The sequence below is a fragment of the Synechococcus sp. BS56D genome (assembly GCF_004332405.1).
Classification (GTDB): domain Bacteria; phylum Cyanobacteriota; class Cyanobacteriia; order PCC-6307; family Cyanobiaceae; genus Synechococcus_C.
In genome coordinates this window covers 56,314-166,578 of the sequence record NZ_PHQU01000006.1, presented here as the reverse complement: position 1 = coordinate 166,578, position 110,265 = coordinate 56,314, and the positions used below count along the sequence as shown (strand labels likewise).

The window sequence follows — 110,265 nt, the reverse complement described above, 5'->3', positions numbered from 1 at the left end:
GACGGTGGAGCACTACAGCGGCTGGCGACCGGAGCCCTCAGTGATCGATGCGCTGAAAGGAGAAGGTCTCTGGAACAACGACTGGGACGCCAGTCTCGAACTGCTCAGACGGCACGCCGCCACACCATTGCCAGAGCGGGAGGCATTGATCGACGTGTTCAGTGGCTTCTACTTCGGCGATCAGGCGACCAGCGCCTCGGGAGCGGCCTCTCCTGAGGCCTGGAACGGGTACATCAAGGATGAACCGCTTCTGGTGGATGCGAGCTTCTTTGCAGAACTCAGCGACCTCGCCGTGGGCTGGGGGTTTGTCAGTGGTGCCGAACCCCCCTCGGCCCGCTTCCTGCTCGAAACCCGCCTTGGCCTGACATCCCCCCCCCTGATCGCCATGGGTGATGCCCCCGACAAGCCAGATCCCACCGGCCTGCTCCAGCTGGCGAGCTCCCTGATCGAACACCCCCTTGGCAAGAACACGCCTCCAATCGCCTACCTCGGTGACACCGTCGCCGATGTGCAGACCGTCGTAGAGGCCAGACGGCGCTGCAGTGATCAACGCTTCTTCAGCCTTGCCGTGGCCCCCCCTCACCTGCAGGCCGTCGGCCAGGAACGCGCCCGGCATCACTACGAAGCACGCTTAAGGGAGGCAGGTGCTGATGTGGTTCTGTCTCACACGGCTGCAGCACTGGAATGGTGCCGCGATCTGCCCCTCAACGTTCCATCGCAGCCGTGCTCTTGAGAGCAGCAGCGGTCAGCACCTCCCGCCCCATCGCAGTGACCGCCACGTCATCCTCAATCCGAATGCCAATCCCCTTCCAGCGCTCTTCGATCGCCGGCTGACCCTCCGGCACGGGCAAACGATCACTCACGTACAAACCCGGCTCCACCGTGAGCACCATGCCTGGCTCGAGTTCCACAGGATGTTCGCCCAGTCGATAGGCACCGACGTCATGCACATCGAGGCCAAGCCAATGACCGGTGCGGTGCATGTAGAGATGGCGATAGGCCCCCTGTTCGATGATCGCGTCCGCTTCACCGACCAGAAGACCAAGCTCCAGCAATCCTTCCACCAGCACCTGCAGGGCGGTCTGATGGACATGCTCTGCACTTACTCCAGGCCTGACCGCCTCAATCGCCCGCTCCTGAGCGGCCAGCACTAACTCATAAAGGGCCCGCTGTTCGCCGGTGAAGCGCCCGTTGATCGGGAAGCTGCGTGTGATGTCTCCGTTGTAGTAATCAGGCAGCGAACATCCGGCATCAATCAGAAGCAGGTCACCGTCCTGCAGGACGTCGCTATTGGCGATGTAGTGAAGAACGCAGGCATTGTCTCCACCGGCCACGATCGAGCTGTAGGCAGGCCCTCGGGCACCGGCCGCCAAGAAATGCTGCTCAATCAGAGCCTGGAGCTGCCGCTCCCCCATCCCCGGTGCCACAGCAGCGCGGGCCAGCTCATGGGCCTCCGCTGAAATCCGGCAGGCCTCCCGCAGACGCTCCAGCTCCTGGGGCTCTTTACGCAAACGCAGGCGATGCAATAGGGGGCATGGAGCCACCAGACCAAGGGCTGCCGCTCCGCTTCGGGGAGCCCGATCGAGCTGGTCGGCCCAAGCCTTCAGCACCAGGGGCTCAACGGCAGCATGGCGACCGACTCGAAAGGCGATGCCCTCGGCACCCTTCAAATACTCCGGCAGACGTTCTTCCAGCTCATCGCGTGGATGGGCGATCTGTGCACCGAAATGCTCCACCACCCCCTCACACCCCCAGCGACGGCCGGTCCAGACCTCGGCACCTGCCTCCCGCGGATGCACGAACAACACAAAGCGCTCCCCTTCCGGACGATGAGGGAGCAGCAGCGCCACCGCATCCGGTTCATCGAAGCCGGTGAGATACCAGAAGTCACTGTCCTGGCGGAAGGGCCACTCGCAGTCAGCGTGATGGGTGACCAGGGACGCTGCCGGAATGACGGCCGCCGCACCGCCGAGCTGCTCAAGGAATCGTTGACGCCGCTCGGCATGACGCTGCTGATCAATCACGGCGGAGACAGAAGGACGGGGAAACGTCAGGATGGCAGGCAAAGCACCCGGGCATGACCAGCGACCTTCTGATCCTGATCCTGATGGTGGTGGTGGTACTCGCCGGATCCGCCCTGTGTTCGGGTGTCGAGGCAGCGTTGCTCACGGTCAACCCGGTACGGGTGCATGAACTGACTGGCCGCAGTCGACCACCCGCCGGAGCGCGGCGGCTGGAACAGTTGCGTCAACGACTGGGACGCACCCTCTCCGTGCTGGTCATCGCCAACAACGGCTTCAACATCTTCGGCAGCATGATGCTGGGCGGCTATGCCGCCTGGGTGTTTCAGAAGAACCAGTTCAGCGAGGTGGCCCTTCCGCTGTTCTCGGTGGCCCTCACCGTGCTGGTGATCCTGCTGGGGGAGATCCTTCCCAAGGCGATCGGAAGCCGGCTTGCCCTGCCGGTCTCTCTTGCCAGCGCACCAGTGCTGCACTGGTTAGGGGTGATCATGCGCCCGCTGGTGCTGCTGCTCGAGCACCTGCTGCCGGCGATCAGCGAAGAGAACGAGATCAGCACCGACGAGAACGAAATCAGACTCCTGGCCAGGCTTGGCTCCCAGAAAGGACAGATCGAGGCCGATGAAGCGGCCATGATCGCCAAGGTATTTCAGCTCAACGATCTGACCGCCCGTGATCTGATGACCCCCCGCGTCGCGGCACCCACCCTGGAGGGGGCCCTCTCTCTCGATCAGCTGAGACCCCAGCTGATGGCCCAGGCAGCCCCCTGGTGGGTTGTGCTTGGAGCCGAGGTGGATCGCGTTCTGGGGGTTGCCAGTCGGGAGCAACTGCTTACCGCCCTGCTCGAGCAACGCGGACAACTGAGTGCCGCCGATCTCTGTGAACCTGTGGAATTCGTCCCCGAGATGATCAGGGCCGACCGATTGCTGACCAGCTTTCGTCGCGACAACAGCGGCGTCCGGGTGGTGGTCGATGAATTCGGAGGCTTCGTGGGCGTGATTGGCGCCGAGGCGGTGCTGGCGGTGCTGGCGGGCTGGTGGCGCAAGGGAGGCGTGGGAGGCCAGCTGGAATGACCGTCGCTGCCGCCTCTCTCCCAACCCTCGAACGCTGCCAGCTGCTGCTCCAACAATGGCGCCAGACGCTGGAATTAACGGCGCGGGACCGCAGCCTGCTATCTGGCCATCTCCAAACCCTGGAGCGCCAGATGGAACGTCTCGCCCAGCGACGGTTGCGGATCGCCGTGTTCGGACGCGTGGGGGTTGGCAAGTCGAGCCTCGTGAATGCTCTCGTGGGGGAAGCGCTGATGGCCACGGATGTGGCCCATGGCTGCACCCGACGCCAGCAGGCGGTGACCTGGCCGCTGACCATCGAAGCGCTCGAAGCGATCGAGCTGGTGGACACCCCAGGCATCGATGAAGTGGCCGCTGACGCCAGGGCCAGGCTCGCGGCTCGGGTCGCCTTGCAGTCAGATCTGGTGCTGATGGTGCTGGATGCCGACATCAGCCGGGTGGAGCTGGAGGCGCTCGACACCCTGCTGAACTGGGGGAAACCGGTGCTGCCGGTGCTCAACCGCAGCGACTGCTGGCCGGAACCGCAGCGCCAGACCTTGTGCCGGAGCATCGAGACAAGAATTCGTGAACACCTAGCTGTCTCGGGGCTGTGCCGCACCAGTCGGCGGGTGCTAGCGCCGATCGCGGTGGCAGCTGCCCCCCGTGGGGCGGTGGTCCTCAGCGACGGCCGGGTGCGTAGCCGCCCTCTGCCAGCGGAGGTTGATGGCCTGGAAACAGCCCTTCGCAGCCTGCTGAACGAGCAGGGGCAAGCCCTGCTTGTCCTCAATAGCCTGCGTCAAGCGGAACGGCTGCAGCAACGCCTGGAGGCGGGTCGTTTGCTGCGACGCCGCCAGGCGGCGCAGGGGCTGATCGGCCGCTACGCCGCCCTCAAGGCGGCCGGCGTGGCCGCCAACCCACTGATCCTGCTGGATCTAGCCGGTGGCTTGGCCTGCGACACAGCCCTGGTGGTGCAGCTCTGCCAGCTCTATGACCTACCGATGGGAGGACCGGGAGCACGACGTCTGCTCCAGCGCCTGTCTGGGCACAACGCCCTGATCGGCGGAGCCCAGCTCGGCATCCAAGCCGCCCTGAGCGGAGTGCGACAGCTACTGATGGTGGCGGCCCCCTTCACCGCCGGGCTCTCCTTGGCTCCCGCCGCACCCGTAGCCCTGGCCCAAGCAGCCTTAGCCGTCCACACCACCCGTCGAACCGGTCGGCTGACGGCCCGCTGGCTGCTGGAGCAGAAGGGCCGAGGCAAGCGCTCTCGGCCCCTACCCGCCACCTTGCTGAGGCGCCTGGCCTGGCAGGACTCCACCCTGCAGCGCCTGCTTGCGGAGTGGCCTCAACCCCTGGAGAGAACGGCGGTGCAGGAGCTCCTGCCTTGAGCGATTCGCCCACAGACACAATCGCGCTGCTGGGGACCAGCGCCGACCCACCGACCCGGGGCCATCAGGCCCTGCTCGAAGGTCTGTGCAAACAGTTCCCCAGGGTGGCCACCTGGGCCAGTGACAATCCCTCCAAACAGCACGTCATCGAACTGAACCAACGCCTGGAACTGCTCGACGCCCTGGTGCAGTCGATCAATAACCCCCGACTGGAACTGGTGCAGGAGCTCAGCAGCCCCTTTGCGATCACCACGGTGACCCGGGCCGAGCAGCGCTGGCCGGGGCTGGACCTCTGCTTTGTGGTGGGCAGTGATCTCATCAGCCAGATCCCCCGCTGGAAAGACGCCTCCACCCTGCTGGGCCATTGTCGTCTGGCGATCGTGCCCCGGCAGGGATGGCCCTTGCAGGACGCCGAACTCAAGCGCTTGCGCAGCCTCGGGGGCCGTCTTGAGATCCTGCCGCTCGGGATTCCAGGAACCGCCAGCTCCGAGATTCGCTCGCGAGCGGCAGCCTCTCAGATCCCCGATGCGCTGGAGCCGCTGCTGCTGAAGCACAATTTCTACGGTTTCACCCGCGGCAACGACTGAAGCGCCATGCGTATCGCCCTGGCCCAGATCAATCCGCTGGTGGGTGACCTCGCCGGCAATGCCAGGCGGATCCTCAGGGCCTGCCAGGACGCCCACCGTGCAGGGGCCGATCTGGTGGTCACTCCAGAGCTAGCCCTTTGGGGCTATCCGGCTCGGGACTTACTGCTGAAGCGATCCCGCGTCAGCGCGCAGAGCAGGGAAATGGATTGGCTCAGCGGAGAACTCGCAGCCCTAGCTCCACACCTGGGGGTGTTAGTGGGCCTGGTGGAACCGGCCTCAGATCAACAGCAGCCGAGGCTGTTTAACGCGGTTGCCCTGATCCGTGGAGGTCACTGGAGGGTGGTGGGCCGCAAACAGCTGCTGCCCAGCTACGACGTCTTTGATGAAACGCGCTACTTCCGAGCCGCTGAAGGTCCTTCCGTGCTGGATTTCCCCACGGAAGAACGAACCTGGCGCCTAGGTCTCACCATCTGCGAAGACCTCTGGGTGGATGGCTCTCTGCATGGAGAACGCCTGCGCGGACCGGACCCAATCGCTGCATTAGCGGAACAGGATGTGGATCTGCTGCTGAATCTCTCAGCCTCCCCCTTCGGTCGCCACAAAACGAGCAAGCGTCAACAGCTAGCGGGGCAGGCAGCTCAACGGCTGCACTGTCCGGTGATTTATGTGAACCAGGTAGGCGGCAACGATGAACTGGTGTTTGACGGAGCCAGTTTCGTAGCGGTCCCAGCGCCGGAGCCCAGCGCGCCCGCCTTGCAACTGCCCAGTTGCAGTGAAGCGGTGCAGATCTGGGCAACGGACCAGCAGCTTGAGCGGAGGACGGCCCTGATCACTCCTTCAGAACAGAACGAGCTCGAGCCCCTCTTCCGTGCCCTGGTGCTGGGCGTGAAGGATTACGCCCGCAAATGCGGCTTCCAGCAAGCCTTACTTGGCCTTAGTGGCGGCATCGATTCGGCCTTGGTGGCGGTGATCGCCTGTGCAGCCCTTGGCGGCGAGCAGGTGCAGGGCCTGCTGATGCCGTCCCCCTGGAGCTCCAAGGGGTCGATCGACGATGCCCAAACGCTGGCAGAACGCCTTGGGCTCCGCACGCAAATCGCCCCGATCCAATCCCTCATGGATGGCTTTGCCACCACTCTCGAACCGGTGTTAGGGGGGCGACCGACCGATGTGACGGCAGAAAACCTGCAATCCCGCATCCGCGGAACCCTGCTGATGGCCATGGCCAATCAGCAGGGGCAGCTGCTGCTCTCCACGGGCAACAAATCGGAACTGGCCGTGGGCTACTGCACCCTCTACGGCGACATGAACGGCGGTTTGGCGGTGATCGGCGATCTCTATAAATCGAGTGTGTTTGCGCTCTGCGCCTGGCTTGACAGCGATGCCAGCCAGGCCTGCCGCCGCGACCTGGGGCTTCCCAGCGCAGGGGAGCTAGTGGGACGGGCGATCAGGGAGAAACCCCCCAGCGCCGAGCTCAGGCCCGACCAGAAAGACAGTGATTCGTTGCCGGATTACGCCGTGCTGGATCCGCTGCTGCGGGACATGATCGAAGAACGCTGCAGCCGCGAAGACCTGCTGGCTAGGGGCCATGCCACCGGCGATGTGGATCGTGTGCAACGGCTGTTCCAGCGAGCGGAGTTCAAACGCCGTCAGGCGCCGCCCCTTCTGAAAGTGAGCGGTCAGGCATTCGGAACCGGTTGGCGGCTGCCGATCGCGGCCGTCTGAGCCAGATTGAGGAGAGATTCCGGCAGCCATGGCCCACTCCGTTCTCTCCGCCCCGATGGCGAGCATCGGGGTGCCAACCGAGATCAAGTCGGATGAGCAACGGGTCGCCCTGACCCCAGACGGTGCGCGGGAGCTGGTGATGCAGGGCCTTGAAGTGCGTGTGCAAAGCGGAGCAGGGGCTGGCGCCGGCATCAGCGATGACGCCTTTGCTGCCGCGGGTGCCCGGGTGGTGGACCGTGAGGAGGCCTGGGCCGCCCACCTGGTGGTGAAAGTGAAGGAACCGCAGGAGGAGGAATTCCCATTCCTGCGCGATGACATGGTGCTGTTCACCTACCTGCATCTGGCCGCCTACCCAAAGGTGGGTCAGGCGCTCCTCGATGCAGGCACCACCGGCGTGGCCTACGAAACCGTGCAGCTGGAGAACGGCAGCCTGCCGCTGTTGGCACCGATGAGCGAGATCGCCGGTCGGCTCGCAGCCCAGGTAGGTGCCCGGCTTCTGGAACGACCGAACGGTGGCCGTGGCGTACTGATCGGGGGCTGCACCGGGGTTCGTCCAGCACGGGTGGTGGTGCTCGGCGCCGGCACGGTGGGCTGGAATGCAGCGCGGCTTGCGGCGGCGATGGATGCAGAGGTGATGCTGCTGGATCGCTCCCCAGAACGGCTGCGCAGCCTGGAAGCCGACCGGCGCGGACGCCTGATGAGCGTGGTGAGCAGCCGGGGATTACTGGAGCGACTGGTGCCAACCGCAGACCTGCTGATTGGTGCCGTGCTCACACCAGGGGGCCGAGCGCCGACCCTGGTGGACGAAGGCATGGTGCAGCAGATGAAACCGGGGTCAGTGATCGTGGATGTGGCGATCGACCAAGGGGGCTGCGTCGGGACCAGCCGGGAGACCACCCACACCGACCCAACCGTGACGATCCATGGGGTGCAGCACTACGCCGTGGGCAACATGCCTGGGGCCGTGCCTTTCACCTCCACCGAGGCCCTGGTCAGCGTGACACTGCCTTACATCCTCGGCATCGCTGGCCGCGGACTGGAGGAAGCCGTCACGGAGCGGCCCGAATTGCTTTCAGGCTTAAACACCGTGCAAGGCGCGGTCTGCCATCCCGGAGTCGCCAAAGCCCTGGGAGTGCCACCTCGCCACCCAATGGCCTGCCTGCGCTGACACGGGAACGGGACGACTTCGTTACGCCGGCGTACCGCCGGAATCCAAGATCAGTGGCTTGATGTAGAGCCACTCACCGCCGAGCTGCCTGTCTCTCCGCTGAAACAGGGAGGTTTCTTCGAGCACGCCCCGATGCCCTCCGACCTGGAAGCTGGCCTTGAACTGCACGGTCCCCTCCAGATCAGCGGAGCCTCCACGCTCCACTGCGATGATTTCGAGCCCTAGCCAACGGGTCTGGCGGCAGCTTTCGCGCAGATCCTTGCGGCGCTTTGCGAGGGGTTCCCCAGGGATGGGATGGGTCTGAATCAGATAGTCGAAAACGCCGCAGGCATAGGCGGCGTAACGGGAACGCATCAGCTGCTCTGCGGTCTGCGCCTGCTGCTCGCCACGATGCAGAGGGCGGCAGCAAGCGACAAAGGCCAGCCCAGAGCCACAGGGACAAAGCCTTGAGCCTGTGGCAGCCGCGAATCCGAAACCAGCCGCCATCACTCAAGCCGATGCAGCGAGGGGAATGGACGCTGCAAAGAGGCCGGTGCAATCCCCTCGCGAAGGGCCAGCACCAGCCCGGCTGCCTCCGCATAGGAGCTTGCTGATAAAAGCTCAGCGACACCCTCCAGCCCCAGGGCCGAAGCGCTGACCTTTAACAACGATGGGTTGGCCACTGCGATCACAGGGACCCTCCGTTCGAGGCAAGCGAGCACAGCCTCGCTTCCAAGGGCACCGTCCGGCACCACCACGGCACCCAATTGATCGGCGTGCAAGTCCTGGGGTTGAAGCTGAGTGCCTGAAGCGAGCAGCTGCGGAGCGCGACTCAATCCCACAAGCACGCAAGCCAGAAAGGTGTAGCCGAGCTCCTCGCCTGCAGCCCGCGGATCGAGCTGGGGATCGAGGGGCAAAGGCTGAAGGGCTGGTGCATGGGCACAGGGGATCTGGAGATGACGCACCAGCAGATGGCTGATCACCGCCTCCGCACCGGCCAGCACATCCACGCCGCTGCCGTGGCGATAGGCCGCCAAGGCTTCGCTTTCGGGATCCTCGGGAAATCGGGCTACGACAGCGATGGCAGTAGCCCCAGCAGCCTTGAGCTGCTCGCCCGCTCTCAGCAGCGCATCCGGACGCTCAAGCGTGCCCCAGCTGATGCCACTGGCGCCAAGCTCCAGATGCACACCAAGCGGCACTTCGGTGGTCAGCACCGGGCCAATCTCCAGGCCAAGAGTGGCCCGGCAGCCTTCAGCCACCTGCAGATGACGCTCGCGCAACTCCGGCTCAATCCCGGCATCCAGCAGCAGGCCGATGCGTTGTTGCCGCACAGGCCTCAGGCTCCAAGTGCCTACAGCGAAACGATCGAGCCCGTAACCCTCCACGTAATGGATCCTTGGGTCGCGCCAGTAAAGGGCCGCGCCGTTCATCACATTCGGATGTGTGATCAAACAGCCGGATGCTGCCGCCAACAACCTGGCACTGGGCAGGGCATCACCGGCATAGCCACCGATGGCGCAGCCGATTCCAGTAGGAACCAACAGCAGAGTGGGCAGAGCATCCCCAGGAGCCAAGGCGGCACTCATGGGATCAGCACCGCCTCCACTTGCAACTGGAGCCCAGCCCCTGCGGCACTGGGCTCAGCGGCCGTAATGGCCCAGCGCAGGGGCTCACCGTGCACGCGCAGCTGATCGAGCAGCCATTGCCGCAGGCACTGGGCCTGCAGCTCAGCAGGTGCGCACATCGTCAAGCGAAGGGAGGTCAGCCTCACTTCTGATACTGCCCGAACTGCGCTTCATAGAGCGCATCTTCCTGGCCAGCCACCACCTTGAGATCAGAGCGGGGATAGGACACGCAGAGCAGCGCGAAACCGTCCTTGCGCAGCTCCTCCTTAACGCCCATCGCATCGGGCTGATGCACCTCACCCTCGCGGATCTGGGCTGCACAGGTGGTGCAAACCCCAGCGCAGCAAGAACTCGGAATCAGCACGCCAGCCGCTTCAGCGGCGGCGAGCACCGTCTGATCGGCGCTGCACTGAAAGGCATGCTGCTGCCCATCCAACTCAACCGTAATGGTGTAGGTGCCCGCAGTGGTGTCGCTCATCCTTGCTGCCAGAAGAAGTGCCAGGAGCCAGCATCCTCTCAGGGCACAGGCCGTTGACAGGAAGTCCAATGCGAGGGATCGGGCGCCAAGTATTCAGGTGGGAGCCCATCAGCGACGGCCGTCAGCACAAAGTCGAAGCTGATCGAGACCCGCAACGCATCCTCAACGCTGTTCTCAAGAACACTGTGCTCGAGCCGGGAGGGGAACAACACCAGCAGACCTGGCTGGGGGGCCAAGGTCCAGCGCGTCTGATTGTGCGGATGATCGAGCGCAATTGGCCCCCCGTGACCGACGGCCAGGCCGGGCACCAGTTCATTGAGCTGGTGGGGCGCATGCAAACAAAGCGCCCCCTCCTGGGCGGACCCATCACCGCTTAGATAAAGCACGGCACTGAGATGCGCATTCGGATGGTGGTGGCGTCCCACCACCTGCCCCCACTCACTCAACACCGGCCAGCAACGCTGCAGATGAAGGGAGACACGGGTGAGGTCGAACCCAGTCGCCTCGAGATAGCGCCAGGCCTGCTGGGTAACCCAATCGGCGAGCGGAGCCACATCGGTATGACGGTGCAGTTGCCAGATGCCATTCAGGTCCCCGGTCCAGGCACAACCTGGACTGGGATTCCCGCTCGCCTCTCCGCGTAGCTGATGCAGCGTCTGCAGCAGGCCGGCATGGTCAAGGGGATCGAGCGGCAAATGCTCGGTTGCCACCAACGTGGGGAAGAGGGGATGCAGTTGGAGAGCCATCGCTCCATCATCCAGCGCTGACAGTCAGCGCAAGAGACCATAAAAAAACCGGCCCCCAAGGGGACCGGTGAAGACTGATCGCTGGATTGCCGCAGGATCAGGCCATTGCTGCAGCACCGCCAACCACCTCAAGAATCTCCTGGGTGATGGCTGCCTGACGGGCCTTGTTGTAGTCAAGGGTCAAGGACTTGGCGAGAGCCTTAGCGTTGTCGCTCGCATTGTTCATGGCCGTCATGCGACTGGCCAGCTCTGAAGCCGCAGCTTCCTGCAGAGAGCGGAGGAGCTGATTCTGCAGATAAAGGGGCAACAGTGCATTGAGCAACTGCTCAGGACTCTGCTCAAACACGATGTCGGAGGGAACAGCAGGCTGGGTATTACCCGGACCACTGCCGGTCTCGACGCGAAGCTGACCTTCCTTGGTCGTGAGGCGGAAGATCTCATCATCGGCCTCAGCAATTCCCTGAGGATCGAGGGGCAGCAAGGTCTGGACCACAGGCTTGCAGCTCACGAGGTTGATGAACTTCGTGTAGATGATCTCGACACGATCAGTGCTCTCCGAGAGGAACTCGGCAAACACTTCATTCGCAATCGAGCCGGCTTCATCAGCCGTTGGCACCTGTTCCAGACCGGTAAACGTGGCCTGGATCGGATAACTACGGTTGGTGAAGTAAGTGATGGCTTTACGGCCGATCAGCACCAAATCGACTTTGTAGCCCTGGGCCTTCAGTTCAGCGAAGCGCTGCTCGGTGCGCTTGATGATGTTGGTGTTGTAGCCACCGCAAAGGCCGCGGTCGCCGGTCACGGCCACCAGGGTGATGGACTCGACGGTGCGTTGCTCCAGCAGAGGGGCATCTGCATCTTCGAAGCGCATGCGGGCCTGAAGGTTCTCGAGCAGGCGTGCCAGCCGATCCGCAAAGGGACGGCTGCGCAGCACCTGCTCTTGAGCCCGGCGCACCTTGGCCGCAGCCACGAGACGCATGGCCTCAGTGATCTTGCGGGTGTTCTTGACCGATTTGATTCGGTCTCTGATCTCCTTGAGATTCGCCATGAGTGAAGATCCCTCAGTTGGCCGTGGCCAGCATGGTGGAGGTGACTTCAGCGATGGCCTCCTTGAGCATGGTTTCGGCCTCAGGGCTGAGAACCTTCTCGTCCTGAATCTTCTGAATGAACTCAGGCTTATTGCTCTTGAGGTACTCGCGCAGCTCACGGGAGAACTGCACCACCTGATCCACGGGAACGTCGTCGATCAAACCCTTCACGCCGGCGTAGACGATGGCGACCTGCTCAGCCAGGATCAGCGGGCTGAACTGAGGCTGCTTGAGCAGTTCACGCAGACGCTTACCGCGGCCAAGCTGCTTTTGAGTGGCAGCGTCGAGGTCGGATGCGAACTGGGAGAACGCGGCGAGCTCGTCGAACTGTGCCAGCTCGAGCTTGAGGGTTCCGGCAATCTTCTTAATGGCCTTGGTCTGGGCAGCACCACCAACACGGCTCACGGAGATACCAACGTTGATGGCGGGGCGAAGACCTGAGTTAAAGAGGTCGGAGCTCAGGAAGACCTGACCATCGGTGATCGAGATCACATTGGTCGGGATGTAGGCCGAGACGTCGCCGGCCTGGGTCTCGATGATCGGCAGGGCGGTCATGGAACCCTTGCCCATCGCATCAGACAGCTTGGCGGCACGCTCAAGCAAACGGCTGTGGCAGTAGAAAACGTCGCCGGGATAGGCCTCACGACCGGGCGGACGACGGAGCAGCAGAGACATCTGGCGGTAAGCCTGAGCCTGCTTGGTGAGGTCGTCGTAAATCACCAGCGTGGCCTTGCCCTTGTACATGAAGTACTCAGCAATGGAGGCACCGGTGTAAGGAGCCAGATACTGGAGGGCTGCAGCTTCGGATGCGTTAGCAGCCACAACGACGGTGTAGTCGAGAGCGCCGCGCTCACGCAGGACTTCGACGACGTTGGCCACGGAAGCGGCCTTCTGGCCGACGGCCACATAAACGCAGACGACGTCCTGGTCCTTCTGGTTGAGGATGGTGTCGATCGCAATGGCGGTTTTGCCGGTCTGGCGGTCACCGATGATCAGCTCACGCTGACCGCGACCGATGGGGATCATCGCGTCAATTGCGGTGATGCCGGTCTGCATGGGCTCATGCACCGACTTGCGCTGGATGATCCCAGGGGCGGGGGATTCGATCAGGCGGGTTTCGGTGGTGGCCAGATCACCCTTCCCATCGATCGCGCGTCCGAGAGGATTCACCACGCGGCCGAGAAGAGCTTCTCCAACAGGAACTGAAGCGATCTTGCCGGTGGCGCGAACGGTGCTGCCCTCCTGGATGCCGTTGCCCTCGCCCATCAGCACGGCGCCGACGTTGTCGTCCTCAAGGTTGAGGGCGATGCCTTCGGTGCCGTCTTCGAACTCAAGGAGTTCACCGGCCATGGCCTGCTGCAAGCCGTACACACGGGCAATGCCGTCGCCAACCTGGAGGACGGTGCCCACGTTGCTGACCGATACGGACTTGTCGTAGTCCTCGATCTGCTGTTTGAGGATGGCGCTGATCTCGTCAGGACGGATGGAAACCATGGCGGGAAGTCCCTGCGGGGAGTGGTGGGTGGAGGGGCGATGAAGAAGGGTGGAAGGCTCAGCTCGCCTTGGCGAGCGACAAACCGAGTCGACGGACCTGACCGGCCAGGCTGGCGTCGATCACCTGGGAGCCCAGGTTCACAACGAATCCACCGATCAAACTGGGGTCAACGCTGAGGTCGATCTCGACCGTGCCGGATCCGACCATGGCCTGAACTTTGCTGGCCAGAGCGGCCTGCTGGTCATCGGTCAGGGCCTGAGCAGTGGCCACCTTGGCCAGAGAGATGCGGCGGGATTCCCGATAGAGGTCGAGATAGCGCAGCAGCACTGCATCAAACGCGGCCAAACGCTGACGATCTGCGAGCACCTTGAGAAGGTTGAGCAGAGAAGGCTTCAACTGATCACTCAAGAGAGTGGTGAGGGCCTTTTTCTTACTTTCAGGCTCGAGCACTGGAGAGGTCATCGCATCCCGGAGCTCGGCGGACTGGTCCCAGAGAGCGAGTAACTGCTTGCACTGGACTGCCACATCATCGGATTCCTTACGAGAATCCGTCACCTGAAGCAGAGCTTCGGCGTAAGGAGTGGCCAGGGAGTTGAGAAGGGGCATCAGGCGTCCTCCAGATTGGCAATGGAGGCATCAATGAAACGGGCTTGGCCCTTTTCATCGAGGCGACCAGGGAGATCAGCCAAAACCTTGTCGATGGCGGCAAGAGCCGCTTGACGACGGAGCTGCTCGGTGAGGCGGGCACCCTCAGCATTGAGATCAGCAAGGGCATCCTGTTTCAGGGCAGCCATAGCTTCGATCGTGCGCTTCTCACCATCCAGACGGATGGCTTCGGCTCGCGCCTTGCCGTCTGCACGGATCTGCTCGGCTTTTTGCTGAGCAGCAGCCAAATCGGCCTGGGCCTTAGCCAGTTCAGCCGTCGCAGTTTTCAGACGGGTCTCGGCATCCTCAAGGTCGTGAAGGATTGCCTGACGGCGACGCTCCAGGATTCCACCGAGGAAGCCCTTAAGGAACCAACCGAGAACACCGATCACGATGACCAGGTTGATCAGGTTGGTTTCGAGTGGATTGAGGTTGATCCCAAATCCACCTTCGGAAGCAAGCAGGGAAAGAGAGAGCATCATCACGCTGCCAGAAGTCGTTGAATGATCTGGGAGCTGAGCTGATCGACCTGAGCCATCAGCTTGGCCTGCGCTCCTTCGCGCTGGGCCTCGATCTCTCGGCGAGCCTGCTCGCGGGTGCGATTGGCTTCTGTCTCAGCCGTGGCCAGAGCCTCGCGGTAGAGACGATCAACTTCCTGTTCGGCTTCGACAATGGCGGCTTGAGCCGCCTGACGAGCACCGCGGAGCTGATCGGTGAGATCGGCTTCCAGACGCTGAACCTGAGCCAGCTTCTGCTTGGCATCGGCACGGCTGGTGGAGATGTAACCCTCACGATCTTCCACGACCTTGCCGACCGGACGGAAGAAGAGGGAATTAAGCAGGAAGGTGAGGAGCACCACCTGAACCGCCATCAGCGGAAGGGTGGCATCGAGGTCAAAGAGACCTCCCTCCGGTACCCCTGCTTCAGCGAGCAGAAGCCAGGTCATGGAAGAGGAGCGCTGGGTGGAAGCGGGACAATGGATTCAGAAAAAGACTGGAGGAATCGCGCTTAGCGATTCCTCCATACCTGAATCAGCCGGCGAAGGGGTTGGCGAACAGGAGCACCAGAGCCACAACCAGGCCGTAGATGGTCAGAGCTTCCATGAAGGCCAGGGAGAGCAGCAGGGTGCCGCGGATCTTGCCTTCAGCTTCGGGCTGGCGGGCGATCCCTTCCACAGCCTGGCCGGCTGCGGTGCCCTGGCCAATGCCAGGACCGATGGCGGCGAGGCCCACCGCGAGAGCGGCGGCCAGGACGGAGGCGGCGGAGGTCAGATCACTCATTGGTGGAAAGCGGTTGGGGTTGCGCAGGATGAGCGCGGAAAGGGCAGGGCGCGCCCGGGACACTCTTCCGAGGAAGAGTGGGCCCGGTTCCACCCGGACCTGCGCGCGAAGTGTTTAGCAGATCGCCGGGGACCGGCGAAAGGATGAAGCGGCCTAGTGGGCCTCTTCGTGCACAGCCTCACCGATGTAATTGGCGGCGAGAGTGGCAAAAATCAGAGCCTGAATGGCGCTGGTGAACAAGCCGAGGAACATGGCCGGCAGGGGCACGAGCACCGGCACGAGGAAAGCCAACACTGCCACAACCAGTTCGTCAGCCAGGATGTTTCCAAACAGACGGAAGGAGAGTGACAGGGGCTTGGTGAAGTCCTCGATGATCTTGAACGGGAGCATGATCGGCGTGGGCTCCACGTAGTACTCGAAGTACCGGAGGCCTTTGCGGCTCAGGCCCGCATAGAAATAAGAGAGCGACACCAGCAGGGCCATGGCCACGGTGGTGTTGATGTCAGCGGTGGGAGCGCCGAGCTCACCATTGGGCAGTTCGATCAGACGCCATGGGATGAGAGCACCGCCCCAGTTGCACACAAAGATGAACAGGAAGAGGGTGCCCACAAACGGGAGCCAGTCGCGATAAGCCTTTTCGCCGATCTGCTCCCGAGCCAGATCCCGCAGATAGTCCCAGAGAAACTCCAGAAGGTTCTGCACGCCACGGGGGTCACGCTCCATCTTGCGGGTACCGCTGACCACGAGAGCCAGAAGCAAGCCGATCACAACCCAGGAGCTCAGAAAGACCTGGCCGTGAAGATTGAGATTGCCGATCTGCCAGTACAGATGCTGGCCCACCTCCAGTTCGGCGAAAGGAAGGGGGAAGGGCAACAGAGCCATGAATGCAGGGGGTTGCGCGGACTCAGGCGTCTGTGACGGCCTGAAGGATCAGGGCAGGCTTGTAGAGAAGAAAACCAAGAAAGGCAGGAAGCAGCTCCAGCTGGGGGAGGCGCGAAGAAGCCACAATCAGCAACATCGGTACCACCAGCTGAAACCGACCCACCTGACGGGATCCTCCGCCGAGCCGGGCCACGCTGCGGGCGAGCAACCGCAGGTACAGAAGACCTGCAGCAGCTCCCACCAACAGGCTGCGAGCCACCAAGAGGTCAAATCGCCAGGCTGCAAGCAAAGCTGCAACCAGAGAAAGGATCAAGGTGGCCAGCATCAGGCGTCGTTGGAGCCTGGCGTAGTCCTCCATTCCGTTGTCGACCTGACCTGGGGACAGAGCCGTTTCGGTGGAGGACAGAGCCTGCAAACAACGCCTGAGAAAGCGCGCGGAATCTATCACGCGTTCACAGGTCACCTCCCCAGGGGAGCCTGGAGCAGCAGCAGACGTCTTCGCCACAGATCCCTTGCAGTGGAGGCGATCTCTCCCTCAAGTTCAAGGGATTGAAGCGCTGCTCCCGGTTGGGCCTCCACCGCCTTGAGGAGCGCCAAATCTTGATCGCTGAGAGTGAGTGGTTCGAGGTCGGGTCCCAGAAGACTCGCCGAAGGCCACCCCCAAAGACAGGGCTGCACCTCTCCTGCAGCCTCCAGCAGGCGACTGTCCTCTGTCCAGGACTCGGGATGGACCGGTTGACGGCTCACGAAGAACTCGAAATGGCTGATGTCTGGATCCAGCTCCTCCACCAGGGCCCACTGCTCACGAGGTGCAAGGGAACGGGCACGCTCCAGGAGCTCACCCTCCAGCAGCCGGGCAGGATCCCAGACCGAAGGATTGGAGAAACCAGCGAAATGGAGGCCGGCCGCCTCGATGAGCGCCATCAAACCGGTGAGGTTGTAACTGGTCTCCTGAGGATGCAGATACATATCGGCGAAATTCGCCTCCGCCACGGTGTCAAGCGCCCAGCGCTGAGCGTGGTGCCGTCGCAACCGGTTCGTCTCTGGAAGCACCTCGAAGAGCTCTCGGCCGAGCCTGAGCCCCTCGGCACCGTTCCCCACCGCCAGCAGCTCGAGCGCTCTCTGGCAGCGATGGATCTCCCAACGCCCACCATCCGCGTAAAGAAACAGGTGAAGCAGACCGTCATCAGCCAACAATCCGGCCAGCGCCTGCAATCCAGCGAGGGGATCGCGGAGGTGATGCAGCACCCCGACGGAATTGATGTAGTCAAAAGGCCCCTCACCAGCAAGGTCCAGCAGGCTGCGTTGCTCTTGCCGTAGAGACGCAACCTGCCCGGCACCACCGGAGCGGCGCAGACGTTCGCGCGCCACCTCCAGAGCACCAGCACTGATATCCACCGCGAGCACCTCGGCTCCGGGATTGAGGTGGCAGAGGTAGTCGGTGCTGACGCCGGTGCCACAGCCCGCATCGAGCAAGCGGCTCGGGCGTTGCCCATTCTCCTTGGGACGCACTTGACCATGGACAGCCCCTTCAACACTGCGCAGGCACCACCGCCAGTTGTATCCGGGCGGCGGGCCATCCTGGAGGGGATCTCCTGGATAGGGGAAGCGGTCGTAGAAGGCGCTCACCACCGGCGTGGCGGCGTCACTGAAGCTGTCGTGCATGCGCTACTGGATGGACGGGACGCCGGCAGGGGCGTGCGGCGAGCTTTTCATGGGCAAGGGCGGAATCCGAAGAAAACGACCAGCCCCTGCAAACATTTGTTCATGCCGTTCCTGGAGGCCTAAAGACGAGCCGTAACGTGGCCTGATCCGGCTTGCTTTCGTTCATGACCGTGACCGCCAGCAGCGGCAGCCCCAGGGTCTCCCCCCAGCTGTTCGACACCCTGCCGCTCTCCAGCGTTCGTCAGGCTGAACAACAGGATCGCTTCCCCGACGGAGCGGAACTTGACAACCTGGTGACCTTCTTCAGAAGCGGCAGCGACCGCCTGGAGGCCGCCCAGGTGCTTGCCGCCAATGCTGAGGCGATCGTTGCCCGCGCCGCCAACAGGATCTTTGTGGGTGGAACCCCACTCTCTTTCCTGGATGCACCGTTGAGCACCGGTGAATCCGGCGGTACTGACCGAGAGCTACTAGCGGCCGACCAAGCGGCTTTTGCCCAGTCGATCGAGACTTTCACCGGAGCAGCAAGCTCCACCACCCGTGGGAACTTTTTCTCCCGGCTGCTCCAGGGCGGCGGCGAAGAAGCTGACGTACGCGTAGTGCTTCCCACCGGCTTCAGCCCCATCAGTGTGGCCAAATACGGCCCAGATCGGATGCGCAAGTCGATCCGTGATCTGGGCTGGTTCCTGCGTTATGTGGGCTATGCGCTCGTGGCTGGCGACCCCAGCATCCTTGCCGTGAACACCCGCGGGCTGCGTGACGTTCTTGAAAAGGGCTGCTCACTGGCGGCTACCAACGTGGCTCTCCAGGAAATGCGCGCTGCCGCTGCAACCCTCCTGAAAGAGCGCCCGGAAGCCCGGCGTCTCACCGTGCAGTGCTTCAACGTGCTGCTCGAAGAACTCGCCATTCCAACCCCGTCCGCACGCCAGCGACTGGGCAGTCCTGAAAATCAAGGCCTGCAACTGCCTGCGATCTATGCCCTGGCCGCCAAGGGCAAAGCGCTGCGGTACACGATGAAGCCGGCCATGACCGGTGCCCAAAAGGCCGAGGTCGTCCGTGCTGCCTACCGCCAGGTGTTCGAGCGCGACATCAGCAAGGCCTACTCCCAGATGCCCTGCCCAGTCGAAGCCACCCAGGTGCGCCAGGGCGACATCTCCATGCGCGAATTCATCCGCAGCCTGGGTCGCAGCAAGGAGTACCGGCAGCAGTTTTACGCACGCTTCTCGAACAGTCGGGCGGTTGAACTGGCCTTCCGCCACTTCCTCGGTCGCGGCATCAGTTCCCGTGAGGAATTCACCCGCTACTTCGACATCGTGAGCGCTCAGGGGCTCAACGGACTGGTCGATTCCCTGGTCAACACCATGGAATATGCGCGCGTTTTTGGCGAGGAAACAGTCCCCTTCCTCCGCGATCTCGGCGAGGAAGCTCAGGAGAGTGCCGGCTGGGGATCCAACCGCAAGCTTTTCCGCTTCAGTGCACCGTTCGAAGGAGCACCTCAGTACGTCACCCTCTACGCCTCCTACCGCCAACCCTTCGGAGACCAGCACGTCTACGGAGGTGGCAATGACCCTCTGGGCCTCCAGTACGGGGCGATCTTCCCTTCAGCCACAGCCTCCGTGGCCACGCGCCCCGCACCGTTCGGCTACGACAGCCGACGCATCCTTGTGGGCAATGGCATGCGTGAACCAGGCCAGATGGCGAGCCCCCAATTCCGCGGCAGTCAGCCCCGCCGCGTCGGTCCGAAGGTGATGCGTCTGCAACAGATCGCAACGGGCGGAAGCTCCATGCCACGCCGCGCCGGTCAGCCCAGTGTGCGCGGCACGGAATCGAGCACCCAGGCCGTCATCAATGCGGTGTACGTGCAGGTGCTCGGTAGCGCTGGCTACGCCGGGGAGCGCAACAAGGTCGAGGAAATCAAGCTCGAGAACGGCGACATCAGCCTGCGCGAATTCGTGCGCCAAGTGGCTCGCTCCCAGGCCTTCCGTCGTCGGTACTGGAGCGGCCTCTACATCACCAAGGCCATCGAGGTGATGCATCGTCGTCTGCTGGGTCGACCCACGTTTGGTCGCTGGGAAATCGATGCTCTCTTCGACACCGCAGCCCGCCATGGCTTCTACGGAGTGGTGGATGCTCTGATCAATAGCCCGGAATACAACGACTGCTTCGGTGAGGACACCGTTCCCTACGAGCGCTTCATCACTCCCACCGATCTCCGCAGCCGCAGGGTGCCCGCTCTCAAACGGCCAGTCGATCTGATCGCCGCCTCGGCGGCAACGGCCTATCAGCGTCCCAACGTGCCCAAGTCACCCACCCTGCGGACCACCGGTGACCTGACCAACCGCAATCTGCCTGCCCGACCTCTGGTCCGCGGTAACTGGAGCGTGGCACTCAGCGGTGGGCAAGTCGCTCAACCGAGCACAGGCCAGAGCCAGGGCCCAGACAGCGTGCGCAACCAGCCCACTCCAACCCGTCGCTGGAGTGAACCTCGCTGGCAGCCAGGGGTTGGCCAGGTTCGCAGTTGGAGCAGTGGCACCAGTGCCGCACCAATTCAACCCCTAGCTCAGGTGGGATCTGCCCCAGCGATCTGGAGCAGCACCGGCAGCAGTGGTGGATTCGGCTTGCCTGAAACTGCTGAAACGGCCATGCGCAAGGCCCTTGAGGGCGCCAGCCCCTCTGGCATGAAACGACGGGCTAGCCAGAACCGTCCTCTCCGTCTGGCGGAAGCAGCCAGCACCAGCGAAATCGAGGCGGCGATCCAGGCCGTTTACCGACAGCTTCTCAACCGCATGCCGGTTGAGGCTGAGCGCCTTGGAGACGCTGAGTCCCTGTTCACCCAGCGTCGACTGAGCGTGGCTGAATTTGTGGCCCGCGTCAGCGCTAGTGAGCTATTCCAGCAGCGGCTTTGGCGAATGGCACCCCTGCGTGCTGCCGCCGCAGCCCACATCGCACTCCTGGGTCGCGCTCCACTTCCCCGTGAAGTCAGCGCTTTCCTGGCAACCCGAGCCAAGCATGGCCAACAGGCTGCGATTGATGATCTGCTGAACTCCAAGGCCTATGCCAGCAGCTTCGGAACCGATTCCATTCCCTGCTTCCAGGGAATGGTGAGTCTGGACGGCACCACAACGGCAACAATCAACCGTGGTGCAGCCCTTTATGGGGGCAATGCAGCCCTTAACCCACCCCTGAAAGGCGCCATCTAAGCCCTAAAGCCGAGAGAAGGCGCTAACGCCCCACGCCCCTTCCGGGCGTGGGGCGTTTTTGTCACAAATAGCGAGCAATTTTTGTGAAAATTATGTCAGAAACACGCCATACCCTATTGCTGAGCAACGTCCGCCAGATCCCTTGCACCGCAATGACTCTTAAGCTTTACTGTCGCCGTGAAGAACTGTTACCGGGGCAGCGATTGCCTCTCAGCGTTGGCACAGAATGCTGTGGCGATCGGGCACACTGGTCGCGTCAACCACTCACCGGATATCGGTCTCCTACGGGCGGCCGCTTGTTTCGAGGCAGAACTGCATGAGCATCGTCTCCAACTCGATCATCAACGCGGACGCCGAAGCCCGCTATCTCAGCCCTGGCGAACTCGACCAGATCAAGGCCTTCGTGGCCGGCGGTCAGCGTCGTCTTCGCGTCGCCCAGGTTCTCAGCGAGAGCCGTGAGCGCATCGTGAAGCAGGCCGCAGGCCAGCTTTTCCAGAAGCGCCCTGACGTCATTTCCCCCGGCGGCAATGCCTACGGCGAGGAAATGACAGCCTCCTGCCTGCGCGACATGGACTACTACCTCCGTCTCGTGACCTATGGCGTGGTCGCTGGCGATGTCACTCCGATTGAAGAGATCGGCGTGATCGGCGCTCGCGAGATGTATCGCGCCCTCGGCACTCCCCTGGAGGCCATGGCCGAAGCGATCCGCGAAATGAAAGCCGTTGCCATGAGCATTCTCACCGGCAGCGATGCCGAGGAAGCCGGCACCTACTTCGACTATGTGGTGGGCGCTCTCGCCTGATCACAAGCCGTTTTTCAGCCTTTTCGCCCTCTTCACGGATCCATGCAAGACGCCATCACCAACGTCATCAATAAGTCGGATGTCCAGGGTCTTTACCTGGACACCACTTCGATGAGCAACCTTGAGAGCTACTTCGCCAGCGGCGAACTCCGCGTCAAGGCTGCTGCCACCATCAGCGCCAACGCTTCTGCGATCATCAAAGACGCTGTCGCCAAGGCTCTGCTCTACACGGACATCACCCGTCCCGGCGGCAATATGTACACCACCCGTCGCTATGCAGCTTGCATTCGCGACCTCGATTACTACCTGCGCTATTCCACCTACGCCATGCTGGCTGGTGACACCTCCATCCTGGATGAGCGTGTTCTGAATGGCCTCAAGGAGACCTACAACTCTCTGGGAGTGCCCATCGGCGCCACCGTTCAGGCCATTCAAGCCATGAAGGAAGTCACTGCTTCCTTGGTCGGTCCTGATGCAGGTCGTGAAATGGGTGTTTATTTCGATTACATCTGTTCCGGTCTCGGGAACTGAGTCTCATGCGGTTGTTCAAAGTCACCGCCTGTATTCCCTGTCCTGAAAAAGTGCGTAGTCAGCGTGAGCTGCAAAACACCTTTTTCACGAAATGGGTTCCCTACGAGAGCTGGTTCGCTGAGCAGCAGCGCATCATGAAGCAAGGGGGGCGGATCCTAAAAGTTGAGCTCTGCAGCGGTCGCCCTCAGGTGAACGTCGGCAACTGAACCTGAAGCCTCCTCAGATTCTTGAAAAGCCCGGTCTCTGACCGGGCTTTTTTGTCTTCTACGACTTGGCAAAATCCCCTTGAGACGGCTGAATGGAGCATCACCATTTGTCTCTCCTTCCTTGACCAGCACCAGTGCGATTTCCAGAAGGAAACCACGCACCGTGACAACAGCGGTCCAGGGGCCGTTGCTGCAACGCCAGCTGCCACTGGATTGGTCGCTCTGGCCTGCGGAGGCCAGGCTGCTGATCAGCCTCACGGCAATCTGGAGCCTGGCGGGACTGCTGGTGCTCGCGTCCGCCAGCTGGTGGGTTGCCAGCCGGGAAATGGGAGAAGGGGCTTACTACCTCAAGCGACAGATCATCTGGATGGTGGCCAGCTGGGGACTCTTAGCCACCGCAATCAGCACTGACCTTCGGCGCTGGATGAAGCTCGCCGGCCCGGCTCTCTGGATCGGCACCCTGCTTGTCGCGGCCACCCTCGTGTTCGGCAGCACCGTGAATGGTGCGAGCCGCTGGCTCGTCATCGGCCCTCTTCAGATCCAACCGTCGGAACTCGTCAAACCATTCGTGGTGCTTCAGGCCGCGAACCTCTTTGCCCATTGGAAACGGAGCGCTCCTGATCAAAAGCTGCTCTGGCTGGGCAGCTTCGCGGCTTTGATTCTGCTGATCCTCAAACAACCGAACCTGAGCACAGCAGCTTTGACGGGCCTACTCCTCTGGCTCATGGCATTCTCTGCCGGGCTACGCCTGCGCACCTTGTTCGGTACCGCCCTGGCGGGCGCCGCCTTGGGAGTCAGCAGCATCATGATCAACGAATACCAGCGTCTACGGGTGATCTCGTTCCTGGATCCCTGGCAGGACCCCCAGGGAGACGGCTATCAACTGGTGCAGAGTCTGCTCGCGATCGGTTCAGGGGGGCTGTTCGGCCAGGGTTTCGGACTCTCGACCCAGAAGCTGCAGTATCTGCCCATTCAGAGCACAGATTTCATTTTTGCCGTCTATGCAGAGGAGTTCGGCTTCATCGGCTCGTTGATGCTGCTGATGTTCCTGATGTTGATCGGCTTCATCGGCCTGCGCGTCGCCCTGCGCTGCCGGAGTAACCAGGCCAGGCTGACGGCGATCGGATGCACCATCCTGCTGATTGGCCAGTCGCTGATGAACCTGGCCGTCGCCTCTGGAGCCATGCCCACAACGGGACTGCCGTTACCGATGATCAGCTATGGGGGCAACTCTTTGATGTCGAGTCTTTTGATCGCCGGCCTTCTGATCCGTTGCTCCCTTGAATCCAGCGGTCTGGTCGGAGGTCGCAGGCTGAAACAAAACGGGGGGCGGAGGCACCAGCCAAGGCGGCCCTCTCGATAAGGTGACGATCAACCTCCGAGGCAGCCATCAACCTCGATCTTGCCGGTCTTGCACAGAGCAGTGAGCAGCTGCTGACCCAGGCCCTGACCCACCCTGGGCCCATCACCCTTGGCTTGGTCTTTGCCGGTGGCGCACTCACGAGCCTCGGTCCCTGCTCTCTCTCCCTGCTTCCCGTCACCCTGGCTTACCTAGCGGGGTTTGAGGGCCGCCAAAGCCCTTGGCAGCGAAGCCTGCTCTTCTGCAGCGGGATTGTTGTTGCACTCGTGCTGCTGGGCAGCCTCAGCGGCCTGCTGGGAAGGATCTACGGCCAGGTGCCGAATGCCGTGCCGACAGTGGTCGCGGTGCTTGCTTTGGTGATGGGGCTTAACTTGCTTGGTCTTCTGCGGGTGCCTCTTCCTGCAGGACCGGACCCGACCCAGTGGAGCCGCCGTATACCGGCCCCCTTGGCACCAGTGGCTGCTGGACTCGCCTTCGGATTGGCCGCCTCCCCCTGCACAACCCCGGTACTCGCTGTTCTGCTCGGATGGATCGCCACCAGCGGCAGCCCCTTGATCGGCATGCTGCTGCTCACCTGTTTCGGTTTCGGCCAGGTGCTTCCGCTGCTGCTGGCAGGAAGCGCAGCAGCGAGCGTTCCCAACCTGCTGGCCCTACGCCCAATCGGCCGCTGGGTGCCACCGGTGAGCGGCGTGGTACTCATCACCACCGGTGCACTCACCCTGCTCTCGCGCTGGCTGTGAACCAGCCATGACCTGACACCCATGACCCCTCAGCCATGACAGCGCTTCGACGTCTGGCAGCTCTGCTATCCGATCTACGGCTGGCCATTGCGCTGCTGCTGCTGATCGCGATCGCCAGTGCCGTCGGCACCATCCTTCCTCAGGGGGAAGATCCTGCGCTTTACCTCGATCGCTTTAACAACGATCCCTGGCTGGGACTGATCAACGGCGATCGAATGCTCGCCCTCCAGCTGGATCATGTTTACAGCAGCTTCTGGTTTCTCAGTCTTCTCGGCTGGCTCGGGCTGGCCTTAATCCTCTGCAGCTGGCGACGCCAATGGCCCGCACTCCAGACCGCCCTCCGTTGGATTGATTACCGGGAACCGCGTCAGCTCAGCAAACTGGCCCTGGCCGAGAGCCTGAGCCTCGATGACGCGAGCACGGGGCTCCGCCGGCTGGCGAGCAGCCTCAGGGAGCGTGGTTGGCAAGTTCAGGAGCACGGGGAACGTTTCAGTGCACGCCGGGGAGTGGTAGGCCGCGTTGGCCCGCTACTTGTGCATACGGGGCTTGTCCTGCTGATGCTGGGTGCCGCCTGGGGGGCACTGGCTGGTCATCGCCTCGAGCGCTATCTGGCACCTGGGCGCAGTCTCGACCTTCTGAATCGCCAGGGAGAGAGCCAGCTCACCCTCACCCTCGAGCAGTTCGCGATCGAAAGGGATCCCGCTGGGCGGCCCGAGCAGTTCCGCTCGGTTTTAGAGCTTCAGGCGCCTAACGACGCCAGCCCCTCCATCCACGAGATCAGCGTCAACCACCCACTCCGTTTTCGCGGGATGACGGTGTATCAGGCCGACTGGTCACTGGCGGCAATCACGGTGCAATTGGGCAACAGCCCAAGGCTGCAACTTCCTCTGCAGACCTTTCCGGAACTCGGAGATCAGCTCTGGGGCCTGGTGCTCCCCACCCGGCCGGATGGCAGCGAACCAGTGCTTCTAGCCCTCAGCACCGAAGAGGGCCCTGTGCAGGTGTTTGGCAGCGGCGGCGACTCCTTGGCCAATCTGCGCCCAGGGGGGGCGGCGGCAGAGATCAATGGTCTGCCGCTGCGCGTGTGGGACGTGATGCCAGCCAGCGGTCTGCTGCTGAAACGTGATCCTGGAGTCCCTCTGGTCTATGCAGGCTTTGCTATCACCCTGCTGGGGGGCGGCCTGAGCCTGGTGGCCACCCGTCAGCTCTGGGCCATCCTTGACCCCGAAGGCAGGAAGCTGCATGTGGGCGGCCTCTGCAATCGCAACCTGGGGGGCTTCGCCCGGGAGCTGCCGGAGCTCATCAGCACGGCTGGCGGCTGCCGTGACTGACACGTACGACGGTGTGAACATTGCCGCGGGGGTGGAAATCTGCCTCCAGCTGCATCCAGACCGGATCACAGGCCGCCACAAGATCATCAAGGATCCTGTTGGCCACCTCTTCATGGGAGATGGTGCGATCGCGATAGCTGTTCACATAAAGCTTGATGGCCTTCAGCTCCACCACCCGGGGACCGGGTTGGTAGAGCAAACGCAAAACCGCGAAATCCGGATATCCCGAGAAGGGGCAGAGACACGTGAATTCAGGTAGTTCAATCGCCACCTCATAGGGACGCCCAGGACGGGGATTGTCGAAGCAAATCAACTCGGCCTCGGCGATGGCACGCTCGCCATAGAGGGGAGTGCGGGTGGTTTCAGAGGCGGAGGAAGCCAAGACACAAGGCGCGAAGTGATCACCACGCTACAAACTCACAAAAGCTTCACAAACAAAGGGTGAAACTGTTCACCATGAACAGCAGTTTTGAGATACAACATTCTTGAAGGACAAAACGTTGAGCTTGGTCGGCGCTTCGGCGCCGGTCGACCAGCCGGAAGTAGCCCTCCGCAAGGCGAAGCAACGCTCCTTCCATCGAAGCGGTCCCCGATTCGCTCGGGTGAACTCCCATCCCTTCGAGGCTCCAACCATGTCTGTCAAACAACGCACCTATCGAGGCGTCGCTTATGACGCCAACCAACACGAGCAGCCAAGCCAAACCAAGGTCGATCACACCTACCGCGGTCAGCATTACGAGGCTCCGCTCCGCCATGAGTCCGCCGATGCCGACGCCAGTGTCGAGCTGCACTACCGCGGCAACACCTATCAGCACAGGCAAGCGGAAGCCAGCCAGCAGGCCAACCGCTGATTCGGTCGCAAAAGGCACAACTGTTGCCTGGGCGCCACGCCGTAATGGAGTGGTCGCTCAGGCTTTTTCATGGATCTCTGCCTGTACAGCTCCGAAAGCTCCATCCGGCTCCGACCGGGCAGTATCCACGGCATGCTCTGGTTGCAAACGCATTTCGAGAGCGAACACTGGTCGCTACTGGCCGATGGCTTGGTGACCCTTCCCCCCGCCGATGCCGGCGCCCTAAGCGCCGATGCAAGTGCGGCAGGTCTGCAACTGACGTACCTGCCAGCCCTGTCGCCATCCGGCCAGATCTGACACACTTTCCTTACTCAACACCCACCGCCCCAGGTCATGAAAAAAGTCGAGGCGATCATCCGCCCCTTCAAGCTGGAAGACGTGAAATTGGCCCTTGTCAATGCCGGCATCGTTGGCATGACTGTGAGTGAAGTGCGTGGTTTCGGTCGCCAGAAAGGCCAAGTGGAGCGCTATCGGGGATCTGAGTTCACGGTGGAATTCCTCCAGAAGCTGAAGATCGAGGTCGTTGTCGATGACGCTCGCGTCGACACGGTCGTCACCGCCATCGCCGATGCCGCGAAAACCGGCGAAATCGGCGATGGCAAGATCTTCATTTCACCTGTCGACACAGTGGTGCGCATCCGCACCGGGGACCGCGACGGCTCGGCACTCTGAAGCAGTCGTCTAGAGCCCCAGGGTTGCCCTTGCCAGCGCCTGCAAGCTTTCAGCTGTAGGCATCTGCACTGGGGCTCCCTGGGCGAGCCAAAGCAAATATTCGTGGTTTCCAGCCGGACCGGTGATCGGTGATGCCACAAGACCATGGGGGTTCCAACCCAGTGGTGATGCTGCATCGATCACCCCAATCAGGGCATCCCGATGGGCATCAGGGTCCCGCACCACACCTCCTTTACCGACCCGTTCCCGACCCACCTCAAACTGAGGCTTCACCAATAACACCGCCTCCGCTTTCGTCGGATCCAGCAGGCCCCGTAGTGCTGGAAGCACGAGGACCAGAGAGATGAACGACACATCGGCGACCGCCAATGTGGGCCTGGGGTCATCCACACCAAAGAGCTCGTCTGGCGTGAGACGACGCAGGTTTGTTCGTTCCCTCAGCACCACCCGCTCATCCGTTCGCAAGCTCCAGGCCGTCTGCCCGTAGCCCACATCAATGCCATACACCTTGGCGGCCCCGTGCTGCAGGAGGCAGTCGGTGAAACCACCCGTGGAGATCCCGCCATCCAGGCAGATGCGTCCATCCAAGTGCAAAGGGAAAGCTTCCAGAGCCGCAAGCAACTTTTCGCCACCCCTGGAGACGAAGCGAGGGGGCTGTTCGACGATCACCTCAAGATCAGGGGCGACCTCGACGCCAGGTTTGTCCAAGAGTTGTCCATGGACATCCCGCACCCGACCTGCACGGATGAGCTGCTGGGCCTGCTGACGTGAAGGCACCAGGCCAAGGGTCAGCAGATGCAGATCCAGTCGTTGTTTACGGGCCATTTCGTCATAAAAGCAGAGGAGAAAACCGAACAAAAACCAGGGTTCCTCCCGGAGCGGCGGTGACCACCAGGAAGATCGATTCAAGCCGCCCGCAAGGACGTGTCAGCCCATCAGCCCCCCCGCTCCAGCAAGCGCAACAGGACATCCCATCGCCCACATCTGCGGGGCCTGCCAAGTGTCGAGCCAAACCGCGTCCTTGAACTGCTCCCCCCCGGCACTTTCGTGACCATCGACAATCACCCGAGCGATCTGCCTCCCTTTCAGGTGATCGAATGCCGTGGAGGGCGTTGCTGGGTGCGCCAGCAGGCCTGGGGGCAACACGTGCAGTGGGAAGTGGAGCATCAACGCCTGACCTCGGCCTAAGAGACGTGCTCCTCCTGAGCAACCCAGCCCAGGCCATACATTGGTGAGGTCGTTGCCACGCGCTGGCCTTGATCGAGAGATACACACTGCCCGAGATGGGCGCGCTCTGGACTGACCGGGCGAAATATCAGAGCTGGCTCGATGTAGAGGTCGCCGCCTGCGAAGCCAACTGCAGCCTTGGCCGTGTGCCAGAAGACGCCATGCAGGACATTCGCACGAAATCGGCCTTCGAGCCGGAGCGAATCCTGGAGATCGAGGCCGAAGTGCGTCACGACGTGATCGCTTTCCTAACGAATGTGAATGAGCACGTCGGCGATGCGGGTCGCTACATCCACGTGGGCATGACCAGCAGCGATGTGCTGGACACTGGCTTGGCTCTGCAACTGAAAGCATCGGTGGCTCTGCTGCGTCAGGAGCTAGCCGCCCTGGATGCAGCCATCGCCAAGTTGGCCTCTGAGCACAAGTCCACGGTGATGATCGGCCGCTCCCACGCGATCCATGGGGAACCGATCACCTTCGGATTCAAGCTGGCTGGCTGGCTCGCGGAGACCCGTCGCAATGCCGATCGCCTCGAGCGGCTGGAAAAAGATGTAGCCGTAGGCCAAATCAGCGGCGCCATGGGCACCTACGCCAACACGGATCCCGAAGTTGAACGCCTCACCTGCGAGCGCCTCGGACTCACTCCAGACACCGCCAGCACCCAGGTGATCTCCCGTGATCGTCACGCCGATTACATCCAGACTTTGGCCCTCGTCGGCGCCTCGCTCGACCGATTCGCGACCGAGATCCGCAACTTGCAACGGACTGACGTTCTTGAAGTGGAAGAGAGCTTTGCCAAAGGGCAGAAGGGCAGTTCCGCCATGCCCCACAAGCGCAATCCAATCCGCAGCGAACGCATCAGCGGCCTCGCGCGCGTGCTGCGTAGCTACGTAGTAGCCGCTCTCGAGAACGTCGCCCTCTGGCATGAACGCGACATCAGCCACAGTTCCACCGAGCGGATGATGCTTCCCGACTGCTCGGTGACACTGCACTTCATGCTGCGGGAGATGACGGCCGTTGTTGCCGGTCTGGGGGTCTATCCCGACAACATGCGTCGCAACATGAACGTGTATGGCGGCGTGGTCTTCAGCCAACGCGTGCTTCTTGGCTTGGTGGATGCCGGCATGAGCCGAGAGGATGCCTATCGGGTGGTTCAGCGCAACGCCCACACCGCCTGGAACAGCAACGGCGGCGACTTCCGGGCCAACCTGGCGGCAGATCCTGAAGTCACTGACAAACTCAGCGCCGAGCAGCTAGCTGACTGCTTCAGCACGGATCTACACCAGGCCAATCTCGGCGTGATCTGGGAACGACTGGGACTCTGACGCCCTGAACGCGGCATGTTCTGGACCCCCTACGCAGACTGGATCTATGTGGTGGTGAGCGTCAGTGGCTTGCTGCTGATCATCGCCATGGTGCTCAGGCCCAATCCAAAACGATGACGAACACCACCAGGATCGAGACCGACAGCATGGGGCCGATTGCGGTTCCCACTGAGGCGCTTTGGGGAGCCCAGACCCAGCGCTCGCTCCAGAATTTCGCCATCAGCCAAGACACCGTTCCCCTGGAACTGATCCACGCCCTGGCACGGATCAAACAGGTGGCCGCCGTGGTGAACACCCGCCTGGGCGTTCTCGATCAGGAGCGTTGCGCTCTGATTGTGGAGGCGGCGGCGGCGGTCGCCGAAGGCCAGCACGATGCCCACTTCCCCTTACGGGTCTGGCAGACCGGCAGCGGCACCCAGACCAACATGAACCTCAATGAGGTGATCAGCAATCTCGCGGCCCTGTCCGCTGGCGAGCCCCTGGGGAGCCACAGGCCGGTGCATCCGAATGATCACGTCAATCGTTCGCAATCGACCAATGACGCCTTCCCGGCCGCCATCCACGTTGCAACCGCCGAAGGGATCAGCCGTCGCTTAGTGCCTGAACTGCAACGACTGCACGAGGCCTTGGCCAAGAAAGCCGACGCCTGGAACGGGATTGTGAAAATCGGCCGCACCCACCTGCAGGACGCGGTACCGCTCACCCTGGGCCAGGAAGTGTCCGCCTGGCGCGACCAGATCGGCACAGCGACCGAGCGGATCGATGCCTGCCTCGCCGAAGTGCTGCCTCTCCCCCTTGGCGGCACGGCCGTGGGCACAGGCCTGAACGCACCCGATGGCTTTGCAGAGCAGGCCGCCGCCGAGCTTGCACGCCTCACCGGCCTGCCCTTCCGCTCAGCGCCAAACAAATTTGCCGTGATGGCCAGCCATGACGGCCTGGTGCATGCCATGGGTCAGCTGCGGCTGCTGGCGGTGACACTGCTAAAGATCGCCAACGACATCCGCTTGCTGGCTTGCGGCCCCCGCGCCGGCCTGGCCGAACTTCATCTGCCGGAAAACGAACCCGGCAGCTCGATCATGCCCGGCAAGGTGAATCCCACCCAGTGCGAGGCGATGGCGATGGTGTGCACCCAGGTGATCGGTCTCGATGCCGCTGTGGCCATGGCGGGAGCCGGTGGGCACCTGCAGATGAACGTCTACAAACCGCTGATCGGCTTCAATCTGCTCCAGGCGATCACCCTACTCACGGATGCCTGCCGCTGCTTCCGGGTGGCGATGGTGGAAGGGATGGAACCGAACCTCGGCCGCATTCAACGCGACGTCGAGCAATCCCTGATGCTCGTGACGCCCCTGGCACCGGTGATCGGTTACGACAAAGCCAGTGCCATCGCCAAATATGCCCATGCGCAGGGCACGAGCCTTCGCGATGCCGCCCTGGAGCTGGGCTACGTCAGCGCTGATGATTTTGACCGGATCGTGGATCCGGCCGCGATGACCGTGCCGCACGGATAACCCCTGAAGCGGCTCGTCAGGCAGCCCGTTCCGTGGCTGGGTTCAATCCTCCGGATTCCGCCGCCGCGGCCTTCAGCAGATCATCAGCTTCGGCCACCGGGAAGCGGTTGATCGCTTTGAGCGCCTGGCGAGCGTGGCTACGCAGCTGCTCGCTGATCGCCTCGCAATAGGGCACCTGCGCCAGCAAATCCACGGTGCGCCGCATGATCCGCACCACATCACCCTCGTCCAGGGAGGTATTGGCGATCAGATCGTTCCAGGCCGTGCCGCACGCCCAGGCCTCCACCAGCCCCATCAGCTCCGGCTCCCACCAAGCAGGCACCACCACCTGGGCGCGCTCCTGGGCCCGAAGCAACTCGCGACGGATTCCCATCAGATCGTGGAGTGCCTCCTCTGCCCGAGGCGGCGGTGGGAATCCGCTCCATAAATCAGGGCGATTGACCTCCGTGCTGATCGCCTCAAACACAGCCGCAAGTTCCGCTGGCGGCAGATCATCGAGATGGCCACTCATCAGAGCCAGGCCCAACCACAGTTCGTTATCTCCCCGCAGAGCCGCCACGGTGCGGCCTATCTCGGTGGGTTCAAGATCATCGAGGCAGCCGAAGTGCTGCAGGATTTCGATCAAAGCCAGGAAGGTTTCCCAGTGGCGGTTGGCGCGGTGATGAAGCAGCTGCTGACGCTCGCTGATCTCCAACTCGAGCTCCTCCATGCGACGCCGATGCTTCTTGAGCTGGCGGCGATCCCCCCAGCGGTGCGCCGGGTGAGCCTCGAGGTCGGCCTCCAGCTCCTGCACAAGACGGGCCTGGGAGAGAACCTCTCCGGCCAGGTCGTACTGGGGAGTGGTCATGTCATGGCGTTGGGCGATATGGCCCACGGCGAGTGCCAGACCGCCACTGCGTTGATCCCCATGGCGGAGCTCACCCGATCGACGCAGTTCAGGGGCCTCAACCCCATGCACCTGCAGGCAGCTCAGCTCCGCATGCAAGCTCACCACGGCCTGGCAAGGCAGCAGCAGCCACACATTGTCGTGGGTGAGGCAAAGCAGCAGGGGGAACTGACCAGGACCGTCCTGCTTCTCGACGATCACCGCTGGCGTCACCGCGCCCCGCAACTGCGGGGCCTTAAGACTCACCAGGGTGCCAACACTGGCGAACTGCAAAGCCAACGTCAGCTCATGGGCCAGGGTCTCCTCCGCCTGCTGCTGCAGGATCCTCAACAGACGCCGCTCCTCCCGCAATCGGGCCCGACGCTTCTCGTAATCCTCGAAGTCTTCCCAAGGCACATCCCCAGCTGTGCCCTGCAACTGACCCAGCTGAAGCCTGAGCTGGGTGAGGATCTCCTCCTCCTCCACCAAATCCAGGCTCGCCAGATAGCGCCCGAAGCTGCGCTCCACGAGCTCCCTCGCCTTGGCGAGATCATGGCGTTGCAAGAGATTGAGCACCATCCCGTAACTGGGGGTGAACTGACTCACCAGCGGATCGGCTGGACTGGTGGCCAGTTGTCCTGCCTCGCGCACCCCCTCGAACCGGCTCTGCACCGTCACCACATACCCCTGGGAGTCCAGGCCACGCCGGCCGGCCCGGCCGGCCATTTGCAGAAATTCACTGGCCATCAGCGGCCGGTGGCCCCGTTCAGTGCGTTTCGACAGGGCTGCAATCACCGTGCTGCGCGCCGGCATGTTGATCCCCGCCGCCAGGGTTTCCGTGGCGAAGACCACCTTCACCAACCCCTCCTGGAACAACTCCTCGATCAGCTCCTTCCAGGCGGGAAGCACGCCGGCATGGTGGGCCGCGATGCCACGAAGCAGGGCATCGGCATGCAAGCCATCACGGACCGCCTCCGGATTGGCGCTGGCATAGGCCTTGAGACGAGATCGGATTCGAGCCTGCTCGGCATCGCTCACCAGACATTGCACCCCCAGATCGCGCACCGCCTTATCGCACCCCCTGCGGCTGAAGATGAAATAAATCGCGGGAAGCATGTCGCGCTCGGCCATCTGGGCCACGACGAAGCTGATCGGTGGGGGCTCCGGCTGGGGAGGTTTCGGAGAGCGACCTTTGCGTTTGCTGCCCTTCGGAGCGCGCCAAACCTTGCAATTGGGATGCAGTCCGGTTCCTTCCTCATTCAGCAAGGGATGCAGTCCCTTGGCACTGCAGAAACTGAACTGAAGCGGCACCGGCCTGAAATCACTCAGCACCAGACGGGTGGGTCCATGCACCCGCTCAATCCAATCGGTCAGCTGACCGGCATTGGCCACCGTGGCCGACAGGGCCACCAACTGGACCGCTGGCGGGCAGTGAATGATCGACTCCTCCCAGACCGTGCCCCGCTGGGAATCGTTCATGTAGTGGCATTCATCGAGCACCACCGCCTCAACATCCGCAAGCGGATCGTCATGCTCGTCCGCTTCCGCATAGAGCATGTTGCGGAAGATCTCGGTGGTCATCACCACGATGGAGGCCTCCCGGTTGACGCTGAGATCACCGGTCATCAAACCGACGTTCTCCGCCCCAAACTGCCTGCGGAAATCACGCAGTTTCTGGTTGGAAAGCGCCTTGAGAGGCGTGGTGTAAAAAACCTTCTGGCCGTGGGCCATCGCCCGATAGATGGCATATTCACCGACGAGCGTCTTTCCGGAGCCGGTGGGGGCACTCACGACAACCGAATGCCCCTGATTCAGGGCATCGATCGCCTCCAGCTGAAAGGCATCCAGGGGGAAGGGAAAGATCCGCGCCGGATCTGGCGACCCCACGCTCGCGGGCTCAGCAGCCTGGGTATCGGTTTCCGCCATAGAAGCGATCCTAGGGACGCTTCCGCCACCAGGCCGCCAGCGCACTGCCCATCAGGGAATGAACCACGGCGGAGATAGCCCCTGGGAGGGCGGTGAGGGGGCTGGTGAATCCTCCGCTTCGAGCCAGCACCACCGCCAGACCCGAGTTCTGCATGCCCACCTCGATGCTGATGGTGCGTGCTGCCCGTCGAGACTCCCCGAGCAGAACCGGCAGCACCAGACCCAGGAGAAAACCACTGCCATGGAGCAGAAGGGTGGCCAGCAGCAACAGAAAGCCCTGAGTGAGCAGGGCCTCCCGCTGGGCACCGATGATTCCAGCAACGATCAAGGCGATCGCTAACACAGCAACTGGGGGCATCAGCGGCTCGATCCGCCGAGCCAATCCTGGACGCCCCTGCTTGAGCAACACCCCAACAGCCACCGGAATCAACACCACCTGGAGCACATTGGCCAGAAGCGACCAGCCATCCACAGGCACATAGCGGCCCGCCAAAATGCTGCTCAGCAGCGGCGTCAGACCCACCGCCAAGACGGTGCTGAGGGACGTCATCACCACCGAGAGCGCCACATCCGCGCGAGCGATCAAAGCGACCACGTTGCTAGCGGTGCCCCCTGGGCAACAGCCAACCAGAATCAAGCCGACGGCAAGCGGTGGTTCCAAACGCAGGCCCCAGGCCACCAATGCCGCCAGAGACGGCATCACCACAAACTGCAGCAGCACACCCAGCAGGGCCGGCCGCGGCCGAGTCAGGACCCGACGGAAATCGGCAGGCTCCAGCCCTAGACCCATGCCGAGCATGATCACGGCCAGGGACCACACGATCACCGGACCTGCAACCCAGGCGAACAAGCCCGGCAACGCCAGGGCAAGACCGGCCGCCAGCAAGGTCCAGAATGGGAAAAGCAGGGTGAAGCGCTCCAGCAGCCGGGGGGGCATCAAAGGAACCAGGCAGGCAACTTCACCATCCTGTCCTGCCCTGGCACTGCAGCAGAGTAAGGAGATGGAGAGCCTGCCCCCAGCCCGTCGCCGTCAGCTGCGCACCTGGGTCCCCGCACCTGGGAGCGCCAGGCTGCAAGCGCATGGCTCTCAAGCGGAGAGCGGCCCACTCCTTGATCTGGCCAGCAACGATTATCTCGGGCTCAACCGACACCCCGTTCTGATCGCTGCCGCCCAAGCGGAGCTCGAGCGCAGTGGAGTCGGTGCCGGAGGGTCCCGACTCGTGAGCGGAAGCCGGCCGGTTCATGACGCATTGGAAGCGGAGCTCGCCGACTGGCTGGGGAGAGATCGGGTGCTGCTCTTCCCCAGCGGCTTTCAGGCCAATCTTGCGGCCATTTCCGCCCTGGCGGATCGCCACTGCACCGTGCTGGCGGATCGCCTGATCCACCACTCCCTACTGGTCGGGGTGCAGGCCAGCGGCGCACGGTTGAAACGCTTCGCCCACAACGACCTCAACGCTGTGAAGGAGCTGCTCGAATCCTGCCGAAACAGAAACCCTGACCAACCGCTGCTGGTGGTCACGGAAAGCCTGTTCAGCATGGAGGGCACCAGCCCAGCCCTGATGGAGCTGACGGCTCTCTGCCGCCAGCACCGGGCGCGCCTGCTGGTGGATGAGGCCCATGCCCTGGGAGTTCTTGGTCCAGCCGGGCGCGGCCTCGCCTACGGCCTGGAGGGCGTGACGATGATCAGCGGCACTTTTGGCAAAGCGTTCGGAAGCGGCGGTGCCTTCCTGGCCACTGATACCCAGCTGGGGGAGGTCCTGCTGCAGAGCAGCGGCGCCTTCCGCTACACCACTGCCCTTGCGCCTCCACTGGTCGCTGCAGCGTTGGCGGCCCTCAACCTGATCCGTCACCATCCCGACTGGGGTCAGCAACTGGTGGAGAGAAGCATCCTTTGGCGGGACCATCTCAAGGCCGCAGGCTGGCAGCGGCCTAGCGGTTGCGGGCCAATCCTGCCCCTGATCGTGGGGGCCGACCAGGCGGCACTCGATCGGCAGTCTCAACTGGAGAAGGCAGGCCTGCTCACCGTGGCGATCCGCCCTCCCACCGTGCCCGAGGGAACGGCCCGCCTGCGGCTTGTGCTGCACCGCGACCTCCCCGATGAGACATTGGAGGTACTGCTGAGGGCGCTGGCGGATGGCTGATCTGCCGAGGCAAGAGGTGATCGCCATGCACGGCTGGGGTGGAGACAGCTGCGCTTGGGAGCCCTGGCACCGCCACTTTGACCGCCATGGCTGGCACTGGCAAAGCGGAGAACGGGGCTACGGCGGACGTCCCCTTAAGCAGCCCCAATGGCATGCCAACAGCGAGCGTCGGGTCCTCATCGGCCATTCCCTCGGCCCTCATCTGGTCCAGGCGACTGTGCTGTGCCAAGCCACCGATGTGGTGCTTCTAGCCAGCTTCGGGAGATTCATCCCAACAGGTGCCGGAGGCCGCGCCCTGCGAACGGCCCTCAACGGCATGCATGCAGCCATTGGAACTGAGGGGGAAACCGCCATGCTCACGACCTTTCTCGCCCGGGCTGCCGATCCAGCGAACCCCGATGCACTGCCCAGCGGCCCCCTAAAGAAAGGTCTTAGCTCCGAAGGCCGAGACCGGTTGCGCCGCGATCTCGAACTGCTCAGCCAGACCATCGGCCTGCCAGACGGCATCCCCACCCAGGCGAAAGTGCTCGTCGTGGAGGCTGGTGCCGATGCGATCGTCTCGTCAGCCGCCAGTCGCCAATTGCTGCTGGATCTGCGACAGAAACTGCAGGCCGCTCCTGAACATTGGACCCTGAAGGCTGTGGGCCATGCCTTACCAGTTCCGGACCTGGTCTGCAGGGTGCAGCGCTGGCTGGACGGAGCAACCTCATCTTGAGGGATTCGCCCCACTGGCAGCAGGACGTGCTGCATGAATTCAGCCGGGCGGCACCGTCCTATGACGCCCACGCACGGCTGCAGCGGGCTGTCGCCTGGCGTCTGGCGGCGCTCTGCCAGCGCCTCCCGATTCGCCGGGGCTTATGGGTGGATCTGGGCTCCGGCACCGGACTGCTTGCGGAGGCCCTGGAGGCCCTTCATCCAGGACAGCGACTCACCCGACTTGATGGGAGCCAGGCGATGCTGACCATGCAGCCGGCCGGAAGCAGCACCCTGCTGTGGCGCCTTCAGGACGGACTGCCCCCTTGGCAAGAGCCACCACGGTTGTTGGCTTCCAGCTTTTGTCTTCACTGGCTTGAGCAGCCCGATCTGCAGCTGGAGCACTGGTTCAGGGCCCTCGCCCCTGGCGACTGGCTGGCGGTTGCCCTGCCCGTGGAGGGCAGCTTTCCCCAGTGGCACGCAGCGGCAAGGGTGAGTGGGGAGCGCTGCTCAGCCCACACCTTCCCCAACCCGCAGGATTTGGTCGCCAACCTGCCAGTCGAGGCGATTCAGCACAACAGGTGCTACCGCTTTAGCCAGCAGGCCTCCAGCGCCGTTGCGCTGCTTCGGCCCATGCGCCAAATCGGCGCCGGCAGCTCCCCCTGCACTCCCCTGGGGGTAGGCGGCTGGCGCCGCCTCGAACGGTGCTGGCCGGACCGCAACTCCAACGGCCAGATCAGACTCACCTGGTTGATCCAGATCCTGCTGCTCCGGCGATGAATGAACGCCCTTGCCCAGGCCCCCGTCTGGTGGTCTGCGGCACCGACACCGACGTGGGCAAGACCGTGGTGAGCGCTCTGCTGGTGCAGGGACTGGAAGCCCGCTACTGGAAACCGGTGCAGAGCGGCCTGGAGCAGGGCGGTGATCGCGACTGGTTGGTGAACCTGCTGCACCTTCCGCCGGAGCGCTGGCTGCCAGAGGCCTACGCCTTTCAGGCCCCTGTCTCTCCCCACTGGGCCGCGGAGATGGAGAACCAAGAGATCGATCCCGAACGGCTGTCCCCCCCGAACCAAGACCAATGTCCGCTGGTCATCGAAACCGCCGGTGGTCTGCACGTGCCACTCACACGCACATGGCGACAAATCGACCAGCTGGAACGCTGGCAGTTACCTGTGCTGCTGGTGGCCCGTAGCGGCCTGGGCACTCTCAACCACTCCTTGCTCAGCCTGGAGGCCCTCAACCGACGGAGCATTCCGGTGTTGGGACTCATCCTCAACGGCCCAATCCATCCCGATAACCCCCGCACCCTGGAGGAGCTAGCCGGGGTGCCTGTACTGGCCCAGTTACCCCCGCTAGCACCGCTGAATGCCCAGGCCCTGGCGGAGCAATGGCGCATTCAGGGACTGGGCCCTAAGTTCGAACGGATTCTGAATAAGCAGATCTGCCCCCAATGACGAGCCGCCAGACCTGGGCCACTGCTGCCGTGATCCTGCTCTGCGGAGGCATTCTGGTGCTGTTCACCGATGTGGAAGTCGGCATCGTTCGCTGGTTCAACTGCGGCCCTCTCTCCACGCCATCAGAAGACCGAAGCGAAGTCTGCCGCTGAATCCAGCCTGAAATCAGAGATCTCCCACGGCCACCCTCAACCGAGGGGCCGAGAGCGCAAGGGACACAGTCCGTTGCGAAGAGCGACATGACGCACGGCCAGAGCCAGAGGCCATCCCTGTCGCAACTGCTCGTGGATCTGATCGATCTGACAAGGAGACCAACCGCCCATCTCGAGGCGCACCTTGATCGAGGGCCATCCACCCTCGAAGAACATCTGCCGTGTTCCGCAGGCGCGGGAGTCGAGACTGCGATTGAAAACTGCACAACGCCTGCCTGAGTCGGACCGAGGCGAATCGATAAAACGATTGGATCGTCTAGTCGTTGTCTGTGCTGTGGCCATGCTGGGCGGCCTCAACGTCATGTCCATCATGGCGCTCCCTTCAAGGACCGGCCCTCATGGCCGCCTCGACATCCAGACGAGACAAGCCGTAGGAAAACCTGCGCTGAGCCTCCTGACCCGAAGACTGCCAGCTCACCCAAAGCTCCTCCTGGTCAAGACGAATCTCCGCAGACCAATCAGGCTGCGTCCAACACCAAAGACAGGGGTCTTCCTCAGTGCGTAGGGCCCCAAGCCCCTCAAGCCATAGCTCAAGGGAGCGAAGGGAATGCTGATTGAGCGGCGTCTGGCCCGGGGGCAGGGAGGACATCACTGCGGGAGGACTCTGAATCAGACCAAGTCTGCTCCTGCAGCATCCAGCTGGGCGCGACCTGCAGCTGCACCCCCCGACGCCATCCCATCCCAAGGCCAAGCACGAGACAGAGCAGCAGAGCCCCCAGCAGCAGCACGATCGACAACCACTCGCCCCCGGAGAGAGGGCGTCGCTCACCGATCCGCCCCCATCCAGCCTCTGAACCCGATGCTGTTACGCGTTGTACAGGGACGACTGGTTCCTGCAATCCGGCGTCGTAACAGGCGCGGCGGCGGGGATCTGCCAGCTGCGCATAGGCCTCGCATAGCTGCTGGAACTCGCGGGAAGCCTGCTCCGCAGGCAACTGGGTGGTGTCGGGGTGCAGCGCCTTGCTTCGACGACGAAAAGCCTGACGAAGACCGCTTGCATCCACTCTTGGATCAACCCCCAGCAGGTCGTAGAGGGTCCGGTTCTCAGCCACGGGCGCACCGGGTCATCCTCGGGGAGGCATCCTAGGAAGAACCAACGGTCGGATCTCGATGCCGAACCCGTCCCGTTTCGATCGACCGGAACAGGATCTCTGGGAGGCCCTGGGCTGGACACCTTCAGCCCGACAACTGGAGCAGTTCATCCGGCTGCAGCAGGAGCTGAAGGAATGGAACAGCAGGGTGAACTTGACCCGACTGCTCGAAGGAGCTGATTTTTGGATTGCTCAGGTCTTTGACAGTCTCTGGCCCCTCCAAAGGGAACTGCAGACGCCAGATGCGCCCCTGGACTGCATCGATGTGGGCACCGGCGGGGGGTTTCCTGGACTGGCCGTCGCCATCGCCCTCCCCGGCGCCCGGCTCACACTCGTGGATTCCGTCGGTCGCAAGACCTCAGCGGTGCTGGCGATGGCCCGCAGCCTCGAGCTTGCTGATCGCGTCCAGGTGCGCACGGAACGGATCGAACGCACCGGCCAAGATCCACACTGCCGTGGCCAGTTCGATCGAGCCATGGCCCGTGCCGTGGCCTCAGCTCCTGTGGTTGCCGAATACCTGGTTCCCCTCCTGCGAGAGGAAGGGGAGGCCCTGCTGTATCGCGGTCGCTGGACGCCGGAGGATGAGCTGCAGCTTCAGGGCGCCCTCAAGCCCCTTCGGGCGAACCTTGCGGAACGTCAGCACTGCGAGCTGCCAGCCGACAAAGGGCCGCGCCATCTATTGCGTCTACGTCCCCAGGCCAGATGCCCTGCCTCCTACCCAAGAGCCATCGGGATACCGGCCAAACTGCCCTTGGGTCTCGACCTGAACTAGGCGCTCGATAGACGCTGCTGCTCCGCTCCACCCACCCGCGCTCGTAAGGAACGAAGAATCGCGGGGATCTGCGTCGCCCAGGGGCTGGCACCCAAAACGCTCAGCAGCTCGGCTTCCGACACCTGCTGGTCAAGGGGGTCAGCATTGGCGCCAGGAAACCAATGGCTGGCTTTGCCGAGCAATCCGTATCGGGCTCTGGCGTAACCCTCAAGGCCCCAGGCTTCCACCAGTCCATGGAGCCAGAGCAGCACCTCCAGATTGATCTCTCCGGGTGTGTCCTCCCAGCTGGGAAGGCCCTGGCGCCAGCTGCACAACCAAGGCTCACCCAGGGCTTCCTTGGCCGCTCGCTCCAGACGCTGCTCCACAGGGGGCACGAGTTCAGAAGCCCTGTCCAGCAGCGACACGGCCTCGAGATGTAGATCAAGGTCTTCCGGTCGTGCGGCCCCGACGCTGATGGTGTGCACGCGCGGATCCCCCAGGCAAAAGAGGTCGTTGAAGACGATCGGATGCAAGGGCGCACAGAGCTCCTGCATCGGCACGGAAGGGGTGTGCAGATGTCCTCCCTTGTCGGTGGGACTGATGATGAACACCCCCATGTCATGGTCCGCCGCCGCTGCAATCGCCGCTTCGTTGTCCTGGCGAATGAAATACCAGTGCAAATTCACGTAATCAAAGGCATCACTGGCGATCGCTTCCTCGATCAGCGGCGTGGGTCCATGGGTGGAGAAGCCGACATGGCCGATACGGCCATCGCGCTGCCAACGGTGCACAACCTCAAGGCAGCCACCAGGACGCAGGGTTTGCGCGAGGTGTTCCGAACGGTTGATGCCATGGATGGAGAGGAGGTCAATGCGTCGTCCTCCGAGGCGCTCCGCACTCAGTCGGAGCTCAGCTTCGAAAACCTCTGGATCGTCATGGGGCGGCACCTTGGTCTGAAGAAGGCGGCTCCCATCCAGCACCCTGTCGAGCGCCCAGCCCAGCTGGCGCTCGGAACTGCCGTAATGACGAGCGGTTTCCACATGATGCAAGCCACAGGCGACGGCACGCTCCAAGGTGGCCTCGAGTTGTCGCTGAGACTCAGCGGTGATCGCGTCAGCCTCAAGATCAGTCCAGCTCTGCTGAAAACGCATCCCTCCAAGAGAGAGGATCGGCATCGGTAGTTCGGTCCGCCCGAACCGTCGCGTCGGCAGCGCAGCGCTCATGGGCCTGAAGATCGGGGCAACTGCCGTCGGGGCCTGGCTGGAGAAGGAAGCCCTAGGGGAAGCAGTTCCGTTGCCTCAAGGCGGGCCCGCAGACCATCGAGCTCCTCAAAGCCAACCCAGTGAATGCAATCCACTGGGCAGGTCTCAATCGCCTCCTGGATCCGTTCCGTGCTGTCGCCGTCCTGTCGAATCGCACGGGATCGGCCCAGTCGGGGCTCGATCGAGAAAGTGTTCGACGCCACATGGGCGCAGTAACGACAGCCGATACAAACAGCCTCATCCACCCACACAGCACGCTCGCGCAACGCCCCTCCGAGAAGAGGCTCATCACCACTGCGCTGATCGCCACCGTCAACGGTGGCGCGATAGGCCGCAGAGGGGTCAAAGGGCAATGACACGCCGCAATAGGAAAGGAATCAGGCGTCCCAGCGGGTCACCACCAACTCAATCGATCCATCCTGAGTGGTCGTTTGCTCACTCAGCGCAAAACCTTCCTCGACACTGGCGCTGAGCACGGTGTGAAGGGCATAGCGCTGGGTCAGGCGCTGGAGAAAGCGCTCAACGGGAATGGGCTGGCGCCAGAGGTCGAGATCGGTCACCAGCTCGTAGCTGCCGGTTGAAGCATTCCAACGAAAGCCCAAGTCAGAGCCTTCGGTCATCTTGACCGCCAAATCAGCATCAACGGTCTGACCGCGGTAACCGCGCACAGGGCGGGAGCCCGACTCGGGCTCGTAGCCAAGATCGCGAAGCGCAGCCATTAGCGGATCGCGCTGACGAAGCTCCGTACGAACCGTGCTGAAGTGAGACATCAGAGTTGCTCAACGGGAAGAGGTTGGGTCTGTGCCGCCTGGGTGCCATAGGCCTCACTGGTGGCTTCGCGGCGCTCGACAGAACCGAGAGCTGCTTCCAATCGCTCAGTCAGACCGAGGCAGGCTTCACCTTCAACGCCTTCAACACGCTCCTCAACCCGTCCATCAGGACGAATGCGGAAACGGAGTGTGCGCTGGGGCATTCGCCTCAACCATGGAGACAAGAATGCTAGGCAACGTGCCTGGCGACTGACGGGCGACTGTTACAGGCCGCTGTAGCTCCCAATGACTCAGAGCAGACCTTCATCCACCAAGGTCTGCAGGCGCTCCAGAATCTCGGGGTTTTCGAGTTGCTCCAGAGCCGTCCTGGCCTCATCGCGGACGGAAGTTTCCTGATCATGGAGCAAGGCGTTCACGAACGCTTCGATCACATCAGCCCGACGCGGCTCAACGAGCTGCTCCACAAGGCGACCGAGCGCCCAGATGCAGTTACTCCGGACCACAGGCTCACTATCGATCCGCAGGCTGATCAGGAGCTGTCCTGCAGCAAGATCCGCTTTCGCAGGGGAGGTCATTCCAGCTTCAGCCAAGGCCACGGTCGCCCAGAGCCGGACGGAGGCCACATCCACCTGCAACGAGCGGATCAGGGGGTTAAGGACCGGGGCATCGGGGTAATTGCCCAGGCTCCAGGCTGCCGCTTTGCGGACATACGCATTGCTGTCGACCTGGAGCAGCTGCAGGAGCGGCTCAACTGCGGAAGGGGAGGGGTTGCGGCCAAGCGCGTAGACCGCGCTCATCCGCACAACTGGACAGGCCTGGCTAAGCAGAGGCAGCAACAGGGGGACGGCTCGGGGGTCGCGGTGCTCACAGAACACGCGTAACCCTTGAAGACGTTCTTCATGGCCTTGCTGCAACCAGGCCAGCCCCTGATCACATTCACGGGCGGCATGGAGCGCTTCATCCTGCGGATCATCGAGATCAATCTCGTCGAGAGGATCGCCGAGCAGCTCTGCAGCCAGTTCACGGGCAAGCACATCCGGATCGATGGCCAGGTTGACCAGGCCCTCATCACCGTCTGGAGTGAATCGCTCGCTCATGGCGCCGATCGTACGCTCAGCCCACCGGAGCCGGGGCCAGCATGTCACCCGGCAGCCAGATGCGCGCACTGACGGCGAACAAAGCCAGGGCGAACAAGCCCACGATCATCAGGGGCAGCAGGGTGGTGCGAAAGAAACTCACGGAACAAACGCTTTCGGCCATTCTGGGTGGCGATCAGACGGCCAGAGACCTGCGGCGGCCCGAACGCAGAAGCAACGTCAGGCAAACCACCGTGACAATCAGCCCGATCCAACCGCTGAGCTGCTGATGCAGCAGGAACGCGCCCGATCCGAGCAGAGCGCCGAAGAGCACGCCACTACTCAAAAGAAAACGGAGGAGTAGGGCTGGTAGAGACTCGGCTCCATCGCTGGCATCCGGTTGACGCCAGCGGCGCCAACCGGGCCCGGGGGGCTGCACCTGTTGCACGAAGCGCTCGAGGACTGCTGCTGATTCGGGTGGGGTGCTGAGCATCACCACCACCCAGACCACGGCAGTCAGGGCTGTGGTGACCATCAAGCGCGAGCCGTAATCCGAGATCTGCAGCACAGGCACCACCGAAGTGCTGAGGCCAACACAAAAGCCGCAGAGCATGGCAGCCAGCTCAGCGGCGGCGTTGATCCGCCACCAGAACCAACGCAACACAAGCACGACCCCTGGCCCGGTCCCAATGGCAATCACCAAACGGAACACCGTGCCGATGCTGTCGCTGATGAGAGCGGTGATCACGCCAAGCACCACCAGCAGCACACTCATCAGTTGCCCGATCAGCAGCAGCTCCCGCTGGGAGGCCTCCGGCCGGATAAAACGTTGGTAAAGGTCATGGGTGAGATAACTGGCCCCCCAGTTCACGGAAGTGCTCACCGTGCTCATGAAAGCGGCCACCAATGACACGACCACGAGGCCGAGCACAACCGGCGGCAAGTACTGAACCGCCAAAGCGGGATAGCTGAGCTCCCAGTCGCTTTGGTCCGGCAGAAGCACCAGCGCGGCAAGCGCCACCAACACCCAAAGCCAGCTCCGAACGAGATAGTTGACCACCAAGAACACCCAACCGGCGAGGCGCGCCTGCTGTTCGTCCTTCGTGGCCAGCATGCGCTGGATGAACTCACCGCCGCCATCACTGCGTCGGAAGCTCCACCACTGCACGCTCAGGTAGGCCAAAAACGTGGACACACTGATTCCGGCACCGCCAATCCAGTCGAGGCCTGCGTCCGTCCAGCGCCAAGGCACCAGCGACAGCAGTTCCGGACGGCCGAGGGCATCGAGGCTGCTCAGAAGTGCTTCCATCCCCCCGGCGGCATGGATTGCAGCCCAGGCAACCGCCAGGGCCCCCAGCAAGGCCAGCAGAAGCTGCACAAAATCAGTGACCACAACAGCCCAGAGACCACCGGCGGCGGTGTAAGTGAGCACGAGGCCTGCCACAACCGCCAACAGCAGCACGGTGTCAGAGAGGCCACCGAAGGCAGGAATCGGCTGATCCGAGACGATCCCCAGCGCCTCCACCACTTTGCGCATCGCCAAGAAGGCATACCCGATGCCGATGCAGTTGACCGGAAGCGCGAGCAGGAAGGCTTTAATCCCCCGCAACCAGGCGGCGGCTGGCCCGCCGTAGCGCAGCTCTGTAAAGGCGGCGTCAGTCAGCACACCACTGCGCCGCCAAAGCGGCGCGAAGACCACGGCCATCGCCACATGGGCGAGACCAAATCCCCACCACTCCCAGTTGGCCGCAAGCCCACGGGTACCCACGAGACCCGCCACATAGAGGGGCGTATCGATGGAGAAGGTGGTGGCAGCCATCGAGGCCCCAGCCAGCCAGCCACTGAGGCTGCGACCAGCCACGAAGTAGTCGTCCTCTCCACGATTGCGTCGGGCCAGCCAGAGTCCGAGAACCAGGGTCCCCGCCAGATAAAGAACAAGGATCAACCAGTCAATTGCCGCCATGGAGCCCTGCCGGATGGCGGCAGTCTCGATCAAGTGGTGCGATTCCGCCGCAACTGTCCGCAGGCCGCATCCTGATCGAGCCCCCGACTGGCCCGCAGGCTCACCGCCACACCACGGCGTTCGAGAACCTGCCGAAATGCAGCAATCCGCTCAGGGGATGGTCGCTGAAAATCCTCTTCGTCGATGGGGTTGTAGGCGATCAAGTTCACATGGCTCTGAAAGCCACCAACCCGGTCAGCAAGTTCTGCGGCATGACTCGGGGCATCGTTGAGCTCGCCGAGAAGGATGTATTCGAAACTGACGCGTCGTCCTGTGACCGCCAGGTAATGGCGGCAGTCATCAAGCAGGGCGTCGTAGGGGTACGCATGGGCGGTGGGGATCAGCTCCTCCCGCAGCCGTTGATTGGGCGCATGCAAACTCACGGCAAGGGTGAACTGGGCCCGACCCAGGCGACTCATCGCCAGTTCAGCCAGCTGCGGCAAGGTGCGCGGCACCCCCACAGTGCTCACGGTGATCCGGCGCTGACCGATCCCGAGGTCGTCATTGAGACAGCGAATCGCGCCCAGCACAGCGTCGATATTCAGCAAGGGTTCTCCCATCCCCATGAACACCACATGGGAGGGACGGCGATCCATCACCTCCCGAACACTGAGCACCTGATCGACGATTTCGTGGGTGGCTAGGGAGCGTTGCAGACCCCCCTTCCCGGTGGCGCAGAAACGACAGGCCATGGGACAGCCCACCTGACTGGACACACAAACCGTCAGCCGTTGGTCTGTGGGGATGCCAACCGTTTCAATTAACTCACCGTCGTTGGTGGCCAGCAGCAACTTGGTGGTGGCATCAGTAGCAATCCGTCGGTCCTGCTCCTTGAGACGACCGACGGTGACGCCTTGCTCCTCGAGAGCGACTCGCCAGGCCTTCGGGAGCACCGTGATCGAGGCCAGATCAGGGGCTCCCTTGGCGTAAAGCCAGTCATGGAGCTGCCGCCCCCTAAAAGCCGGCTGCCCCTGGTCGACAGCCCACTGCTCAAGATCTGCGGCGCTGCGGCCCAGAAGGGCCACCGGCTCCGGAGTCGAGCTCACCAAGTCAGTAGACCGTGGCCCAGCTTGAATTCCACCGCCAACAGAGCAATAAACCCAAGCATGGCCACACGGCCATTGAGCCGTTCCGTATGGAGGTGAAAGCCGTAGCGGGGCTTACGGCGTTTCGGAATCAAGGTGGGCTCAAGCATGACCATGGTCTGCAGCGACATTGAGTCTGATGGCGCTGATCCGACAGCTGTGGACCTTCACCTTCAGGGCAGAGGGATCACTCATCGCTGAGCAGCCCCTCTTCCTGCAGACCCTCAAGGGCCTCAGCATCGACCACCTGCTCCTCAGCCAGCTCATCGTCAGCAGCGGGACGGGCGAATGCCGCGAAGTTGCTGGCTGCGGCATCGATGCCATGACGACTGCGGGTGGCTTCCAGATCTTCCTCGCTGGGGTCATCGAGCACGGCAGAGGCGCTGGCTGCCGGGGCAGCGGGCATCTCCACGGTGTAGTCAGGCCTCAGATTCTGCATGCGTCGGTAACCAGCAGGGTCCTCGGACAGGATGTCGGGGTGTGGACCAGCCTCGGCCCGCAGCTCCTCTTCGAAGCCGCTGAAACCGGTGCCTGCTGGGATCAAGCGACCGATGATCACGTTCTCTTTGAGACCGCGCAGCCAGTCGCTCTTGCCTTCGATGGCTGCTTCCGTGAGAACCCGGGTGGTCTCCTGGAAGGAGGCCGCCGAAATGAAGCTGTCGGTGTTGAGCGAAGCCTTGGTGATACCGAGCAACACAGGGGTGAATTCCGCTGGAGCTCCACCGGTGATCGCCATGGCTTGGTTCGTGTCTTCCACCTGACGCAGCTCGATCAGCTCGCCAGGAAGCAGGGTGGTGTCTCCGGCATCTTCGACCCGCACCTTGCTGGTCATCTGACGGACGATCACCTCGATGTGTTTGTCGTCAATCGAAACGCCCTGTGATTTGTAGACGTTCTGAACCTCATTGACGAGGCGGTGCTGCAGTTTGGCAATCGCCTCTTGGGCGGCCTCCATCAGCGGCTTGCGGCTGCGCAGATCCTCGAAGAAACATTCCAGCAACTCATGTGGGTTGATCGGCCCATCGGTAAGCAGCTCACCGGCATGCACTTGTTGACCATCGCTGACCATCACGTTGCGGCCCAGCAGGATCGGATATTCAGAAATCGCATCATCCGCCTCAATCACTGTGACGGTGGTGGATTCATCGTCCTCACCCTGCTTGATCTCAACGGTGCCAGGCTTCTTGCAGAGAATCGCCGATTCCCGTGGTCGACGGGCTTCCAGCAATTCCTCAATCCGGGGAAGACCCTGAACGATGTCACCGGTCTTCTGCCGCTCGAACACCAGGAGGGCGAGACCGTCTCCCCGCTGCACCAGGTCACCATCACGCACGTGCAGAAGGGAATCGGGCGAGATCATGTAGGGGCGGCCGAGTCGGAGGGTGATGCTGCTGCCATTCACGGCCTCCACCTCACCGCAGCAACCAGCCGGCTGACCTGCAGCAATCTCGTCACCATCGACAACCCTCTGTCCCACGCTGACCAGGACGGATCCCTTAGCCGTGAGGGTTGTGGTGTCCTCCTCTCGCTCGACGATCAGACGACGAACCGGTTCGCCATCCTGCTCTTCAGGCATCTGCACCACACCCTGCTGCTTGCAGAGAATCTGAGTCGTAGCCACCACGTCACCGGCCTTGATCGACTGGCCGTCCTCCACCTGCAGCTCGGTGTGAGTCGAACCATGGCTGGAGTCAGAGATGGTGTCACGACGCACCAGGATGCTTTCAAGAATCACCAGCTGAAGACGTTCGATCGTCTTGGCGCGCTTGTCGGGCACAGCCTCAACGTCCACGGTCATCTGCGGAGTGGTGTCAAAACTTTCCAGCATCAACTGGGTGCGAAGGAGCTCCACACCTTCCACAGACTTCACCAGCTCACCATCCTTAAAGGCGAGTCGCTGGCTGGCTTTTAGCCCCAGGTAGGGCCCCTTGGCCTGCTTGACATGGCTGAGCTCAGGAAGCTGAGCCTCATTGGGAATGGTGTATTCCTCGACAGGGCGGAGCAGAAGGCCCATGCCCTCCGGGGTTTCCACCGACTGCACAAACACCATGGCATCGCTGCTGATGCCCTTAGCGATCGTTTCGCCGGGATTCACCATCACCCCATCACCCTCGAATCGCTCAAGGGCCTTCTTGTCGGAGCAGAGATGGAAGCTACCGCTGCGCACAATGATCTCGCGCAGGATGTCGTTCTTCTGAGTGACCGTGACGATGCCGGCGGTCTGGCTGAAGATGTCTTTCACCACCTCAGTGCCAGCCTCGATCCACTGGCCGTCCTCAATCATCAACAAGGAGATGTCCTTGTTGATCTCATGGGTTTCCTGAGGGACCCACAGCATGGTCCCGCCCTTGCTCACCTCATATCCGTTCTTGGCGGAGCGGGCTTTTTTGATTGCCAGCCCTGGAGCAAAGCGCACCAGGCCACCGGTCTGGGTACGGAAGCGATCATCGGCGAGTTCAGCCACCACTTCACCGGAGCCGATCTTGCTTCCAGGAATGGTGTTGAGGCGATAACGGGTGCCGTCCTTGGCCTCGAGATGCCAGATCTCTCCAGCATGGGTGGACTCTCCCAGAAGCTTGAAGTCCTTGAGAGTCATCGCCGTGGTGACGATCTGAACCTCACGGGAATCACCGAGGGAGTCGCGCAGACGCACATCGCCGCCATACTCACTGGCCTGGCTGGCCTCAGCGAGCACCTGGCCCTCGTGGACCGGGGCGGAAGGTTTGACCACAGGGTGTGCATTGGGGGGCAGGTTGTACACATCCCCTGCCAGCACCCACATGCGGCCCAACCTCTGGGCCTTGCGGGTGATATTGCCCTGACGGTCGGTGACCTCCCTGGGCTGAATTGCTTTCTCATAACGCACCTGACCGGCGAGATCACAGATCACGTCTTTGGTGGCTTTCTCAACACTCTTCTTGACCGCACCAGCGGCAATCTGAGCAACGGTCACGTCAGAGGCGATGACCTGGCCGTTGTCGACGAACAGGAGCGAACCGTTGGTGATCTCGATCTTCTGGGGCTTGCCCTTGCCGCTGGGCTGAATCGTGAGGGTGAAGTCCACCTCTGCCTGTTGGGCGTTCACACCATGGGGGGTGCGGTACGGACGAACCCGAGCCTTGGCACCGAATTCAACCGTGCCCTCGAGCTTCGAACGAACCACACCGGTCTCGGCTGTAGACACACCACCGGTGTGGAAGGTGCGCATCGTGAGCTGGGTTCCGGGTTCACCAATCGACTGAGCCGCGATGATTCCCACCGCTTCTCCGAGATCCACCAGCTCGTTATGGGCCAAGGCCCAGCCGTAGCACTTACGACAAACGGAGCGATTGGCTTCACAGGTGAGGGGTGAACGCACGCTGACCGCAGCGACACCGGCCTTCTCAAATGTTTTGGACAGAGGCGGATCAATCTCGGTGTCGCGCTCCGCCAGCACCGTTCCTTCAGCGTCGAGCACCTGATCGGCAGTCAGACGTCCGATCAGACGGCTGCCATAACGACCATCCTCCGCTTTAACGAGGATCGAACGCGTGGTGCCGCAGTCGTCCTCACGCACGATGACGTCCTGAGCCACATCCACCAGACGGCGGGTGAGATAGCCCGAGTCAGCAGTCCGAAGTGCCGTATCCACCAGACCCTTACGGGCTCCATAGGAGGAGATCACGTATTCGGTGACCGTCAGACCCTCGCGGAAGTTGGTACGGATTGGGAGGTCGATGATCTCCCCCTGCGGGTTAGCCATCAGGCCGCGCATGCCCACCAGCTGACGCACCTGGGACATGTTTCCCCTGGCGCCTGAGTTGGCCATCATCCAGACCGAGTTGAGCGGGTCGTTCTGGTTGAAGTTCTTCTTGACCGCATCCACTAGACGCTCATTGGTCTCCGTCCAGGTGTCGATCACCTTGGTGTGACGCTCAACCTCCGTGATCTCCCCGAGGCGATAAGACTCCTCAGTGGCGGTGATCAACTCCTCGGCCTGTCCAAGCAGATCCTGCTTGGCCTCAGGAACTTTGAGGTCGTCGACAGAGATTGAAACGGCCGCCTGAGTGGCATAGCGGAAGCCCAGATCCTTGAGCTGGTCTGCCATTGCAGCGGTGGCGGCGGTGCCATGGGTCTTGTAAGCCCAAGCCACCAGCTGCTTGAGGCCTTTCTTATCCACCACCCGGTTGCGGAACGGGGGTGGGGTCTTGGCCAAAGGGGGAGTCACAGCAGCAGGAGCTGCCTGCTTGCCTTTAGCGGCCTTACCGGAAGACTTACGGGATTTGGAAGGGGTGGAGGTCATGACAGCGCTCGGTTCGTGAATCGGGGAAAAGTCGTTGCGAAAAAGGGCGTCAGGTGGCCGCCACCGCGTCGATGATCGTGTGGTTCATGACCACGCGTCCGACGGTTGTGAGGATGTAGCGACTAATCAGGGCACCGTCCTCATCGAAACGGTCGCGCCGGAAACTCCACTGCTCAAAGCGGGTTCCATCGCTGAGGGTCTCACTCTTCAAGGGTTCATCACGCTCTTCGTCGTCTTCAACTTCACCGCTGAAGCGAACCCAAACCCAGTCGTGCAGACCGATGCGCTTGTCTTCGAAGGCATGAATCACATCCTCGAGGCCCGCGAAGGTGCGGGAGCGATCACCAAACTCCACAGGCTTTTGATCGGGCTGTAGTGCCGTCAGGTAGTAGGCGCCAAGCACCATGTCCTGGGACGGCGTGATGATCGGCTCGCCCGTAGCAGGAGACAGGATGTTGTTGCTGGCCAGCATCAGCATGCGCGCCTCGGTCTGAGCCTCAATGGCCAGAGGCACGTGCACAGCCATCTGGTCACCGTCGAAGTCAGCGTTGAAGGCCGGACAAACGAGCGGGTGCAACTGAATGGCACGGCCATCAACAAGCTTCGGCTCGAAAGCCTGGATGCCGAGTCGGTGCAGGGTGGGCGCTCGGTTGAGCAGGATCGGGTGCCCCTCAATCACCTCCTGCAAGACCTGCATCACCTCATCGTCTGCACGCTGGATCAGCTTCTTGGCCGCCTTGATGTTGTTGACGATGTTCTGGCGGATCAGGCGATGGATGACGAAGGGCTGGAACAGCTCGATTGCCATCTCCTTAGGCAAACCGCACTGGTGCATCTTCAGCTTCGGACCGACCACGATCACGGAACGACCTGAATAGTCGACGCGCTTACCAAGGAGGTTCTGACGGAAGCGACCTTGCTTGCCTTCGATGATGTCGCTGAGGGACTTCAGCGGTCGGTTATTCGCACCAACCACGGTGCGGCCCCTGCGGCCGTTGTCGATCAAGGCATCGACCGCCTCCTGGAGCATCCGCTTTTCGTTGCGGACGATGATTTCGGGGGCGAGGATTTCCTGAAGACGCGCCAACCGGTTGTTCCGGTTGATCACACGGCGGTAGAGGTCGTTGAGGTCAGAGGTGGCGAAACGGCCGCCATCCAACTGCACCATGGGTCGCAGATCTGGCGGGATCACAGGGATCACATCCAGCACCATCCACTCCGGACGGGCGTTGGTGGCGATGAAGTTGTCGATCACCCGCAGGCGCTTGATCAGCTTGGCCCGCTTCTGGCCTTTGCTGCCGGCGATTTCCTCGCGTAGCTGCTCAGCGACGGCCTCAAGCTCCAGGTCTTCGAGCAGCTGCTTGAGAGCCTCAGCACCGATGCCCACAACGGGCTCGTTCTCAATCTCAGAATCCTCGGCGTAGATCTCATCTTCGATCTCCAGCCACTCGTCCTCGGTCAGCAGCTGCTTGTACTTGAGGTCCTTGTGATCACCCGGATCGAGCACCACATAGCAGTTGAAGTAGACGATCTGCTCCACATCCCGCAGGGGCATGTCGAGAAGGATGGCCACATAGCTCGGGATGCCCTTCAGGTACCAAACGTGGGACACCGGAGCAGCCAGCTTGATAAAGCCCATGCGGTGACGACGCACCCGGCTCTCGGTCACCTCAACGCCGCAGCGCTCACAAACGATGCCGCGGTGGCGCACCCGCTTGTACTTGCCGCAGTGGCACTCCCAGTCCTTGGACGGTCCAAAGATCTTTTCGCAAAACAGCCCGTCCATCTCGGGCTTCAGCGTGCGGTAGTTGATGGTTTCAGGCTTGGTGACCTCACCCACCACCTGTCCATTAGGCAAGGTGCGCTGACCCCACTCCATCACCCGATCGGGGGATGCGAGCGTGATCTTGACGTAATCGAAGTGGTTCTCGGTGCGGAGGTTGCTGTTGGTCATTGACGGTTAAGGGAAGAGAGGGGGTCTGTCGGTTCGATCGTTCGGTCCGTCAGTCCTCGTCGTAATCCGCGACGCCGAGGGATTCATAGGTGGGCCTACTGGGCGTGCTCCGACGGGGATTCACGTCCTGCATCAGATCCACTTCCTTGCCTTCATCGGTGAAGACCGCGATGTCCAGTCCGAGGGACTGAAGTTCGCGCATCAGCACCTTGAAGGATTCCGGGGTACCAGGACGGGGGATCGGCTTGCCCTTGACGATGGCGTTGAGCGCCTCGTTGCGGCCCTGCATGTCATCGGATTTAACCGTGAGCAGTTCTTGCAGGGTGTAGGCGGCGCCGTAGGCCTCGAGGGCCCACACCTCCATCTCACCCAGACGCTGACCACCTTGCTGGGCCTTACCACCAAGGGGCTGCTGGGTCACCAGGGAGTAAGGACCCGTCGAGCGAGCGTGGATCTTGTCGTCCACCAAGTGAACGAGCTTCAGGAAGTGGGAATAGCCCACTGCAACAGGCTGGTCAAAGGGTTCACCGGTGCGTCCATCACGGAGCAGCAGCTTGCCGGGATCATCTGGGTTGTAGATCCAGTCTTTGCCGGGCTGGCTCGCAGCCTCCTTCAGGAAGGCCTCCACGGTCTGCTGAGATTTCTCAGCTCCATACATCTCATCGAAGGGAACCACCTTGACCCGACAGTCGAGATTGGAGGCGGCCCAACCCATCAAGAGCTCAAACACCTGTCCGACATTCATGCGGCTCGGCACACCCAGGGGGTTGAGGACGATGTCCACCGGAGTGCCATCGGGCAAATAGGGCATGTCCTCCCGAGGAAGGATGCGGCTGATGATGCCCTTGTTGCCATGGCGGCCAGCCATCTTGTCGCCGACCTGGATCTTGCGACGCTGCGCCACATACACCCGCACCACCATGTTGGCGCCCGGGGGCAGCTCATCCCCCTGCTCACGGGTATAGATACGAACATCCACGACGCGGCCGCGCTCAGTGCTGGGGACGCGCAGGGAGTTATCGCGAACGTCGCGAGCCTTCTCACCGAAGATCGCACGCAGCAGCTTCTCTTCCGGCGGCTGATCTGACTCACCTTTTGGAGTCACCTTGCCCACCAGGATGTCGCCGCTCTCCACAAAAGCGCCGATGCGAATGATGCCCATCTCGTCAAGGTTGCCGAGGCTTTCCTCAGCAATATTGGGAATCTCGCGGGTGATCTCTTCAGGGCCGAGCTTGGTCTGGCGTGCTTCGATCTCGTACTTCTCGATGTGCACCGAGGTGTAGAGGTCGTCATTGACCAGACGCTCACTCACGAGAATCGCGTCCTCGTAGTTGTAACCCTCCCAGGGCATGTAGGCGATCAGCACGTTCTGGCCGAGCGCGATCTCGCCGCCCTCACAGGCAGAGCCATCCGCCAACACCTGACCGACGATCACCGGATCACCCTGACGCACGATCGGTCGCTGATTAAGGCAAGTGTCCTGGTTGGAACGCTGATACTTCTGCAGGAAATGGGTGTGATCCGTTCCCTCCTCGTCGCGCACGACAATCGCGGTGGCATCGACGAAGGTGACCGTGCCGTTGACCCGGGAGATCGGCACCATGCCGGAGTCGCGTGCCACCTGGGTTTCCAAACCGGTTCCCACAAGGGGGCGCTCGGGTCGGAGCAGAGGCACGGCCTGCCGCTGCATATTCGAACCCATCAGGGCACGGTTGGCGTCGTCATGCTCCAGGAAGGGGATCAGGGAGGTGGCCACAGAAATCACCTGGACAGGTGAAAGCTGCACGTAGTCGACCTGCTCCGGGGGGACTTTCTCAAAGTCCTGGCGGTAACGCACTGGGATCAGATCGGCGAGGATGCGACCGTCTGAATCGGTGGCCACGTCACCAGGGGCGACACGACACTCGTCCTCCAGATCAGCGGAGAGATAGATGGGATCTCCCTGCTTGAGAACCACGCCGTTCTCAACCTTCCAGAAGGGGGTCTCGATGAACCCGTACTCATTCACCCGAGCGTGGGTGGCCAGGGAATTGATCAAACCGGCGTTGGGACCTTCCGGTGTCTCAATCGGGCAGAGACGGCCGTAGTGAGAGGGATGGATATCACGCACGGCGAAGCCGGCGCGCTCACGGGTCAGACCGCCTGGGCCCAGGGCCGAGATCCGGCGCTTGTGGGTGAGCTCAGCGAGGGGATTGGTCTGATCCATGAACTGGCTCAGCTGGCTGGAGCCGAAGAACTCCTTGATCGCCGCCACCAGGGGCTTGGGATTGACCAGCTGGGCAGGAGTGAGGGAGTCGGTCTCTCCGACAGTCATCCTCTCCTTGATGATCCGTTCGAGGCGGTTCAGGCCCACACGCACCTGGTTTTGCAGGAGTTCTCCAACCGAGCGCACGCGGCGATTGCCCAGGTGGTCGATGTCATCAAGGCTGGCCCCGCCGACATCGAGCTCGAGGTTGATGAGGTAATCAATGGTGGAGAGCACGTCCTCGTGGGTGAGGGTGCGGACCGCATCGGGAATCGTGAGGCGGAGCTTTTTATTGATTTTGTAGCGACCGACGCGACCGAGGTCGTAGCGCTTGGGATCGAAAAAGCGGGTCTGCAGCAGCTGCTGACCACCACTGACCGAGGGGGGCTCACCGGGGCGAAGCTTCTTATAAAGCTCAAGCAGAGCCTGATCCTCCGAGCTGATCCCTTCGTCGTTGGCGGCCTCAATCGACTTCTTGTAGTACTCCGGGTGACGGAGCTTATCGATCACATCGTTATCCGAAAGACCCATGGCACGCATCAGGACGTGCGCGTTGATCTTGCGGGTTTTATCGACCCGGACATGCAGCAGGTCGTTCTTATCGGTCTCGAACTTCAGCCAGGCTCCCCGATTAGGAATCACGCTGGCGTTGTAGGTGCGACGCCCGTTCTTATCCATTTCATCCTTGAAATAGACGCCGGGGCTGCGCACGATCTGATTCACAATCACGCGCTCGGCACCATTGATGATGAAAGTGCCGCGCTCGGTCATCAGGGGCAGCTCCCCGATGAACACCTCCTGCTCCTTGATTTCACCGGTCTCTTTGTTGACCAACCGGCAGGTGACATACATCTGTGAAGCGAAGGTCGCATCACGACGCTTGGCCTCTTCCACATCGTGGCGAGGGCGCTTGAGTCGGTACTCGCTACCGACGAAGTGCAGCTCAAGCTTGCCGGTGTAATCCGTGATCGGAGAAAAGCTTTCCAGCTCCTCGATCAGACCTTTGTCCAGGAACCACTTAAAGCTGGCACGCTGCACCTCCACCAGATCGGGCAGGTAGGTGGCGGTCTTGGCGACCTGAATCGCGCTGCTGCTCATGCGGAGACCTGCAGAAGGATGGAGGGACAAAAGGCCTGAAGGTCAGCCGCTGAATTCCACGAGCTTTGAACACCACAAGGCTGCGGCACCTCCTCGCCACGGGGAGAAGGCACCGCTGAAGGGGTCTCAGAGATCTCGGGAACGAACGGCGGACGTCGTCAATGCACCGGAAGGGAGTGGACGCTTCGGGAGCCGCTGCGCAGAATCTGCGCATTGGCCAGGCCAATAAAACATCTTACACTTCTGCTCCGCCCCCGCCCGAAAGCACTGGTTTCAGGGCAGAGCGAACAATTGACGGGCATTGGCGGTACTCCGCTCAGCCACCTCCTCCACGGTCTGCCCACGCAATTCAGCGACCCGTTGAGCCACCGCAGCCACAAAGGCAGGTTCGTTGCGCTTGCCTCGCCTGGGCACAGGGGCAAGAAATGGACAATCAGTCTCAACCAGAAATCGATTGTCCGGCACCTGTCGAGCACAGGCGTGAGTGACCTCAGCCTTGGGGAACGTCACCGTGCCACTGAAGCTGATGTAGAAGCCAAGCGCCAAAAACGCCTCCATCTCTTCAGGGGTACCACCCCAGCAGTGCATGACCCCCCTCGGGCAAGCACCACGAGCTTGAAGCTCCTGCAGCTCACGAAGCATCGGCTCAGCGGCATCGCGGCAGTGAATGATCACCGGGCGGTCAAGCTCAACCGCCAGATCAAGCTGGGGCCTCAGCACCGCCAACTGCTCATCGAGATTCTTATCGCGGTACAAATCGAGACCAAGTTCACCGATGGCCACCACGCGGGGATCATCAAGAGCAGCGCGGCGCAACAATGCCGCGGTGTCAGGCGTCCAGTGCTCCGTATCCAGTGGATGCACACCCACCGAATAACGCATCTCCGGGAAGCGATCGGCAAGGGCCCGGATCGCAGGGATTTCAGAAGGCTCGACGCAAGCATGGAGCAGAGCCACCACCCCGGCCTCTCGCCAGCGCTGTGACACCTCGTCGAGATCCGCGTCGAAATTGCGGAACACGATGTGACAGTGACTGTCGATCAGCGAAAGAGTGGACACAAGGACCGGAAACGCGCCTTCCGGTCCATTTTGCAGAGTTGAACCTTGGAGCGATGCTCAGCTGGCGGTGGCTGCCGGCTCAATCGCCTTTTTCACAGCCGCGGTCAGCCGGGATTTCTGGTGGGCGCCGTTGTTGCGATGCAGAACACCACGCTTCACAGCCTTGTCAATCTTGCTGAAAGCAGCATTCATGCTGGACTGAACGGTGGCCTTGGCATCGTCGCCGGGCTTCTCGGCATAGGCCGAACAGGCAGTGAAGCAACGCTTCATCAGGGTGCGCAGTGCCGACTTGTACGACTTGTTCTGCAGACGATTGCGCTCGGCAATCTCAACGCGCTTTTTTGACGACTTGTTATTGGCCACTGAGGCGGATCGGGTTCGACAATCTTCAACCTTAGCCCACAGGAGTTCTCCCGCACTTCATCCTTCGGACGGGAGCAGCGGGTTCTAGCTTGATCAGACGCCATTGCCTCCGAGCCCCCGCCGATGACCCAGCCGAACCGTGAGGTTCCCTCCAAGGCCAAGATCCACGTTCGCTGCCTCCATGACGCGGATCAGGCCGCTGCCTTGCTGGATCAGATCGCAAGGCGAACCGGCGGTGATGCGCAGCAGCAAGCACAGGCCACTGTCGACGGGATCCTGACGCGCGTGCGACGAGACGGCGACCAGGCTTTGATCGAACTGACCGAGGAATTAGACGGTTTCAAACCGGAGCCCATTCAGCTGGATCCAGCGCTGCTTGAAGAGGCATGGAAGCGAACACCGGCCGATCTCCGGGACGCTCTGGACTTGGCCCATCGACGCATTCAGGATTTTCACTCCCGTCAGAAACCCCAGGACCTCGACTTTGAGGGGGTCCATGGTGAGCGACTCGGACGTCGATGGCGCCCCGTACACCGGGCGGGGCTCTATGTCCCAGGTGGACGCGCTGCTTACCCAAGCACTGTGTTGATGAATGCGGTGCCTGCACGCACTGCCGGGGTGGAACGTGTCGTGATGGTCACTCCCGCCGGCCGGGATGGCTGCGTCAATCCAACGGTCTTGGCCGCTGCCCACATCGCAGGAATTCAAGAGGTTTACCGGGTGGGTGGTGCCCAGGCGATTGCCGCCCTTGCCTTCGGCACCGAAACGATTCCACAGGTTGATGTCATTACAGGGCCAGGAAATCTTTATGTGACCCTGGCCAAAAAAGCGGTGGTTGGGCAGGTGGGAATCGATTCCCTCGCCGGTCCCAGCGAGGTGCTGGTCATCGCAGACCACACAGCCGCAGTCGCCCACGTCGCTGCCGACCTGCTGGCCCAGGCCGAGCATGACCCGCTGGCTGCCTCCGTGCTGCTCACGACGGAGGCAGCCCTCGCAGCTGCATTACCGGCCGAACTGGAACGTCAGCTCTGCGATCACCCCCGCGAGAGCATCTGCAGGCAATCCCTGACGAACTGGGGACTTGTTGTGGTCTGCGACAGCCTGGAAAGCTGTGCCCGCCTCAGTGATCGCTTCGCACCCGAACATCTGGAGTTGCTGGTGGAGCGCCCCGAGGCCCTGGCGGATCGCATCCGCACGGCAGGGGCGATCTTTATTGGCTCATGGTCACCGGAGGCGGTCGGCGATTACCTCGCAGGCCCGAACCACACCCTGCCCACCTGTGGAACAGCTCGTTTCAGTGGGGCCCTGAGTGTCGAAACCTTTATGCGCCATACCTCCCTGATCGCCTTCAACAGGGCAGCCCTGGAAGCCACCGGCGGAGCCGTCATGGAATTGGCCCGCAGCGAGGGGCTGCACAGCCATGCCAACTCGGTGTCGGTGCGGCTCAACGCCTGACGAGATCTCGTACACCGGCCACACCGTCACTGATCTCACCAACCAGCACCTGATCGGTGATGTTCACGAACAGGCCGTTCTCCAACACCCCAGGAAGATTGTTGATGGCCTGCTCGAGGCCAGCAGGATCGCTGATGCCACCTTCAAATTTCACATCCAGCACCAGGTTTCCCTGATCGGTGACCACTGGACCGGCCTTCTTCACTGCCATCCGCAGTTCAGCCTCTCCCCCCATCTCGGACAGCTGTGTTTTGACCTGGCGCCACGCGCCTGGGAGCACCTCCACAGGCAACAAAAAGCCGAGGTTGAGGGTGTCCACCAGCTTGGTGGAATCAACCACCACCACGAACCGGTCGGCGCGAACAGCCACCAGCTTTTCCTGCACATGGCAGGCTCCGCCTCCCTTGATCAGCTGAAAAGAAGGATCGACTTCATCAGCCCCATCGATGGCCAGATCGATGCGATCCACAGCATTCAGGCTTTGCAAGGGGATCCCAAGCTCTGCCGCCAGAACCTCCCCTTGAAACGAGGTGGTCACCCCGACGATCTCCGTGAGTTCACCACGCTTCAACTTGGCACCAAGGGCCTGGATCATCAGGGCTGCCGTGGAGCCTGACCCGAGCCCGACCACCATGCCGCTCTGGATCTGCTCTGTGGCAGCAGCAGCCACAGCCTGCTTCATCTGGGTCTGAAGATCCACCGTCGTTGGTCAGAGACTGGCGAGACCGTAGCAAGGGTTTCAGCCGAGACCAGGGAGGGGGGCCGGCTTGACAGACAGGCGCAGAGTCTGACCACTGCGCAGGACCTCGAGGGGCAGTGGCGCCCCGATCTCAGCACGATCCACTTCCTGCAACAGCGCCTGAGGACCATCCACCGGGAGGCCAGCAGCGGAAATCACGAGATCGCCACGCCGAAGCCCCGCTTGGTCAGCCGGGCTATCTGGCAACACGGTCTGTACAAGAGCTCCGGAGTGCTCGGGCAGTTGAAGCAAGGCATTGGGATCGCGGTTGTGATCCCTTGCGATCCTTGGGGTGAGAGGCACCAGCTGGAGCCCTAAATAGGGATGCACCACCTCCCCTGTGGCCAGCAGCTGCTCCGCGACCCGACGGGCCAGATTGATCGGAATGGCAAAGCCGAGTCCAGCCCCAGGCCCCGAGCGCACAAGAGTATTGATGCCGATCACTTCTCCAGCGGCATTCACCAGCGGACCACCGGAGTTTCCAGGATTGATCGCGGCATCGGTCTGGATCAGATCCAAACGCTTGTCAGAGAAACCGAGGGTGTTGATGTTGCGATGGAGGCTGCTGACGATGCCGAGGGTGACCGTGCGCTCGAGGCCATAGGGCGTACCGAGGGCAATCGCCCAGTCCCCCACTTCCAATGCTTCGGAGTCACCCAGGGGTGCAGCGGATGGCCGCTCCCCACTCCCGAGACGCACCAAGGCGAGATCTGTGATCGGATCGGTGCCGATCACCTGGCCATCACGCTGTTCGCCATCTGCCAGGGTCACAGTCACCTCATCAACCCGCTCCACGACATGGGCATTGGTGAGCACCAAACCTTCCGCATCGATCACCACTCCCGATCCCTGCCCCCTCTCGCGTTCTGCACCCAGGCCCGGTTGCCCCAGCAGGTCCCGCAGCAGAGGGTCAATCAGCGTGGGGTCATAAGGCTGCCTCTGCACCAGACGCTCGGTGTCGATCCGCACCACGGATGGGGCAACCCGATGCACCACATCAGCAACAAAGCTGTGAGAGGCCTTGCCAGAGCTGAGTGAGGCCTGCACCGGAAGGGCGCCGATCAGGCTGCAGAAACAGATCAGCAGAGCAACTGCGCACAGCCGGAAGCGACCCATCAACGCGCGAAGGCGACGGCGGTCCCCACGCTAGGGGCATCCCAGAGCATCGACGAATCTCTCCCCGCTGACTAGATCTATGGGTGATCTCCACGATGTGGGTTCCATGGGATCCATTCGGCATGCGCGGCTGGCCTTACTCGCCGTCTGCAGCACCTTCTTGCTGGCCTGTCAGAAACCTGCTGAACAGACAACGGGCAATCCGCCAGCAACCCCTGATCCTGTCTCCGAAAGCGGGCAACTGCGAGCGGTGGTGATCGGGACGGAGCTGCCGATGGTGCGCAAAGCCGATCAAGGATTTGACGGCCTCAGTTTCGTCGTGCTGGAGGCCATACGCGACCAGCTCAATGCCGAAGGAGTCAAGGGTGCGAAGCAAGTCAGCATCGTTCCCATCGTTGCTCCGAATGTGGCGTCGGGTTTGGAGATGATCCGCTCAGGGAAAGCCGACATCGCCTGTGGGGTGAATTTCTCCTGGGAGCGACAAAAGAACTTCGACTTCACCCTTCCTTTTGCCTCCAGCGGGATCAGGCTGCTGGCACCGAAAGGGAATGACGGCACTCCCAAGAACCTCCAGGGCAAGACGATCGGCGTCATTGCCGACAGCGTTGCCGCCACCGTGCTGGCTGAAAACATCAACCAAGCGACGTTCAAGAGCTATGCAACCCCAAGCGATGCGCTGCAGGCTCTGAAATCTGGCGCCATCCAATTGTTGGCGGGCGACAGCCTCTGGTTACGGGCCAGCCAGCAAGAGACAGCCCCGGCCGACGTCATTGTGCCGGTTGAGCCCTATGCACGATCCGCGGTCGGTTGCATCGTGGCGGAGTCCTCCTCATCCCTGCTTGATCTCAGCAACATCGCCCTCGGCCGCCTGATGCAGGCCTATGTGGATGGCGATCCCAAGGTTCGCAAGGAAATCAATGCCTGGCTTGGCAAAGATAGTGGGGTGGGATTAACCGAAGAGCAAATCAACCACTACTACCGGAACGTGCTTTCGACAGTGGCCGAATTCCAGAAAGCCTCCTGAAGCAAAACCAAACGGCATCTCAATCTCTCTTCCATGAACAAGCCTTCTCTAATCAGCTTCTGCACTCTTCTGGCCACATCGGCTGTCTTACAGCAACCGGGACTCAGCTCCGGCATTTTCAGCAGCCCTGATCTGCAAAACCCCCTGGAGCAACGCATTCAACAAATCCAGACCTCTCTGGGCGATCCCAACTCAGCAGCAACCCATGACAACAGTTCGACCACCTTGGCTCGTTACTGGGGTAACGGCGGTGGCAGAGGCTGGGGGAATGGTGGTGGACGGCGTTGGGGCAATGGCTGGGGCAACGGCTGGAGAAATGGCGGCTGGGGGAATGGTGGCTGGGGGAATGGTGGCTGGGGTAATGGCGGGATCGGCTGGGGCAACGGTGGTGGTGGCGTGATCCTCAACTTCTGAGCCACACCAACCTCATCCCTGCAACAACGTTCGCGTTGGGAAAGGCATCGACGCTCCACATCGATCGACAGCAGCCCCAATTTCCAGAAGAACCTTTTCCTGAAGAGCCCAGGCGTCCATCAAGGTGGCGCCACGGGCATGACAAACAAGCCTGAGATTCAGGCTGGAATCTCCATAGCCGATGAAATTGACGGCAAGAGTGCGACTTGCATCGACATCGGGGTGCCCACGCAGCCAGCTTTCCAGTGCGGAAGTGAGCTCAGGAATCAGCGCGCGATTGGCGTAGTTAAGTCCGAATTCAATCCAGACCCGGCGATTATCAATTTCGCTGATGTTGATCACCGGCTTGGCACTAAAGATCGCATTGGGGACAAAAAGAGGCTGGCGATCCACCGAACGAAGGCGCGTATAAAACCAGCTAATCTTTTCGACAGTTCCCGAGAGATTTTCTGAAGGAATATCAATGTAATCACCCACAACGAATGGCCTATTGACATACAAACTCAGGCCACTGAGTGAGTTCGAGACAATACTCTGGGCGCCAAAACCAACGGCCGCCGCGCCGAAGCCACCGGCAGTAATCAGCACGGCGGCAGAGATACCCAGTAGTCGCATCACCTGCAGCACGAGGACAAGCAGCGCTAGGCCAAGCAGGAGCTTGCCAATCACGTCGAGCAAGAACGTGCGGTCCTTCTTCTCCAAACCGGGCAGCAAACGTTCGCCGTAGCGATCGGGTTGCGCCTCGATCACTCCCTTCCAGCGCAAAAGGGTCCAGGAGAACCCCACAACAGCAAAGAAGGAGCGGATACCAAGGCCATCCCGGGGCAGATCAATGACCTGGGGATCAAGAAGCTCGCCGATCCACCAGCCCAAGGAGGCAAGCGCCAAGCTCATGCACACGCTCAGTCGACTGGCGAGCAGCAGATGGCGACGCAAAGACCCTGAACCGAACCGGCGAGCGATCAGATCAAGAGCGAACCAAATCAGCAGCGCACTGCCCAGCCCAATCAGCGGAATCTGCGAGTCAAAAGGAAGCGTCGTCACAACAGCAGGGCGATCGCGGGGGATTTCGGGACCCTACCAAGCGCAATCCGGCCTTAACTTGCCTCTCTCACCGCCCGATCCACGATGACGGTCCCGTCAAGCCAGCGTCTTCGCTGTGAGCTCTGCCAGGTTGAGATCGATTGCCAGCCCGGTCTGCCCGACCAAGTGCTCTTCAGTCGCGGCCCCGGCGGAACCCGGAGCAAGCTGTGGGCCAGGGTGTGCCAATACCTGACCACCGGGGAGCAGAAGGCGCGTTGCATCAACCAGGATCCAACCCTGCGAGGCGATGAAAAACCTGGGGATCGCTACGAGGATCTACCGAGCATCGATCTGGGAGGAAATCAGAACTGATCCGATTCGTGCACACCCCGGCACGATGCGGTGGACACCGCCAGCGAGCCTGCCTAGACGTGCGGTAACGCGCACTCTTTCCGATGAAGCACTCCCTCCGGGCCACCGCCACTGGCCTGATGCTTCTCGCCTCGTTCGGCTTGCTGGCCTGTCAGAAGTCGCCGTCGTCTTCCCCTGACTCCTCAACAAACGGAGCGGGTGCGTCTGAGACTGTGTTCTCTACCGGCAAGCTACGGGCTGTGGTCATCGGCCAGCAGCTTCCTTTTGTCACCACCACCGAGACTGGTGATGACGGCCTCTCCTTCGTTGTGCTGGAGGCGATCCGCGACCAACTCAAAACGGCCGCTGAGACCAAGGCCGACAACGTGAGCTTGGAAACGATGACGGCCAGCTCGGTGGACGAGGGCCTCAACAAGATTCGCAATGGTGAAGCCGATATCGCCTGCGGTGTGGGTTTCTCCTGGGAGCGCCAGAAGACTCTTAACTACACCCTCCCCTTCGCCACCAGCGGCATCCGCGTGCTGGCACCGGCCGGCATCGATGGCACACCCGACAGCCTCAAGGGTCAGACCATCGGCGTTGTGAAGGACAGCGTTGCGGCCTCGATCCTGGCCAACTCCGTGGATGACGCCTCCCTTCAGGCTTTCGACACTCCCTCAGAGGCTCTAGAAGCGCTGAAGAGCGACAAGGTGAGCGTGTTGGGTGGCGACACGCTCTGGCTACGCGCCAACCAGAAAACTACGGACCCTGATAGCAATTTGGTTCCAGCCCTCCCCTATGGCCGAGCGAGCGTGGGCTGCGTGGTCACCGATGCCACCCCTCACCTCCTCAACGTGAGCAACCTTGCCATCGGCCGGCTTCTGCAGGCCTACATCAACAACGACACCGACGTGCGCAAGGAAATCAACCGCTGGGTGGGTCCTGGCAGCAGCATTGGTCTCAAAGACGAGCAGATCAGCACTTTCTTCAGGATCGTGCTGGCCACGGTCGCCGAGATCACCCCTAACAACTAACGCCTTCCCACCGCCGACCCACCCCGATCGATCCAGGACCCATGAAAAAAACCACCCTCCTCAGCCTCGTGACCCTGCTCAGCGCGGCGGGCGTCATGCAGCAAGCCAGCCATGCCAGCGTCCACGTCGACCCAGACCGGAGCCTTCAGCTCGAGCAACGGATCGAATTGATCCGACAGGCGGCCTGGCAGGCACTCGATGAAGCAGCTCCACAGCACCCGGACCTCGCCCGTGCCTGGGGCAACGGTGGTGGTCGTGCCTGGGGCAACGGCGGTCGCGCTTGGGGTAACGGAGGTGGTGGCGGCTGGGGGAACGGCGGACGTGGCTTTGCCAATGGCGGTGGCGGCGGTTTCGCCAATGGCTACCGCGGTGGTTTCGCGAACTGGTGAACAACGCAGAATTCGGCCCGATCGGGCTGTTGGTGATCCAGGCCACCTCTCTGTGCAACCTGGACTGCAGTTACTGCTACCTACCGGACCGGCAAAAACGGAAGATTTTTGACCTCGAGTTGCTGCCGACCCTGCTCGAGCGGATTTATGAGAGTCCCTTCTGGGGCCCCCAGTTGTCCATCCTCTGGCATGCGGGGGAGCCTCTCACCCTTCCCACCAGTTACTACGACGAGGCCACGGCGATCCTCCAGCGTCACACCGCTGATCTCCAGGCCCAGGGTGTGGTGATTGAGCAGCACGTTCAAACCAATGCCACGCTGATCAATGCCGACTGGTGTGATTGTTTTCGGCGTAATCAGATCGTGGTGGGCGTGAGTGTCGACGGGCCCGAAGACATTCACGACGCCCACCGTCGCTTCCGCAACCAGCGGGGATCTCATGCCCTGACGATGAAGGGAATCAAGACACTGCAAGCGCATGAGATTCCCTTTCACGCCATCGCAGTGATCACCAGCGCTGCCATGGAGGATCCAGAACGGGTCTACCGCTTCTTCCGTGATCAGGGCATTCACCACATCGGCTTCAACGTGGAGGAGCAGGAGGGCGTGCATACCCAGTCATCCATGCAGGGGCAAAGTCGCGAAAAGCAATATCGATCCTTTCTGAGTCACTTCTGGGACTGCAATCGTCGCGATGGTTTCCCAATCCACTTGAGGGAATTCGATCAAGTTCTAGGGATGATCCAGGGGGAGCAACGCCTGCTTCAGAACGAGATGAATCGTCCCTACGCCATTCTCAGCGTTGACGCCCAAGGCAACTTCTCCACCTTCGATCCGGAACTGCTCTCCGTCGAAACTGAGCGCTACGGACTGTTCAATCTGGGCAACATCCGTGAGGTGTCATTGGAGGCTGCCGCCTCATCAAGCACCTTCCAGCGATTGCTTGCCGACATGCGCTCAGGCATGAGTCGCTGCCTGAAAACCTGTGACTACTACGGCTTCTGCGGTGGCGGCAATGGAAGCAATAAGTATTGGGAACACGGCACTCTCGATGCCAGCGAAACTTGTTCCTGCCGCTTCTCCAGTCAGATTCCCGTGGACGTGGTGCTGGAGCGGCTGGAGCTTGAGAGTGCCACCAGCCCCTGACGCACTCGCTCCACTCCCCACAACCCAAGAGAGACCATGCCGATCCAGACAGGACGGACCACTGCCATTCTCTGCTGCACCGCGATCTCCAGCGCGCTCTCGATGGCTCCCCAAGCCCATGCCGGATGTTCCTTCCTGATGCCGGTCGGGGGCAATGGCAACGGTCCTCAGCCCTACATCGTCAAGAAACAGGTCGAACGCCCCAAAGGCTTGGTGGGAAAGGCCGTCGGACGCACGAACTGGAACACTGATTTCGTCGTCAACCGGCCTTACCGAAGCTTCAAGCTCTTCTTCACGGCAGATTCCACCGATGGCAATCCGGGTGCCTATCCAATCGAGGCCTATCTGAAATTCACAGACGGAAGCAACCTTCGGGTGGTGCAGCAATCCATGAAGCCCCCCACGGGCACCGGTGCCCAGTTCGGTCCATTCGCAGTGCCGTCCGGCAAGGCCGTGAGTCAGGTGAATTTCAGAATCGGCGCTAACAATGATCCAGGAGCCACCGGCTTCAGCTACCGAATCTCTGTGCAGGGTTGCAACTGAACGCTGCCTCTCGGCTGCACTTGGGCTCTGTGAACCACCATCGCCTACATTTGACACAGGCCTGGTGAGTACCTCTCTCCGGGAGGGTGATCACAGCATCAACCATCGGGCCTGAGCCCGAGTCACCCTCTCGCCGAGCCCTTGCCCCATCCACTCCTGCCGGACATCACTGCCGTTGCTGCAAGCACAGCTGCAGCACACGGTTTTGAGCTAGCAGACATTCAGATCCTCACCCACCTGCAACCCATGACGGTGCAGGTACAGATTCGTCGCGGAGATGGTTCTGACGTCTCACTGGATGACTGCGCAGGCTTCAGTGGACCCATGGGAGAAGCACTTGAGTCGCAGGCTCTGCTCACCGAGGCGTATGTTCTGGAGATCAGCAGCCCTGGCATCGGGGATCAGCTCCAGAGCGATCGGGACTTCCAGACGTTCCGCAGCTACCCGGTTGAAGTCCTCTATCGCGATGACGAAGGCAGGGAGCAACGGCAACAAGGCTCCTTGCTCGAACGCAACGACGACCACGTGCAGGTGAATGTGCGGGGACGCATCAAACGGATTTCCAGACCCTCTGTGATCTCCGTTCAACTCATCAGCCCCACCGGCTGAATCCCCTCCACCCCACTCGCTCGCTCTTTTTTTCTTCTCGAAATCCCCCGATGGCTCTCGTCCTTCTCCCTGGCCTTACCAACCTGATCGATGACATCAGCGAGGAGAAAAAACTCCCCCCTCAGGTGGTGGAAGCGGCCCTGCGTGAAGCTTTGCTGAAAGGCTATGAGCGCTATCGACGCACCCTCTACCTGGGCATCAGTGAAGACCCCTTCGATGAGGAGTACTTCAGCAACTTCGATGTTGCCCTCGACCTTGAGGAGGAGGGCTACCGGGTGCTGGCCAGCAAGATCATTGTCGAAGAGGTGGAAAGCGAAGACCACCAGATCGCCCTTGCCGAGGTGATGCAGGTGGCCGACGACGCCCAGGTGGGCGACACCGTGGTGCTCGATGTCACCCCTGAGAAGGAAGACTTCGGTCGCATGGCGGCAGCCACCACAAAGCAGGTTCTTGCCCAGAAACTCCGAGATCAGCAACGGCGCATGATCCAGGAGGAATTCGCTGATCTGGAGGATCCCGTCCTCACCGCCCGAGTGATTCGCTTCGAGCGTCAGTCGGTGATCATGGCCGTGAGCTCGGGCCTAGGCCGACCGGAGGTTGAAGCTGAGTTACCCCGCAGGGACCAGCTGCCCAACGACAACTATCGAGCCAATGCCACCTTCAAGGTCTTCCTGAAGGAAGTCAGTGAAGTACCCCGTCGTGGTCCCCAGTTGTTCGTGAGCCGCGCCAACGCCGGACTCGTCGTTTACCTCTTCGAGAACGAGGTTCCTGAGATCCAGGAGGGATCGGTGCGGATCGTGGCGGTGGCCAGAGAAGCCAATCCCCCATCCCGTTCCGTTGGCCCGCGCACGAAGGTCGCCGTTGACAGCATCGAAAGGGAAGTGGATCCCGTCGGCGCCTGCATCGGTGCCCGAGGCTCCAGGATTCAGCAGGTGGTCAACGAACTGCGCGGCGAAAAGATCGATGTGATCCGCTGGTCAGCTGACCCCAGCCAGTACATCGCCAATTCCCTCAGCCCTGCTCGGGTTGAAGTGGTGCGACTGGTGGATCCTGAAGGACAGCATGCGCACGTGTTGGTTCCCCCGGATCAGCTGAGTCTTGCCATCGGGCGCGAAGGCCAGAACGTCCGTCTGGCGGCGCGTCTGACGGGTTGGAAGATCGACATCAAGAACTCCACCGAATACGACCAGGCGGCAGAGGATGCGGTTGTTTCTGAGCTGATCTCCCAACGGGAAGAAGAGGAAGCCCTCCAGCGCGAAGCCGAAGAGCGCCTCGCCGCTGAACAGGCAGCCCGAGCTGCCGAGGATGCACGCCTGCGCGAGCTGTATCCCCTGCCCGAGGATGATGAGGACAACGACCCCGATGCCTCCTATGAAGAGGCTGCCCAAGTCGATGGCGTCGACGATGCCCAGGCCGTAAGCGAAGAGGACGGAGCCCGGTGAACATCGATCGCCCCATCCTGCGACGGTGTGTCGCCTGTCGCCAGTTGCTCGATCGTCGCCAGCTCTGGCGCGTGGTACGCGACCATCAGGATGGGGTTCTCTTGGACGCAGGGATGGGCCGATCCGCCTACCTCTGCCCCCAGGAGGCCTGTCTGGAAGAGGCACGCCGCCGCAAACGACTGCAAAAAGCCCTGCGTTGCCAGGTGCCCGACAGCGTTGTGGAGGTGCTGCAGGAGCGGCTCACCCTTCAACGGGATACGGCCGCTGAGGCAAGATGACCATTGGCCCCACCTGGGTGGAGCCCCGGGGCACACCGTGCCCTGACCGACCGGAGACCTGACCTGAATGACCAGCAGCGGCAAAGTCAGAATTTATGAGCTGTCCAAGGACTTGGGCCTGGACAACAAGGACGTGCTGGATGCTGCTGAAAAGCTTTCCATTGCGGCGAAGAGCCACAGCAGCTCGATCAGTGATGGCGAGGCAGCAAAGATCCGCTCATTGCTGAAGCAGGGCAGCAAGCCTGCACCGGCAGCACCTGCGAAACCGGCTCCAGGCAAGGCGATCCTTTCCGTGCGGAAAGCGGACAGCCCCAGCGCCAAGCCTGCGCAGCCGGCAGGAGATGCGGCAAGCCCAAGCCGCCCGGCCGCTCCGCGCCAACCAGCCCCCCCGGCGAAGCCAGTGGTGCAGCAGAAGCCCGTGGTGGTGAAGCCAGGGGTGCAGAAACCCACGAGTCCGAAGCAGCCTGTGGCCCGCGAGCCCCAGGCCAAGCCAGCTGCTGCGCCAACACCCCGTCCTCAGGTGGTGAAACCTGCGGTGAGCGCACCTCCGGCACGCCCCAGTGCCCCTGCGAGCAAGCCGGTTTCGAACACACGGCCGGCGACACCAAGTCCTCGCCCTGCGGTTCCTTCCCCCAGACCCGTCCAAAACCAAAGTGGTGCTCCCAGTGCTGGGCGGCCTGCCGCACCCGCACCGGTAAAGCGCACCACGGCGCCGCCCCAGCGTCCGGTGGCCAAACCGGAATTGGTGGGCCGCCCCCAGCCGGCCCGCGGAGCCAATCCTCCCGGCAATGCCCAGGGAAATCCCCCCATGCGTCCGCCGGCGCAGCGCCCTGGCGTCAGTCCCCGGCCTGTCGCCGCCGGCAGCCAAAACCAACGACCGGCAACGCCCGCACGCCCCGGCGCCCCCCAGCGACCGACTCCAGCCAGAGCAGGTGGACCTGGTGCTGGACGTCCTGGGCCATCCCGTCCCGGCCAGCCCCGTTCTGGCGGTGGTCTCGAGCTGGTCGGCAAGCCGATCCGACGCGATGGAGCGGGCCCAGGCGGACGCGATGGCGGCGGACGCCCGTCGGCACCGATTCGCCCCGGAGCTCCTGGCGGCATGCGCAAGCCAGTGGCCCCTGGCGAGCTCATGCAACTTCAGAAGCCATCTGGGCGTCCTGGGGCACCCCCGCCCCGTCGACCCGACGGCACGCCGGTTGCACCGCGTGGAGGAACGGACGGTGACAGCAAAGCCACTCCTCCCGTGGCTCGGCCCACCGCTCAGCCACCTTCAGCGCCTCGACGTCCTGGTTACAGACCAGCCCCGGGTGCTGGAGGTCAGCGCCGACCCGGTCGCCCCGACTGGGATGACAGCGCCAAGCTGGAAGCTCTGCGCAGCCGCTCTCCTCAGAAGCAGCGCCAGAAGGTGCACATCATTGGTGAAAACGATGATGCGCTGACGGCGGAAACCGGTGGTTACGCCGGTGAACAGCAGGCCATGGTCCTTTCGGCCAGCCTGGCCCGTCCGGCCAAACCCAAAGCGCAGCAGAAAGCCGCAGCCAAGCCGGTGGCGGCCATGCGGAAACGCAAAAAGGAAACCACCCGTCAGCGCCAACGGCGCCGGGCGATGGAACTGCGTGCAGCGCGAGAAGCCAAGCAAGTACGCCCGGAGATGCTGATCGTTCCGGAGGACAACCTCACGGTGCAGGAACTGGCCGACATGCTCAGTGTCGAGAGTTCCGAGATCATCAAATCCCTGTTCTTCAAGGGGATCATCGCCACGGTCACACAAACCCTCGATATGCCCACGATCGAGACGGTGGCCGAAGAGTTCGGTGTGCCGGTTCTCCAAGACGACGTGGAGGAGGCCGCCAAGAAGACGGTCGAGATGATCGAGGAGGAGGATCTCGCCCACCTGATTCGCCGCCCTCCCGTGGTCACCGTCATGGGTCACGTGGACCACGGCAAAACAAGCCTGCTCGACGCCATTCGCAAAGCGAGGGTGGCCGCAGGCGAAGCCGGAGGCATCACCCAGCACATCGGTGCTTACCAGGTGGAGATCGAACACAGCGGAGAGCCCCGCAAGATCACCTTCCTCGACACGCCTGGCCACGAGGCATTCACCGCCATGCGGGCCCGAGGCACGAAGGTGACTGACGTTGCTGTCCTGGTGGTTGCTGCCGATGACGGCGTCCGCCCCCAGACCCTGGAAGCGATCAGCCATGCACGGGCCGCCGAGGTCCCGATCGTGGTGGCGATCAACAAGATCGACAAAGAAGGAGCATCTCCCGACCGGGTGAAGCAGGAACTCTCGGAACAGAACCTGCTAGCCGAGGAATGGGGCGGTGATGTGGTGATGGTGCCCGTGAGCGCGATCAAGGGCGAGAACATCGACAAGCTGCTCGAGATGATCCTCCTGGTCACCGAAGTGGAAGACCTGCAGGCCAACCCCGATCGCCTGGCCAAGGGCACCGTGATCGAGGCGCACTTGGACAAAGCCAAGGGTCCTGTGGCCACACTGCTGATTCAGAACGGCACCCTGCGTACGGGTGATGTGGTCGCTGCTGGGCCTGTGTTGGGCAAGGTGCGCGCCATGGTCGATGACGCCGGGCATCGCCTCAAGGAAGCAGGGCCCTCCTGTGCGGTCGAGGCCCTGGGCTTCAGCGAAGTGCCGACAGCTGGTGATGAGTTCGAGGTTTATCCCGACGAAAAATCCGCCCGCGCCGTTGTGGGCGATCGCGCCTCCGATGCCCGCGCCACACGGCTGGCCCAGCAGATGGCGTCCCGTCGTGTGTCGCTTGCCGCAATGTCCGGACAAGCCAGTGAGGGCGAGCTCAAGGAGCTCAACCTCATCCTCAAAGCCGACGTTCAGGGCAGCGTGGAAGCGATCCTCGGGTCGCTCGAACAGCTACCGAAGGACGAAGTCCAGGTGCGAGTGCTGCTGTCAGCTCCCGGTGAGATCACCGAAACCGACGTGGATCTCGCTGCCGCATCGGGCGCGGTCATCGTGGGCTTCAACACCTCCATGGCCTCCGGTGCCAAGCGCGCTGCCGATGCCACTGGTGTTGACGTCAGGGACTATGACGTCATCTACAAGCTGCTGGAGGACATCCAGATGGCGATGGAGGGCCTGCTCGAACCAGAAATGGTCGAGGAGCCCCTGGGCGAAGCGGAAGTGCGTGCCGTCTTCACGATTGGCAAGAGCGCCGTGGCCGGTTGCTACATCACCACGGGCAAGCTCCAACGCAACTGCAAGGTTCGTGTCCATCGCGGCAAGGAAATTGTCTTTGCGGGCGATCTCGACTCTTTGCGTCGCAACAAAGACGATGTCAAAGAAGTCGCCACGGGCTTCGAATGCGGCATCGGCTGTGATCGCTTTGCGAATTGGGAGGAGGGCGACCGTATTGAAGGCTTCAAGATGGTTACCCAGCGCCGGAAACTCAGCACCTGATCACCACCCCGCCACTGCCGACCGTGAGTTCCCGCAGCGAGCCACTGCTCTGGCTTCAGCTCCTTGCCATCGGGGCCATCCCCTTGGAGCTGATCCTTTTGCAGCTGGTGCTCGCCGGATCGGATCTGGGTCCTGTGCCTGTGCTGGAACGGCTCTTGACTTGGGCACTTGGGGCCTTGGCCCCTGCGGTTCTGCTGTGGCGCCAGCCAGCTGACTGGGGATCCCTGCTGTTGGTCCGCATCAGGCCAGACTCCCGCAGCCGCGTTCAGCGTCAACTCAGCAACCTGCAAAGCAGCCCTCTGATCCGTGTACTGGCTGCCAGTGGAGTCCTGGTGCTTCTCTTCCTGTTCTGGTGGATTGACAGCTCGGCCGTGCTGGTTCGAGACCTCTCCCCCCTGGCAGGCAGCAGCCGTCTGACCTGTCTATTAGTCGCCATCCCAATCCTGGCGATGCTGCTCTGGCAGTGGCAGCAATTGATCCAAGCAATCTGGCTTCTGACCTGCGATCCCAATGCACTGGATGCGGTCAGCCCTATGGATGACAACGAATTTCAGACCCGCAGGCTCTCCTTCGGCCTGGGTCTACTGCGCTTGGAGAACCTCCACTGGGACGTGCAGATCGCCGCCACTGCGGCGGCGAATGCTTCAAACGCCGCGGTCTCGATCGAACCAGAGCAGGCTGCCGAAGAGGACAACAGCTCCAATCTGAATTCCGAGGTCACTGAGAACAACATCCCCACCGGCACTGCCCCGGAAGCCCATGACGAAAAGTCCGAGCCCACCGGAAGCGAAGAAAGCAAGCCAGAGGAGTCGCCGAAGACCCCGCCAGGGAGTGCGTGATTCCCTGAGAAGTCGCTCCTTGAGGTCAGGGTCGAGGGATTTCCTGGAGTTCTGACCCAACCGTCAAAAGCGCTGCAGCTTCAAATGTTAAGTTCCTGTTGTCGCCGATGTAGCTCAGCCGGTAGAGCAACGCTTTCGTAAAGCGTGGGTCGCCTGTTCAAGTCAGGTCATCGGCTTCACCCCAATGGCGCCGGATGCGTCGTCCAAGCTCTCGGGCAAGACCAGACTGATGACGCTGGTACCGGAGTGTCATGAAAAGCAGCGTGGTCGAGCCGCTGAAACGACTGGAGGAGCTGCACAGAAGTTACCGGCGGGATGCTGCGCTCGATGAGGTCTTCATCGTTCTCACCATTGGAGCCAGCTTGATTGCCACCCTCGGATTGCTTGCGAATAGCGCTGCTGTGGTCATCGGCGCCATGGTGGTTGCTCCCTGGATCATGCCCATCCGATCCGGAGCCTTTGCCATCCTGCTCGGCGACGCACGTCTGCTGAGCCGTGCCCTGCGCACGCTCTTCATCGGTGTCTTGACCACCACGGTGATGGCAGCCCTGCTGGGCAGCAGCGTGGGGCTGCCTCAGTTTGGGAGCGAAGTGGCGGCGCGAACTGCACCCAATCTGCTTGACCTAGGCATTGCCCTTGTAGCCGGTGGTTTGGCCACCTATGCGAAGTTGCGCAGCGATGCCGTCAGTTCCCTGGCGGGCACGGCGATTGCTGTGGCTCTGGTCCCACCGATCTGCGTGATGGGCCTGCTGATCTCCCATCAGCGCTGGAGTCTGGCCAGTGGCGCTGGCCTGCTTTTCGCCACAAACCTGATGGGCATCCTCACCGGCGGGCTTGTACTCATGGCCTGGAAGGACCCGGTGCTGCGTCAGCAGCTTCGCCGCAGCCGTCTCAGTGCTGCGAACTTCGCGCTCACCGGTTTGTTGCTGATTCCGCTTGGTAGCAGCTTCATCAACCTGCTGGGTCGTGCAAGACAAGACAACACCCGCGACGCGATCCGCTCCACGATTCTTTCCTTTCTGCGCCGCGAAACTCTGACCTTTGGCGATCAACAGAACGTCGATCTCGAGCAACTCGACATTGACTGGGGGCGCAACCCTCCAGTGATTCGCGCACTAGTGCGCGTGACCGATCCAAGACTGCCCACCTTCAAACAGGTTTCAGCAGTGCAGGACGAGATCAACAAAAGACAATCGCTTCGTTTTCAGCTGGTAGTGCAACGTACGGCGGTTGATGTCGTCGGTCCGGAGGAAGCACCCAACGAGAACAATTCCAGTGCGAGCAACCTCTTGCCATCTGACCAGCAACCTGATGTTTTGCCACAGTTGACCGCGCCGCCAACTCTTGACAAGACCACTGATTAAGGGCGACGGGGCATCGAGATGCCAGCGAATGCCATTTCAAGACCGGAGCCGGTGGTCGAAGAGTTGACCGTAAAGCCATGCCTGAGTGATACCTCGCTGTCGATGCGGCGTTTCTGAATGCAGCGGATGTTTCCGTTGTTGTCCCCGGGCCAGCGGGTCCTCATCCAGTGTTCGCTGAGGCTCTCGATTCAGGCCGCTTCCTGCTAGCGGAAGCACCCCACGCAGCTGGGTGGGCGTTAGCCGTGCGCAGCGTGATTGCAGCCTGAGTTGCCAAGCCAAGGAGCGCACAACAAAAAGCCCCCTCCGAGGAGGGGACTTTCCGGTTCAGTTGACCTGAACCTGTTGTTGATTCCAAATCAACCGATGGCGGGAGCTTGCAGAGCCACGGGGGTGGACTCAGCAGCAGCCAGGTCGAGGGGGAAGTTGTGAGCATTGCGCTCGTGCATCACTTCCATGCCGAGGTTGGCGCGGTTCAGCACATCAGCCCAGGTGTTCAGGACGCGGCCCTGACCATCAAGGATGGACTGGTTGAAGTTGAAACCGTTCAGGTTGAAGGCCATGGTGCTGACGCCCAGGGCGGTGAACCAGATGCCGACCACAGGCCAGGCAGCCAGGAAGAAGTGGAGGCTGCGGCTGTTGTTGAAGGAGGCGTATTGGAAGATCAGGCGACCGAAGTAACCGTGGGCAGCCACGATGTTGTAGGTCTCTTCCTCTTGGCCGAACTTGTAGCCGTAGTTCTGGGACTCGCTCTCAGTGGTCTCGCGGACCAGGGAGGAGGTCACCAGGGAGCCGTGCATGGCGGAGAACAGGGAGCCACCGAACACACCAGCCACACCCAGCATGTGGAAGGGGTGCATCAGGATGTTGTGCTCAGCCTGGAACACCAGCATGAAGTTGAAGGTGCCGGAGATGCCGAGGGGCATGCCGTCAGAGAAGGAACCCTGACCGAAGGGGTACACCAGGAACACAGCAGAAGCAGCAGCCACAGGAGCGCTGTAAGCAACGCAGATCCAGGGGCGCATGCCGAGGCGGTAGGAGAGTTCCCACTCGCGGCCCATGTAGCAGAAGATGCCGATCAGGAAGTGGAAGACAACCAGCTGGTAAGGACCGCCGTTGTAGAGCCACTCATCGAGGGAGGCAGCTTCCCAGATGGGATAGAAGTGCAGGCCGATGGCGTTGGAGGAAGGAACAACAGCACCGGAGATGATGTTGTTGCCGTAGATCAGGGAGCCAGCAACAGGCTCACGGATGCCGTCGATGTCGACGGGGGGAGCTGCGATGAAGGCAACGATGAAGCAGGTGGTGGCAGCCAGCAGGGTGGGGATCATCAGCACACCGAACCAGCCCACATAGAGGCGGTTGTTGGTGGAGGTGACCCACTCGCAGAAGGACTGCCAGCCATTGGCGCCGGAGCGCTGCTGAATGGTGGTGGTCATGAGAACGGGAAAAGATGCTCCGAAGAGCGGTTACGGAAGGGCAGGGATGCCCTGCCACGCACGACTGTAACGGAACATTGAGCTGTGTGTGCTCCCGTTCACGAAGAAGGGCAAGGCCTTCAGGATCGCTTAAGGTTCTTAAGTCAAGTCTCTGGAGACTCAAGTGGTTCTGATTCGCTGGCTTCATGCCGGGCGACGTCTCGAGGAGACCGTTCCAGTGGAACGAGCGCGTCATAGGCGCCATGAGCTCGAAGCCCAGGGGGCTGTCATCTACTGGAGCGAGCGACTGGTCAACCCGCAGTAACCACGCAGACTGGGGGCACCAACCCTTTGTCCATGCTCAGCAGAGCCTGTGCCGCAACTCAAATCCGTGTCGGCCCCCTGGTCGGTCTCACGGGCCTAGCACTGGCCTTGCTCGGGCTCAGCGCCTGTCAAAAGCCATCTCAACCGAACAAAGCAGGCCAACAGGCTGAAGCGATCAATCGTCTGGAGTTGCGCCTCGAGCAACTGGAGCGACGGCTTGCCCAGCAGGGCGCACAACCGGGCGACCCGAATCGCAAAGCTCCCGCCGGCCCTGTGAAATCACTCACCCTGCGCCTCGGCACGGTGGATGATCGATTACGGATCTACTGGGCCGATGGCAGCACAAGCGATCTGCCCTGCACCAAGGAACAGGCCACCTGGGCCTGCGGGTAGGCCATCCCCCCAAGGCGAACGGTCGTAACCAGACACAGCTTGGTCATCAACCAGTCAGAAGACGATCGCCCTGCCCAAGCATCATCGGGACCATGAACCAGACACGAACGCTCCGCTTCGCCGCAGGCCTGCTCCTTGGCCTGGCGGCCCTCAGCCCAGGCGCCCTGCACGCTCAGAGCAGCAGCTCGCTTCCCCTCGCTCAAACCAAGGCCGCGAACCTGGCCCGAATGCGAGCTGAATCTCTCAACGGGGGGCTCTCCCAGTACAGGGCCGCTAGCTGCATGTACGAAACCGGGGCTCCCACATGCCTGATCTCCCGATCCAGCCAGGGTTTTCTGTTCCGCTTCAAGGGGGGGGCACCAGGTTGGCAACAGCAGGTTCCAGCCAATCCCTCAATGGAAACTGAGGTTCTGGTCTCCCGCACCGGAGACAGCATCGTGGCGGTCCCCTACAACGGTCCTCTGCGCTGAATCAAGTCCAAACTGATCCGGATCGGGCGCGCTGTGTTGCAGCGAGTTGACAGCTGAGAGGAGCCGGACAATCAATGAAGGTGAGATCCTCACCTCACCCATGGGTTTCCGTCTCCTTTCAGCCTCACTGGCCCTCAGCGGCGCGTCTTTGCTCAGCCTCACCGCTCCGGTTCAGGCGCAGGCCCCTGTGCCCGCCTCCCAGGTGCGTGCCCTGAACTTGGCGCGTAACACCATTGTGAACCAGAACGGTGGTCTGAGCGCGTACCGGCCGCAGCCCTGCATGTTCAACACAGCCGGAGGAGGCGGACAGTGCCTAACTAGCGACAACAGCCAGGGCTACACCTTCCGCTTCCTTGGCGGTAAGCCCGGCTGGCCTGAGAACGGAAGTCAGCCGACCACCGAATCCGAAATCCAGATCGCCCCTGACGGCCGCAGCGTGGTTCAGGTGATTTACAACGGCTCCCCGCGCTGATCGCTCATCAGCAGAGCCCTGAGCGCCCCTGGCCCTGATGGGTCCAGGGGCCACCGTTCCCTGCTGGTGAAGCTGAAGGCGATCGCTTTTTCGGCATAGGCCGCTTCATTGATGAACACTGGCACCAGCCCATCCGGGCCTCCATGGCGGATCACCTCGCCATCGGCACGCAAGAACAGCGGGTCACCAAGACGCAGTGGGTGCCAATCCCGGCCTTGAAGCTGTGGATGAATGCAGGCATCAGGGTGACCGGCTGGATCGCGGGGAACGTCAATGCTGCCGAGATGTCGATGCACCACCAGATCGGATGGGGTGATCAGTAAGCCGTGAGCAGCTTCATGGGTCACATCGAAGGCCGCCTGGAGTACGAGCCGGGTCTGTTCGACGACGCGGGCAGAGCGAACACCCTGGGGCACAGGGCCGATCTCAACGACCAGTCCGCAGGGCCAGCGCTCCACAAGAAAGCCCTGCTGAGCCTGATCACCCTCATGCAGATACACCGGCAGTCCCAGCCGCTCCTGCAGCGCCGCTGCCAAGGTCAGATCAGCCGGGCGGCGCCCATAGACCACCAGCGAGGCCCCCATCGCAGCCGTCGTGCTGTGCAGATCGAACACCAGGCTGCAGGGCAGAGACCCAGAGCTCCCATAGGCAGCCATGAGCTCCCGGGCCCGGAGGAGCTCCAGGGGGACATCCCGCGGAGCTGAGGAGAAAGATTCCGGGACCAGACCCAACCATTCGGGGCGGAAGCTGCGATTGAGGTCACGATCCACATAGCGCCTGGCAAGTCGGCAGGCCTCGGGGTTGCCAAGCACCGTCTCGACCTGCAGCCCCCTGCGATCAAGCAAGTCTGGATGCGACTCCCATTGCTCGAGCAGCCATGGACCGTTGATCTCATTGCCGTGGGTGCCCGCGACCACCAACACTCGAGGGGCTGCCATGCACCACCAGCCAGGACCTCCAGCCTGGCGGAGGATGGAATGAAAGGAAAGCGCCATGGCCGTTCCCCCGCTGATCGTTGCCACTGCTCGCGCGGGTTGGCACTGGCAATGGCAACGCCTGATGCAAGGACTCGCCCCAGCCGACGCAGAAGGTCACTACCGCAGGCCCGCGAGCGACCGCCGTGACATGGTGCTTCCCGAGGCCAGCGACCTGCTTGCCCGCAACGACGAGACCCGAGCGCGACTGATCATCGGCCGCAGCTGTCCATGGGCCCATCGCACCTGGCTCATTCATCAACTGCGGCAGCTGCAGCCGAGTCTTGAGCTGGTGATCGCTAAAGCCGATCACCTGAAGGGGCGATGGAGCCTGGAACCGGCCTGGCTGGGCTGCGACAGCCTGCAGGCTCTGTATCAACACTGCGGCTGCAGTCCCAGACACCGGGCCACAGTGCCGGCGCTGATTGATCCATGCCAGTCAGCAACCCATGAACCGGCTCTGCTTGGCAATGACAGCGCCGAACTCAGCCTGGCGCTAGCGCGCTGGCCTGCCCCCCAAGGAGCTCCTGATCTCGCCCCGGAGCCGCTTCTGGAGAGCATCGAAATCTGGCAGCAACGACTGCAGCCAGCGGTCAATGACGGGGTCTATCGCTGTGGATTCGCCCGCAGCCAGCAGGCCTATCAAGACGCCAGTGAGGCTCTCTTCCAGGCCTTGAAAACCGTGGAATCAGCTCTCAAGACTGGAGGGGGTTCCTGGCTCTGCGGCGAGCAGCTGACCCTGGCTGACGTGCGTCTCTTCCCAACACTGATTCGATGGGAAATGGTGTACGCCCCCCTGTTCGGATGCACGGCCCACCCCCTATGGACCCTGCCGGCACTCTGGGAGTGGCGACAACGCTTCTTCCAGCTGCCAGGAGTAGCCGCCACCTGTGATGCCCACGCCTGGCGGCAGGATTACTTCGGAGCCCTCTTCCCGCTCAACCCTGGGGGCATCATTCCAGCCGGCGAGGACTTGAGCAGACTGGTCATGGCCCAGCCCCCCACCTGCCCATGATCTCCTCCACCGCCAACGGTGAACAAACAACGTTCGAGGGGGTCTATGGCAGTTACCAGATCACCGAGCGTGATGCGAAGGAAGTGCAGCGCTATCGCTTCTGTCTCCTGATCTGCGCCATCAGCTTCACGGCAGCCATGGGGCAATGGGTCCTGCTGGGCCCACGCCACGCAGGCCTCTGGCTCGTGCCAATGGCCACCAGTCTGGGACTGGCCCTGAGCTGGATCCATATCTATCTGCGCAGCCTGCATCGAGCTCTGCAGGTCTTCTGGGGCCTGGGATGCTTTGGGCTTCTGGTTTTGATGTGGCGAAGCGGTTCCGAGCCCATGCTCCAGGTCGCGGCGCAGCAACCACTCTGGATCTGGCTGATCGGTCCTCTGTTCGCCGCCCTCACTGGGGTGGGGTTCAAAGAGTTCTTCTGCTTCCGCCGGCCGGAAGCGATCGGACTCACCCTGCTGCTACCCCTAGGACTACTCGGCCACCTGTGCGGACTGCTCTCAGAGGCGCTCACCGGCACTGTGATGACTCTGGCGGCCCTGCTGATGTTGGTCCTAGCGCTGCGCAAGTTTGGGGGCCCTATTGCTGCCGATGTGGGGGATAAGAGCGTGTTTGCTTATCTGGAAGCACAACGGATGGCCTCAAGCGCGTGAGTCTGATCAGCCTGGTGGGGGCAGCGAAGGATTTCGGAATCCGCACCCTCTTCGCCGAGCTCACACTGCACGTGGCCGCGGGCGATCGGCTTGGCCTGATCGGACCCAATGGCGCGGGTAAATCGACCCTGCTGAAGGTGCTCGCCGGGATCGAACCACTCGGTGCTGGAGAACGACGCTGCTCGCCACGATTGCGGATCGAACTGGTGGGCCAGGACAGTGCCGTAGAGCCCGGTCTCACCGTGCTCGAACAGGTGCTGGCTGGCTGCGGAGAAAAAAGGGAGCTCCTGCTGCGCTTCTCCGCGTTAAGCGAATCTGTGGCTGAAGCACCCGAAGACAGTTCCTTGCTGGCTGAGCTGGGACAGCTCAGCCAGCAGATGGATGAGTCGGAAGCATGGGGCCTCGAACAGCAGTGTCAAGAGGTGTTGCAGCGCCTTGGCATCAGTGATCTCCATCGCCCAGTCGAAGACCTATCTGGCGGGTATCGCAAGCGGGTGGGTCTGGCATCGGCCCTGGTGGCCTGCCCGGATGTATTGCTGCTGGATGAGCCCACCAACCATCTAGATGCGGCAGCGGTGGAATGGTTGCAGTCATGGCTCGACCGCTATCCAGGGGCTGTGGTGCTCGTCACCCACGATCGCTATGTGCTGGATCGCGTCACGCGCCGGATGGTGGAGGTGGATCGAGGCGAAGCACGCAGTTACGACGGGAACTACAGCACCTATCTGCAGCGCAAGGCCGAAGAGGATGCCGCAGATGCCGCCTCCGCTGCAAAATTCAAAAGCGTTCTGCGCCGGGAGCTGGCCTGGTTGCGTCAGGGCCCGAAAGCTCGCAGCACCAAACAGAAAGCGAGGCTGCAACGCATCGAGGCGATGCGGGAAGCACCCTCCCGCCAGGCTCGGGCGCAGCTGGACATGGCCAGCATCAGCCGAAGGATCGGCAAGATCGCGATCGAAGCTGAGAACCTGAGGGTCACCGCCGATGGCCATCCCGACGGGCCTGTGCTGCTGGATGACTTCAGCTACAGCTTTAGCCCTGAGGACAGGGTCGGCATCATCGGCCCCAACGGAAGCGGTAAATCGAGCCTGCTGGACCTGATCGCCGGGCGCCGCGAACCCACCAGCGGCAGCCTGCGGCTCGGCGACACCGTGCACCTCGGCTATCTCGACCAACACACCGACGCCCTCACCAGCGGACGTGGACTGGAGCGGAAGGTGATCGAATTCGTGGAAGAAGCTGCTTCGCGTATCGACCTGGGGGGCGAACAACTCAGTGCATCTCAGTTACTTGAACGCTTTCTGTTTCCTCCCGCCCAACAGCACAGCCCCATCAGCAAGCTCTCCGGAGGTGAGCGGCGGCGCCTCACCCTCTGCAGGCTGTTGATCCAAGCCCCCAATGTGCTGCTTCTTGATGAACCAACCAATGATCTCGATGTGCAGACGCTGAGCGTCCTCGAGGATCTACTGGAGGACTTCCAGGGCTGCGTCGTGGTGGTCTCCCACGACCGCTATTTCCTCGACCGCACAGTGGATCGCCTGTTCTGCTTCGAGAACGGGCGCCTGCAGCGTTTTGAGGGCAACTACAGCGCCTTTCTCGATCAACGTCGGCAAGACGAGCGGTCAAGCGCAGGACAGCGCCAAACCAAGGACACCACCTCCAGCCTGCGGCAGGAGAGCCAGACCAGCGATCCAGCGCCGACTCCTCGACGGCGCAGTTTCAAGGAATCTCGAGAGCTTGAAGCTCTCGACCGGGAGCTCCCAGCTCTCGAAGCACGCAAAAGCGAATTGGAAGCCGCGCTGAGTAGCGGGACTGGAGAAGACCTCACCCGCCTGAGCGAGGAGCTGGCCGCATTAATCCAGAAGCTGGAGTCAGCCGAGGAGCGCTGGCTGGAACTCAGCGAACTGGCTCCATAAAAGAAGCTGTCTGCAACACAGGTGAACCGCTGCGCTTGCGCCGTCTGCGCTTGGGATGAGCCAGATCCTGGGAGCGCGATGGTGCGGGCCATTCACAGCAGAGAACAACCTGCGCCTGGCTCTGGCCCGACACGGCCCAGGGGGCCGGGAGAACCCGCGCACCGGCAGCCTCAGCCAGCTTCATCGCCGTGGGCCTGTAGTCATCGAGAGAGCGATGCAGGGCCATCTGATCACCCATCCGTCTCAGGTAAAGGTCATGGGACCAGATCACCTGATTGTGTTCAAAGGCTTCACAGGCCTGCACGAGCGAGGCAAATCGCTGACTGACAAGCCCAGAAGGAGCGCATTGCTTCCATTCCAGGATTTCCAGAAACGTCAGTCCTGATCGCCATTGCCTCTGCTCCGAGAGATAGCAGAAGGCCTCAGGCCCATTGATCCAGAACATCCGCCCCTCCTCATCCATGAAGTGGCGGCCTTGACGATGCCTGATCCGAACCATGTGCCCCCTTGCTCCCTACTGAGCTGGTAGCGCCAATGAGCGATCCCTGACAAGCATCCTGTTACGGAAAGGCAGTGGCACCCTTCCCCCGTAGCGCCATCGTGGATCAGCCGTATGGTGTGCCCGTTGCCTGTGAGCGGCACCCAAAGACCGCAGATTCCATGAAATCCATCGACGAGCACATCCAAAAAGATCAATCGGAGATCGAGGCTGCCCGTGCCGAGGGGAACGAGGCCAAAGTGCGTCACCTGGAAGGTGAGCTCAAGGAGCTCAAGGACTACAAGGAACACCATCCCGGTGATAATCACGACCCCACATCCCTTGAGATGTATTGCGACGCCAACCCCGACGCACCCGAGTGCCGGGTTTACGACGACTGATCAGAGCGTCAGTCCCTACTGACGAATGATCGATGGCCTGCAGGATGCTGTCCCGCAGGCCATTTCTTTGGCGTTTTCAGACTTCCTCGTCGTATTCGGCTGGGCTACCGGTGAGAGAGCAGACCACAGCTTCTTCGGCCTTCATCTCGCGCACTTCGGCGATCGGACGGCCCATGCCCTGCAGGACGGCGATCTCCTCAGGGGTCTGACAGCGGGCAATCACCCCACCTTCGGCATCGAAACAGGTGAAGAAGGTCATGAATCGAAAACGAGCTGCCCCCGTTATCGCCATGGATCCAGGGGGCCACAAGCATTGATGTCGGCGTGAACACCAGCACCAGGTTTCCGCCAAACAGCCAGCTGTCTTAGATGCCCAGCTCCCGCCAGACCAGATCCAGGAGTTGATCCAGCCCCTGACCCATGGCCGCCGAAATCAAGTGCACTGGTCGACCGCTTTCACGTTGCAGCCGTTCCACCTGTTCAGCACGGGCCGCCTCATCATTCAGCAATTCCTGCTTGTTCAGCACCAGGATTCGTGGGCGATCCACGAGACCGTGGCCATAGGCCTCCAGCTCCTTCTCCACCACGCGAAGGTCACTGACTGGATCCTCTGAGCCCCCATCCACCAAATGGATCAGCAGCCGGGTGCGTTCGATGTGCCTTAGAAAATCATGGCCCAGCCCTGCTCCCTGGGCAGCACCAGCGATCAACCCGGGGATGTCGGCGAACACGGTGCCATCCCCGGTCGGACGTCGGACGACGCCAAGGTTGGGCACCAGAGTTGTGAATGGGTAATCGGCGATCTTGGGGCGAGCCGCTGAGAGCACGCTGATCAGAGTGCTCTTGCCTGCATTGGGCAATCCAATGATCCCCACCTCGGCCAACAGCTTCAGCTCCAGCTGCAGGGGCCATTCCTCCCCATCGCGACCTTCAGTGCATTTCTCCGGCGCCCTGTTTCGGTTGCTGAGGTAATGGGCATTTCCAAGGCCACCGCGGCCACCAAAAGCCACCACCAATTGCTCGCCAGCCGTCGTGAGATCCCCCAGCAAGATGCCTGTGGTGAGGTGGCGAACCTCCGTACCGCATGGCACACGGATCACCAGGTCAATGCCAGAGGCACCGGTGCAGCGATTCGGACCGCCCCGCCGCCCATCCACCGCCGGGAAGAGGCGCTTGTATTTGAAATCGAGCAGGGTCTGGAGGTTGGCGTCTGCCTCGAGCACAACACTGCCGCCATTCCCCCCATCACCCCCTGAGGGGCCACCGGCCGGCACATATTTTTCGCGTCTGAAAGCGACGATCCCATCGCCGCCGCGGCCGCCCCGCACGGTGATGCGCGCCTGATCGATGAACTGCACAGCAACCCTCGGGCCTGGCCAACCATCAACCCTAGGATCGCGTCGAACGGGAGCACAGCGGTGGCCGGGGTTCGCTTCGAGGCGCTCAGCAAAACCTATCCCGGTAGGGGCGGTGGCGCTGGGGTGGAGGTGATCCGCCAACTGGATCTCAGCATCGACGATGGCGAGTTCCTCGTGCTGGTGGGCCCCTCCGGTTGCGGCAAAAGCACCTTGCTCCGGCTGCTAGCAGGGCTCGACACCCCCAGCTCAGGGGAAATCCTTGTGGGGGATCGACCGGTCAGTCAGCTAAGGCCCTCCCAGCGGGACGTGGCCATGGTGTTTCAGAGCTATGCCCTCTATCCGCACCTGAGTGTGCGCGACAACCTGGGGTTCGGTCTCCGGCGCAGTCGCTCACGCACGCCTGTGCAACGGATCCAGGATCAGCTGCACAGGCAGACGCGGCAGCTTCCAGGCATCCTGCAGGTTCCTTCCATGCGGGAGCAACGCATTGAGGAGCGCACCCAGGAGGTGGCACGCGCCCTCGAGCTCGATCAGCTGCTCGATCGCCGGCCCAAGGAACTCTCAGGTGGTCAGAAACAACGGGTGGCGCTTGGTCGCGCCATGGCCCGCCAACCAGCGGTGTTTTTGATGGATGAACCGCTGAGCAATCTCGATGCCAAGCTGCGCACCAGCACCCGTGCCCGGATTGTTGATCTACAGCGCCAGCTGGGCACAACCACCCTTTACGTGACCCACGATCAGGTGGAGGCCATGACCATGGGGCACCGAATCGCGGTGCTGAATCAAGGCAAGCTGCAGCAACTGGGCACGCCGATGGAGCTCTACCGCTGGCCCTCGAACCTGTTCGTGGCTCAGTTCATCGGTAGTCCACCAATGAACGTGCTGCCAGTCCGTGTGGGTGCCGGCCACTGCCTTCTCTTGGAGGAGCGCCGGCTCAACGTGGAAGGTCCACTCGCTGCTGCCATGCCCGCGCTGGAAGGCCAGCCGCTCACCGCTGGCATCCGACCGGAACAGTTGAAAGTGGCTCCCGCCACCAACCGCAACTTGCCTGCGGAGGTCAGTCACTGCGAGGTCCTGGGGAACGAGCAACTGATCACCTGCAGGCTGCTTGAGGGCAATCACCTGGTGCAGGTGCGAGCTGAACCGGATCTCAGCCTGACCAGCGGCAGCCGGATCCACCTCGATGCGGATCCGGCGGGTTGGCGACTGTTCGACCAGGCTGGAGAAGCGATCCCTCTGCCTGAGGAGCCTGCCGCTCCAGGCCCGGAGCCAGTGCTTCCAACGCTTTAGGCGATCGCGAACGGATTCATCGAGGCCAAATCACGCTGCAGCCAGCTCCACCGTCTCCCTGATCCGCATCCACCACTCGCTCCACGTAAGGAACCGTCGACAACCAGTCACGCAGTCCACGTTTAAGGCGCCCGGTGCCAACGCCATGAATCACCCAGACCGGACCACTGGCCGTGCGCAGAATCTCCTCCACGGCAGCCTCAGCCTCATGCACACGCATGCCACGCACATCCACGGTGTTGCGTGAGGTGCGCACCTGAGCACCGGAGCCATTCACCCGCGCCTTGACCTTCACCACCGGTTCAGGTGCTGCGGCGCGACGACCATCCAGGCTCTCTACCGCTGTCAGCTCCACGCTGCTACGCATCACTCCGCAACGAACCTGCAGCTGAAGGCCATCCTCTGAGATCGACAGCACCTCTGCTGCCTTGCCGAGTGCGAGCAGTCGGATCCGTTCGCCAACCGCAGGCCGCCAGTCTGTGAGCTGTCGGCGCTGGGGCCGGGGCTGATGATCTGACTCCAGACGCCTGAGCCGTTGGCCGGCCTGCCGAGCCGTTTCGCCATCGGCCTTCTCATCCCGCAGGCGCCGGATCAGACGGCGAACCTCCTTCTGGCCTGAGCGAATCGAGGCCTCGAGGTGCTGCCTCCCCTGTTCCTGCCGCTCTGAGGATTCACGCCGCTGGCGCTCCCAGCGACCCAGCAGCTCCTCATGCAGAAGTTCCGTGCGGGCCAGGAGAGCAGCGGCATCCTCAGCAGCCGCCTGCTGGCGTTGACGCTGTTCCTCAAGACCGCGGATCACAGCGTTCACATCCCCCTCCGCCTGGGGGGCCAGCAACTCCCGAGCCTGCTCGATCACCCCAGAATCCAGGCCCAGACGCGTGGCAATCGCCAGAGCGTTGCTGCGACCTGGAATACCCCAGAGCAAGCGATAGGTCGGAGACAGCGTGTCGCTGTCGAAAGCAACGGAGGCGTTCTCGAAACGAGCATCGGCGTACTTGAGGGCCTTCAGTTCCCCAAAGTGGGTGGTTGCCACGGTGAGGCGGGCTCGGTCCGCGAGGGTGCGCAACAGGGCAGTCGCCAGGGCAGTGCCTTCACTGGGGTCCGTGCCTGCTCCGACTTCATCGAGCAGCACGAGAGCTGGAGCGGGGCCGGCCGCTAAAGCGGCGAGGATGCGCCCGATGCGTCTCACATGGCCGCTGAACGTCGACAGGCTCTGCTGCAACGACTGCTCGTCACCGATGTCAGCCAGCACCTGAGCACACCAGGGAAGGGATGGCGTTCCCGTGCAGGGCAACCAGAGACCAGCACGGGCCATCAGAGCGGCCAGGCCGATGCTTTTGAGAGTGACGGTCTTGCCGCCGGTGTTGGGTCCGGTGATCGCGACCACCCGCAGACTGCTGGAGACCTCCACGCTGATCGGTACCACTGGGGACCCCTGATCCCTGCGCTCCTGCCAGACGAGCAGTGGATGGCGCAGGTTTTGGAGCACAAACGGAGCGTCAGGATCGGGCTCCAACCGAGGAGGTACGGCACCAAGCCACTGGCCATACCGCGCCCTGGTCAGGGCGAGATCCAGCTGAAGCAGCACGGTCCCGAGTCGCTGGAGGGGCTCACCCTGCTCACCCACAGCAGCACTCAACTCCGCCAGCACCCGCTGTTCCTCCTCCCGGATCCGCCCCTCGAGATCGGCCAAACGGTTGCCCAGGTCCACCACCGTTCGCGGCTCCACGAACACCGTGCTGCCAGAGGCGGAGCTGTCATGCACCATGCCGGGGCAATGGGCCGCGGCCCCGGCCTTCACCGCGAGCACGGGACGGCCATGGCGCTCAGCAATCACCGTGTCCTGCAACTGCGAAGCCCAGCGGCGGATGACCTCCTGCAGGCGATCACGACGCTCCTGGCGCAGCTGCTGCCACTGCCGTCGTAACCCGGACAGCGCCGCACTGGCACGATCCGCCACCCTGCCGCCTTCCTCCAACGCGAATTTCAGCCGCTGCTCCAACTCTGGGAGGGTGGCCACATCTTCAAGCAGGGCTGTGCAGACAGGTCGAAGCTCAGGGTCATCGATCTGCCGCCGCAGGCGACGGCCAGCGGCCAAGGTGTCAGCCACCTCCAGCAGCTCCTCGCCATCGGCGACCCCCCCTTTGCAGCAGCGCAGCACAACCGGCTCGAGGTCGTGAACCCCCTGAAAACTGAGCCCCCCGTCAATCACACCATCGAGCCCCCCCATCTCGATGCTGCGGGCCAGCAAGACGCGACTGCCATCGAGATCAGCGGGGAAGAGATCACCCTGGCAGTGCCGACGGCCCACAACCGTGCTGGCGAAATGAGCGAGATGACTGCAGAGGCGCGGCCACTCCAGTAGCTCGAGCGCCTCCTCCAGCACGCCGGATGACGTCGCCATTGCGCGGTGTTGCTCAGCCATCGTCAGGAGGGCTCAGCGGCAACCTCAGGCTGATTCGAAGGGATTCCCTCCGGGGGCTCATAAAGCATTTCGAGCCAGTTGCCCTCGGGGTCGCGCAGATAGAAGGAAGCAGTGCCATCGCGATGGTCATGCACACCACCGACTGCCACCCCATCCTTCTTGAGCCGGGCATGCACGGCATCAACAGCGGCACGGTCCTTGAAGTGAAAGGCGAAGTGGGGGCCGGCGGCCTTGTAATTGGGCCCGAGCAAGGCGAGACCATCGCGGCCTTCACCCGCTTCCAGATAGCACCAGTCCTCAGCCCGCCAGACGAGTCGCATGCCGAGATCCGTATAAAAGGCAATCGCCCGGGTCATGTCCTGCACGCGAATGGCGACATGACCGAGACGATGGACGGGAACCATGGCGGAAGGGGCAGGCGAAAGGAGCTCAGGCTGATCTGAACCTACCGGCGCGGCTCCAGGGATGCGGGCTCAGGCTTTGGATCATGGGCGAAGGAGATCCCCCAGGAGGTACGGCAAACACAGCCGATGGAAAAGCAGATCAGGCCGCTCCCGAGCAGCGCCAACCCGTCACCCCGATCACGGCGATCGCCACTGAGCAGAAGATGGGCGGCAATGATCAGGGCAATGGCGGAGGCCACGAAGGGCAGCGGACTCCAGAAACGCAGAGGTCGGGCGGCAACCATGGTCGAAGTCGAACCTGTTCCCTGCTTAGCCCTGATCGATCAGTCCTGCTGCAGCCAAGCGGCGGCATCACAGGCGTGATAGGTGAGGATCAGATCGGCACCCGCACGCTTGAAGCTGAGAAGGGTTTCGAGCACCACAGCCCGCTCATCGATCCAGCCGCGCTCAGCGGCCGCCTTCACCATTGAGTATTCGCCGCTGACGTTGTAGGCGGCAATCGGCAGCTCCGATTCCTTCCGAAGCCGGTGAATGATGTCGAGGTACGCCAACCCGGGCTTCACCATCATGATGTCGGCCCCTTCCTGCTCATCAAGCTGAGCCTCAGTGATCGCCTCCCGGGCATTGGCCGGGTCCATCTGATAGGTGTCCTTGTTGGTGGGAATCGGCTTGCTACCGGCAGGGCGTGGGGCGGAATCGAGTGCCTCACGGAACGGGCCGTAGTAGGCCGATGAGTACTTGGCTGTGTAGCTGATGATGCCAACGTGTTCGAAACCGGCGTCATCGAGCGCTTCCCGGATGGCTCCGACGCGGCCATCCATCATGTCGCTGGGGCCAATCAGATCGGCTCCCGCTTCAGCCTGCACCACCGCCTGCTTACAGAGCTGTTCGATCGTTTCGTCATTCAGCACGACCCCCTCAGCACTGACGATCCCGTCATGGCCGTCGCATGAATAGGGATCAAGCGCGACATCGGTCATGATTGCCATCTCTGGCAACTCCTGCTTGAGCTGACGGATGGCACGGGGGATCAGGCCGTGCTCGTTGAAGCTCTCGGAGCCATCTTCACTTTTCAGCCCTTCCGCCACCTTCGGGAACAGCACCACACAGCGGATTCCCAGATCCCAGGCGCGTTTCACTTCACCGGTGAGCTGCTCGAGGCTCCAGCGAAACGCCCCTGGCATCGCCCCAATCGCCTCCACCTCGGTGCCTTCATGCACAAACAACGGATAGATGAAATCCGAAGCCTGAAGACTGTTTTCGCGCACCATGGCCCTCAGAGCCGGGGTGCGGCGCAGTCGTCGGGGGCGATAGGGAAGATCCATCAGGCGAGGCTGGATTGGGGCTGAAATCGTAGGGCCTGCCTCAGAGGCGAGCCGACTGAAGCCAGTCGCGACGGGGATCCTGTGCACGTGCCTCGCGCCACTGCTCGAACAGCCGCTTCTCCTGCTCCGACCAGGCATCCGGCCACTGGAGCGTGAGGGTGAGCAGCAGATCACCGCGACCGGACTTCTGGGGCCAACCCTTGCCTTTCAGGCGAAGGCTGCGGCCAGGGGCTGTTCCCGCAGGAATGGCCACATCGGCTTCGCCGTCAGGGGTCATCACGGTGACGCTGCCACCCAGGGCGAGTTCATCGAGAGCAACGGGCAGATCCGCGCGGAGCTGATCACCATCGAGGCGCCACACGGGATGGGCCTGCACCTCAAGATTCAGATAGAGATCGCCGCGACGCCCCGTACCCGGCTGCAGGTTGCCTTTGCCCTTGAGGCGGAGCCTGGAGCCATTTTTCACCCCAGCAGGGATTCGCACTTGCACCCGTTCATCATTGACGGAGAGAGTGCGCTCTCCACCGCGGAAGGCTTCGGAGAAGCTGACCTTGACGGTGGCTTCTGCATCGAGGTTCACGGGCTGTCGCTGTGCGCCCCTGGGGAAACCACCTCCTGCGAAACCACCTCCAGGAAAACCGCCTCCTGGGAAACCGGAAGCACCCGCGAAGCCAGCACCACCCCCACCCCCGAACCGCCCAAGCAGATCGTTGATGAAATCATCGAAATTTCCGTAGCGGCCGAAATCCACATCAAAGCCGGCTCCAGCTGGGCCACTGCCCATGCCGCCAGCCTGATTCCAGTACTGGCCGAACTGTTCATAGCGCCGGCGCTTCTCCGGATCGGACAGCACTTCGTAGGCCTCGCTTACCTCTTTGAACTTGGCCTCGGCTGTCTGATCGCCGGGATTCACATCCGGGTGGTACTGCCGAGCCAGCTTCCGGAACGCGCGTTTGATCGCATCGGCATCAGCACCGCGGTCGACCCCGAGCACTTTGAAGTAATCGCGGTAACCACTGCCGGCCATAACGGATGCGATGGCCTAGGGCCCCACTGAGATCCATCGTCTCAGCAATGTCCTTCCCCGGCCCAGGCCATGAATGGAGGGAAGCCCGAACGCCGATGGCCTCTTTACGATTGAGTCGTTCTCTCGGGGCCCATGCATTCCATGTCCCGCCGGGGCCTGCGTCGGCTGTTCATCGCAGCCACCCCCCTGCTGCTCGCGCCCCTTGGTGCCACGGCACAACCCGCCGGCCCTGATCCACTGGCCCTGGCGGACCACCTCAAGCAGGTGAACGTCTTGTATTACGGATCCTGGCGCTGTCCGGCCTGTCAGTTCCAGACGGGCCTTTTTGGTGAAGTCGGGGCCCAGCGTCTTCCCTACGTGGAATGCGCCAAACCCGAAGAACTGCCTCAACAAGCGGCCGCCTGTCAGGCAGCCGAGATTCGCGCTTATCCCACCTGGATCCTGCCCAACGGCGAAAGGCGCGTGGGCGTGCAAAGCCTGGAGGAGCTTCAGGTCTGGTCAGGGATGACAACAGGCCGCCCCTGAATGGGCCCGATTCGATAACGAAAGGCTGGCGACCTCCGCAATCCTGCGAACAATGCAGGCAGCAGAGAAGCTCCAATGGCCAGATGGTTTCCAGGGCGGATTCTGCATGGCTTCAATCAACGCCACTGGCGTGGGGATCTGCTGGGGGGGCTGACTGCAGCGGTCGTTGCCTTGCCCCTAGCCCTGGCCTTCGGCAATGCGGCGCTGGGCCCAGGAGGCGCGATTTACGGTCTTTACGGAGCCATCGTCACAGGGTTTCTAGCGGCGCTGTTCGGCGGCACCCCTGCACAGGTGAGCGGTCCGACAGGGCCCATGAGCGTGACCGTGGCCGGGATTGTGGGAACCCTTGCTGCCGTAGGAATCTCGCGTGACCTAAGCGGCGGGCAAGTCCTGCCCCTGGTCATGGCCGCGGTGGTGATCGGTGGACTTCTGCAAATCCTGTTCGGCCTGCTGCGCCTAGGGCGGTACATCACGCTGGTGCCCTACTCGGTGGTCTCGGGATTCATGTCGGGCATCGGCGTGATCATCCTGCTGCTCCAGATCGGCCCGCTCCTTGGCATCAACAGTGGCGGGGGTGTGGTGAATGCCCTGCGGATGGTGGCCGGCAACTGGCATCCCAATCCGGCTTCTCTAGGGATCGGTTGCTGCACGTTGCTGGTGGTGTTCTGCACTCCGGCCTCCGTCCGTCGCTGGCTGCCCCCACCACTTTTGGCGCTGCTGTTGATCACGCCGCTATCGCTGCTGCTCTTCGGCTCGGAACAATTGCCGAGGATCGGGGCGATCCCAGAGGGAGGCCTAGAACTGAACGTTCCCAACTGGAGCGAACATCTCCCTGTGCTCGTGAGGGCAGGGCTGGTGCTGGCAGTGCTCGGCTCCATCGACTCGCTTCTGACCTCACTGGTGGCCGACAACCTGAGCGGAACGCGTCACCGCTCGGACAAGGAGCTGATCGGTCAAGGCATCGCCAACGCCGTAGCAGGCCTACTCAGCGGCCTGCCAGGAGCCGGGGCGACCATGCGCACGGTGATCAACATCAAATCCGGGGGCCGCACACCCCTTGCGGGGATGGTGCACTCACTGGTGCTGTTGGTGCTGCTGCTTGGGGCCGGCCCCTTGGCGGAAGGAATTCCCACTGCGTTACTCGCGGGAATTCTGATCAAGGTGGGGCTAGACATCATCGACTGGGGATTCCTATTCAGAGCCCATCGGTTGTCTCGCAAAACCGCGGTGGTGATGTGGGGCGTCTTGGTCCTCACCGTGTTTTGGGATCTGATCGGGGCCGTGCTGGTGGGCATGTTCGTGGCCAATCTGCTGACGATTGAAAATCTGAGCGAGCACCAACTGGCAGGGATGGAGAGCGGGCCAGAGGCCAGCGGCAACCTTCCCCCCGAGGAGCAGGCCCTCCTCAACCGTTGCGGTGACGCCGTGATGCTGTTTCGCCTGCAGGGCCCTCTCAGCTTTGGAGCCGCCAAGGGCATCAGCGAGCGGATGATGCTGGTTCGTGAGTACAGGATGCTGATTCTCGATATCAGCGAGGTCCCTCATGTGGGGGTCACGGCCAGCCTGGCAATCGAGCGCATGGTGGATGAAGCCCGCAACCACCATCGGGACGTGTTGGTAGCCGGCGCCTCTGGCAAGGTGCGCGAGCGGCTGAACCAGTTCGGGATCGATGCGTTGGTGCCGACCCGCAGGGAAGCGCTCGAGCAAGCACTGGCCCATCTGGGCGGGGATAACGCAACCTTTAGCTGAACACTCAAAGATGAGGGCATCCCAACGATGGCCCCGTCATGAGCCAGCAGAATCTGGATCGATTCCTCAAGCAAGCCTCCGCCGATCCCGCCCTCACCGACAAGGTGAAAGCAGCCCGTTCGGCGGAGGAGCTGATCCAGGTGGCCGCCGACCACGGCCATGAGCTTCACCACGCCACGGTGGTGCGCCACAACCTGCACAACATGGCCGGCATGAGTGATCAGGAGATCACCGAGCTAGGCAACAAAATCTTCGAACAGAATTTCGGCGACGTGTTCATCGGCCGCTTCATCTGATCGGTTCGCCACTGGATCGGCTCACTCCCTTCGACTCACACTCCAGCTGGTCCTTGCAGCTGGAACAGAGCAAGTGGCCCTTATGGCGCCAGAAGCTGCGTGTGGAACGCTCGATGTCTTTGGTGCACATCAGACAGCGAAACAGGGGGCTCATGCCAGGCCGGTGGAGGGCGTGTCTTGAATGTGCAGCAGCCTGCAAGAGCAGGCTGTGTAGGCCGTTACCGAGTCATGGGTAGGGGCCTTCCAGCCCCCATGAGTCATTTGGGTGATAAGGCTGACCTCACCCCATCTCCTTTAAGGATCAGGCAGCAACAGGGGCTGCTTGACGGGAGAAACGAACGATGTTGTTCGCAGTTACGGGTTTGCTCTCACCGAGCAGGCTTCAGTCACCCTCCTCATGCCCCGTCGAAACCATTGCAGCCCCAGGGAGGGGGGAATGGAGCTGAGCGGAATCGAACCGCTGTCCGAAACACTGGTGTGGATCACCTAGTCCGGTCGAGACCGGACGTTGTCATTCTGACAGCAGTGGTGACGGAGAGCACAGGATCGTGGGGAGGGACAACCGCCATGCACACCAGAGGATCCCCGCCGTGGCGGTGCTGCCCCAGGGACTCGAGGAAGCGGGAGCCCACGAGCTGATCGACCTGGGGGCCAAGGCCGTAAGGCCGCTACGCCGAGCCGCGGCCTTCGAAGCTGATATGGCCTGCCTCTATCGGCTGCACTTGCAGTGTCGCCTGCCCTTCAGGCTGCTTCGAGAGCTAAGCCGCTTCCCCTGTGATGGCCGCGACTCGCTCTATCACGGCGTGCAGGACAGCGTCGACTGGGAACGCTGGCTGCATCCCTCCATGAGCTTCCGGGTGGATGCCACCGGCAGCGCCCAAGGGCTCAACCACAGCCATTACAGCGCCCTGCAAGTGAAGAACGCGATCGTGGATCGTCAACGGGAGTTGTGGGGGGAACGTTCTTCAATCGACTTGGAGGAGCCCGACCTCCATCTCCACCTGCACCTGGGACGGGGCGAAGCTGTGCTCAGCCTCGATGGCTGCGGCGGCAGTCTCCATCGCCGTGGCTACCGGGCGGCCATGGGTGCCGCACCGCTCAAGGAAAACCTGGCCGCTGGGTTGATCCGGCTCACGGGTTGGGACGGCACCACTCCCCTGGTCGATCCCCTCTGTGGTTCAGGCACCCTCCTGATCGAAGCCGCGAGCCTGGCCCGCAGGCAATCCCCTGGCCTTGAGAGGACCTTCAGCCTCGAAGGCTGGGCGGATTTCGATGCTGAGCTCTGGCGCGATGAACTGGAGCGGGCCCGGAGGCGCACCCAGCCCCAGCAGCCCTCAGCACCAATCCTGGGCTGGGAGCAGGATGCCGCCATTGCCGAGCAGGCTCGCAGCAACGTGGCTGCCGCCGGTCTCGAGGAGTCGATCACCATCAACACCGGTGATTTCCGCGATCTGTCACTACCAGCGGGGCCTGGGATCGTGGTTTGCAACCCGCCCTATGGGGTGCGCATCGGCGCTGAGGACGAACTCGAAACTCTTTATGGCGACCTGGCCCAGGTGGTGAAACGGGAAGCGTCCGGCTGGGAGTTCTGGCTGCTCAGCGGCAACCCTGCTGTGACCGGAGCGTTGCGCATGAAGGCGTCCCGGCGGATCCCAATCAGCAACGGCGGCATCGATTGCCGCTGGCTGCACTACCAGGTGCGCTGAGAAGAGAACCCACGAAGGTTCAGCGACCCAGCACCGCCTTGGTCGTGCGGGACAGACCATCAAGGGTCTGGGGCAAGTAGGGCCCCTTGGTGAGCTGTCCGCCAATCCGCAGGCTGATGCCGGCCACCACCACATCAGCAATCGCCAGAACGACCAGGGCCTGAACCAGGGACCACCCCCAGGCCTCAAGAGCCCAGACCAGCAGGGCGACTTCAGCAGCGATGAGCGCCAGCAGCATCAGGGTGCCGCCCATGGCCAGGAACAAGCCACCACTGATCAGCCGCCGCTTCTCCCTGTCCACCTCCTGAAGAGCAATGCGCACATGCAGATCCATCACGGAACCCGCCAGAGCCGTCACCCGGGCAGCAGCCCCGAGTCGCCTTGAGCGGGGTGCCTCGGACTGGGCACCTTGATCCATAGGAGTCGAGCCGGTCATGAGGAGCGCCGCCCTCCTGCCAGCAGGGATCCCAGCAGCAACCCAACACCGGCGGCAATGGCCAGTGACAGCAGCGGACGCTCCCGCACTGGCCGCTCAATCCTGGGCCGCAGGGTCTGATTCAGATCATCGAGCAGGTGCTCAAGCTGCTGTTCCAGGGGCTCAAGACTGTCGGCCAGATGTCGGGTGCGGTCGCCAGCCCGATGCAAAAGGTCCTCGAGCTGAGGCCGAACCGCCGTCCCGGCACGACCGGTTTGCTCTGCGATGACCCGAACCACTTCATCCAAGCTGCCGCGGGTGGCCTCCAAGGCCTGGGATGCAACCTCGGGCCAGCGTCGCTGGATCTCAGGCAGCAACGTCTCGAAATGATCGCGAAACCGCTGCGGAATTGACTCGAGCTCAGGGGTGGAAGGAGCCGGTTCGGGCCGAGTCGGCTCCTGGGCGGGGAAAGCTGCCGGGTCCATGGATCTCCAGCTGGTTGCCCGCAGGTTAGGGGCGAAGTCACACCCTTGAGCTTTTCAGGGGGTCCGCTAACTTGTGACCGCTGACAGCCGTTGCCCCTGTTGGTTCACATCAATCAGGTCGGGCTGACGCACTTCAAGTCCTTCGGGGGGGCGATGTCGATCCCCCTGGAACCCGGTTTCACGGTGGTCACCGGGCCGAATGGATCCGGAAAGAGCAACATCCTTGACGGCGTGCTGTTCTGCCTCGGACTCGCCAACAGTCGCGGCATGCGCGCCGATCGACTGCCTGATCTGGTGAACAGCGGTGTACTCAAGGCGGGGAAGGCCGCAGAGACCACCGTGAGCGTTCGCTTCGACCTCTCCGATTGGGCCCCTGATCCAGCGGAGGAAGGCCTCGAGCCACCGGAGGAGGGGCCTTGGATTCGCGCCGATCAGAAGGAATGGACCGTGACCCGCAAACTGCGGGTCATGCCAGGCGGCTCGTACAGCAGCAGCTACAGCGCCGACGGTGAACCCTGCAATTTGCAGCAGTTACAAACCCAGCTGCGCCGGCTAAGGATCGACCCTGAAGGCAGCAACGTGGTGATGCAAGGGGATGTGACCCGCATCGTCTCGATGAGCAACCGGGAGCGCCGGGGCCTTGTTGATGAGTTGGCCGGTGTCGCCCTTTTTGACAGTCGCATCGAGCAGACGCGCCGCAAGCTCGATGACGTTCAGGAGCGGCAGGAGCGCTGCCGGATCGTGGAGCAGGAACTTCTAAACGCCAGGCAACGGCTTGAGAAAGATTGCGCCAAGGCGCGCACCTATCAGGAGTTGCGCCAGCGCCTGCAAATGGGTCGACAACAGGAGCTGGTGCTGGGCTTCGAAGCCGCTTGCCGGGAGCTGGAGCTCCAGAAAACCCGCCAGCAGCAACTCGCGGAACAGACCGTTCGCGACCGCGAAGCCCTGAGCGAGAAGGAGACAACCCTTCAAGCTGCCGCCAGCCAGCTTCAAACCCTTCAGGAGAGCGTGAAAGCCCTCGGCGAAGACCAATTGTTGGGCGTGCAGGCGGAGCTCGCCGGCCTCGACACCCGGGGGCGTGACCTGGAACGGCAGTCGGCTCTGCATCAGCAGGAGGGCGAACGGCTCCAGGGCCTCCGCCACGATCTGAACAACCGTCGCCGCCAATACCAGGAGGAAGGGCAGCAGCTGGTGGCCAACACCAGTCAGGAGAACCTTGACGATGCCGAACGGCTCTGCCGTGACGCGGAAGCCGCTGTGGAGATCTCCCGCCGCCGCCTTGGTGATGTGGCCGGGCGCTCGGGTACCTGGATCGAGGAACAACGGCAGCGCAGCGCCCGTCGCCTCGAGCTCCAGGCTCAGCTGACCCCGCTGCAGCAGGAGCAGCAACAACTCCTGGAGCGTGAGCGGCAGGACACTGATCGTCTCGCTGATCTTCAGCAGGAGCTGGAGACCGACGGAGAGGAAGACCGCCGGGTGCAGCAGAGCCTCGAACAGCTCGAGCAGGAGTGGCAAACCCTGCTCCAATCCCTGCGGGAAGGCAAGGAGCTCGTGCAGACCCTGGCAGAGGAGCTCGCCGTTCAGCAGCGCACCCGCGCTCGCCTCGAGCAAGAGCAGGGCAAGCTCGAGCGGGAGATCGCCCGCCTCGAGAGCCGGCGGGAGGCCCTGCAGGAAAGCCGAGGCACCGGAGCCCTTCGCTTACTTCTCGAAGCAGGCCTCGATGGCATCCACGGCCCGGTTGCGCAGTTAGGGGAGGTGGAGGAACGCCACCGTCTCGCCCTTGAGGTGGCCGCCGGGGCTCGCCTTGCCCAGGTGGTGGTTGATGATGATCGGATCGCCGCCCAGGCGATTGAACTGCTCAAAAGCCGCCGGGCCGGGCGACTCACCTTCCTGCCCCTCAACAAGATCAGAGCCTCTGGGGGTGGCAGCGGCGCAGCCATGGCCCGCGGCCGCCGCCCGGATGGGGCCATGACCCCGACCGGCGGAGGGCTCATCGGAAGGGCGGTGGAACTGGTGCGCTTCGAACCGATCTATGCCGATGTGTTCGCCTATGTCTTTGGAGATACCCAGGTCTTTAGTGATCTGAACAGCGCCCGGCAGCAGCTGGGTCGCCAGCGAGCCGTCACCCTTGAGGGAGAGCTGCTTGAGAAAAGCGGTGCCATGACCGGCGGCAGCCTGTCCCAGCGCAGCGGTGGTCTCAGTTTCGGGGTGAGCAGCGACAGCGATGAGGCAGCACCCCTGCGCCAGCGGCTGTTGGAGCTGGGAGAAGCTCTGGTGGCCTGCCATCGCGAAGAACAGCGCCTGAGCGCTGCCCTGGATGCAAGCCGCCCGCAATACCGCCAGCTGGAACAGCGACAAGCTGCCCTTGAGGCGGAACGTCAGACGGCCCGTCGAGCCCACGCCCCTTTGCTTGAGCGCTGCCGTCAACGCAACGATCGGCTCGAAAACCTTCGCAACAGCCAGGCCCAGCTGCAATCCCGACTGACGGAACTAGGGGCAACCGTTTCACCCCTTCAAGCCGAGCTGGACACCCTGATTCAGCAGGAGCAGGCCGCACAGCAGCAGGGAGATGCCGGCAATTGGCAACAGCTGCAGGAGGAACTGGAAGCAGCTGACCGGGCCCTGAGTGATGCGCGCCAGCGACGGGATGGGCTGCTGCAGGAAGAGCGTCAACGGGAGCTAGCCCTGGAACGCCTCGGCGATCAGCAACAGAACCTGGAAGCGGAGGAGCAGCGCCTGCTGGAGGCCGTGAAGGCCCTCGGTGAGCAGCACAGCCGCTGGCAAAAAGAGCAGCAGGAACTGACGGAGCGGCGCCAAGCCCTCGACACCCAGCAACAGGAGCTACAGACGCGCTTTGGGGAGCAACGCCGGGCCCGGGACGAAGCAGAGGCAGCCGTGGCTGAGCAACGCCAGCAACTCCAACAGGCTCGTTGGGAACTGGATCGGCTGCAGGAGGAACAGGAGACCCTGGCGGAACAGTTGCGCAGCGGCTCCCTGCGACTGCAAGAGCTGGAAAGGGCACTGCCTGATCCAAAACCTGAAATCCCAGAGGAGCTGCGCGCCGCGGGATTAGAAGCTCTCCAAAGCGAGTTGCAGCAGTTGCAGCAGCGGATGGAAGCACTAGAGCCCGTGAACATGCTGGCCCTGGAGGAGCTGGCCGAGCTGGAGACGCGGCTCAATGATCTCGGGGAGCGCCTTGACGTGCTCAGCCAAGAGCGGGAAGAGCTGCTGCTGAGGATTGAAACCGTCACCACCCTGCGGCAGGAAGCCTTCATGGAGGCCTTTACCGCCGTGGATGGTCACTTCCGCGAGATCTTCGCCAGCCTCTCCGATGGCGACGGCCATCTGCAGCTCGACAACAACGATGACCCCCTCGAGGGAGGTCTCACCCTGGTGGCGCATCCGAAAGGCAAGTCGGTGCGCCGATTGGCCGCCATGTCAGGGGGAGAGAAATCGCTGACGGCGCTCAGCTTTCTCTTCGCCCTGCAGCGTTTCCGCCCCTCACCCTTCTATGCGCTCGATGAAGTCGACAGCTTCCTGGATGGTGTGAATGTGGAGCGGCTGGCAGCCCTGATCGCACGGCAAGCCGAGGATGCCCAGTTCCTGGTGGTCAGCCACCGTCGGCCGATGATCGGCGCCTCCCAACGCACGATTGGTGTGACCCAGGCACGGGGTGCCCACACCCAGGTGGTGGGGCTACCGGATGCAGCCTGAACAACCGCCAGTGTCCCCTTGCGTCAAAATGACCGGAATGAATCGCCAGGACTGGGCAAGGATTTGAGCGCATCTCCATCCCCAAACGACCCTCTCGGCGCCATCGTGCCCGGTGCTGGAGTCCCCAGCGACCGGCTGTGGCTGCGTTCTGAACTGATGGGCACCCAGGTGATCACCCGCGACACGGGCCGCCGTCTTGGGGTGGTCGGTGAGGTGATCGTCGACATCGATGGCCGTGAGGTGGTGGCCCTAGGCCTGCGGGACAACCCCCTGACCCGCTTTCTGCCTGGCCTTCCCCGTTGGATGCCCCTAGACCGGATCCGTCAGGTGGGCGACGTGATCCTCGTCGACTCCGTTGATTCCCTCAGCGAAACCTTTCAGCCGGATCGCTACAGCCGGGTGATCAACTGCCAGGTGATCACAGAATCCGGTCAGCAGCTGGGCCGCGTGCTTGGCTTCTCGTTCGACATCGAAACCGGCGAACTCACCACACTCGTGATGGGTGCTCTCGGGGTTCCTCTACTCGGGGAGGGGGTGCTCAGCACCTGGGAGATTCCGGTGGAGGAAATCGTCAGCAGCGGTGCCGACCGAATCATTGTCTATGAGGGCGCCGAAGAGAAGCTCAAGCAACTCAACAGTGGCTTCCTCGAAAAGCTTGGGGTCGGAGGTCCCAGCTGGGAGGAACAGGAACGGGAGCGCTACCGCGTCAACGTCGTTCCCGTCGAGAACCAGCTGACCTCAGGCCAAGCGAACGAACAGGAGCAGCGGCGGCTGGAGGCCTCCCGGGCAGAGACCTTCGCTCCAGAGGAAGAGCTCGACTATGTGGAAATCGACGAGCGCCGCTACGAACAGCAACGGCAGCCCCAGCGCTATCTCGATGCCTATCCCGACGAACAACCGCAACGCTGGGATGAACAGGATCGCTACGGACGGCTGGAGCAGGAAGAGAGACCAGGACCGGAGCCGGAGCCTGTTGAACGCTTTTCGGCCAGGCCCCGTCCAGCGGCGCGTCGGGCGGTTGACCCGATCGGCGACCCCCTCGATGTCGAGCCGATCGAGCCCAACGAGCGCTTCCGGGAACCCGCAGATCCAAAAGAGGAGCTTGAGGATCCCTGGTAACGGTCAGTCCCGATCCTTGAACTGCAGCGAGGCGCTGTTCACGCAGTAGCGCAATCCAGTTGGTGCGGGGCCATCGCTGAACACATGGCCCAGATGGGCATCACAGCGGGCGCAATTGATTTCCGTTCGCACCATGCCGTGACTGCGATCCTCTTTCGTCAGGATCGCGCCACTGGTCACCCCATCCCAGAAGCTGGGCCAACCAGTTCCCGATTCGAATTTGGTCTCAGAGCTGAACAGGGGCGCATCGCAACAGACGCAGTGATACATGCCATCAGCTTTGTGATTCCAGTAGGCGCCGGTGAAGGCCCGTTCTGTGCCCCCCTGACGCGCAACCTGAAACTGCTCAGGGGTGAGCTGCGCCTGCCACTCATCAGCGCTGCGCTCAAGGCGGTCACCGGCGGTCATGGGGGGCTGGATACGAAAGCGGCCAGACCCTAGTCGGTCAGCGCCTTGGGCAGCAGCTCACGAATTTCTCCGGCCAGCGCCCTGACCGCTCCTGGCTGGCCACGAAGGCTGCGTAAGTCGTCTCGCTGCCCTTGCAAACGCTCTGGGGAGGCCAGCCATTCATCCGCCTCCCGGGCGATGGCTTCCGGAGTGATCGCACCCACCCGTTCAGGCACCACCAGACGCCCCGCTGAAATGTTGGGCCAGGCAAGAAAGCCGTGATTGCGCAGGCGCCAGGCACTGAGCAGCCATCCGATGCATCGGCGTAAGCCGGGCAAACGCGCCAGCAGGCCGAGCCAACCATCCCAGGCCTGCATCACGCCTAGGTGCTGCGTCGGCACCAACACAACCATCGGCACCCCTAGGGCGCCGAGCTCAGCGGTATTGGCACCCACGGTGGTGAGTGCCAGGGCGCACTGACTGAGGGGGCCATGGGCGGGTGGATCCTCATGGAGATGAATCACGGTGCCCGCTCCCGTGACCAGGCTGCGGCCGGACCATGCTGGAGAGGGACCGATGATCTGTGCAATCGAGGTCCCGTAGCAGGCAGCAATCGGATTGCTGGATCCTGCGAAATGCAGCAACTCCTCAGGGCTAGTCGTCGGCGCCACCGGCAACAGAAAGCGACAACCCGGGCGCAAAACAGCCAGTCGGTCGGCGGTCTCAAGCAGAAAGGGAACCCCCACGCACAACTTGGCTCGCTTGGACCCCGGCAGAAGCGCCAGCCACTCCCCTGGCGGGAGGGGCTCCTGCTCCCGGGCGTGGCTGGAGAGATCAGCCATCAGGTCCCCGATCACCGTGCAACGGGAACGGAAGCGTCTGGGTAGCTGGGAACGAACATCGGGCCCCATGGCCGCCACGCGGTCATTCCAGCGGGGCCAGCGGGCCACCCATTCGGCGTAGGTGATGTGCCGATAGCCGAGCCGAGCCGACAGCAAGACACTCCAGAACTGATCCCCCCCCAGAAACACGACCACCCCGCGGGACGCCCAGGGCCCGAAGCGCCCCGGACGCAATAACAGAGACCAGAACTGAGCCGCTCTGGTGATGCGGTCAAACAGTCCCCAGGCTTGCGCCACCTCCGCCTCGCTGCCGGTGGCATTCGGGCAGGGCACGAGCACCAAGCGCAGGCTGATCGGTGAGGCCCCAGCACGCGGGCGAAGCAGCATCGAGCGATGCAGAGCTGCTGCCAGGGGTCTCACCCAGGTGGTGAGCTCCCCAGGGCCATTGGAGACCAACACGATGGACAGCGTGGCGTCTCCGGTCGGCAACTCAGGCAAGGGCGACACCGGTGCTGGCCAGGTTGTGAAGAGAAATGCGGATGGCGAGACTTGAACTCGCAAGGCCGAAGCCACACGCCCCTCAAACGTGCGTGTCTACCAATTCCACCACATCCGCGTGGCTGACTCGACCTCTCGGGTCGCGTCGAGGAAAGATCATACCGGCTCGGGGTTCGCACAACATTCCCAGCACTCCGAAGAAGATCCGGTCATGAGCGCTGATACGATCCGCCCTGGCCTGGATGCTGCGGGATGCCCATCGGCAAAGTGCTGATCGCCAACCGCGGCGAGATTGCCCTCCGGATCCTCCGGAGCTGCAGAGAGCTTGGAATCGCCACCGTGGCTGTGTACAGCACGGTCGACCGCAACGCCCTGCACGTGCAACTCGCCGACGAAGCGGTTTGTGTCGGTGAGGCGGCCAGCAGCAAGAGCTACCTCAATATTCCGAACATCATTGCGGCGGCCACATCGCGGGGGGTCGACGCCATCCACCCCGGCTACGGCTTCCTAGCCGAGAACGATCGGTTCGCTGAAATCTGCAGGGATCACGGCATCACTTTTGTGGGCCCCTCCCCCCATGCGATCCGTTCCATGGGTGACAAGTCCACGGCAAAAACCACGATGCAGCGCGTGGGGGTGCCCACGGTGCCAGGCAGCGAGGGCCTGCTGTCGACCCCAGAGGAAGCCGCCGAACTGGCAGCGGACATGGGCTACCCAGTGATGATCAAAGCCACCGCCGGCGGTGGTGGTCGCGGCATGCGCCTGGTGATGGATGCCGAGCAGCTGCCTGGACTTTTCAAAGCGGCCCAAGGGGAGGCAGAGGCGGCCTTCGGCAATCCGGGCCTGTACATGGAGAAATTCATCGACCGGCCCCGGCACGTGGAGGTGCAGGTCCTCGCTGATCGTCACGGCAACGTGGTGCATCTAGGGGAACGGGACTGCTCCATCCAGCGGCGTCATCAGAAGCTGCTAGAGGAGGCCCCGAGCCCGGCCCTGGATCCCGATCTACGCCGACGCATGGGCGAAGCGGCGGTGGCGGCAGCCCGCAGCATCAACTACGAGGGCGCAGGAACCGTGGAATTCCTGCTCGACCGCAGTGGTGGCTTCTATTTCATGGAGATGAACACCCGCATTCAGGTGGAGCACCCCGTCACAGAAATGGTGACTGGCATCGACCTGATCGCGGAGCAGCTGCGCATCGCCGGTGGCGAGCCAATCAGCGTGCGTCAGGAAGAGGTTCAGCTGCGCGGCCACGCGATCGAGTGCCGGATCAATGCTGAGGACGCCAACCACAATTTCCGCCCGGCTCCCGGACGCATCACGGGCTGGCTCCCACCGGGCGGGCCAGGCATTCGTGTCGACAGCCACGTCTACACCGGCTACGACATCCCCCCCTTCTACGACTCTCTGATCGGCAAGTTGATCATCTGGGCCCCTGATCGGGAGAGCGCACTCAAGCGCATGCGACGGGCGCTCAACGAATGTGCCGTGACGGGGATCCCCACGACTGTTGATTTTCATCTGCGCCTCCTTGACCGTCCGGAATTCCAGCGCGGAGACGTGCACACCAAATTCGTCGAACAGGACATGCTCTGAGCCCTGGACTCACCGTTCAGGCAGTGGCTGCCGCTGCATGGAGCATCACCTGGGAGAGCAGGCCCTGCTGACCCACAAGCAGCTCACGCAGAAGACTGAGCAGGCCCACCCAAATCACAGGGGTCACATCCACACCGCCGATCGGTGCCACAAGCCGCCGAGTCGCTGACAGCAAAGGTTCAGTGGGCCAAGCCACCAGAGGCCACATCCCGGCCTTCAAGTCGATCTGCGGATACCAGGTGAGCACGATCCGCACCAGGAACATCAGGGTCCAAACAGCCAGCAGGATCCCCAGCACCAGATGGACGGCAGGCAGCATGGCGAGGGGGAGCGGCGTCACAAAGCTCAAAGCATCCGGCCGCCCATCGTAGAAAGCGACCTGTGATCCTTAGGATCCTCAGAGCAAGGCCATCGCGTCCGCTCCGACATGACCCCCTCCCTCGCCAACTTTCTGAGCAGCCTCGTGTGGGGCACCGTGATCGTGGTCATTCCTGCCAGCATTGGCCTCTTTCTTCTGAGCCAGACCGATCAGGTCGACCGCAAGCTCTGATCCCCCCTGACGTAGTTCGTAGACTGGATTGAATTCGGCTGGTCTTCAGCCTGAAGCCAGCCGTCGCCAGGGGGCCAATCAGTGGTTAATGCCAGTCTCAACTGGGCCAGCATTGTCGGCATCGTGCTGGCTGTGGGTGGTGCGCTTCTTTATTTCATGCGCTCCTTCAAACCTGCGCTTGCGCGGGACTACGACGTCTTCTTCGCAGCGATCGGGCTGCTATGCGGCGGCATTCTCTTCTTCCAGGGCTGGCGGCTGGATCCGATCCTGCAGTTCGGTCAGTTTCTCCTGGCTGCTACAACCGTCTTTTTTGCCTACGAAAGCGTTCGTCTCCGCGGTGTTTCAACAGAGCAGGCCAGGAGATCGGCTTACTTCGACGACGAGCCTGCTCCATCCCGTGGCCCAGCAGGTGGTCTCCGCGGTGACTTTGATCCGGGCTACGACCGGTTTGATGAGCCCCAACCGCTGAGACGACGGTTCCGCGGTTCCGAGCCAGACGGCATGGATGACGACGGCGCTGAACGTGATTTCTACAGACCCCGTCGCCCATCCCGTGCTGCCATCCCGGAACAAGCAGCCAGCCGTCGCCGCGGCCGGGATGAAGCTGACGGCGGCTGGTCCGAAGACTCCGAGCGCGAGCGGCGCATGGCCAGGTTTGGACGCCGCGATGATGACGACGCCCCCTCACGCTCCAGCTTTGGGGAGCGCCGCAGCCAACGCCAGGACCAACGGCGGGGCAGCAGGCCCAGTGCAGCCAGTCCCCGTGACGGATCTCCAGCCGCAGGCCGCATGAGAGCAGCCCCAGAGGAGGCTTCTTTCAGCAAGGCTGACAATGCCAGCCCCGTTCGGCGTCCCGGTTCCCTGGGTGAGTCCCGCAACCAGGCCGCCACAGGCTCGAATCGCTTTGATTCAGCCCCATCAACCTCCCCTCGGACAGGAACGGCTCGGCCTAACCCAACATCCGCCTCTCCAGCCGCCAACCCACCATCCGCTGAGCGGCCCACCCCCCGCAGTTCCCGTCCGCGGGACAACAGCTCCCGTTTCGACGACTGATCCCCAGGGGGATTGCCACCGTTTGCTCTCCAGGTTCCCCCTGATGCCCAGGCTCCCCCTGATCCTGGCCATGCTGATGACTTGTCCCTGGATCAGCGCCTGTGCGCCAAGGGCCCAGCGAGCACCAGGTGGCTTCGCTGACCGTCAGCAGCTGGAGCCAGCCCTCAGCGGTGATGGCCGCCTGCTTGCCGTCATCGTCGACCAGAACGGACGCCCGACTGTTCAGCTGCGTGATCGTCGCGGGGGTGGCCTGATTCCTCTGCGCCACCTCAATCGTCATCAGCCCCACAGCTCCCCGTCCTTGAGCTGGAATGGCCGTTATCTAGCCGTGATCACCCAACGGGGCAGCCGTCGTATGGCCCTGATCGAGGATCGACTCACGGGCCGTGCCCATCCAATCCGCCTTCCCGGCAACCGTGATCCGATCCGCCTCAGCCTGGCTCCCGATGCCAGACGACTCGCCCTTCAGGTGGCCGATCAGGGGCGCTGGAGGGTGGAGCTTCTCGACCTCAGCGGCACTCTCGAACCCGAACGGCCAGGAGGTGAGCGGCTGAGCGATCCAGCAGGAGCGACACCATGAACTGGATCAGGGCAGGCTGCTGCTGCATGGCTGGTCTGATGCTCAGCGCCTGTAGCCCGGATGGAATCCGCCCACTCTCGGATCTGAATGGCCGTCTCGCCTCCAGTGGTGAAGCCCGAAGGGATCCAAGCCTTGCTCAAGAATGGCTGGCAACCTTGAGCAGCCGGAGCGGCAGGGAGCGGATCGAGCTGATCAACCTGCGCAGTGGTCAGCCAACTCCAACGCCAGGCCTGAATCGGGCCGATGCCCAGCCGGTGAGCATCAGCCTGAGCGGCGACGGAGAGCGCCTCGCCCTCGTGCGCCAGCGCGATGGAGAGACGGAACTGATGCTTTACCGCCGCTCGCTCGGCCTGATGCAACAACTTGAGCTCAATCCGCGAGGAGTTCCTCGCCAGGTGAGCCTGGACGGGAGCGGCAAGCTACTTGCCGTGCAGGTGAGCCGCGGCGGCCGCTGGGAGGTGGATCTCATTCCATTGCCCTGAATCCCACGGCCCTAAAGGCAGAAGCCCTGCATCCACGGCGGGCATGCCTGGGGGCAAGGAGCTTGATGGATCAAGTCAGGGCACCAGACCTGCCCAGCGCAGAAAGGTGTCGTTGCTGATCGCTTCCACCAGAAGCACCGCGGCGAAACCGACCATGGCGAAACGACCATTGATGCGCTCCGCATAGGCGCTCCACCCGAAGGCAGGAACATCCGAGGTGGTCGCACTGGTCTCTGGGGCCTGTCCGGGAGCGGAGTCCTTGGAGGTCTGCTCAGTGCTGCTGCTGGTCATGCGGCCGGATCAGGATTGGGATACGTCATAGCTGGCCGTGGGGATCAGACGCCAGTCGCCATTGCCAATCAGCTCCAGAACCGTGTCGTGGAAGCTGAGCAGAGTCGGTCGGTGCCCGACGCTGATGAAGGCCAGATCCCTGTCGATGAGCAGCTGGTAGAGGTGCTCCTCCGTCTTCACATCGAGGGCGCTGGTGGCCTCATCGAGGACGACAAAGCGCGGAGCATTGAGCAGCAGACGGCCAAAGGCCAGACGCTGCTGTTCGCCGAGGGAAAGAATTCTGGGCCAGTCCTGTTTCACATCCAGATCGGGATAGCGGCTGACCAGCTGAGGCAGGCGCACCTGCTCAAGCACAGCCCGCAACTGGTCATCGCTGAAGCGGGCCTCATCGGTGGGATAACAGAGCTGCTCCCTCAAGGAACCAAGCAGCATGTAGGGCTTCTGAGGAATGAACAGCAGGTCCCCTGTCGGGGGACGCTCGATCCGTCCTTGCTCGGGAGACCAGAGCCCGCTCACCATGCGCAACAGGGAGGTTTTACCGCAGCCGGAGGGCCCCACCACAAGAAGCTTGTCGGTGTCACCAACACTGAGGGTGAGGTCGCGGATGATCGGGGTCCGAGCGCCAGGGGGAACCAGATCGGCATGGTCCACCAAGATCGAATCGCGGTCGCGCACGGTGGCGCCGGTTGCATCCGGAGCCTGCTGGCTGACCTGCTCTACTTTGGATTGAAAGCCCTCAAGACGAGTAATACCCGCTGTGAATTGGGCCAGCTCTTCAATCTGATTGACCACGAAAAATAACGAGGACTCGACCATACCAAAAGCAAAGTTGGCCTGAATGAATCCGCCGTAGTCGATCTCGCCAGCGAAGTAGGGCGCCGCCATCACCAAATACGGGAAGAAATTACTGGCATAACCAATCGACCGCCTCATCACGTCAATGACCACCCGCCAGATGATCAACAGATTGAAATTGCGCACCACAGAACCGAGTCTGCGCTGGGTCTCTTCCTGCTCAGGCTTCTCGCCTGCATAAAAGGCAATCGACTCGGCGTTGTCGCGAACATGCACCAGGCCATAGCGAAAATCAGCCTCATAGCGAAGTTGATCAAAATTGATCCTGACCAACTTGCGACCAGCCACAATCAGCACAGTCGTTGCAAAGGCGGCGTAGGCAAACAGCGAGAAGGTCAGTGTTGTGCTGATGCTCCAGAGGATCAAGATATTTAGTGAGAAGGTCAGCAGCGCATCAAAAATCCCAAGCGTGAACTGAAGACTCTGAGCCGTGAATGCGCGCGTATCATCAGTGATCCGCTGATCTGGGTTATCAACATCAGTGGCCTGCTCATCATTTGGATTAAGAACGTAGTAAGCCCGATTGCTCATATAATCCGCAATCAGGCTGCGCGACAGCCAGTCGCGCCAGATAATGCCTAGCTTCAAGGTAAAGAAGATCTGCGAAACCCTGATCGGCAATGCCACCACAAAACAGCTGGCATAAATAATCAGAATCCGGTAAAAGCCTTCCTGTTGCTTAGCAACCAGGGCATTGGTGAGATCGCGGGCAATGAAGCTGATTCCGGCATTGATGCCGTTCACTGCCAGCAGCATCAACACGATCACTGCGAGCAGCAGCCAGTGCAACCAGCGACGGTTGCGCAACTGCTGGCGCATGGCCAGGAAGCTGGCGGCCCCGATCAGGAACAGCGTCGCGAAGCCCCACCCCCACCAGCCGCTCCAGATCGTGGTGAGGGTGCTGAGCACACCTCCGAAATATTTCTCGGTGATCAGAGGCTGCAGCTTCGCCAGCAGCTGCATCAGCCCCGTGAGCAACAGCAGCACCACGCCGCCGACACAGAACAGCAGCGAGATCAGCAGCCAGACGAACTGCCAGCCGCTGGCCTGATCCAAAGGGAGGAAAAACGGCTGCGCGAGGTGGCGCAGCTTGGCGAGCTGACGGCGCAGGGCCTCGAAAGGAACCTTGCTGGGGAGAGTTGTCATCGCCTGATTCTCTCGGACCCCGGACTCAACCGGGAGGCCAGGCGAGGGGACGCCCACCGATCACGTGCACATGCAAGTGAAAGACGGTCTGCCCAGCATCAGCACCGCTGTTGATCACAGTGCGCCAGTCGCTGAGGCCCTCCTGCTTCGCCACTCGGGCCGCGACCAGCAGCAGATGGCCAAGCAGGGGCCCATCCGCCTCCTCAGCTGAGCGCAGACTCTCGATCGGCTTGCGCGGGATGACGAGCACATGCACCGGAGCCTGCGGGGCGATGTCGCGAAAGGCGAGACAGAGATCGTCGCTGTAGACCTCATCACAGGGGATCTCACCACGCAGGATGCGGGCAAAAATCGTGTCAGCTGTCATCGGCAGATCCGGGATGTGACAGGTGGGGCACTAAACCCCTGACCCGCTTGATTGCAATGCTGGCACGCTGCCTGAGTGCCTCGATCGTCGGCCTAGAGGCTCGACCGGTGGTCGTGGAGGTAGACCTAGCCCCCGGACTTCCAGGCCTCCAGCTGGTAGGGCTGCCGGATACCGCCATCCAGGAAT

At 62.3% G+C, this 110,265-nt stretch carries 119 protein-coding genes, 2 tRNA genes, 1 pseudogene and 1 riboswitch (2 of these 123 cut by a window edge); of the genes and pseudogenes, 62 read left to right on the top strand and 60 right to left on the bottom strand.

The window, feature by feature from the left end:
- A protein-coding gene (locus tag CWE17_RS10260; RefSeq protein ID WP_131456866.1) for a TIGR01548 family HAD-type hydrolase crosses the window boundary here: on the top strand, positions 1–733 show its 3' portion. It extends 176 nt beyond the left edge of the window; the window shows 733 of its 909 coding nt (coding positions 177–909); the start codon falls outside the window, past its left edge; its stop codon occupies positions 731–733.
- Here CWE17_RS10260 and CWE17_RS10255 read toward each other — a convergent pair.
- Positions 705–2,066 carry an aminopeptidase P N-terminal domain-containing protein gene (locus CWE17_RS10255; RefSeq protein ID WP_131456864.1) on the bottom strand — a complete coding sequence of 454 codons (1,362 nt, stop codon included), beginning with the start codon at positions 2,064–2,066 and terminating at the stop codon, positions 705–707. The genes CWE17_RS10260 and CWE17_RS10255 overlap by 29 nt on opposite strands.
- Positions 2,067–2,077: 11 nt before the next feature.
- Between CWE17_RS10255 and CWE17_RS10250 the strand changes: the two genes are divergently transcribed.
- From CWE17_RS10250 to ald, 5 genes are read left to right on the top strand one after another with little or no spacing between them, the layout of a single operon-like run.
- A complete protein-coding gene (locus tag CWE17_RS10250; RefSeq protein WP_131456862.1) occupies positions 2,078–3,091 on the top strand; it encodes a CNNM domain-containing protein in 1,014 nt (337 codons plus the stop codon).
- Positions 3,088–4,452 carry a GTP-binding protein gene (locus CWE17_RS10245; RefSeq protein WP_131456860.1) on the top strand — a complete coding sequence of 455 codons (1,365 nt, stop codon included), beginning with the start codon at positions 3,088–3,090 and terminating at the stop codon, positions 4,450–4,452. The genes CWE17_RS10250 and CWE17_RS10245 overlap by 4 nt, the downstream gene beginning before the upstream one ends.
- A complete protein-coding gene (locus CWE17_RS10240) occupies positions 4,449–5,039 on the top strand; it encodes a nicotinate-nucleotide adenylyltransferase (RefSeq protein WP_131457107.1) in 591 nt (196 codons plus the stop codon). Before CWE17_RS10245 ends, CWE17_RS10240 begins: the two co-directional genes overlap by 4 nt.
- Before the next feature lie 6 nt (positions 5,040–5,045).
- On the top strand, positions 5,046–6,761 hold the full coding sequence (locus tag CWE17_RS10235) for an NAD+ synthase (protein ID WP_131456858.1): 1,716 nt from the start codon (positions 5,046–5,048) through the stop codon (positions 6,759–6,761).
- A 28-nt stretch (positions 6,762–6,789) separates the two neighbouring features.
- On the top strand, positions 6,790–7,929 hold the full coding sequence (ald, locus tag CWE17_RS10230) for an alanine dehydrogenase (protein WP_131456856.1): 1,140 nt from the start codon (positions 6,790–6,792) through the stop codon (positions 7,927–7,929).
- Between the two features lie 21 nt (positions 7,930–7,950).
- Here the strand turns inward: ald and CWE17_RS10225 are convergent, their stop codons facing one another.
- The 14 genes from CWE17_RS10225 to CWE17_RS10165 form a co-directional block, all read right to left on the bottom strand.
- Positions 7,951–8,415 carry a YchJ family protein gene (locus CWE17_RS10225; protein WP_131456854.1) on the bottom strand — a complete coding sequence of 155 codons (465 nt, stop codon included), beginning with the start codon at positions 8,413–8,415 and terminating at the stop codon, positions 7,951–7,953.
- Positions 8,415–9,494 (bottom strand): DUF3326 domain-containing protein, encoded by a 1,080-nt coding sequence (locus CWE17_RS10220; RefSeq protein WP_131456852.1) that lies wholly within the window; start codon positions 9,492–9,494, stop codon positions 8,415–8,417. Before CWE17_RS10220 ends, CWE17_RS10225 begins: the two co-directional genes overlap by 1 nt.
- Positions 9,491–9,652 carry a hypothetical protein gene (locus CWE17_RS12270; RefSeq protein ID WP_164498759.1) on the bottom strand — a complete coding sequence of 54 codons (162 nt, stop codon included), beginning with the start codon at positions 9,650–9,652 and terminating at the stop codon, positions 9,491–9,493. The genes CWE17_RS10220 and CWE17_RS12270 overlap by 4 nt, the downstream gene beginning before the upstream one ends.
- Positions 9,653–9,675: 23 nt before the next feature.
- On the bottom strand, positions 9,676–10,011 hold the full coding sequence (locus CWE17_RS10215) for a 2Fe-2S iron-sulfur cluster-binding protein (protein ID WP_131456850.1): 336 nt from the start codon (positions 10,009–10,011) through the stop codon (positions 9,676–9,678).
- A 38-nt stretch (positions 10,012–10,049) separates the two neighbouring features.
- The gene (locus tag CWE17_RS10210) at positions 10,050–10,757 is read right to left on the bottom strand and encodes a putative 2OG-Fe(II) oxygenase (protein WP_131456848.1); all 708 of its coding nucleotides are present in this window, start codon (positions 10,755–10,757) and stop codon (positions 10,050–10,052) included.
- A 97-nt stretch (positions 10,758–10,854) separates the two neighbouring features.
- Positions 10,855–11,805 carry a F0F1 ATP synthase subunit gamma gene (locus CWE17_RS10205; protein WP_131456846.1) on the bottom strand — a complete coding sequence of 317 codons (951 nt, stop codon included), beginning with the start codon at positions 11,803–11,805 and terminating at the stop codon, positions 10,855–10,857.
- Positions 11,806–11,818: 13 nt separating this feature from the next.
- Positions 11,819–13,339 (bottom strand): F0F1 ATP synthase subunit alpha, encoded by a 1,521-nt coding sequence (gene atpA, locus CWE17_RS10200; protein ID WP_131456844.1) that lies wholly within the window; start codon positions 13,337–13,339, stop codon positions 11,819–11,821.
- A 58-nt stretch (positions 13,340–13,397) separates the two neighbouring features.
- Complete coding sequence (atpH, locus tag CWE17_RS10195; RefSeq protein ID WP_131456842.1) at positions 13,398–13,946, bottom strand: ATP synthase F1 subunit delta; 549 nt, start codon at positions 13,944–13,946, stop codon at positions 13,398–13,400.
- Complete coding sequence (locus CWE17_RS10190) at positions 13,946–14,467, bottom strand: F0F1 ATP synthase subunit B (protein ID WP_131456840.1); 522 nt, start codon at positions 14,465–14,467, stop codon at positions 13,946–13,948. Before CWE17_RS10190 ends, atpH begins: the two co-directional genes overlap by 1 nt.
- Entirely contained in the window at positions 14,467–14,931 is a 465-nt protein-coding gene (locus CWE17_RS10185; RefSeq protein WP_131456838.1) for a F0F1 ATP synthase subunit B', read from the bottom strand. Before CWE17_RS10185 ends, CWE17_RS10190 begins: the two co-directional genes overlap by 1 nt.
- Positions 14,932–15,016: 85 nt before the next feature.
- Positions 15,017–15,265, bottom strand: coding sequence for an ATP synthase F0 subunit C (gene atpE, locus CWE17_RS10180; RefSeq protein ID WP_006911576.1), 249 nt, complete (start codon positions 15,263–15,265; stop codon positions 15,017–15,019).
- Between the two features lie 153 nt (positions 15,266–15,418).
- The gene (gene atpB, locus CWE17_RS10175) at positions 15,419–16,147 is read right to left on the bottom strand and encodes a F0F1 ATP synthase subunit A (protein WP_131456836.1); all 729 of its coding nucleotides are present in this window, start codon (positions 16,145–16,147) and stop codon (positions 15,419–15,421) included.
- A 22-nt stretch (positions 16,148–16,169) separates the two neighbouring features.
- Positions 16,170–16,505: a hypothetical protein gene (locus CWE17_RS10170; protein ID WP_131457105.1), complete on the bottom strand. Its 336-nt coding sequence runs from the start codon at positions 16,503–16,505 to the stop codon at positions 16,170–16,172.
- Between the two features lie 101 nt (positions 16,506–16,606).
- Positions 16,607–17,812, bottom strand: a complete 1,206-nt coding sequence (locus CWE17_RS10165) for a bifunctional 2-polyprenyl-6-hydroxyphenol methylase/3-demethylubiquinol 3-O-methyltransferase UbiG (protein WP_131456834.1) — start codon at positions 17,810–17,812, stop codon at positions 16,607–16,609.
- 164 nt (positions 17,813–17,976) lie between these two features.
- Here CWE17_RS10165 and CWE17_RS10160 point away from each other — a divergent pair, with 164 nt between their 5' ends.
- From CWE17_RS10160 to CWE17_RS10130, 7 genes are all read left to right on the top strand, one after another.
- Complete coding sequence (locus CWE17_RS10160) at positions 17,977–21,009, top strand: phycobilisome rod-core linker polypeptide (protein WP_131457103.1); 3,033 nt, start codon at positions 17,977–17,979, stop codon at positions 21,007–21,009.
- Positions 21,010–21,325: 316 nt separating this feature from the next.
- The gene (locus CWE17_RS10155) at positions 21,326–21,811 is read left to right on the top strand and encodes an allophycocyanin (protein WP_131456833.1); all 486 of its coding nucleotides are present in this window, start codon (positions 21,326–21,328) and stop codon (positions 21,809–21,811) included.
- Between the two features lie 42 nt (positions 21,812–21,853).
- Positions 21,854–22,342: an allophycocyanin subunit beta gene (gene apcB / locus CWE17_RS10150; RefSeq protein ID WP_131456831.1), complete on the top strand. Its 489-nt coding sequence runs from the start codon at positions 21,854–21,856 to the stop codon at positions 22,340–22,342.
- Between the two features lie 5 nt (positions 22,343–22,347).
- Complete coding sequence (locus CWE17_RS10145; RefSeq protein ID WP_131456829.1) at positions 22,348–22,548, top strand: phycobilisome linker polypeptide; 201 nt, start codon at positions 22,348–22,350, stop codon at positions 22,546–22,548.
- Positions 22,549–22,687: 139 nt separating this feature from the next.
- A complete protein-coding gene (locus CWE17_RS10140) occupies positions 22,688–23,911 on the top strand; it encodes an FtsW/RodA/SpoVE family cell cycle protein (RefSeq protein ID WP_370318304.1) in 1,224 nt (407 codons plus the stop codon).
- 68 nt (positions 23,912–23,979) lie between these two features.
- Positions 23,980–24,648 (top strand): cytochrome c biogenesis CcdA family protein, encoded by a 669-nt coding sequence (locus CWE17_RS10135; protein ID WP_240789378.1) that lies wholly within the window; start codon positions 23,980–23,982, stop codon positions 24,646–24,648.
- A gap of 35 nt (positions 24,649–24,683) precedes the next feature.
- Positions 24,684–25,979 carry a cytochrome c biogenesis protein ResB gene (locus tag CWE17_RS10130; protein ID WP_131456823.1) on the top strand — a complete coding sequence of 432 codons (1,296 nt, stop codon included), beginning with the start codon at positions 24,684–24,686 and terminating at the stop codon, positions 25,977–25,979.
- Here CWE17_RS10130 and queF read toward each other — a convergent pair.
- The gene (gene queF / locus CWE17_RS10125) at positions 25,951–26,361 is read right to left on the bottom strand and encodes a preQ(1) synthase (RefSeq protein WP_131456821.1); all 411 of its coding nucleotides are present in this window, start codon (positions 26,359–26,361) and stop codon (positions 25,951–25,953) included. The genes CWE17_RS10130 and queF overlap by 29 nt on opposite strands.
- 114 nt (positions 26,362–26,475) lie before the next feature.
- A riboswitch (Glutamine riboswitch) is annotated at positions 26,476–26,551 on the top strand.
- 60 nt (positions 26,552–26,611) lie between these two features.
- Between queF and CWE17_RS10120 the strand changes: the two genes are divergently transcribed.
- The 3 genes from CWE17_RS10120 to CWE17_RS10110 all read left to right on the top strand — a co-directional run bounded on the left by CWE17_RS10120 (position 26,612) and on the right by CWE17_RS10110 (position 27,502).
- Positions 26,612–26,830 carry a DUF4278 domain-containing protein gene (locus CWE17_RS10120; RefSeq protein WP_131456819.1) on the top strand — a complete coding sequence of 73 codons (219 nt, stop codon included), beginning with the start codon at positions 26,612–26,614 and terminating at the stop codon, positions 26,828–26,830.
- Between the two features lie 69 nt (positions 26,831–26,899).
- Complete coding sequence (locus CWE17_RS10115) at positions 26,900–27,127, top strand: hypothetical protein (protein WP_131456817.1); 228 nt, start codon at positions 26,900–26,902, stop codon at positions 27,125–27,127.
- Positions 27,128–27,163: 36 nt separating this feature from the next.
- On the top strand, positions 27,164–27,502 hold the full coding sequence (locus CWE17_RS10110) for a P-II family nitrogen regulator (RefSeq protein WP_131456815.1): 339 nt from the start codon (positions 27,164–27,166) through the stop codon (positions 27,500–27,502).
- Between the two features lie 9 nt (positions 27,503–27,511).
- Here CWE17_RS10110 and CWE17_RS10105 read toward each other — a convergent pair whose 3' ends face one another.
- Entirely contained in the window at positions 27,512–28,327 is an 816-nt protein-coding gene (locus CWE17_RS10105; RefSeq protein WP_131457099.1) for a TlyA family RNA methyltransferase, read from the bottom strand.
- Between the two features lie 222 nt (positions 28,328–28,549).
- On the opposite strand from CWE17_RS10105, the gene CWE17_RS10100 reads away from it, so the two are divergent.
- The 4 genes from CWE17_RS10100 to fumC all read left to right on the top strand — a co-directional run bounded on the left by CWE17_RS10100 (position 28,550) and on the right by fumC (position 31,565).
- Entirely contained in the window at positions 28,550–28,690 is a 141-nt protein-coding gene (locus tag CWE17_RS10100; RefSeq protein ID WP_236629683.1) for a hypothetical protein, read from the top strand.
- A gap of 68 nt (positions 28,691–28,758) precedes the next feature.
- Positions 28,759–30,054: an adenylosuccinate lyase gene (gene purB / locus CWE17_RS10095; protein ID WP_131456813.1), complete on the top strand. Its 1,296-nt coding sequence runs from the start codon at positions 28,759–28,761 to the stop codon at positions 30,052–30,054.
- Between the two features lie 15 nt (positions 30,055–30,069).
- Positions 30,070–30,171 (top strand): adenylosuccinate lyase, encoded by a 102-nt coding sequence (locus CWE17_RS10090; RefSeq protein WP_131456811.1) that lies wholly within the window; start codon positions 30,070–30,072, stop codon positions 30,169–30,171.
- Positions 30,168–31,565 (top strand): class II fumarate hydratase, encoded by a 1,398-nt coding sequence (gene fumC / locus CWE17_RS10085; protein WP_131456809.1) that lies wholly within the window; start codon positions 30,168–30,170, stop codon positions 31,563–31,565. The genes CWE17_RS10090 and fumC overlap by 4 nt, the downstream gene beginning before the upstream one ends.
- 16 nt (positions 31,566–31,581) lie before the next feature.
- On the opposite strand, the gene CWE17_RS10080 is transcribed toward fumC, so the two are convergent.
- Both CWE17_RS10080 and CWE17_RS10075 read right to left on the bottom strand, forming a co-directional pair.
- Positions 31,582–34,356, bottom strand: a complete 2,775-nt coding sequence (locus CWE17_RS10080; RefSeq protein WP_131456807.1) for an RNA helicase — start codon at positions 34,354–34,356, stop codon at positions 31,582–31,584.
- Positions 34,357–34,366: 10 nt separating this feature from the next.
- Positions 34,367–35,293 (bottom strand): bile acid:sodium symporter family protein, encoded by a 927-nt coding sequence (locus CWE17_RS10075; RefSeq protein ID WP_131456805.1) that lies wholly within the window; start codon positions 35,291–35,293, stop codon positions 34,367–34,369.
- A gap of 64 nt (positions 35,294–35,357) precedes the next feature.
- Between CWE17_RS10075 and CWE17_RS10070 the strand changes: the two genes are divergently transcribed.
- From CWE17_RS10070 to CWE17_RS12265, 5 genes are read left to right on the top strand one after another with little or no spacing between them, the layout of a single operon-like run.
- The gene (locus tag CWE17_RS10070; RefSeq protein WP_131456803.1) at positions 35,358–36,497 is read left to right on the top strand and encodes an 8-amino-7-oxononanoate synthase; all 1,140 of its coding nucleotides are present in this window, start codon (positions 35,358–35,360) and stop codon (positions 36,495–36,497) included.
- Positions 36,490–37,212: an alpha/beta hydrolase gene (locus CWE17_RS10065; RefSeq protein WP_131456801.1), complete on the top strand. Its 723-nt coding sequence runs from the start codon at positions 36,490–36,492 to the stop codon at positions 37,210–37,212. The genes CWE17_RS10070 and CWE17_RS10065 overlap by 8 nt, the downstream gene beginning before the upstream one ends.
- Positions 37,209–37,970: a methyltransferase domain-containing protein gene (locus tag CWE17_RS10060; protein ID WP_131456799.1), complete on the top strand. Its 762-nt coding sequence runs from the start codon at positions 37,209–37,211 to the stop codon at positions 37,968–37,970. Before CWE17_RS10065 ends, CWE17_RS10060 begins: the two co-directional genes overlap by 4 nt.
- The gene (bioD, locus tag CWE17_RS10055; RefSeq protein WP_131456798.1) at positions 37,967–38,644 is read left to right on the top strand and encodes a dethiobiotin synthase; all 678 of its coding nucleotides are present in this window, start codon (positions 37,967–37,969) and stop codon (positions 38,642–38,644) included. Before CWE17_RS10060 ends, bioD begins: the two co-directional genes overlap by 4 nt.
- Entirely contained in the window at positions 38,641–38,796 is a 156-nt protein-coding gene (locus tag CWE17_RS12265) for a hypothetical protein (protein ID WP_164498758.1), read from the top strand. Before bioD ends, CWE17_RS12265 begins: the two co-directional genes overlap by 4 nt.
- 36 nt (positions 38,797–38,832) lie before the next feature.
- Here CWE17_RS12265 and CWE17_RS12390 read toward each other — a convergent pair whose 3' ends face one another.
- From CWE17_RS12390 to CWE17_RS10040, 3 genes are all read right to left on the bottom strand, one after another.
- Complete coding sequence (locus CWE17_RS12390; RefSeq protein ID WP_240789368.1) at positions 38,833–39,012, bottom strand: hypothetical protein; 180 nt, start codon at positions 39,010–39,012, stop codon at positions 38,833–38,835.
- 166 nt (positions 39,013–39,178) lie between these two features.
- The gene (locus tag CWE17_RS10045) at positions 39,179–39,445 is read right to left on the bottom strand and encodes a DUF3143 domain-containing protein (RefSeq protein ID WP_131456794.1); all 267 of its coding nucleotides are present in this window, start codon (positions 39,443–39,445) and stop codon (positions 39,179–39,181) included.
- Entirely contained in the window at positions 39,387–39,908 is a 522-nt protein-coding gene (locus CWE17_RS10040) for a J domain-containing protein (RefSeq protein WP_131456792.1), read from the bottom strand. Before CWE17_RS10040 ends, CWE17_RS10045 begins: the two co-directional genes overlap by 59 nt.
- A gap of 58 nt (positions 39,909–39,966) precedes the next feature.
- Between CWE17_RS10040 and rsmG the strand changes: the two genes are divergently transcribed.
- Complete coding sequence (gene rsmG / locus CWE17_RS10035) at positions 39,967–40,719, top strand: 16S rRNA (guanine(527)-N(7))-methyltransferase RsmG (protein ID WP_131456790.1); 753 nt, start codon at positions 39,967–39,969, stop codon at positions 40,717–40,719.
- On the opposite strand, the gene CWE17_RS10030 is transcribed toward rsmG, so the two are convergent.
- The 14 genes from CWE17_RS10030 to rpsT form a co-directional block, all read right to left on the bottom strand.
- The gene (locus CWE17_RS10030) at positions 40,716–41,921 is read right to left on the bottom strand and encodes an aldo/keto reductase (RefSeq protein ID WP_131456788.1); all 1,206 of its coding nucleotides are present in this window, start codon (positions 41,919–41,921) and stop codon (positions 40,716–40,718) included. The two genes, rsmG and CWE17_RS10030, sit on opposite strands and share 4 nt — an antisense overlap.
- Positions 41,918–42,319, bottom strand: a complete 402-nt coding sequence (locus tag CWE17_RS10025) for a ferredoxin (RefSeq protein WP_131456786.1) — start codon at positions 42,317–42,319, stop codon at positions 41,918–41,920. Before CWE17_RS10025 ends, CWE17_RS10030 begins: the two co-directional genes overlap by 4 nt.
- 18 nt (positions 42,320–42,337) lie before the next feature.
- The gene (locus CWE17_RS10020; protein ID WP_131456784.1) at positions 42,338–42,730 is read right to left on the bottom strand and encodes a DUF1257 domain-containing protein; all 393 of its coding nucleotides are present in this window, start codon (positions 42,728–42,730) and stop codon (positions 42,338–42,340) included.
- Positions 42,730–42,933 (bottom strand): DUF2997 domain-containing protein, encoded by a 204-nt coding sequence (locus CWE17_RS10015; RefSeq protein ID WP_131456782.1) that lies wholly within the window; start codon positions 42,931–42,933, stop codon positions 42,730–42,732. The genes CWE17_RS10020 and CWE17_RS10015 overlap by 1 nt, the downstream gene beginning before the upstream one ends.
- A gap of 87 nt (positions 42,934–43,020) precedes the next feature.
- Positions 43,021–43,827 carry a HEAT repeat domain-containing protein gene (locus CWE17_RS10010; protein WP_131456780.1) on the bottom strand — a complete coding sequence of 269 codons (807 nt, stop codon included), beginning with the start codon at positions 43,825–43,827 and terminating at the stop codon, positions 43,021–43,023.
- 16 nt (positions 43,828–43,843) lie between these two features.
- Positions 43,844–43,969 carry a hypothetical protein gene (locus tag CWE17_RS12445; protein ID WP_255417779.1) on the bottom strand — a complete coding sequence of 42 codons (126 nt, stop codon included), beginning with the start codon at positions 43,967–43,969 and terminating at the stop codon, positions 43,844–43,846.
- A gap of 33 nt (positions 43,970–44,002) precedes the next feature.
- Entirely contained in the window at positions 44,003–45,769 is a 1,767-nt protein-coding gene (locus tag CWE17_RS10005; RefSeq protein ID WP_131456778.1) for a sodium:solute symporter family protein, read from the bottom strand.
- Positions 45,770–45,798: 29 nt separating this feature from the next.
- The gene (rlmN, locus tag CWE17_RS10000) at positions 45,799–46,854 is read right to left on the bottom strand and encodes a 23S rRNA (adenine(2503)-C(2))-methyltransferase RlmN (protein WP_240789376.1); all 1,056 of its coding nucleotides are present in this window, start codon (positions 46,852–46,854) and stop codon (positions 45,799–45,801) included.
- Positions 46,851–47,003 (bottom strand): high light inducible protein, encoded by a 153-nt coding sequence (locus CWE17_RS09995; protein ID WP_131456776.1) that lies wholly within the window; start codon positions 47,001–47,003, stop codon positions 46,851–46,853. Before CWE17_RS09995 ends, rlmN begins: the two co-directional genes overlap by 4 nt.
- A gap of 77 nt (positions 47,004–47,080) precedes the next feature.
- A complete protein-coding gene (locus CWE17_RS09990; RefSeq protein WP_131456773.1) occupies positions 47,081–51,175 on the bottom strand; it encodes a DNA-directed RNA polymerase subunit beta' in 4,095 nt (1,364 codons plus the stop codon).
- Positions 51,176–51,224: 49 nt separating this feature from the next.
- Positions 51,225–53,129: a DNA-directed RNA polymerase subunit gamma gene (locus CWE17_RS09985; protein WP_131456772.1), complete on the bottom strand. Its 1,905-nt coding sequence runs from the start codon at positions 53,127–53,129 to the stop codon at positions 51,225–51,227.
- A 49-nt stretch (positions 53,130–53,178) separates the two neighbouring features.
- The gene (gene rpoB / locus CWE17_RS09980) at positions 53,179–56,472 is read right to left on the bottom strand and encodes a DNA-directed RNA polymerase subunit beta (RefSeq protein WP_131456770.1); all 3,294 of its coding nucleotides are present in this window, start codon (positions 56,470–56,472) and stop codon (positions 53,179–53,181) included.
- Between the two features lie 273 nt (positions 56,473–56,745).
- Positions 56,746–57,531, bottom strand: a complete 786-nt coding sequence (locus CWE17_RS09975; RefSeq protein ID WP_206338372.1) for a TatD family hydrolase — start codon at positions 57,529–57,531, stop codon at positions 56,746–56,748.
- A 57-nt stretch (positions 57,532–57,588) separates the two neighbouring features.
- Positions 57,589–57,894 (bottom strand): 30S ribosomal protein S20, encoded by a 306-nt coding sequence (gene rpsT / locus CWE17_RS09970; RefSeq protein WP_131456766.1) that lies wholly within the window; start codon positions 57,892–57,894, stop codon positions 57,589–57,591.
- A gap of 123 nt (positions 57,895–58,017) precedes the next feature.
- Between rpsT and hisD the strand changes: the two genes are divergently transcribed.
- Positions 58,018–59,349: a histidinol dehydrogenase gene (gene hisD / locus CWE17_RS09965; protein ID WP_131456764.1), complete on the top strand. Its 1,332-nt coding sequence runs from the start codon at positions 58,018–58,020 to the stop codon at positions 59,347–59,349.
- On the opposite strand, the gene rpiA is transcribed toward hisD, so the two are convergent.
- Positions 59,339–60,031, bottom strand: coding sequence for a ribose-5-phosphate isomerase RpiA (gene rpiA / locus CWE17_RS09960; RefSeq protein WP_131457095.1), 693 nt, complete (start codon positions 60,029–60,031; stop codon positions 59,339–59,341). The two genes, hisD and rpiA, sit on opposite strands and share 11 nt — an antisense overlap.
- 57 nt (positions 60,032–60,088) lie before the next feature.
- The gene (locus CWE17_RS09955; RefSeq protein WP_131456762.1) at positions 60,089–61,204 is read right to left on the bottom strand and encodes a trypsin-like peptidase domain-containing protein; all 1,116 of its coding nucleotides are present in this window, start codon (positions 61,202–61,204) and stop codon (positions 60,089–60,091) included.
- A 79-nt stretch (positions 61,205–61,283) separates the two neighbouring features.
- On the opposite strand from CWE17_RS09955, the gene grrP (CWE17_RS09950) reads away from it, so the two are divergent.
- Together grrP (CWE17_RS09950) and grrA (CWE17_RS09945) are read left to right on the top strand one after the other, a co-directional pair.
- Complete coding sequence (grrP, locus tag CWE17_RS09950; RefSeq protein ID WP_240789367.1) at positions 61,284–62,228, top strand: extracellular substrate binding-like orphan protein GrrP; 945 nt, start codon at positions 61,284–61,286, stop codon at positions 62,226–62,228.
- A 33-nt stretch (positions 62,229–62,261) separates the two neighbouring features.
- Complete coding sequence (grrA, locus tag CWE17_RS09945; RefSeq protein ID WP_131456760.1) at positions 62,262–62,642, top strand: GrrA/OscA1 family cyclophane-containing rSAM-modified RiPP; 381 nt, start codon at positions 62,262–62,264, stop codon at positions 62,640–62,642.
- 12 nt (positions 62,643–62,654) lie between these two features.
- On the opposite strand, the gene CWE17_RS09940 is transcribed toward grrA (CWE17_RS09945), so the two are convergent.
- Positions 62,655–63,515, bottom strand: a complete 861-nt coding sequence (locus tag CWE17_RS09940; protein ID WP_240789366.1) for a mechanosensitive ion channel family protein — start codon at positions 63,513–63,515, stop codon at positions 62,655–62,657.
- A 255-nt stretch (positions 63,516–63,770) separates the two neighbouring features.
- Here CWE17_RS09940 and CWE17_RS09935 point away from each other — a divergent pair, with 255 nt between their 5' ends.
- The 10 genes and pseudogenes from CWE17_RS09935 to CWE17_RS09890 form a co-directional block, all read left to right on the top strand.
- Positions 63,771–64,037 carry a hypothetical protein gene (locus CWE17_RS09935; protein ID WP_131456756.1) on the top strand — a complete coding sequence of 89 codons (267 nt, stop codon included), beginning with the start codon at positions 63,771–63,773 and terminating at the stop codon, positions 64,035–64,037.
- A gap of 83 nt (positions 64,038–64,120) precedes the next feature.
- Complete coding sequence (gene grrP, locus CWE17_RS09930) at positions 64,121–65,050, top strand: extracellular substrate binding-like orphan protein GrrP (RefSeq protein ID WP_131456754.1); 930 nt, start codon at positions 64,121–64,123, stop codon at positions 65,048–65,050.
- A gap of 41 nt (positions 65,051–65,091) precedes the next feature.
- The gene (grrA, locus tag CWE17_RS09925) at positions 65,092–65,439 is read left to right on the top strand and encodes a GrrA/OscA1 family cyclophane-containing rSAM-modified RiPP (RefSeq protein WP_131456752.1); all 348 of its coding nucleotides are present in this window, start codon (positions 65,092–65,094) and stop codon (positions 65,437–65,439) included.
- Positions 65,436–66,584 carry a cyclophane-forming radical SAM/SPASM peptide maturase GrrM/OscB gene (gene grrM, locus CWE17_RS09920; RefSeq protein ID WP_131456751.1) on the top strand — a complete coding sequence of 383 codons (1,149 nt, stop codon included), beginning with the start codon at positions 65,436–65,438 and terminating at the stop codon, positions 66,582–66,584. Before grrA (CWE17_RS09925) ends, grrM begins: the two co-directional genes overlap by 4 nt.
- A 102-nt stretch (positions 66,585–66,686) precedes the next feature.
- Positions 66,687–67,127 carry a hypothetical protein gene (locus tag CWE17_RS09915; RefSeq protein ID WP_164498763.1) on the top strand — a complete coding sequence of 147 codons (441 nt, stop codon included), beginning with the start codon at positions 66,687–66,689 and terminating at the stop codon, positions 67,125–67,127.
- 141 nt (positions 67,128–67,268) lie between these two features.
- A complete protein-coding gene (rimP, locus tag CWE17_RS09910; protein WP_131456749.1) occupies positions 67,269–67,736 on the top strand; it encodes a ribosome maturation factor RimP in 468 nt (155 codons plus the stop codon).
- A 50-nt stretch (positions 67,737–67,786) separates the two neighbouring features.
- Entirely contained in the window at positions 67,787–69,178 is a 1,392-nt protein-coding gene (gene nusA, locus CWE17_RS09905; RefSeq protein WP_131456747.1) for a transcription termination factor NusA, read from the top strand.
- The gene (locus CWE17_RS09900) at positions 69,175–69,456 is read left to right on the top strand and encodes a YlxR family protein (RefSeq protein ID WP_131456745.1); all 282 of its coding nucleotides are present in this window, start codon (positions 69,175–69,177) and stop codon (positions 69,454–69,456) included. The genes nusA and CWE17_RS09900 overlap by 4 nt, the downstream gene beginning before the upstream one ends.
- 67 nt (positions 69,457–69,523) lie before the next feature.
- A complete protein-coding gene (gene infB / locus CWE17_RS09895; protein ID WP_131456743.1) occupies positions 69,524–72,886 on the top strand; it encodes a translation initiation factor IF-2 in 3,363 nt (1,120 codons plus the stop codon).
- Positions 72,887–72,909: 23 nt separating this feature from the next.
- Positions 72,910–73,470: pseudogene (locus CWE17_RS09890) on the top strand (low-complexity tail membrane protein); the annotation flags it as partial.
- A 60-nt stretch (positions 73,471–73,530) separates the two neighbouring features.
- On the opposite strand, the gene CWE17_RS09885 reads toward CWE17_RS09890, so the two are convergent.
- Positions 73,531–73,785, bottom strand: coding sequence for a DUF3493 domain-containing protein (locus CWE17_RS09885; protein ID WP_131456741.1), 255 nt, complete (start codon positions 73,783–73,785; stop codon positions 73,531–73,533).
- Between the two features lie 43 nt (positions 73,786–73,828).
- On the opposite strand from CWE17_RS09885, the gene CWE17_RS09880 reads away from it, so the two are divergent.
- Together CWE17_RS09880 and CWE17_RS09875 are read left to right on the top strand one after the other, a co-directional pair.
- Positions 73,829–73,901 (top strand) — tRNA-Thr (locus CWE17_RS09880).
- A 75-nt stretch (positions 73,902–73,976) separates the two neighbouring features.
- A complete protein-coding gene (locus CWE17_RS09875) occupies positions 73,977–75,089 on the top strand; it encodes a DUF389 domain-containing protein (RefSeq protein WP_131456739.1) in 1,113 nt (370 codons plus the stop codon).
- On the opposite strand, the gene CWE17_RS12080 is transcribed toward CWE17_RS09875, so the two are convergent.
- Together CWE17_RS12080 and psbA are read right to left on the bottom strand one after the other, a co-directional pair.
- Positions 75,086–75,253: a hypothetical protein gene (locus tag CWE17_RS12080; protein WP_161971430.1), complete on the bottom strand. Its 168-nt coding sequence runs from the start codon at positions 75,251–75,253 to the stop codon at positions 75,086–75,088. The two genes, CWE17_RS09875 and CWE17_RS12080, sit on opposite strands and share 4 nt — an antisense overlap.
- 192 nt (positions 75,254–75,445) lie before the next feature.
- Positions 75,446–76,525 carry a photosystem II q(b) protein gene (gene psbA, locus CWE17_RS09865; protein ID WP_007100687.1) on the bottom strand — a complete coding sequence of 360 codons (1,080 nt, stop codon included), beginning with the start codon at positions 76,523–76,525 and terminating at the stop codon, positions 75,446–75,448.
- Between the two features lie 163 nt (positions 76,526–76,688).
- Here psbA and CWE17_RS12260 point away from each other — a divergent pair, with 163 nt between their 5' ends.
- The 4 genes from CWE17_RS12260 (at position 76,689) to CWE17_RS09850 (ending at position 78,163) form a co-directional block, all read left to right on the top strand.
- Positions 76,689–76,829, top strand: coding sequence for a hypothetical protein (locus CWE17_RS12260; protein WP_164498757.1), 141 nt, complete (start codon positions 76,689–76,691; stop codon positions 76,827–76,829).
- Positions 76,830–76,861: 32 nt separating this feature from the next.
- Positions 76,862–77,221 carry a hypothetical protein gene (locus CWE17_RS09860; protein WP_131456737.1) on the top strand — a complete coding sequence of 120 codons (360 nt, stop codon included), beginning with the start codon at positions 76,862–76,864 and terminating at the stop codon, positions 77,219–77,221.
- A 92-nt stretch (positions 77,222–77,313) separates the two neighbouring features.
- A complete protein-coding gene (locus CWE17_RS09855; RefSeq protein ID WP_131456735.1) occupies positions 77,314–77,691 on the top strand; it encodes a hypothetical protein in 378 nt (125 codons plus the stop codon).
- Between the two features lie 100 nt (positions 77,692–77,791).
- Positions 77,792–78,163, top strand: coding sequence for a hypothetical protein (locus CWE17_RS09850; protein WP_131456732.1), 372 nt, complete (start codon positions 77,792–77,794; stop codon positions 78,161–78,163).
- On the opposite strand, the gene CWE17_RS09845 is transcribed toward CWE17_RS09850, so the two are convergent.
- On the bottom strand, positions 78,142–79,101 hold the full coding sequence (locus tag CWE17_RS09845) for an aspartoacylase (protein WP_131456730.1): 960 nt from the start codon (positions 79,099–79,101) through the stop codon (positions 78,142–78,144). The genes CWE17_RS09850 and CWE17_RS09845 overlap by 22 nt on opposite strands.
- Before the next feature lie 55 nt (positions 79,102–79,156).
- On the opposite strand from CWE17_RS09845, the gene CWE17_RS09840 reads away from it, so the two are divergent.
- Genes CWE17_RS09840 through CWE17_RS09830 form a run of 3 tightly spaced genes read left to right on the top strand, consistent with a single transcriptional unit; the run spans position 79,157 to position 82,715 of the window.
- Entirely contained in the window at positions 79,157–80,152 is a 996-nt protein-coding gene (locus tag CWE17_RS09840) for a glutathione S-transferase C-terminal domain-containing protein (RefSeq protein WP_131456728.1), read from the top strand.
- Positions 80,149–80,802 (top strand): DUF2301 domain-containing membrane protein, encoded by a 654-nt coding sequence (locus tag CWE17_RS09835; RefSeq protein ID WP_131456726.1) that lies wholly within the window; start codon positions 80,149–80,151, stop codon positions 80,800–80,802. The genes CWE17_RS09840 and CWE17_RS09835 overlap by 4 nt, the downstream gene beginning before the upstream one ends.
- Entirely contained in the window at positions 80,799–82,715 is a 1,917-nt protein-coding gene (locus CWE17_RS09830; RefSeq protein ID WP_131456724.1) for an ABC-F family ATP-binding cassette domain-containing protein, read from the top strand. The genes CWE17_RS09835 and CWE17_RS09830 overlap by 4 nt, the downstream gene beginning before the upstream one ends.
- On the opposite strand, the gene CWE17_RS09825 is transcribed toward CWE17_RS09830, so the two are convergent.
- Complete coding sequence (locus tag CWE17_RS09825; RefSeq protein WP_131456722.1) at positions 82,696–83,214, bottom strand: hypothetical protein; 519 nt, start codon at positions 83,212–83,214, stop codon at positions 82,696–82,698. The two genes, CWE17_RS09830 and CWE17_RS09825, sit on opposite strands and share 20 nt — an antisense overlap.
- Positions 83,215–83,375: 161 nt before the next feature.
- Between CWE17_RS09825 and CWE17_RS09820 the strand changes: the two genes are divergently transcribed.
- Positions 83,376–83,594 carry a CP12 domain-containing protein gene (locus CWE17_RS09820; RefSeq protein WP_131456720.1) on the top strand — a complete coding sequence of 73 codons (219 nt, stop codon included), beginning with the start codon at positions 83,376–83,378 and terminating at the stop codon, positions 83,592–83,594.
- Between the two features lie 76 nt (positions 83,595–83,670).
- Here the strand turns inward: CWE17_RS09820 and CWE17_RS09815 are convergent, their stop codons facing one another.
- Both CWE17_RS09815 and obgE read right to left on the bottom strand, forming a co-directional pair.
- Positions 83,671–83,853: a hypothetical protein gene (locus tag CWE17_RS09815; protein ID WP_131456718.1), complete on the bottom strand. Its 183-nt coding sequence runs from the start codon at positions 83,851–83,853 to the stop codon at positions 83,671–83,673.
- 106 nt (positions 83,854–83,959) lie between these two features.
- On the bottom strand, positions 83,960–84,952 hold the full coding sequence (obgE, locus tag CWE17_RS09810; RefSeq protein ID WP_131456717.1) for a GTPase ObgE: 993 nt from the start codon (positions 84,950–84,952) through the stop codon (positions 83,960–83,962).
- Between the two features lie 60 nt (positions 84,953–85,012).
- On the opposite strand from obgE, the gene CWE17_RS09805 reads away from it, so the two are divergent.
- Positions 85,013–86,242 (top strand): ABC transporter ATP-binding protein, encoded by a 1,230-nt coding sequence (locus tag CWE17_RS09805; protein WP_131456714.1) that lies wholly within the window; start codon positions 85,013–85,015, stop codon positions 86,240–86,242.
- A gap of 16 nt (positions 86,243–86,258) precedes the next feature.
- On the opposite strand, the gene CWE17_RS09800 is transcribed toward CWE17_RS09805, so the two are convergent.
- From CWE17_RS09800 to CWE17_RS09780, 5 genes are read right to left on the bottom strand one after another with little or no spacing between them, the layout of a single operon-like run.
- Entirely contained in the window at positions 86,259–88,667 is a 2,409-nt protein-coding gene (locus CWE17_RS09800; RefSeq protein WP_131456712.1) for an endonuclease MutS2, read from the bottom strand.
- Between the two features lie 2 nt (positions 88,668–88,669).
- A complete protein-coding gene (locus tag CWE17_RS09795; RefSeq protein WP_131456710.1) occupies positions 88,670–89,071 on the bottom strand; it encodes a VOC family protein in 402 nt (133 codons plus the stop codon).
- A gap of 41 nt (positions 89,072–89,112) precedes the next feature.
- Positions 89,113–89,355, bottom strand: coding sequence for a hypothetical protein (locus tag CWE17_RS09790; RefSeq protein ID WP_131456708.1), 243 nt, complete (start codon positions 89,353–89,355; stop codon positions 89,113–89,115).
- 39 nt (positions 89,356–89,394) lie between these two features.
- Complete coding sequence (gene hemB / locus CWE17_RS09785) at positions 89,395–90,396, bottom strand: porphobilinogen synthase (RefSeq protein ID WP_131456706.1); 1,002 nt, start codon at positions 90,394–90,396, stop codon at positions 89,395–89,397.
- Positions 90,397–90,436: 40 nt separating this feature from the next.
- Positions 90,437–91,423 (bottom strand): DnaJ C-terminal domain-containing protein, encoded by a 987-nt coding sequence (locus tag CWE17_RS09780; RefSeq protein WP_131456704.1) that lies wholly within the window; start codon positions 91,421–91,423, stop codon positions 90,437–90,439.
- A gap of 132 nt (positions 91,424–91,555) precedes the next feature.
- Between CWE17_RS09780 and CWE17_RS09775 the strand changes: the two genes are divergently transcribed.
- The 4 genes from CWE17_RS09775 to CWE17_RS09755 all read left to right on the top strand — a co-directional run bounded on the left by CWE17_RS09775 (position 91,556) and on the right by CWE17_RS09755 (position 95,699).
- Positions 91,556–91,948, top strand: a complete 393-nt coding sequence (locus CWE17_RS09775; protein ID WP_240789363.1) for a hypothetical protein — start codon at positions 91,556–91,558, stop codon at positions 91,946–91,948.
- A 75-nt stretch (positions 91,949–92,023) separates the two neighbouring features.
- Positions 92,024–93,697: a SulP family inorganic anion transporter gene (locus CWE17_RS09770; protein ID WP_131456702.1), complete on the top strand. Its 1,674-nt coding sequence runs from the start codon at positions 92,024–92,026 to the stop codon at positions 93,695–93,697.
- A 38-nt stretch (positions 93,698–93,735) separates the two neighbouring features.
- The gene (locus CWE17_RS09765) at positions 93,736–93,993 is read left to right on the top strand and encodes a Nif11-like leader peptide family natural product precursor (RefSeq protein ID WP_131456700.1); all 258 of its coding nucleotides are present in this window, start codon (positions 93,736–93,738) and stop codon (positions 93,991–93,993) included.
- A 548-nt stretch (positions 93,994–94,541) separates the two neighbouring features.
- Positions 94,542–95,699: a class I SAM-dependent RNA methyltransferase gene (locus tag CWE17_RS09755; RefSeq protein ID WP_131456698.1), complete on the top strand. Its 1,158-nt coding sequence runs from the start codon at positions 94,542–94,544 to the stop codon at positions 95,697–95,699.
- Between the two features lie 19 nt (positions 95,700–95,718).
- On the opposite strand, the gene CWE17_RS09750 is transcribed toward CWE17_RS09755, so the two are convergent.
- A complete protein-coding gene (locus CWE17_RS09750; RefSeq protein ID WP_370318302.1) occupies positions 95,719–96,135 on the bottom strand; it encodes a phage holin family protein in 417 nt (138 codons plus the stop codon).
- Positions 96,132–96,599 carry a DUF883 family protein gene (locus CWE17_RS09745; RefSeq protein ID WP_131456696.1) on the bottom strand — a complete coding sequence of 156 codons (468 nt, stop codon included), beginning with the start codon at positions 96,597–96,599 and terminating at the stop codon, positions 96,132–96,134. The genes CWE17_RS09750 and CWE17_RS09745 overlap by 4 nt, the downstream gene beginning before the upstream one ends.
- Before the next feature lie 153 nt (positions 96,600–96,752).
- On the opposite strand from CWE17_RS09745, the gene smc reads away from it, so the two are divergent.
- Entirely contained in the window at positions 96,753–100,313 is a 3,561-nt protein-coding gene (gene smc / locus CWE17_RS09740) for a chromosome segregation protein SMC (RefSeq protein WP_240789362.1), read from the top strand.
- Between the two features lie 63 nt (positions 100,314–100,376).
- On the top strand, positions 100,377–101,432 hold the full coding sequence (locus CWE17_RS09735; protein WP_240789361.1) for a PRC-barrel domain-containing protein: 1,056 nt from the start codon (positions 100,377–100,379) through the stop codon (positions 101,430–101,432).
- A gap of 3 nt (positions 101,433–101,435) precedes the next feature.
- Here the strand turns inward: CWE17_RS09735 and msrB are convergent, their stop codons facing one another.
- From msrB to CWE17_RS09720, 3 genes are all read right to left on the bottom strand, one after another.
- Positions 101,436–101,840 carry a peptide-methionine (R)-S-oxide reductase MsrB gene (gene msrB, locus CWE17_RS09730; RefSeq protein WP_131456692.1) on the bottom strand — a complete coding sequence of 135 codons (405 nt, stop codon included), beginning with the start codon at positions 101,838–101,840 and terminating at the stop codon, positions 101,436–101,438.
- A 29-nt stretch (positions 101,841–101,869) separates the two neighbouring features.
- The gene (locus CWE17_RS09725) at positions 101,870–103,159 is read right to left on the bottom strand and encodes a glycosyl transferase (protein ID WP_131456690.1); all 1,290 of its coding nucleotides are present in this window, start codon (positions 103,157–103,159) and stop codon (positions 101,870–101,872) included.
- A gap of 36 nt (positions 103,160–103,195) precedes the next feature.
- Positions 103,196–103,277: transfer RNA gene (locus CWE17_RS09720), tRNA-Leu, on the bottom strand.
- Between the two features lie 134 nt (positions 103,278–103,411).
- Between CWE17_RS09720 and accC the strand changes: the two genes are divergently transcribed.
- The gene (gene accC / locus CWE17_RS09715; protein WP_131456688.1) at positions 103,412–104,755 is read left to right on the top strand and encodes an acetyl-CoA carboxylase biotin carboxylase subunit; all 1,344 of its coding nucleotides are present in this window, start codon (positions 103,412–103,414) and stop codon (positions 104,753–104,755) included.
- Between the two features lie 16 nt (positions 104,756–104,771).
- Here the strand turns inward: accC and CWE17_RS09710 are convergent, their stop codons facing one another.
- Positions 104,772–105,095, bottom strand: a complete 324-nt coding sequence (locus tag CWE17_RS09710) for a YggT family protein (protein WP_240789360.1) — start codon at positions 105,093–105,095, stop codon at positions 104,772–104,774.
- Between the two features lie 87 nt (positions 105,096–105,182).
- Between CWE17_RS09710 and psbX the strand changes: the two genes are divergently transcribed.
- The 4 genes from psbX (at position 105,183) to CWE17_RS09690 (ending at position 107,420) form a co-directional block, all read left to right on the top strand.
- Positions 105,183–105,305: a photosystem II reaction center X protein gene (gene psbX / locus CWE17_RS09705; protein ID WP_130129943.1), complete on the top strand. Its 123-nt coding sequence runs from the start codon at positions 105,183–105,185 to the stop codon at positions 105,303–105,305.
- A gap of 81 nt (positions 105,306–105,386) precedes the next feature.
- Entirely contained in the window at positions 105,387–106,358 is a 972-nt protein-coding gene (locus CWE17_RS09700) for a Ycf66 family protein (RefSeq protein ID WP_131456686.1), read from the top strand.
- A gap of 43 nt (positions 106,359–106,401) precedes the next feature.
- A complete protein-coding gene (locus tag CWE17_RS09695) occupies positions 106,402–106,938 on the top strand; it encodes a Tol biopolymer transporter periplasmic protein (RefSeq protein WP_131456684.1) in 537 nt (178 codons plus the stop codon).
- Positions 106,935–107,420: a hypothetical protein gene (locus CWE17_RS09690; RefSeq protein ID WP_131456682.1), complete on the top strand. Its 486-nt coding sequence runs from the start codon at positions 106,935–106,937 to the stop codon at positions 107,418–107,420. The genes CWE17_RS09695 and CWE17_RS09690 overlap by 4 nt, the downstream gene beginning before the upstream one ends.
- A gap of 75 nt (positions 107,421–107,495) precedes the next feature.
- Here CWE17_RS09690 and CWE17_RS09685 read toward each other — a convergent pair whose 3' ends face one another.
- From CWE17_RS09685 to CWE17_RS09675, 3 genes are read right to left on the bottom strand one after another with little or no spacing between them, the layout of a single operon-like run.
- Positions 107,496–107,711 (bottom strand): chlorophyll a/b-binding protein, encoded by a 216-nt coding sequence (locus CWE17_RS09685; RefSeq protein ID WP_131456680.1) that lies wholly within the window; start codon positions 107,709–107,711, stop codon positions 107,496–107,498.
- Between the two features lie 9 nt (positions 107,712–107,720).
- The gene (locus CWE17_RS09680) at positions 107,721–109,712 is read right to left on the bottom strand and encodes an ABC transporter ATP-binding protein/permease (protein WP_131456677.1); all 1,992 of its coding nucleotides are present in this window, start codon (positions 109,710–109,712) and stop codon (positions 107,721–107,723) included.
- A gap of 25 nt (positions 109,713–109,737) precedes the next feature.
- Positions 109,738–110,079: a histidine triad nucleotide-binding protein gene (locus CWE17_RS09675; RefSeq protein ID WP_131456675.1), complete on the bottom strand. Its 342-nt coding sequence runs from the start codon at positions 110,077–110,079 to the stop codon at positions 109,738–109,740.
- A gap of 56 nt (positions 110,080–110,135) precedes the next feature.
- On the opposite strand from CWE17_RS09675, the gene CWE17_RS09670 reads away from it, so the two are divergent.
- Positions 110,136–110,265, top strand: partial view of a YifB family Mg chelatase-like AAA ATPase gene (locus CWE17_RS09670; protein WP_131456673.1) — the 5' end (the start) only. Its footprint extends 1,433 nt past the window's final position; 130 of the gene's 1,563 nt are visible here — the first part of the coding sequence; it begins with the start codon at positions 110,136–110,138; the stop codon falls past the right edge of the window.

Bases quoted from the DNA above. Each gene is read 5' to 3' on its own strand.
- msrB (WP_131456692.1), bottom strand. From the start codon at position 101,840: ATGACCGCCGGTGACCGCCTTGAGCGCAGCGCTGATGAGTGGCAGGCG.
- CWE17_RS09825 (WP_131456722.1), bottom strand. From the start codon at position 83,214: ATGGTTCGGATCAGGCATCGTCAAGGCCGCCACTTCATGGATGAGGAG.
- CWE17_RS10245 (WP_131456860.1), top strand. From the start codon at position 3,088: ATGACCGTCGCTGCCGCCTCTCTCCCAACCCTCGAACGCTGCCAGCTG.
- CWE17_RS10030 (WP_131456788.1), bottom strand. From the start codon at position 41,921: ATGAGCGCTGCGCTGCCGACGCGACGGTTCGGGCGGACCGAACTACCG.
- CWE17_RS09680 (WP_131456677.1), bottom strand. From the start codon at position 109,712: ATGACAACTCTCCCCAGCAAGGTTCCTTTCGAGGCCCTGCGCCGTCAG.
- CWE17_RS09955 (WP_131456762.1), bottom strand. From the start codon at position 61,204: ATGGGTCGCTTCCGGCTGTGCGCAGTTGCTCTGCTGATCTGTTTCTGC.
- CWE17_RS09775 (WP_240789363.1), top strand. From the start codon at position 91,556: ATGCATTCCATGTCCCGCCGGGGCCTGCGTCGGCTGTTCATCGCAGCC.
- CWE17_RS12270 (WP_164498759.1), bottom strand. From the start codon at position 9,652: ATGTGCGCACCTGCTGAGCTGCAGGCCCAGTGCCTGCGGCAATGGCTG.
- CWE17_RS12265 (WP_164498758.1), top strand. From the start codon at position 38,641: ATGACGAGCCGCCAGACCTGGGCCACTGCTGCCGTGATCCTGCTCTGC.
- smc (WP_240789362.1), top strand. From the start codon at position 96,753: ATGTCGATCCCCCTGGAACCCGGTTTCACGGTGGTCACCGGGCCGAAT.
- CWE17_RS10045 (WP_131456794.1), bottom strand. From the start codon at position 39,445: ATGTCCTCCCTGCCCCCGGGCCAGACGCCGCTCAATCAGCATTCCCTT.
- CWE17_RS10220 (WP_131456852.1), bottom strand. From the start codon at position 9,494: ATGAGTGCCGCCTTGGCTCCTGGGGATGCTCTGCCCACTCTGCTGTTG.
- hemB (WP_131456706.1), bottom strand. From the start codon at position 90,396: ATGGATCTTCCCTATCGCCCCCGACGACTGCGCCGCACCCCGGCTCTG.
- CWE17_RS09820 (WP_131456720.1), top strand. From the start codon at position 83,376: ATGAAATCCATCGACGAGCACATCCAAAAAGATCAATCGGAGATCGAG.
- CWE17_RS10015 (WP_131456782.1), bottom strand. From the start codon at position 42,933: ATGCCCCAGCGCACACTCCGTTTCCGCATTCGTCCTGATGGACGGGTT.
- CWE17_RS10225 (WP_131456854.1), bottom strand. From the start codon at position 8,415: ATGGCGGCTGGTTTCGGATTCGCGGCTGCCACAGGCTCAAGGCTTTGT.
- atpB (WP_131456836.1), bottom strand. From the start codon at position 16,147: ATGGCTCTGTTGCCCTTCCCCCTTCCTTTCGCCGAACTGGAGGTGGGC.
- atpH (WP_131456842.1), bottom strand. From the start codon at position 13,946: ATGCCCCTTCTCAACTCCCTGGCCACTCCTTACGCCGAAGCTCTGCTT.
- CWE17_RS10080 (WP_131456807.1), bottom strand. From the start codon at position 34,356: ATGGCGGAAACCGATACCCAGGCTGCTGAGCCCGCGAGCGTGGGGTCG.
- CWE17_RS09685 (WP_131456680.1), bottom strand. From the start codon at position 107,711: ATGACCAGCAGCAGCACTGAGCAGACCTCCAAGGACTCCGCTCCCGGA.
- CWE17_RS10250 (WP_131456862.1), top strand. From the start codon at position 2,078: ATGACCAGCGACCTTCTGATCCTGATCCTGATGGTGGTGGTGGTACTC.
- CWE17_RS10110 (WP_131456815.1), top strand. From the start codon at position 27,164: ATGAAAAAAGTCGAGGCGATCATCCGCCCCTTCAAGCTGGAAGACGTG.
- nusA (WP_131456747.1), top strand. From the start codon at position 67,787: ATGGCTCTCGTCCTTCTCCCTGGCCTTACCAACCTGATCGATGACATC.
- CWE17_RS09985 (WP_131456772.1), bottom strand. From the start codon at position 53,129: ATGACCAACAGCAACCTCCGCACCGAGAACCACTTCGATTACGTCAAG.
- hisD (WP_131456764.1), top strand. From the start codon at position 58,018: ATGACCCAGCCGAACCGTGAGGTTCCCTCCAAGGCCAAGATCCACGTT.
- CWE17_RS09840 (WP_131456728.1), top strand. From the start codon at position 79,157: ATGGCCGTTCCCCCGCTGATCGTTGCCACTGCTCGCGCGGGTTGGCAC.
- CWE17_RS12390 (WP_240789368.1), bottom strand. From the start codon at position 39,012: ATGTTCTTCGAGGGTGGATGGCCCTCGATCAAGGTGCGCCTCGAGATG.
- CWE17_RS09875 (WP_131456739.1), top strand. From the start codon at position 73,977: ATGAAAAGCAGCGTGGTCGAGCCGCTGAAACGACTGGAGGAGCTGCAC.
- bioD (WP_131456798.1), top strand. From the start codon at position 37,967: ATGAATGAACGCCCTTGCCCAGGCCCCCGTCTGGTGGTCTGCGGCACC.
- CWE17_RS10145 (WP_131456829.1), top strand. From the start codon at position 22,348: ATGCGGTTGTTCAAAGTCACCGCCTGTATTCCCTGTCCTGAAAAAGTG.
- CWE17_RS10070 (WP_131456803.1), top strand. From the start codon at position 35,358: ATGGAGAGCCTGCCCCCAGCCCGTCGCCGTCAGCTGCGCACCTGGGTC.
- grrA (WP_131456760.1), top strand. From the start codon at position 62,262: ATGAACAAGCCTTCTCTAATCAGCTTCTGCACTCTTCTGGCCACATCG.
- rpiA (WP_131457095.1), bottom strand. From the start codon at position 60,031: ATGAAGCAGGCTGTGGCTGCTGCTGCCACAGAGCAGATCCAGAGCGGC.
- CWE17_RS09850 (WP_131456732.1), top strand. From the start codon at position 77,792: ATGGGTTTCCGTCTCCTTTCAGCCTCACTGGCCCTCAGCGGCGCGTCT.
- CWE17_RS09845 (WP_131456730.1), bottom strand. From the start codon at position 79,101: ATGGCAGCCCCTCGAGTGTTGGTGGTCGCGGGCACCCACGGCAATGAG.
- CWE17_RS09990 (WP_131456773.1), bottom strand. From the start codon at position 51,175: ATGACCTCCACCCCTTCCAAATCCCGTAAGTCTTCCGGTAAGGCCGCT.
- CWE17_RS10130 (WP_131456823.1), top strand. From the start codon at position 24,684: ATGACAGCGCTTCGACGTCTGGCAGCTCTGCTATCCGATCTACGGCTG.
- CWE17_RS10010 (WP_131456780.1), bottom strand. From the start codon at position 43,827: ATGAGCGAGCGATTCACTCCAGACGGTGATGAGGGCCTGGTCAACCTG.
- CWE17_RS09765 (WP_131456700.1), top strand. From the start codon at position 93,736: ATGAGCCAGCAGAATCTGGATCGATTCCTCAAGCAAGCCTCCGCCGAT.
- accC (WP_131456688.1), top strand. From the start codon at position 103,412: ATGCCCATCGGCAAAGTGCTGATCGCCAACCGCGGCGAGATTGCCCTC.
- CWE17_RS10155 (WP_131456833.1), top strand. From the start codon at position 21,326: ATGAGCATCGTCTCCAACTCGATCATCAACGCGGACGCCGAAGCCCGC.
- CWE17_RS10185 (WP_131456838.1), bottom strand. From the start codon at position 14,931: ATGACCTGGCTTCTGCTCGCTGAAGCAGGGGTACCGGAGGGAGGTCTC.
- ald (WP_131456856.1), top strand. From the start codon at position 6,790: ATGGCCCACTCCGTTCTCTCCGCCCCGATGGCGAGCATCGGGGTGCCA.
- CWE17_RS09800 (WP_131456712.1), bottom strand. From the start codon at position 88,667: ATGGCTGAGCAACACCGCGCAATGGCGACGTCATCCGGCGTGCTGGAG.
- rsmG (WP_131456790.1), top strand. From the start codon at position 39,967: ATGCCGAACCCGTCCCGTTTCGATCGACCGGAACAGGATCTCTGGGAG.
- CWE17_RS09815 (WP_131456718.1), bottom strand. From the start codon at position 83,853: ATGACCTTCTTCACCTGTTTCGATGCCGAAGGTGGGGTGATTGCCCGC.
- CWE17_RS10020 (WP_131456784.1), bottom strand. From the start codon at position 42,730: ATGTCTCACTTCAGCACGGTTCGTACGGAGCTTCGTCAGCGCGATCCG.
- CWE17_RS09750 (WP_370318302.1), bottom strand. From the start codon at position 96,135: ATGACCGGCTCGACTCCTATGGATCAAGGTGCCCAGTCCGAGGCACCC.
- CWE17_RS10210 (WP_131456848.1), bottom strand. From the start codon at position 10,757: ATGGCTCTCCAACTGCATCCCCTCTTCCCCACGTTGGTGGCAACCGAG.
- CWE17_RS10170 (WP_131457105.1), bottom strand. From the start codon at position 16,505: ATGGAGGACTACGCCAGGCTCCAACGACGCCTGATGCTGGCCACCTTG.
- CWE17_RS09770 (WP_131456702.1), top strand. From the start codon at position 92,024: ATGGCCAGATGGTTTCCAGGGCGGATTCTGCATGGCTTCAATCAACGC.
- CWE17_RS09835 (WP_131456726.1), top strand. From the start codon at position 80,149: ATGATCTCCTCCACCGCCAACGGTGAACAAACAACGTTCGAGGGGGTC.
- apcB (WP_131456831.1), top strand. From the start codon at position 21,854: ATGCAAGACGCCATCACCAACGTCATCAATAAGTCGGATGTCCAGGGT.
- psbA (WP_007100687.1), bottom strand. From the start codon at position 76,525: ATGACCACCACCATTCAGCAGCGCTCCGGCGCCAATGGCTGGCAGTCC.
- CWE17_RS10115 (WP_131456817.1), top strand. From the start codon at position 26,900: ATGGATCTCTGCCTGTACAGCTCCGAAAGCTCCATCCGGCTCCGACCG.
- CWE17_RS10075 (WP_131456805.1), bottom strand. From the start codon at position 35,293: ATGCCCCCCCGGCTGCTGGAGCGCTTCACCCTGCTTTTCCCATTCTGG.
- CWE17_RS09675 (WP_131456675.1), bottom strand. From the start codon at position 110,079: ATGACAGCTGACACGATTTTTGCCCGCATCCTGCGTGGTGAGATCCCC.
- infB (WP_131456743.1), top strand. From the start codon at position 69,524: ATGACCAGCAGCGGCAAAGTCAGAATTTATGAGCTGTCCAAGGACTTG.
- CWE17_RS09690 (WP_131456682.1), top strand. From the start codon at position 106,935: ATGAACTGGATCAGGGCAGGCTGCTGCTGCATGGCTGGTCTGATGCTC.
- CWE17_RS09915 (WP_164498763.1), top strand. From the start codon at position 66,687: ATGGCTCCCCAAGCCCATGCCGGATGTTCCTTCCTGATGCCGGTCGGG.
- grrA (WP_131456752.1), top strand. From the start codon at position 65,092: ATGAAAAAAACCACCCTCCTCAGCCTCGTGACCCTGCTCAGCGCGGCG.
- grrP (WP_131456754.1), top strand. From the start codon at position 64,121: ATGAAGCACTCCCTCCGGGCCACCGCCACTGGCCTGATGCTTCTCGCC.
- atpE (WP_006911576.1), bottom strand. From the start codon at position 15,265: ATGAGTGATCTGACCTCCGCCGCCTCCGTCCTGGCCGCCGCTCTCGCG.
- CWE17_RS09780 (WP_131456704.1), bottom strand. From the start codon at position 91,423: ATGGCCGGCAGTGGTTACCGCGATTACTTCAAAGTGCTCGGGGTCGAC.
- atpA (WP_131456844.1), bottom strand. From the start codon at position 13,339: ATGGTTTCCATCCGTCCTGACGAGATCAGCGCCATCCTCAAACAGCAG.
- CWE17_RS09695 (WP_131456684.1), top strand. From the start codon at position 106,402: ATGCCCAGGCTCCCCCTGATCCTGGCCATGCTGATGACTTGTCCCTGG.
- CWE17_RS10105 (WP_131457099.1), bottom strand. From the start codon at position 28,327: ATGGCCCGTAAACAACGACTGGATCTGCATCTGCTGACCCTTGGCCTG.
- fumC (WP_131456809.1), top strand. From the start codon at position 30,168: ATGACGAACACCACCAGGATCGAGACCGACAGCATGGGGCCGATTGCG.
- CWE17_RS12080 (WP_161971430.1), bottom strand. From the start codon at position 75,253: ATGAGGACCCGCTGGCCCGGGGACAACAACGGAAACATCCGCTGCATT.
- CWE17_RS09935 (WP_131456756.1), top strand. From the start codon at position 63,771: ATGACGGTCCCGTCAAGCCAGCGTCTTCGCTGTGAGCTCTGCCAGGTT.
- CWE17_RS10065 (WP_131456801.1), top strand. From the start codon at position 36,490: ATGGCTGATCTGCCGAGGCAAGAGGTGATCGCCATGCACGGCTGGGGT.
- CWE17_RS09995 (WP_131456776.1), bottom strand. From the start codon at position 47,003: ATGCTTGAGCCCACCTTGATTCCGAAACGCCGTAAGCCCCGCTACGGC.
- rpoB (WP_131456770.1), bottom strand. From the start codon at position 56,472: ATGAGCAGCAGCGCGATTCAGGTCGCCAAGACCGCCACCTACCTGCCC.
- CWE17_RS10235 (WP_131456858.1), top strand. From the start codon at position 5,046: ATGCGTATCGCCCTGGCCCAGATCAATCCGCTGGTGGGTGACCTCGCC.
- CWE17_RS10160 (WP_131457103.1), top strand. From the start codon at position 17,977: ATGACCGTGACCGCCAGCAGCGGCAGCCCCAGGGTCTCCCCCCAGCTG.
- CWE17_RS09860 (WP_131456737.1), top strand. From the start codon at position 76,862: ATGCTCAGCAGAGCCTGTGCCGCAACTCAAATCCGTGTCGGCCCCCTG.
- CWE17_RS10165 (WP_131456834.1), bottom strand. From the start codon at position 17,812: ATGCACGACAGCTTCAGTGACGCCGCCACGCCGGTGGTGAGCGCCTTC.
- CWE17_RS10190 (WP_131456840.1), bottom strand. From the start codon at position 14,467: ATGATGCTCTCTCTTTCCCTGCTTGCTTCCGAAGGTGGATTTGGGATC.
- CWE17_RS09745 (WP_131456696.1), bottom strand. From the start codon at position 96,599: ATGGACCCGGCAGCTTTCCCCGCCCAGGAGCCGACTCGGCCCGAACCG.
- CWE17_RS10120 (WP_131456819.1), top strand. From the start codon at position 26,612: ATGTCTGTCAAACAACGCACCTATCGAGGCGTCGCTTATGACGCCAAC.
- grrP (WP_240789367.1), top strand. From the start codon at position 61,284: ATGGGTGATCTCCACGATGTGGGTTCCATGGGATCCATTCGGCATGCG.
- CWE17_RS09790 (WP_131456708.1), bottom strand. From the start codon at position 89,355: ATGGTTGCCGCCCGACCTCTGCGTTTCTGGAGTCCGCTGCCCTTCGTG.
- CWE17_RS10005 (WP_131456778.1), bottom strand. From the start codon at position 45,769: ATGGCGGCAATTGACTGGTTGATCCTTGTTCTTTATCTGGCGGGGACC.
- CWE17_RS10215 (WP_131456850.1), bottom strand. From the start codon at position 10,011: ATGAGCGACACCACTGCGGGCACCTACACCATTACGGTTGAGTTGGAT.
- CWE17_RS09795 (WP_131456710.1), bottom strand. From the start codon at position 89,071: ATGGTTCCCGTCCATCGTCTCGGTCATGTCGCCATTCGCGTGCAGGAC.
- psbX (WP_130129943.1), top strand. From the start codon at position 105,183: ATGACCCCCTCCCTCGCCAACTTTCTGAGCAGCCTCGTGTGGGGCACC.
- CWE17_RS09855 (WP_131456735.1), top strand. From the start codon at position 77,314: ATGAACCAGACACGAACGCTCCGCTTCGCCGCAGGCCTGCTCCTTGGC.
- CWE17_RS10205 (WP_131456846.1), bottom strand. From the start codon at position 11,805: ATGGCGAATCTCAAGGAGATCAGAGACCGAATCAAATCGGTCAAGAAC.
- CWE17_RS10090 (WP_131456811.1), top strand. From the start codon at position 30,070: ATGTTCTGGACCCCCTACGCAGACTGGATCTATGTGGTGGTGAGCGTC.